Annotated in this window: 114 protein-coding genes and 1 tRNA gene (1 of these 115 only partly in view); 46 read left to right on the top strand and 69 right to left on the bottom strand. The window is 63.7% G+C overall.

The features are described from left to right. Positions 1-441 carry the 5' portion of an RNA ligase family protein gene (locus tag FJ417_RS18660; protein ID WP_140784509.1) on the bottom strand. 438 nt of this gene lie to the left of the window's left edge, so 441 of the gene's 879 nt are visible here — the first part of the coding sequence; the start codon lies at positions 439-441; its stop codon lies beyond the left edge, outside the window. A 132-nt stretch (positions 442-573) separates the two neighbouring features. Here FJ417_RS18660 and FJ417_RS18655 point away from each other — a divergent pair, with 132 nt between their 5' ends. Then, entirely contained in the window at positions 574-762 is a 189-nt protein-coding gene (locus FJ417_RS18655; protein WP_140784483.1) for a DUF3606 domain-containing protein, read from the top strand. A gap of 40 nt (positions 763-802) precedes the next feature. Beyond that, the gene (locus tag FJ417_RS18650) at positions 803-988 is read left to right on the top strand and encodes a hypothetical protein (RefSeq protein ID WP_140784482.1); all 186 of its coding nucleotides are present in this window, start codon (positions 803-805) and stop codon (positions 986-988) included. 48 nt (positions 989-1,036) lie between these two features. On the opposite strand, the gene FJ417_RS18645 is transcribed toward FJ417_RS18650, so the two are convergent. After that, positions 1,037-1,864, bottom strand: a complete 828-nt coding sequence (locus tag FJ417_RS18645; RefSeq protein WP_140784481.1) for a hypothetical protein — start codon at positions 1,862-1,864, stop codon at positions 1,037-1,039. Between the two features lie 163 nt (positions 1,865-2,027). Here FJ417_RS18645 and FJ417_RS18640 point away from each other — a divergent pair, with 163 nt between their 5' ends. After that, entirely contained in the window at positions 2,028-2,363 is a 336-nt protein-coding gene (locus tag FJ417_RS18640) for a helix-turn-helix transcriptional regulator (protein WP_140784480.1), read from the top strand. A 42-nt stretch (positions 2,364-2,405) separates the two neighbouring features. Here the strand turns inward: FJ417_RS18640 and FJ417_RS18635 are convergent, their stop codons facing one another. The 10 genes from FJ417_RS18635 to FJ417_RS18590 form a co-directional block, all read right to left on the bottom strand. Then, positions 2,406-3,068: a hypothetical protein gene (locus tag FJ417_RS18635; RefSeq protein ID WP_140784479.1), complete on the bottom strand. Its 663-nt coding sequence runs from the start codon at positions 3,066-3,068 to the stop codon at positions 2,406-2,408. A 57-nt stretch (positions 3,069-3,125) separates the two neighbouring features. Continuing rightward, positions 3,126-3,515, bottom strand: coding sequence for a hypothetical protein (locus FJ417_RS18630; RefSeq protein ID WP_140784478.1), 390 nt, complete (start codon positions 3,513-3,515; stop codon positions 3,126-3,128). 49 nt (positions 3,516-3,564) lie between these two features. Then, positions 3,565-4,692, bottom strand: coding sequence for a site-specific integrase (locus FJ417_RS18625; protein ID WP_210240657.1), 1,128 nt, complete (start codon positions 4,690-4,692; stop codon positions 3,565-3,567). Next, the gene (locus tag FJ417_RS18620) at positions 4,689-5,762 is read right to left on the bottom strand and encodes a hypothetical protein (protein ID WP_140784477.1); all 1,074 of its coding nucleotides are present in this window, start codon (positions 5,760-5,762) and stop codon (positions 4,689-4,691) included. Before FJ417_RS18620 ends, FJ417_RS18625 begins: the two co-directional genes overlap by 4 nt. Positions 5,763-6,169: 407 nt before the next feature. After that, a complete protein-coding gene (locus tag FJ417_RS18615; RefSeq protein ID WP_140784476.1) occupies positions 6,170-7,576 on the bottom strand; it encodes an NAD(P)-dependent oxidoreductase in 1,407 nt (468 codons plus the stop codon). A gap of 298 nt (positions 7,577-7,874) precedes the next feature. After that, positions 7,875-8,555 (bottom strand): SGNH/GDSL hydrolase family protein, encoded by a 681-nt coding sequence (locus FJ417_RS18610; RefSeq protein WP_140784475.1) that lies wholly within the window; start codon positions 8,553-8,555, stop codon positions 7,875-7,877. A gap of 53 nt (positions 8,556-8,608) precedes the next feature. After that, complete coding sequence (locus FJ417_RS18605) at positions 8,609-9,538, bottom strand: ABC transporter permease (RefSeq protein WP_181182727.1); 930 nt, start codon at positions 9,536-9,538, stop codon at positions 8,609-8,611. 24 nt (positions 9,539-9,562) lie between these two features. Next, complete coding sequence (locus FJ417_RS18600) at positions 9,563-10,525, bottom strand: ABC transporter permease (protein ID WP_140784473.1); 963 nt, start codon at positions 10,523-10,525, stop codon at positions 9,563-9,565. Continuing rightward, entirely contained in the window at positions 10,522-12,051 is a 1,530-nt protein-coding gene (locus tag FJ417_RS18595) for a sugar ABC transporter ATP-binding protein (RefSeq protein ID WP_140784472.1), read from the bottom strand. The genes FJ417_RS18600 and FJ417_RS18595 overlap by 4 nt, the downstream gene beginning before the upstream one ends. Positions 12,052-12,132: 81 nt before the next feature. Beyond that, entirely contained in the window at positions 12,133-13,206 is a 1,074-nt protein-coding gene (locus FJ417_RS18590; RefSeq protein ID WP_140704801.1) for an ABC transporter substrate-binding protein, read from the bottom strand. A gap of 395 nt (positions 13,207-13,601) precedes the next feature. On the opposite strand from FJ417_RS18590, the gene FJ417_RS18585 reads away from it, so the two are divergent. Continuing rightward, positions 13,602-14,252, top strand: coding sequence for an SGNH/GDSL hydrolase family protein (locus tag FJ417_RS18585; RefSeq protein ID WP_140784471.1), 651 nt, complete (start codon positions 13,602-13,604; stop codon positions 14,250-14,252). A gap of 47 nt (positions 14,253-14,299) precedes the next feature. Beyond that, a complete protein-coding gene (locus FJ417_RS18580; RefSeq protein ID WP_226892105.1) occupies positions 14,300-15,400 on the top strand; it encodes an ROK family transcriptional regulator in 1,101 nt (366 codons plus the stop codon). Between the two features lie 147 nt (positions 15,401-15,547). Here the strand turns inward: FJ417_RS18580 and FJ417_RS18575 are convergent, their stop codons facing one another. From FJ417_RS18575 to FJ417_RS18545, 8 genes are all read right to left on the bottom strand, one after another. Further along, positions 15,548-16,438, bottom strand: a complete 891-nt coding sequence (locus tag FJ417_RS18575; protein ID WP_181183254.1) for an adenylate/guanylate cyclase domain-containing protein — start codon at positions 16,436-16,438, stop codon at positions 15,548-15,550. A 194-nt stretch (positions 16,439-16,632) separates the two neighbouring features. Continuing rightward, on the bottom strand, positions 16,633-17,562 hold the full coding sequence (locus tag FJ417_RS18570) for an anti-sigma factor (protein ID WP_140784469.1): 930 nt from the start codon (positions 17,560-17,562) through the stop codon (positions 16,633-16,635). Continuing rightward, entirely contained in the window at positions 17,549-18,076 is a 528-nt protein-coding gene (locus tag FJ417_RS18565; RefSeq protein WP_140784507.1) for a sigma-70 family RNA polymerase sigma factor, read from the bottom strand. Before FJ417_RS18565 ends, FJ417_RS18570 begins: the two co-directional genes overlap by 14 nt. A 58-nt stretch (positions 18,077-18,134) precedes the next feature. Further along, a complete protein-coding gene (locus tag FJ417_RS18560; RefSeq protein ID WP_140657924.1) occupies positions 18,135-18,344 on the bottom strand; it encodes a hypothetical protein in 210 nt (69 codons plus the stop codon). Positions 18,345-18,348: 4 nt separating this feature from the next. After that, a complete protein-coding gene (locus FJ417_RS33805; RefSeq protein WP_281405925.1) occupies positions 18,349-18,474 on the bottom strand; it encodes a hypothetical protein in 126 nt (41 codons plus the stop codon). A gap of 118 nt (positions 18,475-18,592) precedes the next feature. Then, the gene (gene chrA / locus FJ417_RS18555; protein WP_140784468.1) at positions 18,593-19,981 is read right to left on the bottom strand and encodes a chromate transporter; all 1,389 of its coding nucleotides are present in this window, start codon (positions 19,979-19,981) and stop codon (positions 18,593-18,595) included. After that, positions 19,978-20,796, bottom strand: a complete 819-nt coding sequence (locus FJ417_RS18550) for a sulfurtransferase/chromate resistance protein (protein ID WP_140784467.1) — start codon at positions 20,794-20,796, stop codon at positions 19,978-19,980. Before FJ417_RS18550 ends, chrA begins: the two co-directional genes overlap by 4 nt. 282 nt (positions 20,797-21,078) lie before the next feature. Next, positions 21,079-21,867, bottom strand: coding sequence for a 3-hydroxybutyrate dehydrogenase (locus tag FJ417_RS18545; RefSeq protein WP_140647434.1), 789 nt, complete (start codon positions 21,865-21,867; stop codon positions 21,079-21,081). A gap of 249 nt (positions 21,868-22,116) precedes the next feature. Between FJ417_RS18545 and FJ417_RS18540 the strand changes: the two genes are divergently transcribed. Next, positions 22,117-22,905 carry an acetoacetate decarboxylase gene (locus tag FJ417_RS18540; RefSeq protein WP_140657932.1) on the top strand — a complete coding sequence of 263 codons (789 nt, stop codon included), beginning with the start codon at positions 22,117-22,119 and terminating at the stop codon, positions 22,903-22,905. Next, positions 22,898-24,058 carry a patatin-like phospholipase family protein gene (locus FJ417_RS18535; RefSeq protein ID WP_140784466.1) on the top strand — a complete coding sequence of 387 codons (1,161 nt, stop codon included), beginning with the start codon at positions 22,898-22,900 and terminating at the stop codon, positions 24,056-24,058. Before FJ417_RS18540 ends, FJ417_RS18535 begins: the two co-directional genes overlap by 8 nt. Before the next feature lie 159 nt (positions 24,059-24,217). Here the strand turns inward: FJ417_RS18535 and FJ417_RS18530 are convergent, their stop codons facing one another. From FJ417_RS18530 to FJ417_RS18520, 3 genes are all read right to left on the bottom strand, one after another. Continuing rightward, a complete protein-coding gene (locus tag FJ417_RS18530; RefSeq protein ID WP_140784465.1) occupies positions 24,218-25,246 on the bottom strand; it encodes a CorA family divalent cation transporter in 1,029 nt (342 codons plus the stop codon). Positions 25,247-25,330: 84 nt separating this feature from the next. Continuing rightward, positions 25,331-26,941 (bottom strand): inorganic phosphate transporter, encoded by a 1,611-nt coding sequence (locus FJ417_RS18525; RefSeq protein WP_140657936.1) that lies wholly within the window; start codon positions 26,939-26,941, stop codon positions 25,331-25,333. A gap of 130 nt (positions 26,942-27,071) precedes the next feature. Further along, positions 27,072-27,605: a TetR family transcriptional regulator gene (locus tag FJ417_RS18520; RefSeq protein WP_140784464.1), complete on the bottom strand. Its 534-nt coding sequence runs from the start codon at positions 27,603-27,605 to the stop codon at positions 27,072-27,074. Between the two features lie 146 nt (positions 27,606-27,751). On the opposite strand from FJ417_RS18520, the gene FJ417_RS18515 reads away from it, so the two are divergent. Further along, a complete protein-coding gene (locus FJ417_RS18515; protein WP_246687491.1) occupies positions 27,752-29,080 on the top strand; it encodes an efflux RND transporter periplasmic adaptor subunit in 1,329 nt (442 codons plus the stop codon). Then, positions 29,077-32,160 carry an efflux RND transporter permease subunit gene (locus tag FJ417_RS18510; protein WP_140647440.1) on the top strand — a complete coding sequence of 1,028 codons (3,084 nt, stop codon included), beginning with the start codon at positions 29,077-29,079 and terminating at the stop codon, positions 32,158-32,160. Before FJ417_RS18515 ends, FJ417_RS18510 begins: the two co-directional genes overlap by 4 nt. Before the next feature lie 126 nt (positions 32,161-32,286). On the opposite strand, the gene FJ417_RS18505 is transcribed toward FJ417_RS18510, so the two are convergent. Beyond that, positions 32,287-32,742, bottom strand: coding sequence for a L,D-transpeptidase (locus FJ417_RS18505; protein WP_140704779.1), 456 nt, complete (start codon positions 32,740-32,742; stop codon positions 32,287-32,289). Positions 32,743-33,109: 367 nt separating this feature from the next. On the opposite strand from FJ417_RS18505, the gene FJ417_RS18500 reads away from it, so the two are divergent. Then, positions 33,110-33,346, top strand: coding sequence for a hypothetical protein (locus tag FJ417_RS18500; RefSeq protein WP_140784463.1), 237 nt, complete (start codon positions 33,110-33,112; stop codon positions 33,344-33,346). Between the two features lie 32 nt (positions 33,347-33,378). Next, positions 33,379-33,543 (top strand): hypothetical protein, encoded by a 165-nt coding sequence (locus FJ417_RS18495; RefSeq protein ID WP_140647442.1) that lies wholly within the window; start codon positions 33,379-33,381, stop codon positions 33,541-33,543. Positions 33,544-33,614: 71 nt separating this feature from the next. Here FJ417_RS18495 and FJ417_RS18490 read toward each other — a convergent pair whose 3' ends face one another. Then, positions 33,615-34,316 (bottom strand): response regulator transcription factor, encoded by a 702-nt coding sequence (locus tag FJ417_RS18490; RefSeq protein ID WP_140647443.1) that lies wholly within the window; start codon positions 34,314-34,316, stop codon positions 33,615-33,617. A 93-nt stretch (positions 34,317-34,409) separates the two neighbouring features. Between FJ417_RS18490 and FJ417_RS18485 the strand changes: the two genes are divergently transcribed. Both FJ417_RS18485 and FJ417_RS18480 read left to right on the top strand, forming a co-directional pair. Next, complete coding sequence (locus FJ417_RS18485; RefSeq protein ID WP_246677353.1) at positions 34,410-35,138, top strand: response regulator transcription factor; 729 nt, start codon at positions 34,410-34,412, stop codon at positions 35,136-35,138. A 136-nt stretch (positions 35,139-35,274) separates the two neighbouring features. Beyond that, complete coding sequence (locus FJ417_RS18480) at positions 35,275-37,383, top strand: ATP-binding protein (protein WP_246683235.1); 2,109 nt, start codon at positions 35,275-35,277, stop codon at positions 37,381-37,383. A gap of 173 nt (positions 37,384-37,556) precedes the next feature. Here the strand turns inward: FJ417_RS18480 and FJ417_RS18475 are convergent, their stop codons facing one another. Beyond that, positions 37,557-37,967: a hypothetical protein gene (locus FJ417_RS18475; protein WP_140704778.1), complete on the bottom strand. Its 411-nt coding sequence runs from the start codon at positions 37,965-37,967 to the stop codon at positions 37,557-37,559. A gap of 66 nt (positions 37,968-38,033) precedes the next feature. Between FJ417_RS18475 and FJ417_RS18470 the strand changes: the two genes are divergently transcribed. Both FJ417_RS18470 and FJ417_RS18465 read left to right on the top strand, forming a co-directional pair. Next, positions 38,034-38,417: a hypothetical protein gene (locus tag FJ417_RS18470; RefSeq protein WP_140784462.1), complete on the top strand. Its 384-nt coding sequence runs from the start codon at positions 38,034-38,036 to the stop codon at positions 38,415-38,417. Positions 38,418-38,444: 27 nt separating this feature from the next. Then, positions 38,445-39,647 carry an aromatic ring-hydroxylating dioxygenase subunit alpha gene (locus tag FJ417_RS18465; protein ID WP_140647446.1) on the top strand — a complete coding sequence of 401 codons (1,203 nt, stop codon included), beginning with the start codon at positions 38,445-38,447 and terminating at the stop codon, positions 39,645-39,647. A 43-nt stretch (positions 39,648-39,690) separates the two neighbouring features. On the opposite strand, the gene FJ417_RS18460 is transcribed toward FJ417_RS18465, so the two are convergent. Then, positions 39,691-41,109 carry an aminotransferase gene (locus tag FJ417_RS18460; RefSeq protein WP_140784461.1) on the bottom strand — a complete coding sequence of 473 codons (1,419 nt, stop codon included), beginning with the start codon at positions 41,107-41,109 and terminating at the stop codon, positions 39,691-39,693. 292 nt (positions 41,110-41,401) lie between these two features. Between FJ417_RS18460 and FJ417_RS18455 the strand changes: the two genes are divergently transcribed. Genes FJ417_RS18455 through FJ417_RS18445 form a run of 3 tightly spaced genes read left to right on the top strand, consistent with a single transcriptional unit; the run spans position 41,402 to position 44,248 of the window. Continuing rightward, positions 41,402-42,319, top strand: a complete 918-nt coding sequence (locus FJ417_RS18455) for an ABC transporter permease (protein WP_140784460.1) — start codon at positions 41,402-41,404, stop codon at positions 42,317-42,319. Then, positions 42,316-43,137 (top strand): ABC transporter permease, encoded by an 822-nt coding sequence (locus tag FJ417_RS18450; protein WP_140684702.1) that lies wholly within the window; start codon positions 42,316-42,318, stop codon positions 43,135-43,137. The genes FJ417_RS18455 and FJ417_RS18450 overlap by 4 nt, the downstream gene beginning before the upstream one ends. 37 nt (positions 43,138-43,174) lie before the next feature. Beyond that, positions 43,175-44,248, top strand: coding sequence for an ABC transporter ATP-binding protein (locus tag FJ417_RS18445; RefSeq protein WP_140784504.1), 1,074 nt, complete (start codon positions 43,175-43,177; stop codon positions 44,246-44,248). On the opposite strand, the gene FJ417_RS18440 is transcribed toward FJ417_RS18445, so the two are convergent. The 5 genes from FJ417_RS18440 to FJ417_RS18420 all read right to left on the bottom strand — a co-directional run bounded on the left by FJ417_RS18440 (position 44,212) and on the right by FJ417_RS18420 (position 49,317). Further along, entirely contained in the window at positions 44,212-45,510 is a 1,299-nt protein-coding gene (locus tag FJ417_RS18440) for a flavin monoamine oxidase family protein (RefSeq protein ID WP_140784459.1), read from the bottom strand. The genes FJ417_RS18445 and FJ417_RS18440 overlap by 37 nt on opposite strands. Beyond that, entirely contained in the window at positions 45,507-46,583 is a 1,077-nt protein-coding gene (locus tag FJ417_RS18435; protein WP_140784458.1) for an extracellular solute-binding protein, read from the bottom strand. The genes FJ417_RS18440 and FJ417_RS18435 overlap by 4 nt, the downstream gene beginning before the upstream one ends. A gap of 115 nt (positions 46,584-46,698) precedes the next feature. After that, positions 46,699-47,781, bottom strand: coding sequence for an ABC transporter substrate-binding protein (locus FJ417_RS18430; protein WP_140657960.1), 1,083 nt, complete (start codon positions 47,779-47,781; stop codon positions 46,699-46,701). A 48-nt stretch (positions 47,782-47,829) separates the two neighbouring features. Then, positions 47,830-48,516 carry a transcriptional regulator BetI gene (betI, locus tag FJ417_RS18425; RefSeq protein WP_140647453.1) on the bottom strand — a complete coding sequence of 229 codons (687 nt, stop codon included), beginning with the start codon at positions 48,514-48,516 and terminating at the stop codon, positions 47,830-47,832. Positions 48,517-48,522: 6 nt separating this feature from the next. Further along, a complete protein-coding gene (locus FJ417_RS18420) occupies positions 48,523-49,317 on the bottom strand; it encodes a class I SAM-dependent methyltransferase (RefSeq protein ID WP_140784457.1) in 795 nt (264 codons plus the stop codon). Positions 49,318-49,572: 255 nt separating this feature from the next. Between FJ417_RS18420 and FJ417_RS18410 the strand changes: the two genes are divergently transcribed. From FJ417_RS18410 to FJ417_RS18395, 4 genes are read left to right on the top strand one after another with little or no spacing between them, the layout of a single operon-like run. After that, positions 49,573-51,192, top strand: coding sequence for an NAD(P)/FAD-dependent oxidoreductase (locus FJ417_RS18410; RefSeq protein ID WP_140784456.1), 1,620 nt, complete (start codon positions 49,573-49,575; stop codon positions 51,190-51,192). Then, a complete protein-coding gene (locus FJ417_RS18405; RefSeq protein WP_140784455.1) occupies positions 51,179-52,753 on the top strand; it encodes an NAD(P)/FAD-dependent oxidoreductase in 1,575 nt (524 codons plus the stop codon). Before FJ417_RS18410 ends, FJ417_RS18405 begins: the two co-directional genes overlap by 14 nt. 2 nt (positions 52,754-52,755) lie before the next feature. Further along, on the top strand, positions 52,756-54,030 hold the full coding sequence (locus FJ417_RS18400) for an aminomethyltransferase family protein (RefSeq protein ID WP_140784454.1): 1,275 nt from the start codon (positions 52,756-52,758) through the stop codon (positions 54,028-54,030). 2 nt (positions 54,031-54,032) lie between these two features. After that, positions 54,033-54,284, top strand: a complete 252-nt coding sequence (locus FJ417_RS18395; RefSeq protein ID WP_140704757.1) for a hypothetical protein — start codon at positions 54,033-54,035, stop codon at positions 54,282-54,284. 135 nt (positions 54,285-54,419) lie between these two features. On the opposite strand, the gene FJ417_RS18390 is transcribed toward FJ417_RS18395, so the two are convergent. The 4 genes from FJ417_RS18390 to FJ417_RS18375 all read right to left on the bottom strand — a co-directional run bounded on the left by FJ417_RS18390 (position 54,420) and on the right by FJ417_RS18375 (position 57,597). Beyond that, positions 54,420-55,478, bottom strand: a complete 1,059-nt coding sequence (locus FJ417_RS18390) for a dipeptidase (RefSeq protein ID WP_140784453.1) — start codon at positions 55,476-55,478, stop codon at positions 54,420-54,422. Between the two features lie 255 nt (positions 55,479-55,733). Further along, entirely contained in the window at positions 55,734-56,033 is a 300-nt protein-coding gene (locus FJ417_RS18385; protein ID WP_027166574.1) for a GNAT family N-acetyltransferase, read from the bottom strand. Next, on the bottom strand, positions 56,026-56,661 hold the full coding sequence (locus FJ417_RS18380; protein ID WP_140784452.1) for an alpha/beta hydrolase: 636 nt from the start codon (positions 56,659-56,661) through the stop codon (positions 56,026-56,028). The genes FJ417_RS18385 and FJ417_RS18380 overlap by 8 nt, the downstream gene beginning before the upstream one ends. 3 nt (positions 56,662-56,664) lie before the next feature. Beyond that, entirely contained in the window at positions 56,665-57,597 is a 933-nt protein-coding gene (locus FJ417_RS18375; RefSeq protein WP_140784451.1) for a VOC family protein, read from the bottom strand. Positions 57,598-57,811: 214 nt separating this feature from the next. Here FJ417_RS18375 and FJ417_RS18370 point away from each other — a divergent pair, with 214 nt between their 5' ends. Then, the gene (locus FJ417_RS18370; protein ID WP_246685934.1) at positions 57,812-59,380 is read left to right on the top strand and encodes an alkaline phosphatase family protein; all 1,569 of its coding nucleotides are present in this window, start codon (positions 57,812-57,814) and stop codon (positions 59,378-59,380) included. A gap of 102 nt (positions 59,381-59,482) precedes the next feature. On the opposite strand, the gene FJ417_RS18365 is transcribed toward FJ417_RS18370, so the two are convergent. Next, a complete protein-coding gene (locus FJ417_RS18365) occupies positions 59,483-60,847 on the bottom strand; it encodes a PRC-barrel domain-containing protein (protein WP_140648107.1) in 1,365 nt (454 codons plus the stop codon). Positions 60,848-61,092: 245 nt separating this feature from the next. Between FJ417_RS18365 and FJ417_RS18360 the strand changes: the two genes are divergently transcribed. After that, entirely contained in the window at positions 61,093-62,013 is a 921-nt protein-coding gene (locus FJ417_RS18360; protein ID WP_140784449.1) for a diacylglycerol kinase family protein, read from the top strand. Between the two features lie 7 nt (positions 62,014-62,020). On the opposite strand, the gene FJ417_RS18355 is transcribed toward FJ417_RS18360, so the two are convergent. From FJ417_RS18355 to FJ417_RS18340, 4 genes are all read right to left on the bottom strand, one after another. After that, positions 62,021-62,224: a hypothetical protein gene (locus FJ417_RS18355; protein WP_140657984.1), complete on the bottom strand. Its 204-nt coding sequence runs from the start codon at positions 62,222-62,224 to the stop codon at positions 62,021-62,023. Positions 62,225-62,423: 199 nt separating this feature from the next. Then, the gene (locus tag FJ417_RS18350) at positions 62,424-62,888 is read right to left on the bottom strand and encodes a phage holin family protein (RefSeq protein WP_140784448.1); all 465 of its coding nucleotides are present in this window, start codon (positions 62,886-62,888) and stop codon (positions 62,424-62,426) included. 6 nt (positions 62,889-62,894) lie between these two features. Beyond that, complete coding sequence (locus FJ417_RS18345; protein ID WP_140648111.1) at positions 62,895-63,221, bottom strand: DUF883 family protein; 327 nt, start codon at positions 63,219-63,221, stop codon at positions 62,895-62,897. Positions 63,222-63,298: 77 nt separating this feature from the next. Continuing rightward, complete coding sequence (locus tag FJ417_RS18340; RefSeq protein WP_140784447.1) at positions 63,299-64,060, bottom strand: Crp/Fnr family transcriptional regulator; 762 nt, start codon at positions 64,058-64,060, stop codon at positions 63,299-63,301. Between the two features lie 152 nt (positions 64,061-64,212). On the opposite strand from FJ417_RS18340, the gene FJ417_RS18335 reads away from it, so the two are divergent. Continuing rightward, entirely contained in the window at positions 64,213-64,593 is a 381-nt protein-coding gene (locus tag FJ417_RS18335) for a response regulator (protein WP_140784446.1), read from the top strand. Positions 64,594-64,628: 35 nt separating this feature from the next. On the opposite strand, the gene FJ417_RS18330 is transcribed toward FJ417_RS18335, so the two are convergent. Further along, a complete protein-coding gene (locus FJ417_RS18330; RefSeq protein ID WP_140648114.1) occupies positions 64,629-65,180 on the bottom strand; it encodes an RNA polymerase sigma factor in 552 nt (183 codons plus the stop codon). A gap of 3 nt (positions 65,181-65,183) precedes the next feature. Further along, positions 65,184-65,387, bottom strand: coding sequence for a NepR family anti-sigma factor (locus FJ417_RS18325; protein ID WP_140648115.1), 204 nt, complete (start codon positions 65,385-65,387; stop codon positions 65,184-65,186). A 218-nt stretch (positions 65,388-65,605) separates the two neighbouring features. Between FJ417_RS18325 and FJ417_RS18320 the strand changes: the two genes are divergently transcribed. The 6 genes from FJ417_RS18320 to FJ417_RS18300 all read left to right on the top strand — a co-directional run bounded on the left by FJ417_RS18320 (position 65,606) and on the right by FJ417_RS18300 (position 69,253). After that, entirely contained in the window at positions 65,606-66,400 is a 795-nt protein-coding gene (locus tag FJ417_RS18320; RefSeq protein ID WP_140648116.1) for a response regulator, read from the top strand. Between the two features lie 169 nt (positions 66,401-66,569). Then, entirely contained in the window at positions 66,570-66,734 is a 165-nt protein-coding gene (locus FJ417_RS18315) for a DUF1328 domain-containing protein (protein WP_018429836.1), read from the top strand. A 209-nt stretch (positions 66,735-66,943) separates the two neighbouring features. Then, positions 66,944-67,975: a sensor histidine kinase gene (locus tag FJ417_RS18310; protein WP_140648117.1), complete on the top strand. Its 1,032-nt coding sequence runs from the start codon at positions 66,944-66,946 to the stop codon at positions 67,973-67,975. A gap of 328 nt (positions 67,976-68,303) precedes the next feature. Continuing rightward, a complete protein-coding gene (locus tag FJ417_RS33150) occupies positions 68,304-68,474 on the top strand; it encodes a hypothetical protein (protein WP_181175312.1) in 171 nt (56 codons plus the stop codon). 123 nt (positions 68,475-68,597) lie between these two features. After that, positions 68,598-68,924 (top strand): hypothetical protein, encoded by a 327-nt coding sequence (locus FJ417_RS18305; protein WP_140784445.1) that lies wholly within the window; start codon positions 68,598-68,600, stop codon positions 68,922-68,924. A gap of 83 nt (positions 68,925-69,007) precedes the next feature. Next, the gene (locus tag FJ417_RS18300; protein WP_140648119.1) at positions 69,008-69,253 is read left to right on the top strand and encodes a YMGG-like glycine zipper-containing protein; all 246 of its coding nucleotides are present in this window, start codon (positions 69,008-69,010) and stop codon (positions 69,251-69,253) included. Between the two features lie 93 nt (positions 69,254-69,346). On the opposite strand, the gene FJ417_RS18295 is transcribed toward FJ417_RS18300, so the two are convergent. The 4 genes from FJ417_RS18295 to xylF all read right to left on the bottom strand — a co-directional run bounded on the left by FJ417_RS18295 (position 69,347) and on the right by xylF (position 74,529). Beyond that, positions 69,347-70,987 (bottom strand): CHASE domain-containing protein, encoded by a 1,641-nt coding sequence (locus FJ417_RS18295; protein ID WP_140648120.1) that lies wholly within the window; start codon positions 70,985-70,987, stop codon positions 69,347-69,349. 124 nt (positions 70,988-71,111) lie between these two features. Next, positions 71,112-71,912: an ATP-binding cassette domain-containing protein gene (locus tag FJ417_RS18290; protein WP_140657998.1), complete on the bottom strand. Its 801-nt coding sequence runs from the start codon at positions 71,910-71,912 to the stop codon at positions 71,112-71,114. Between the two features lie 76 nt (positions 71,913-71,988). Continuing rightward, on the bottom strand, positions 71,989-73,341 hold the full coding sequence (locus FJ417_RS18285) for a sugar ABC transporter permease (protein WP_140658000.1): 1,353 nt from the start codon (positions 73,339-73,341) through the stop codon (positions 71,989-71,991). A gap of 147 nt (positions 73,342-73,488) precedes the next feature. Next, positions 73,489-74,529 (bottom strand): D-xylose ABC transporter substrate-binding protein, encoded by a 1,041-nt coding sequence (gene xylF / locus FJ417_RS18280; protein ID WP_140784444.1) that lies wholly within the window; start codon positions 74,527-74,529, stop codon positions 73,489-73,491. A gap of 270 nt (positions 74,530-74,799) precedes the next feature. On the opposite strand from xylF, the gene FJ417_RS18275 reads away from it, so the two are divergent. Further along, on the top strand, positions 74,800-76,041 hold the full coding sequence (locus FJ417_RS18275) for an ROK family protein (protein ID WP_140784443.1): 1,242 nt from the start codon (positions 74,800-74,802) through the stop codon (positions 76,039-76,041). Positions 76,042-76,358: 317 nt separating this feature from the next. On the opposite strand, the gene phoB is transcribed toward FJ417_RS18275, so the two are convergent. From phoB to FJ417_RS18240, 7 genes are all read right to left on the bottom strand, one after another. Next, a complete protein-coding gene (gene phoB / locus FJ417_RS18270; protein ID WP_010911896.1) occupies positions 76,359-77,048 on the bottom strand; it encodes a phosphate regulon transcriptional regulator PhoB in 690 nt (229 codons plus the stop codon). Positions 77,049-77,064: 16 nt separating this feature from the next. After that, on the bottom strand, positions 77,065-77,772 hold the full coding sequence (gene phoU, locus FJ417_RS18265) for a phosphate signaling complex protein PhoU (RefSeq protein WP_140784442.1): 708 nt from the start codon (positions 77,770-77,772) through the stop codon (positions 77,065-77,067). 20 nt (positions 77,773-77,792) lie between these two features. Beyond that, positions 77,793-78,596 carry a phosphate ABC transporter ATP-binding protein PstB gene (pstB, locus tag FJ417_RS18260; RefSeq protein WP_140647909.1) on the bottom strand — a complete coding sequence of 268 codons (804 nt, stop codon included), beginning with the start codon at positions 78,594-78,596 and terminating at the stop codon, positions 77,793-77,795. After that, entirely contained in the window at positions 78,593-79,444 is an 852-nt protein-coding gene (pstA, locus tag FJ417_RS18255; protein WP_140647908.1) for a phosphate ABC transporter permease PstA, read from the bottom strand. Before pstA ends, pstB begins: the two co-directional genes overlap by 4 nt. 3 nt (positions 79,445-79,447) lie before the next feature. After that, the gene (pstC, locus tag FJ417_RS18250; protein ID WP_140647907.1) at positions 79,448-80,434 is read right to left on the bottom strand and encodes a phosphate ABC transporter permease subunit PstC; all 987 of its coding nucleotides are present in this window, start codon (positions 80,432-80,434) and stop codon (positions 79,448-79,450) included. Between the two features lie 64 nt (positions 80,435-80,498). Beyond that, positions 80,499-81,557 (bottom strand): phosphate ABC transporter substrate-binding protein PstS, encoded by a 1,059-nt coding sequence (pstS, locus tag FJ417_RS18245; RefSeq protein ID WP_140784441.1) that lies wholly within the window; start codon positions 81,555-81,557, stop codon positions 80,499-80,501. Positions 81,558-82,135: 578 nt separating this feature from the next. Beyond that, entirely contained in the window at positions 82,136-85,501 is a 3,366-nt protein-coding gene (locus FJ417_RS18240) for a response regulator (protein ID WP_246687490.1), read from the bottom strand. A gap of 198 nt (positions 85,502-85,699) precedes the next feature. On the opposite strand from FJ417_RS18240, the gene FJ417_RS18235 reads away from it, so the two are divergent. After that, positions 85,700-86,047, top strand: a complete 348-nt coding sequence (locus FJ417_RS18235) for a hypothetical protein (protein WP_246672528.1) — start codon at positions 85,700-85,702, stop codon at positions 86,045-86,047. A gap of 58 nt (positions 86,048-86,105) precedes the next feature. Here the strand turns inward: FJ417_RS18235 and FJ417_RS18230 are convergent, their stop codons facing one another. Next, positions 86,106-86,984: a DUF2865 domain-containing protein gene (locus FJ417_RS18230; protein WP_246687489.1), complete on the bottom strand. Its 879-nt coding sequence runs from the start codon at positions 86,982-86,984 to the stop codon at positions 86,106-86,108. Between the two features lie 343 nt (positions 86,985-87,327). Here FJ417_RS18230 and FJ417_RS18225 point away from each other — a divergent pair, with 343 nt between their 5' ends. Next, on the top strand, positions 87,328-87,543 hold the full coding sequence (locus tag FJ417_RS18225; protein WP_140647904.1) for a hypothetical protein: 216 nt from the start codon (positions 87,328-87,330) through the stop codon (positions 87,541-87,543). Between the two features lie 97 nt (positions 87,544-87,640). On the opposite strand, the gene FJ417_RS18220 is transcribed toward FJ417_RS18225, so the two are convergent. The 5 genes from FJ417_RS18220 to FJ417_RS18200 form a co-directional block, all read right to left on the bottom strand. Then, positions 87,641-88,000 (bottom strand): hypothetical protein, encoded by a 360-nt coding sequence (locus FJ417_RS18220; protein ID WP_181175324.1) that lies wholly within the window; start codon positions 87,998-88,000, stop codon positions 87,641-87,643. 271 nt (positions 88,001-88,271) lie between these two features. Beyond that, positions 88,272-89,111: a glutathione S-transferase family protein gene (locus tag FJ417_RS18215; protein WP_140784439.1), complete on the bottom strand. Its 840-nt coding sequence runs from the start codon at positions 89,109-89,111 to the stop codon at positions 88,272-88,274. Positions 89,112-89,133: 22 nt separating this feature from the next. Next, the gene (locus FJ417_RS18210; protein ID WP_140659486.1) at positions 89,134-89,715 is read right to left on the bottom strand and encodes a VOC family protein; all 582 of its coding nucleotides are present in this window, start codon (positions 89,713-89,715) and stop codon (positions 89,134-89,136) included. Positions 89,716-89,908: 193 nt separating this feature from the next. Continuing rightward, positions 89,909-90,268, bottom strand: coding sequence for a hypothetical protein (locus FJ417_RS18205; RefSeq protein WP_140784438.1), 360 nt, complete (start codon positions 90,266-90,268; stop codon positions 89,909-89,911). 174 nt (positions 90,269-90,442) lie between these two features. Further along, positions 90,443-90,820: a helix-turn-helix transcriptional regulator gene (locus tag FJ417_RS18200; RefSeq protein WP_181167149.1), complete on the bottom strand. Its 378-nt coding sequence runs from the start codon at positions 90,818-90,820 to the stop codon at positions 90,443-90,445. Between the two features lie 484 nt (positions 90,821-91,304). Between FJ417_RS18200 and FJ417_RS18195 the strand changes: the two genes are divergently transcribed. Together FJ417_RS18195 and FJ417_RS18190 are read left to right on the top strand one after the other, a co-directional pair. After that, positions 91,305-92,378: a histidine kinase gene (locus FJ417_RS18195; protein WP_140784436.1), complete on the top strand. Its 1,074-nt coding sequence runs from the start codon at positions 91,305-91,307 to the stop codon at positions 92,376-92,378. Positions 92,379-92,434: 56 nt separating this feature from the next. After that, positions 92,435-93,064, top strand: a complete 630-nt coding sequence (locus FJ417_RS18190) for a response regulator transcription factor (protein WP_246687488.1) — start codon at positions 92,435-92,437, stop codon at positions 93,062-93,064. A gap of 543 nt (positions 93,065-93,607) precedes the next feature. Here FJ417_RS18190 and mscL read toward each other — a convergent pair. The 3 genes from mscL to FJ417_RS18175 all read right to left on the bottom strand — a co-directional run bounded on the left by mscL (position 93,608) and on the right by FJ417_RS18175 (position 94,860). Beyond that, the gene (gene mscL, locus FJ417_RS18185) at positions 93,608-94,030 is read right to left on the bottom strand and encodes a large conductance mechanosensitive channel protein MscL (RefSeq protein WP_140784435.1); all 423 of its coding nucleotides are present in this window, start codon (positions 94,028-94,030) and stop codon (positions 93,608-93,610) included. A 37-nt stretch (positions 94,031-94,067) separates the two neighbouring features. Then, entirely contained in the window at positions 94,068-94,409 is a 342-nt protein-coding gene (locus tag FJ417_RS18180; RefSeq protein WP_140647912.1) for a DUF2853 family protein, read from the bottom strand. A gap of 100 nt (positions 94,410-94,509) precedes the next feature. After that, the gene (locus FJ417_RS18175) at positions 94,510-94,860 is read right to left on the bottom strand and encodes a YidB family protein (protein ID WP_140784434.1); all 351 of its coding nucleotides are present in this window, start codon (positions 94,858-94,860) and stop codon (positions 94,510-94,512) included. Positions 94,861-95,286: 426 nt separating this feature from the next. Between FJ417_RS18175 and FJ417_RS18170 the strand changes: the two genes are divergently transcribed. The 3 genes from FJ417_RS18170 to FJ417_RS18160 are packed head-to-tail and all read left to right on the top strand — an operon-like array spanning position 95,287 to position 98,016. Continuing rightward, a complete protein-coding gene (locus tag FJ417_RS18170) occupies positions 95,287-95,640 on the top strand; it encodes a hypothetical protein (protein ID WP_140784433.1) in 354 nt (117 codons plus the stop codon). Between the two features lies 1 nt (position 95,641). Then, positions 95,642-97,510, top strand: a complete 1,869-nt coding sequence (locus FJ417_RS18165; RefSeq protein WP_140784432.1) for an OmpA family protein — start codon at positions 95,642-95,644, stop codon at positions 97,508-97,510. Then, positions 97,507-98,016: a GTP-binding protein gene (locus FJ417_RS18160; RefSeq protein ID WP_246677382.1), complete on the top strand. Its 510-nt coding sequence runs from the start codon at positions 97,507-97,509 to the stop codon at positions 98,014-98,016. The genes FJ417_RS18165 and FJ417_RS18160 overlap by 4 nt, the downstream gene beginning before the upstream one ends. A 32-nt stretch (positions 98,017-98,048) precedes the next feature. Here the strand turns inward: FJ417_RS18160 and FJ417_RS18155 are convergent. The 3 genes from FJ417_RS18155 to FJ417_RS18145 form a co-directional block, all read right to left on the bottom strand. Further along, positions 98,049-98,123, bottom strand: a tRNA-Glu gene (locus FJ417_RS18155). A 190-nt stretch (positions 98,124-98,313) separates the two neighbouring features. Then, the gene (locus FJ417_RS18150; RefSeq protein WP_140784431.1) at positions 98,314-98,727 is read right to left on the bottom strand and encodes a VOC family protein; all 414 of its coding nucleotides are present in this window, start codon (positions 98,725-98,727) and stop codon (positions 98,314-98,316) included. Continuing rightward, positions 98,724-99,107 carry a fimbrial protein gene (locus FJ417_RS18145; RefSeq protein ID WP_140784430.1) on the bottom strand — a complete coding sequence of 128 codons (384 nt, stop codon included), beginning with the start codon at positions 99,105-99,107 and terminating at the stop codon, positions 98,724-98,726. Before FJ417_RS18145 ends, FJ417_RS18150 begins: the two co-directional genes overlap by 4 nt. A gap of 26 nt (positions 99,108-99,133) precedes the next feature. Between FJ417_RS18145 and FJ417_RS18140 the strand changes: the two genes are divergently transcribed. After that, positions 99,134-100,204 carry an RluA family pseudouridine synthase gene (locus FJ417_RS18140; protein ID WP_140784429.1) on the top strand — a complete coding sequence of 357 codons (1,071 nt, stop codon included), beginning with the start codon at positions 99,134-99,136 and terminating at the stop codon, positions 100,202-100,204. Positions 100,205-100,415: 211 nt separating this feature from the next. Beyond that, the gene (gene rpoH / locus FJ417_RS18135; protein WP_140647889.1) at positions 100,416-101,327 is read left to right on the top strand and encodes an RNA polymerase sigma factor RpoH; all 912 of its coding nucleotides are present in this window, start codon (positions 100,416-100,418) and stop codon (positions 101,325-101,327) included. Positions 101,328-101,633: 306 nt separating this feature from the next. Here the strand turns inward: rpoH and FJ417_RS18130 are convergent, their stop codons facing one another. From FJ417_RS18130 to FJ417_RS18120, 3 genes are all read right to left on the bottom strand, one after another. Continuing rightward, positions 101,634-102,293 (bottom strand): peroxiredoxin, encoded by a 660-nt coding sequence (locus tag FJ417_RS18130; protein ID WP_140647888.1) that lies wholly within the window; start codon positions 102,291-102,293, stop codon positions 101,634-101,636. Between the two features lie 191 nt (positions 102,294-102,484). Further along, positions 102,485-102,850: a cell division protein ZapA gene (locus tag FJ417_RS18125; protein WP_140647887.1), complete on the bottom strand. Its 366-nt coding sequence runs from the start codon at positions 102,848-102,850 to the stop codon at positions 102,485-102,487. A gap of 4 nt (positions 102,851-102,854) precedes the next feature. Continuing rightward, entirely contained in the window at positions 102,855-103,127 is a 273-nt protein-coding gene (locus tag FJ417_RS18120; protein WP_023763725.1) for a DUF4164 domain-containing protein, read from the bottom strand. Positions 103,128-103,387: 260 nt separating this feature from the next. Between FJ417_RS18120 and tkt the strand changes: the two genes are divergently transcribed. The 5 genes from tkt to FJ417_RS18095 form a co-directional block, all read left to right on the top strand. Continuing rightward, positions 103,388-105,379 (top strand): transketolase, encoded by a 1,992-nt coding sequence (tkt, locus tag FJ417_RS18115; RefSeq protein ID WP_140784428.1) that lies wholly within the window; start codon positions 103,388-103,390, stop codon positions 105,377-105,379. Between the two features lie 155 nt (positions 105,380-105,534). Then, positions 105,535-106,545 carry a type I glyceraldehyde-3-phosphate dehydrogenase gene (gap, locus tag FJ417_RS18110; protein ID WP_140704687.1) on the top strand — a complete coding sequence of 337 codons (1,011 nt, stop codon included), beginning with the start codon at positions 105,535-105,537 and terminating at the stop codon, positions 106,543-106,545. A gap of 158 nt (positions 106,546-106,703) precedes the next feature. Beyond that, entirely contained in the window at positions 106,704-108,593 is a 1,890-nt protein-coding gene (locus FJ417_RS18105) for a potassium/proton antiporter (RefSeq protein ID WP_246687487.1), read from the top strand. Between the two features lie 104 nt (positions 108,594-108,697). Then, positions 108,698-109,894, top strand: coding sequence for a phosphoglycerate kinase (locus FJ417_RS18100; protein ID WP_140784427.1), 1,197 nt, complete (start codon positions 108,698-108,700; stop codon positions 109,892-109,894). A 116-nt stretch (positions 109,895-110,010) separates the two neighbouring features. Then, a partial coding sequence (locus tag FJ417_RS18095) for a class I fructose-bisphosphate aldolase (protein ID WP_140784426.1) occupies positions 110,011-110,340 on the top strand: 330 nt, incomplete at its 3' end.

Here is a 110,340-nt window from a genome sequence, read left to right as displayed (position 1 = left end):
GATATGACCGCCGGCCGGGATCAGTTCTCGCAGGATTTCGCGCCTGTCCTTCAGCGGCATGTCGCGCAGATCGTGGCCGTTGAGGTTTAGAAGGTCGAAGGCCACAAGGTAGAGGTCTTTCGGGCGTTTTGTGATGGCCGAGCGCAGCGCATGAAAGTCCGAAAGGCCGGCCTCGTTGGCGACGATTGTCTCACCTTCGATGATGAAGGTCTCCGCCTCTATCGACCCCGCCTCATCGGCGAGCGGCCGATATTTGGCCGTCCAGTCGAAGCCGTTCTTGGTGAAGAAGCGGATGCCGTCAACGTCCTTAACGACCTGTGTCCGGTAGCCATCGAATTTGACCTCATGGCCCCACTCGCCGCCTTTCGGCGGCTGTTCGACCAACTCGGGTTCCATTGGAGGGATAAAAGACAACCGGTCCCCGCCAGCACCCTTGCGCATAGCCACTCCACGCAACACCACACAATTTGAATTAATATCGAATGGCCATAAGCGTTCCATTAGACGTTGCTGAAAAAGCAAGGCGGAACATTCGTCGGGGCACGCAGGTTCTTTAGCCAGGAGGAACCGACGATGGCAGACGATAAGACCAACCGCGACTTCCGAGACCGTGATCGCGTGTCGGGCGACGAAGATTACGAGGTCGCCTACTTCGCCCGAAAATTCCAGCTCACCATTCCCGAAGCGCGCGAGCTCATTCAAAAGCACGGCAACGATCGCGAGACGCTAGAGCGAGAGGCGAAAGCCCTTGCCAAAAGCTAAGGCAGAGAGGTTCGAGCAGCTTCGCGCCCGGCCCTCGATAATGATCCCGGCCGAGGACTGTGACGAGGCCCTTGGCTTGATCAGAATGGCGATCGAGCAAACGTGTCCGGCGGGCGTGCTGCCTAGCCGAGAGATCGTCAATGCGATCTACGGGCCGGCCCCGATCGATGAGGCGCAAGCGCTTGCCAAAGCAATCATCGCCACGGTGGAGAAGCTGACCGAATGACCAAGCTTTCCGATCTCGGGGCGGCCGTTCGCGTTTCGCGTCCTCGGATTAGCCGCATTCGGCTAATGCATCCGCGATCATATCGTCGCTTGCACCCGCTTCATACGTCCCCCATTCCGGGTGCTTCGCCATCTGGGAGCGGCTATCTGGGAAGCCAAAATCTTGAGCTGCGCCATTCAGACCATATTTTTTACCCGCCAACTCGATGGTGACCAAAGGCCTTTTTATGCCCCTCATCGTCGCAAGGTCGCAGCGAAGCACCCCGGACCGATAGGCGGGAAACGGCCACTCTGAGCCGAACTCTTCCTGCGTTACCGGTCTCGTGTACATGGTGCCAGTGGTCCGCACCGTACTGGCGGATTTTGGATCAACCGAGGGCTTTTCTTTCCAAAGCGGCGAAAGCAGTAGCAGCGCAAAGATGGGTAGGGCCATCAATGCCATGGCACCGCGATGATAGCCAACGAAGAAGCCGCACACTACGAGTAAGATTGCGGTCCAAGCAGCCGCACCCAAGGGGTTTACTGGACTTCGACTATCGACGCTGGCGACTAGCACCAATACAACCAATTGGCTGGCCGCTAGACAGACCACGGCTGCCACGACGGTGAAGATACCGATCTCGATCAGCCGACGCCGGAGAGGCGACAAGCCTTCCAGCCATGAGACCGGCAACAGGAACCTCGCGGGCCAACGCGTCCAATGCATCGCCTCAGCGCTGTGCGCTGGCTCATAATCGATGTCAAAATCTGCCCCCGGGTTAGTATCCGCTTGGGCCGAAATCGAATGCAGGAGAACCAGACCCCGTTTCAGCTTCTCGTCATCGATCTTCCCAGCACGCCATAATTCCACGAGCTTGTCATATCGGGGGTCCGACATCGTAATCTCCCCACCCTCGGCCCTCTTGGACTTACCGATCCCTCCTAAAATTGGAACCTATTTGCCCCTATTTGCAAGTAGATTACGTAAATCTCAAAAAATCTAAGTAGCTTCACTCCAGCTGGATGCCTTGCCTCCCTACCAGACGAGCAGGGAGGCTGGCATGGTCGATCTGCGAAAACGCTTTGGAAGCTTGGTCGCCGCGCATAGGCGGCGTCATAGTCTCACTCAAGAACAGTTGGCCGAGAAGGCGAACATTAGTGTGGACATGGTGTCGAAGATCGAGGTCGGCGCGACAGGGGCACGGTTTCCCGTGATCGAGCGACTTGCTGAAGCGCTTAACATTGACCCGGCTGAGCTATTCACGACAGAGCTTCCGGCTGGGGCGATCAATCGGGGTCACTTGGTCGAGGTGACCACGCGATTGGCCGGATTGTCAGCGAGCGAACTGCGCTGGATCACCAACGTCATCGACGCTGCACTCCGCGGGCGTGCGTAGTTGTGCCCGTAACATCTCGACGCCGGCTATGATCAAGGTGCACTAGTAGGAGAGATACGCTGGATCGCCAGTCGCCCAGCCGAGGCGCAAAGGCTGACCGGTATTCAGCGTAATCTGGGCAGGCTGGTCGTGGCTGATCTGTACCCCCATTAGATGCGCAAATCGCTCGAAATCGTCGAACCATTCCCGTGAGGCTGAAAAAGAGTGGACGATCATCGCGGCCTCGTCTGTTTTGAACCGACGGGCTTCGATCAATGCAGAAGCAGTCCTATGGAGTAATTGGTAGCGAATTGCACCGTCGGGAGCCTTTGCAAGCCCCAACACCTCGCAAAGATGTTTCATGCGAATGCGTTTGCCGTTCGACGGTTCGCGAAACCATTCGCCAACAGTTGGTCCGAACGCTTCACTGACTTTGCCTTCGATCATTGATGCCGAGGTCCGGTCATGGGTTCGAATAAGGGCAAAAACGTCGTTTTGACTGTCTCGCCCACCACCAGGGAGCGGCACCTTGTGCTCTGGGATGGCAACTAGAAGCTCAACCGGGGCGTCAAACAAGGCCGCTATCTCTCCCGGCAATCCGCCGGAACTTTCCCAGGAATGCGCGACCGTCCGTGCCGAATAGCCTGTTCGCCAGTGCTTGATCGGGTTGGCAAGGAAGGCGCGCCAACTGTCAGGGCCAGAACTGGGGACGAAGATGCGAGACATGTCGGCCTTCACTCCTTGGATCGCTCGGAATGGTCTGTTCTCGGCTCTGCTCGACCATCAGCCGTTCAACTCACCGAGTGCGTTGGCGACCAGCGACCAACCTTCCGAAGTGACCAGGAAGTAGCCTGAACTCTCATCCACCGTGAGATAGCCGCGCTTTTCGAGCGCGCCCACAACCCAGACGTCAGGTCGAAACCACGTATCCTGCATCTGGATGCCTATCAGCGGGATGCGGCCACCTGAGAAGATGAGATACGACAGAAACAGGGCAATCGTTCGCGGCGTGTCTTGCGTAGCGTCGTTGTTCTGCTGCCCCCAGTCACCATAGTCGGCCAGACCGGTGAATGGCGATGCACTGAATGTCTTGGCAGACGACGGTTTGCCATCAATTGCAACGGCAAGCGCGTCAATGATTTTCGCAGCTGTCTCTTTGTCGATATTGAGCATGTGGTCCCCCTGTCACCTCAGCGAGAATAGCCTGAATGGCTCGGGTTTACTACAAGACCGCCCCTGCCGCGTTATTCTGGAACAGGTTGCCATCGCGTATGTACCGGGCGAGCATCGCCTCCGAGGCGTGGCCGGTCTGAGCCCTGATTTTCCATGTCGAAGCCCCAGCCATGGCTGCGCTGGTGGCAAGCCCCGCGCGAAGGCTGTGCCCGCTATAGTCGTCCGGGTTGAAGCCTGCTGCCTCGACCCGCTCTTTCACGATGATCGACACTGCCTCACCAGAAAGGCGGCTGCCGGCAATGTGGCCGTGCCGGTCCACGGGCCGGAACACAGGCCCGTTCTCGATCCCGGTATGGTCGAGCCAATCGGTGAGACTGCGCACCGGGCACCATTGGGTTCGACCGTGTGGAATGCCGATCTTGCGGCCTCGGCCTTCCTGATCGGTTTTGGATCGACGCAAGGTGACGACGATGCCTTGCCGAACATGTTCGATGTCGGCAACATCGAGGCCGACCAGTTCCGAACGGCGGAATGCGCCTGCAAAGCCGAGCAGCAGCAGCGCTTTGTCACGGATGTCCTTGGGGCTATCGCCCGTCCGCTCCAGCATCCGGAAAAGGTCGTCTTTCAGGACCGGCTTCGCCTCGCGTTGGGCTGTGCCGAGAGTTCGTCTGATACCGCGCATCGTAGCCCGGACGAGTTCGTTCTTCGTCGGGTCATCCGCGCCCGTCGCGACATGGGCCTTGGCGATAGCCGCCAATCGCCGCCGGATCGTCGCCACCGCACATGTAGCGGCGCAGTCGGCCAGATATCCGGCCACCATCTCCACCGTCGAGGGGATAGGTCGTCCCGTACCTTCATAATGGGCCAAGTCAGACCTGTAGGAGCGTTTTGTGCTCTCCGAAAGAGAATTGTTGATCAGGTGCCGGACGGCCTCTGGTGGGACCTGTCGCGGGATTGGCGATCCGTCCAGTGAACTCGTGCCCGCCAGTTCGGCATACACAGTGGTGCTTCGATTTTGAGTGCAATTAAATGCACTGGCTTTGTCGGTTATGTGATCCCAGCGAGTGCAATTGAAGGAAGCGGACGGCGTGACGATCTCCTGTTCGAATGTCTGCTCGCGTTCTACGGGTCGGACGATTTCGCCCCCGGCGGTGCAGTCGAGCCACGACGACGTCATGCCCGGCCTCCTGCCGCTTCGATCCGGCATTGAAGAAGCAGGTCCGGATGGTCGCCAAAGATCGCTAGGAGGTCCGTGACGAGTGTTTCGGGGAAGCCGGAGAATGTGAGATGAGCGATCTCTGCATCGCGCAGGATCGCCCCCGCGCCGGGATAATCAAGCTGTCGATCAACGACGTGCCCTTCGATACGGAACACGAGATGCCCGACAAGATCGGCATGGGCGCTTACCGGCAGGTGTCGCTGCATCATCTGGCGGAGAGCAGTACATCGATCCGCGAAAAGTGCGAGCGCCCGCCGACCGACGCGATTGTGCATATCGAACGAAAACGATGGCCATCCCCGGATCAGGACATGCTCTGGCAGTTGTTCCGACTGGATCGTCACTGGCCCCTGACTGGCCACCAACCAGACTAACGGCAACGTAAGCGCATGCCCCTCATCCGTTCTTGTTGAGCCAAGACGGGCGACTTCCAGCACATTCTCGGCAACGCCAATGTGCCGGTACACGTCGAGTAAAGCGGCAAATGAGCCATCGACCTCGGGCATCGAGTAGGCAGGGAACCGCTTTGTACCCACGATTAGCCACGAGGCCAGCGTCCGCTCCACCAGATGCCGGACAGGGTCGGCCACGATGTCCGATAGCTGGTGCTGGGTCAGGTCGAGGAATGCTGTCCGGTGCTCCTTCCATCGCGGATGCAGGTCAGCGGCGACCAGCAACTCGCATGCATCTCTCGATTTCAGCGCGGCACAGAGCCGGTGTACGAGCTGGGACGCCACGTTCCAGTCGCCACCATGTTCGGCTCGCCAGCCTTTCCGGGTCGAGACGAGCAACACTTCCCGAATGAGATCGAGATCGCCGATGCCGATGTCCTCGAGACCGATGACTACCGCCCGCCGCCAGAAGCGATCCGCCTGTCCATTGAGCAGAAAGCTGGTCGCCGCGAGGGCAATCGCCTGATGACCGCGCCGGATGGCCTTCTGCAATGCTGAAGTCGCCAGCCACGGATCGGATAGGTGACGCGAGGTGTCGGGCCGCTTGATTGGCCGCTTTGGATTGAACAAGTCCATGGAAATCCTCTCTTTTTTGAACCTGAGAGGATGGTATCGCGCTGCTGCGCCGCGTCATTCGATTTGCTTCATCTCATCGACGAATTCGAGTTGGAAACGTTAGCGTTATCGGACACTAAAACGTGGATCGAGTACTCGGTGACGAACGGCTTGGTTGGACTGGCGTTGAGTTGGTCAACCGACCGCGCAGCGCTGCTGTCCGTTGGCGCGTCTTTCTATGCTTCGGACAGTGAACAGACAGCGGGTGTTATGGTTCGTTAGACAAAGCTCGAAAAAGCCTTTTTAGACCATTGGCCGCTTTCAGCGGGTTAGACAACGCAAGCTGTTGAAATCCCTCAAAGGCTGCGCTCCTGTCGGGATCACCATATTTTTCAAAGGCTTGGCGAGCAGGTCGCCGCACGCTGGGGTCAAACTGACCCCGAAGTGAACGGCCCCGAAAGATGGTGCGTGCGCATAAGTGTGGAGAGACGGTTGACGGCCTCGGCGAGCTCTTCGCCTCCGGAAGCGATCAGCGCCGGTCGCTCCTGCTCGGACGCCGCCAGGATGCGTTCCCAGAACGCGGCAACGAGAGCGCTTGATCGGGCGAGGTCGGCGGCCGCGCCCTGATCGTCGGCCAGCGCCGCCAGGTGCCGGAGATTGATGCCGCCGATACCGGGCGGGGTTTTCGCCCCCATGTCGACAAAACCGGAAGGCAGCGATCCTTTCAGATTGTGGACGCGATGGTCGACGATGGCGGCGCAGATCTGATCGACCGCCTGCTTGGCGCCCGCGACACGGGAGGGATGGTCGGTGTCGGCCGCGGCATGCGGAAGAAGTTCCAGACGCTGGCCATAGGCTTCGACCAGCTTCAGATAAGGCAGCATCGGTCCTGAAAGCGTCGCGCCATCGGCAAAAAGGTCGGCATCGATCGCCGCGTGGGAAATACGGCCCGATTCCAATGCGCGCTCCAGCGCTGCCACATCGACCAACTCGCCGCGGTCATAGTTGATCAGCACGGCGCCGTGGTTGAGAGCGGAAAGCAGCTCGTCTCCGATCAGCCCGGCGTTGGCGTATTTTTGCCGGCCGGCATCGAAAGCACCCAGGCCAAGATGGACCGAAAGCGCGTCCGCACCACGCGCCGCGTCCACCATGTTTGCCGCATAGTCGAAGCCTTCCAGCTCGATCCATTTGCGGTGACGGTGCCGCGCATGGATGGTGACCCGCATGCCGAAGGCCTGGCCGAGCCTGGCGAATTCCCGACCGATGTTGCCATAGCCGATCACCGCCAGTCTTTTGCCTTCGAGCTTCTCGGTCGGGTAATGGCGCAGATCTTTTCCCGTATCGAACTGCCCGCCGGCGACCAGGCTGTTGAGCCTGTCCACGGGAAGATCCGGCCTGACCTTCAGCAGCGCCTTCATGGCCATTTGCGCGGTGGCGCGACTGTTGATGCCCGGCGTATTCATAAGCGGCGCTTCGCCGCCCTCTCCGCTGCCCCCACCCCAGGATGCCGAGCCCATATTGCCGGTGCCGGTCCCGATGCGCACGCCGCCGAGGCGGAACCTGGCCTCGGCCGGAATAAAGGTAGCCGCGGCGATGACGGCGTCATAACGGCCGTCGCCAGCCTCGGCCAACAATTCCTCGCGCGTGCTCAATTGCGGCAGGTAGAAGAAATGCAGCCTGCCGGGATCGAGGGCGCCAGCGCTGCCGATGCCTGTCTGATGGAACACATCGCCCTTGGCTTCGATGTAAGCCTTGACCTCGCTGTGATCGGGATTGCCGTCCGCGCCGAAGCGAAGGCCGACAAAGTCGCAGATCAGAATATTGGCTGATGTCATGGAGCGTCGTTTCCCTGCAGCTGTCTCCAGCTACTCCGATCCGCTATCCGATGGACGACGTGAAGCGGCATATCCGGGTCGCAAGCGAGAGATTTGCCTCAGGAAGCTAGAACCTGTCGGCCCTGACTTGGAAGGGACAAGCCGCTGAACAATTCATGGATCGGTCCGCTAATGGTTTTCATGGCCAGGACGAAACCCGCACGATCAGCCTGCCGAAATTGCGGGCCGGCGGTGCCGCGCCGGTCCCGCAATCGGCGCATCGGTCTGGAGGAGCCGATGCGCGATGACACTTGAATTCTCAGGCAACCTTGCGGTCGGGTTGGCGCGCGAAGACCTCCTGGACCTTGTCCGCTATCGCCTTGCCGAGATCGCGGTTGTTCTGCGCAGTGAAGTGGATGCCGTCGCAGCCGTCGGTGGTGATGAAATCCCCGGCATTGAGGAAATCGACCTTCGTGAAATCGGCCATGGCACGATATTCGGCCGCGAGCGCCGCCGTCTTCTCATGGCCGCCGGCGAACATGCCCTGGAAAAAGGGATGCGGCATCGGGGTCAGCGGCGGCGGTGCGACCACCAGCGCCTGCGGGGCCGGATAGGGCGTGCCGACACCGCCGGCGCTGGTAAGGATCTGGCCGACGAGCTTGGCCATGCCGTTGGCAATCTCGTAAGGCGTGCGGCGGAAGAACGACTTGGTGTCATTGGTGCCTAGCATGACGATGACGAGGTCGAGCGGCAGGTGGCTGGCGATGGCCGAGGGCAGATAGGCGCTGCCGTTGAGGCGCGGATCGTTGGGATCGTCGAGGCTGGTCGTGCGGGCGCTCAAACCTTCCTCGATCACATGATATCCATCGCCCAGATGCGAGGCCATCACGCCCGTCCAGCGGTCCTGATAGGCGTAGCGATGCGTCGGCGATCCCTCGATGACCGGAATCCAGCCCCAGGTCAGTGAGTCTCCAAAACAGAGGATCGATCTTTTGGTCATGTCTCCAATCCATTTCCCTATGCGATTGACTATTGGCCGTCCGAACTCGCCGCTCAGTTCGACCTGCTCCTGATGCCGTAGAGGATCGCCGCGAGCAGGATGATGAGGCCTTGCGCGATCAGCTTGCCGGGCTCGTCGACGCCGAAGGTTGTCATCACGACGAACAGCAGCGCAAAGGACAGCACGCCGAAGAAAGGCCCCCAGACGCCGCCTTCCCCACGGCCGAAAACGACGCCGCCGAGGATGGTCGCGGCGACCGCCAGGATCGGCAGGTCGAGGCCGACCCGGACGCTGCCGACGGCAATCGAAGCCGTCTGGACCAGCGCGGCGATGCCAGCGAACAAGCCCGCCAGCGTATGCGCAAGCACGACCGTGCGCGCGACCGGGACGCCGGAGAAATGCGCCGCCTGCACGTTCTCGCCGACCGACGTCACATAACGGCCGAAGACCGTGCGCGACAGGAACAGCGACAGCGCCACCGAAACCACCACCCAGAAGATCACCGGCGTGGGCGCCGGGCCGAGCTTGGTGTTGTAGATGTCGGCGAACATGCCGGGCACATCGCCGGGCGGCTTGCCGCTGGACAGATATTGCACGATCCCGACCAGGACGATGCCGACCGCGAGCGTGACGATAACGGCCGAGACCCGCCTCACCCCGACCATGAGGCCGTTGAAGAACCCGACGGCCAGTCCGATGCCCAGCGCCAGGACAATGAAGAAAGCCATGGAAGCGCCGGGAAAGACGCCGGACGAGATAGTATAGTTGATGAGCAGGATGACACCGCCGCCCGACAGGTCGATGCTTCGCACCCGCATCACAAGAAGCTGGCCCAGCACCAATATGCCGAGCGGCACGATCTGGCGCACGAATATGCCCATGATGTTGAGATTGAGCATGTTCGGCCGCGCGATCCACAGAACCAGGAGCAGCACGCCAAAGACGTAGTAGGCAGGAGGGACGCGCAGGAAGCGGCGCATCATAGGATGGGTGAGCGCGGCAGCCACTTACAACCCCATCTTTTTGCGCGACTGCAGAGCGACCACCAGGAGCAGGATCGCCCCCTTGATGGTGGTCTGGATGAAGGGCGACACATTTGTCAGGTTCATGCCGTTGGCAAGCAGCGCCATGACAAGGGCGCCGATGACGGTGCCGTGCAGGCTGCCGATGCCGCCAGAAAGCTGGGTGCCGCCGATGGCGACGGCCGTGATCGCGTCGAGCTCGAACAGCAGCCCGACATTCGGGTCGCCCGAAACGATGCGCCCGGCGAGGAAAATGCCGGCAAGCGCCGCGAAGCAGGCGCAGATCACATAGGCAAGCACGATGTTGCGCCGGTCGGCGATGCCGAAATTATGCGCCGCATCCTCCACACTGGACGAGACGCCACCACCGATCGCGAAAAGATGCAGCCCGAAGCGCGAGCCGTAGAGCAGCTTCCAGGCGACCGCGAGCGTAAAGATGCCCCAGAACACCGGCATGGGCACCCCAAGGAAGGAGCCGGCCACCGCGCTGATGACGACGTCCGGCACCGTGCCGCCCGAAACCGGTCTCAGCACCCGCGTGATCCCGAGCAGAATGTATTGCATCGACAGCGTCGCGATGATCGGATGCACGTTGAAGCGGGTGATGATGAAGCCGTTGCTGAAACCGACCAGCGCGGCCAGCACGAATACCGCCGGGATCAGCACCCAGCTGGGTCCGCCGAGGGCGAGCACTGCCGTCGTGAAGCTGATCATCGATCCGACCGAAAGGTCGAGCCCGCCGAGCAGGACGACGAACATCTGGCCGACCGCCGTGATGACGAGCGGCATCGCCTGCGGCACCAGATTGAGCAGATTCTCCCCGTTGAGGAACTGTGCCGTCTTGAGGCTGAGCCAAAGCGTGATGGCCAGCGCGATCAGCAAGGGCAGCATCCACATGCCTTGCCGCGATCCTCTCGCGCCCGCGAGGCGTCTGTTGATGGCTGTCATCGGCGCTCACCTCTTGCCTCATTGGCCTGCCCGCTGGCGCTGAGCGCGGCGTCGAGGATGTTGTGCTCCGTGGCGTCTGCCGCCGGCATTTCCTTGACGATCGTGTCGTTGTGGACGACGCAGATGCGGTCGCAGAGCCCGATCAGCTCGATCGTCTCGCGCGACAGCACCAACACCGCCCCGCCTTTGCCGGCAAAGTCGCGCAGCAGCCGGTAGATCTCGGACTTTGCGCCGATGTCGACGCCGCGCGTCGGTTCTTCGACGAGCAGGATGTCGATGTCGGCGGCGAGGTAGCGGCCGAGCAGCACCTTCTGCTGGTTGCCGCCCGACAGTGTGCCGACGGGGGCGCTCGGACCGCTGGCCTTCACGGCAAGGCTCGACATCATGTCGGCGACCTGCCGCTGATAGCCGGCGGCCAGGGCCAGTTCAGACCGTTTCGAATGGAGTGCGGCAGCAATGTTGTGCGCCACGGAAAGGCCGAGGAAGAGCCCGTCTTCCTTGCGATCCTCTGGTACGAAGCCGACGCCCATTGCCTGCAGCCGGCGCACGCCGCCGCCAGGCGACACCGGCAAGGGCAGCGACTTGCCTTTGATCGTCACACGGCCGGCGAAAGGATGGTATTGACCGACCAGCGAGCGCAGGAAGCGCTGCTGGCCCTGCCCCTCCAGGCCGGCCAGCGCAACGATCTCGCCGCGGTTGAGCGCCAGCGAGAACGGCCTGGAGCGCTCGGTGATGCGGAAACCCTCGACCGAAAGCATGGCGGGGCCGGAGACATCGCCACGCTGAGGAAAGAGATCGGCCAGCTCGCGGCCGACCATCATCGCGATCAGCGACGCCGGCGTCATCTCGGCGATTGCTCTGGTGCCGACGAGTTCGCCGTCCTTCAGAACCGTGACGGTGTCGCAGATGGCGAAGATTTCGTCCATCCGGTGCGAAATGTAGACCACCGCCTTGCCCTCATCCTTCAGCCTGCGGATGTGGCGGTTCAGGATTTCGACATCGGCGGCATTGAGCGCCGCCGTCGGCTCGTCGAGGATGAACACGCTGGCATCGGTCATGATGCCGTGCGCGATCTCCACGAACTGCCGTTCGGCGATGCTGAGCCTCGAGACCAGCGTGCCCGGATCGAGCGTGAGGCCGAGCTCGGCAAGCGCGGCGCCAGCCTCGCGCCGCATGCGGCGATGGTCGACCCCGCCGAAAGCAGTGGTCGGTTCGCGGCCGAGAAACATATTTTCGGCGATCGTCAGATTGGGCAGCAGCGACAATTCCTGGAACACCGTCGAGATGCCGGCTTCCAGCGCATCCTTCGGCCTGTGGAAGGCGATCTGGCGCCCATCGCGCAGGATGGCGCCGCCATCCGGCTGATGGACGCCGGCGAGGATCTTCATCAACGTCGATTTGCCGGCGCCGTTCTCGCCCATCAGCGCATGGACGGAGCCCGATCGGAGAGCGATGGAGACGCCCTTCAGCGCCGCCGTGCCGGCGAAGGCCTTCCGGATATCCGACATTTCGACAAGGGTTTTCACGAAACAAGCACCACTGCATTCAGGAGTATTCGGTGGCGCGGACCCACGTCGCCGCAGCCCCGCGCCACCATGGCGCCACCTTTACTTCTTGGCGTAGAACTCCTTGAGCTTGTCTTCGGGCAGCTCCGACGGCCACCACACATTGGCCGAGAGATCGTCGCGATAATATTTCTTGATCTTCTCGATATCCCAGCCGGGCGGATTGTAGTCGTAGTGCTTCTTCAGCTCCTTGCCTTCGAGCAGGGCCACGGCAGCGCGGATGCCGGCCGCGCCCTGGGCCGGGCTATATTCCGCCGAGATCGACTTGAAGCCGTCGGCGATCCACTGGCCGAAGAATCCGTTGTTGCCCTCGCCGGTGATCGGCGGAATCTTGGCACCGAACTGCTTGAAGACGTCGACGCAGGCGCGCGTCATATCGGCGCCGGAAGACCAGATGCCGTCGACCTCGGGGTTGTTCAGGTAGAGCGTCTCGCAGAGCTTCTTGGCCTTGTCGTACTGCCAGTCGCCATGCTCTTCGGCGATGATCTTGACGTCGGTCCCCTTCAGCGCCTGCAGCAGGCCGTTGTAGCGGTTGGTGTCTTCCGGATGGCCGGCGAGCCCGCGCAGCACCCAGATATTGCCCTTGCCGCCGAGTTCCTTGACCAGGAAGTCGCCCATCACCTTGCCGAAATGTTCGGCGCCGCCCTGAATTTCGGTGGTGAAGGCGTCGCTCTCGATACGGCCGGTATGCACGATGACGGGAATGCCCGCCGCCACGGCCTTGGCGATGCTGGCGTCCGCCGAGGTCGACGTGACCGGCTGGACGATGATGGCGTCGACCTTCTGGGCGATCAGGTCCTCGATGTCGGCGACCTGCTTCTTCTGGTCGAAGCCGGCATCGAGCAGGATGAATTTGCTGATGCGCTTGTCCTTGGCGGCGGCAGCCTCCGCCTCATGCGCGACCTGCACCGTCCAGGTGTTCGCGTTTACGCCGAAATGGCTCATGCCGATGACCCAGGGCGGATCCTTCTTGAATTTCCCGGCCTCGACCGCTGGATTGTCGCCGGCACGGGCGGTAACCCCGTCGAGCAGCGATACCTCGTCGGCGAACGAGGGAGCACACCACATGGTGGTCGCGATCACTGCCGCTGCGATTGATTGGATAATCCGTCTCACTGAGCCATCCTCCTTCTCAAGCTCCACGAGCCCTGGTGACCAGGGCCACGACATCCCCATCGGCGCGCGGCCATGGCCAAACGCCGCACCTGCCGGGGCGATCCCGGCACTGCTTCAGTTCATTGCTCAACCCCGAGCGCATGGCTGCTGGAGACAAGGTCCAGCGTTGCCGCCATGGGTCATGGCAGCCTATCGGCACAAAAGGTTCGGGGCATTCCTCCCAGGCTCACTTTCAATCATCGATCCGGTGGGCTGTCAATAATTATTCAGAGTGATGGATTATCTTTGCGGCTTGCGCTACCTTTCCGCCGGATGGCAGGGTCGCTCGACGCGGACGACCGACTCTCGTCCGACGATTTCTGCAAATCAGAACCTTGGCTGGATCGGGGAGGAGCATGCGATCGGTCTTGTGCTACGGCGACTCCAACACGCATGGGCAGGTACCCGGCGGCACACCGCTTGACCGCTACGGCCCGGCCGAGCGCTGGCCCGGTGTCATGGCAAGGGAGCTGGGCGTCGGCTGGCATGTCATCGAGGAAGGCCTCAGCGGCCGTACGACGGTGCGCGACGATCCCATCGAGGGTGCCCACAAGAACGGACGTACCTACCTCAGGCCTTGCCTGCAGAGCCATGCCGTTGTCGATCTCGTCATCATCATGCTGGGGACCAACGACCTCAAGGCGCGCTTCAACCAGCCGGCCTCTGAAGTCGCCATGGCCATGGGCTGCCTCGTCTACGACATCAAGGAACTCAAGCCCGGCCCGGGCGGCAGCGTGCCCGAAATCATGATCGTGTCTCCGCCGCCAATGCTGGACGACATCAAGGAATGGCGGTCGATCTTCGCCGGCGCGCCTGAGAAGTCGCGGCAGCTGGCGCTCGAATTCGAGATCATCGCCGATTCGCTCGAAGTGCATTTCTTCGACGCGGGCTCGGTCGTCACCTGCGATCCGCTTGACGGGTTCCACATCAACGGACAGGCCCATGTGTCGCTTGGCCGTGCGCTGGCCCGCGAAGTCGAAGCAATCGGGTGGCCGGATGAGAGATGAACGCGGCATACGGGTGTCCCGCACGACCGATCGCGAGAGGACGCATCATGCCTGACATGCGCTTTGCGCCGCCGAACCCGCTCCGCATCGCGGACCGCGCCAGCGGCCTCAACGCCGTCAGCGTGCGCAGCTACAACGAACGCCTTGTGCTGTCGTTGCTGCTTCAGAGCAAGGATATCACCCGTCTCGAGATCGGCGAGCGGACCGGCCTGTCGGCGCAGACTGTGTCGGTCATCGTCCGATCGCTCGAGCAGGAAGGGCTGATCGCCAAGGGTGAGGCCCAGCGCGGCCGTGTCGGACCGCCGACGGTGCCGATCTCGCTCAACCCCGAGGGCGCCTATTCCGTCGGCATCAGCGTCGGCCACCGGCAGGTGGAGGTCGTGCTTGTCGACTTCGTCGGCTCGATCCGCTCCCATACGGTCCTGCCGTTCTCAGCCGCACAGGACACCAACCACCCGCAATTCATGACCGCCATCGCCAAGGCGATTGCCGATCTGCCACGGCATCTCCACTCGCGCATCGCCGGTATCGGCCTTGCCCTGCCCGGCGACGAAGCAGAACTCGAGCTAACGCCAAAAGCGGCGCGCGAGCGGTTCGACGCCCTGCAGGAGGAGGTCGAGAGGGAGATCGGTTATCCCGTCTACGTCCAGAACGACATCACCGCCGCTGCCGGTGGCGAAAGCATGTTCGGCGTGGCAAAGCATCTTTCGGACTACCTTTTCTTCTATCTCGGCGCGCGCCTGCACAGCCGCCTGGTCCTCAATCACCAGATCTACAACACCACTGCCGCGGTGAGTTTCGACGTCGGCATCCTGCGCCTGGAGCAGGAGATCCGGAAAAATGGCAATTCGCCCTCCGAGCTGTGGGAGCGGCGCGCGGACTGGCCTTCGTTCGGCGATGCCGAGATCGCGTGGCAACGCGAGCTGCTGGAGCAGATGAAGTCGTCGATAGCGGCGCTGAAGCCGTTCGTTCCCGTGGCTTCGGTCGTCCTGTCCTCTTACGCGCCGCAGGCGGTCTGCAAGGCAATCTGCCGGGAGCTGGAACAGGCTATGCCTGGTATAAGCGCCATAGCCGGCAACATCGAGCGTTCGCCCAAGGCGGTGGGAGCGGCGGGCCTGCCCTTCAGCTCGCGGTTCATGGTGGAGTGACGTTCATGGTCACCGGCGTCTCGCTGCCCATCGACGGCGGCTACACCTGCCGGTGATATCGGGCGCATAACAAACGCTGGACCACGCCACCAGCAGCGGCGGGACAGCGGCCGCTTGAGTCAGCCACGCCCCAACGAACCCAGCCGGTCAGCCTGAGATAATTTCGTAGCGAAGGATCTGGGCGTCGCCGAGGGCCGATCTGCGTCCAGGCGAGATGACGCCGGAGCCGAAGAGGAGAATATCTTCGCGGCGTACGAATACTTCATTGCCGGGCCCCATCGACACAAATGTGCCCGACGAGCTGCGCTCGACAAGCCGGACCTTGCCATTCGAAATGGTGAAGGTCGCGTGGTGCCTTGAGACCCAGGGCCGCGGGACAACGATATTGCATTCCGGAGATCGGCCGATCGTCACCAATTCGTTGTTTCGGCAGGATCGCAACTGATCTTCATAGCGGATGACCAGATTGATCTGCGGCGGCGGAGCGGAACGCCTATCGACAAAGGTGCCTCGATTGGCGACGTGCGTGCTGACGGCCCCATCGTCGCTCCTCAGCGTATAGACATCGAAGAGTTCTTGCTTTCCCTTGAATGCCATTTTGTCGAGGAGCCGCAAGGTACTGCGGCTGCCCGCGGAAAGGGCTTCGAAGAAGCTCTGGCTGATCAGGACCTCCCCGGGGTTGGCCGTGGTGGACAATCTTGCGGTCACATTGACAACGTCGCCGAACACCGCGCCCCGCGCACGAATGACCGCCCCGAAATGCAGTCCGATCCGGGCGATCAAAGGCTCTTTCGTCAGTTGGCCGCCAATCTGGCAGACGGCCCTCAGCGCCGCCTCCGGTCTCTCGAACAGGCTGAGCACGTCATCGCCCTTCGAGTAAATGAAGTCACCGCCGTGCTGGGCGACGATCTCGCGTATCGCGTCGAGGCAATCCGAGACCTGCCGCAGGGCGGCATCGTCGCCGATGCGCTCATAAAGTGTCGTGCTGCCCACGACATCAGCTAAGAGGACTGCGGCTAGAAGTCTTTCCTGATCCATCGACTCGTATCCGCCCCGAGAGCGTGGCGTGTATAACATACCAAAGGTGACCTTGACTTATCTACCTGCGCGCCCGGGCGCCGGCGCAACGGGGCAAGTGCTTTGGCGCGATTATCTCGGGCGGACAGGCATCTGCCTTCCCGCCAACGGGTTATCGGCCTCAAAAATAGCGGCGATAAAGAAGTTTCGTTTCCCTAACCCGGGCTGCCGGCCGCCGGATTGGCGATGATGGCGGCCCGGAAGCGGGCGACGAAATCGTCGAGCGCCGGGCGCTCGGCGTCCGAGATCGCCCAGTAGGAAAAGGCGTCGTCGGTCCAGTGGACCAGAAGGAAGCCGCCCGCCGAGAGATCGTCCGCCACCGGCACCGATTTGGCCTCGTTCTGCCGGGGTGCGGCCACCAGCGTGATCAGATGCTCGTGATGGCGGTAGACCAGTGCCGGCATCGGCCTGTCACCAATCACCTCGACGCGGCCGCCAAGCAGCGCGTAGCCGTCCTTGGCCATGTCGGGCGCCGGCGGCGACATGCCGATGCGCCCGTCGAGCCATGGCTTCACCGTGTGCCGGTCGGACGAGACGATGTCGACCGGCGTCGCCGCGAGCAGGCTGCGGCGATGGCCGTTGGCGACGGCCACGGCGAAGCTGTCGGCCCCGTTGTCCGCCGTCGTCAGCCATTGTGTCGCGCCGCTGGCCAGAAACGCCGTCAGCGCGATCGAGGCGGCCATCTGGCGCCAGTCGAAGGAATTGAACCAGCGCGACGCGCGTGGCCGCATCGCGATGACCTGGCCCTGCTGCTGTTGCGGCACGGAGGGCTGTGCCTCCACCCTCATATCTTCAGCCTGCGTGGCCTCCGCGACCTCGGGATCCTTCACCTCGGCGATCGCCGCGATGCGCGCCAAAAAGTCGTCACTGACGGCGGGCCGCGGCACATTGGCGAGCGCACCGCGCAGCGCCACCAGGCGCGCATGTTCGGCGGCGAGCTCCGGATCGGCGGCCATGCGCCGCTCGACCGCCAGGGCCGCCGCGGCATCGAGCTCGCCATCGACAAGGGCGTGGATCATCAGCTTCATATCCTGCGGGTCTTGCGGCAATCCATCCTCACGCGGGCGATTTTCATGCGGGCTCATGGCGCCCTCCAAGTTCCGTCATCAAGAGACCGCGGGCCCGCGCCAGCCGCGACATCACCGTGCCTTGCGGCACGCCGAGCATGGTGGCGATTTCGCGGTAGCTGAGACCGTTGATGTCGCGCAGCACCACCGTTTCGCGGAAGGCTTGCGGCAGCCTGGTGATCGCCGCTTCCACCGCCGCCGAATTCGCCTTGGCGATCAGTACCGCCTCCGGGCTGTCGGCATCATTGTCCGGCGGCGGCGAGACGTCGTCGAGATCGGCGAGGTCGCCGACGGCGACCACGCTGCGCGGGCGGTTGCGCGCCATCCATGTGTAGGAAGCGTTGCGCACGATGGTAAGCAGCCACGCGCGGGAATTTCCCCCGGCAAAGCCGGCAATGCCCGCATGCGCCTTGAGGCAGGCCTCCTGCACCACATCCTCGGCGTCGGCTTGATTGCCGGTCAGCCAGCGGGCAAGCGACAGCGCATCGCTGAGATGCGGCAGCACCACTTCGGCAAAACGCGCGGCCAGCATCTTTTCGCTCAACACCGTTCCGCCGTCGGGCGCTCCCGCCACGGGTCTGCCGCCGCCCTCAGCGGGAGGCGACGATCTGTCCCCGCTCGTGCGGGTGAAGATCGCGACCGCAGGCGATGGCGCCTGCTTCGAGGGAGGAGAAGGCATTGGTGTCACCGGAGTCAAGTGTCTCGGAAGCAAGGGGCGCCTCGGAAGAGGACGGCGCATCGCTGGCTGCAACGGGATGCTCGCCGTCATGGTCGTGGATCTCGATGGTTGCGATCGGCACGGGATCAGGGCCGGCGGCAGGGCGGTATCGCCCGGAACAGATGCGCCCAGCTCCAACGCTCCAAGCGACGACGGTGGCTGACGCCTTCGCCCTCTTCGGCCCGTGCGTATTTGTCGTCGTGCCGCTTCATGATGGTCTCCGCTGTTGCGCACAAATGGTGCATGCCCTGGAGACCGGCGGACCGGGCGGTTTATTCCCGGCCGGTCGGCTTTTTCGTTCACGCTAACGTGATCGGACGGCGTGCCCGCCTACAGCGCCAGCAGCGCAAGCCCCGCCAGCGCAGATCCCGCCAATGTCGGCAGCATGCCGAGTTTCAGCCTGAACATGGCGACCATCGCCGCCGCCGACAGCAGCGCGGCACGCCAGTCGAGCGAGGACAGGACCGGAACCTCCACGCCCCAGCCGACACTCGCTACCTTGCCGAAGACGACATGCAGCGCGAACCACAGCGCAAGGTTCATGATGACGCCGACCACCGCGGCGGTGATCGCGCCAAGCGCCGCCGCCAGCGCCTTGTTCCGTCTCAATTGCTCGATGTAGGGCGCACCGAGGAATATCCAGAAGAAGCAAGGGACGAAGGTGACCCAGAGCGTCAGCAGCGATCCGAGCGATCCAGCCAGCAGCGGGTTGGCAAAGCCGGCATGACGATAGGCGGCGGCGAAGCCGACGAATTGCAGCACCAGGATCAATGGCCCCGGCGTCGTTTCGGCAAGCCCGAGCCCATCGACCATTTGGCCGGGTGAAAGCCAGCCGAACGAGGTCACCGCTGCCTGCGCGACATAGGCAAGAACGGCATAGGCGCCGCCGAAGGTGACGACGGCCATCAGGCTGAAGAAGCCGCCGATCTGCGCCCAGACGCTCCCCGGCCCCGCCAACACGGCGATCAGCGCCGTCGGCCCCAGCCAGACCGGCAGCCAGATGGCGATGGTGCGGATGGCATGCCCTCGCTTCGGCATGGTGTGGCCGAGTTCGCCCCGCTCGAACATCAGGTCGACCGCGGCCCTGGTCTCGGCGCCGGCCGCAGTCTTGCCATGCGCCGAGGCGGAGAACAGCGCCGGCGCGAAGCGGTTGCCGGTCCAGCCGATCAGCCCGGCTGCGAGCACGATCAGCGGGAACGGCACCCGGGCGACATAGATGGCGAGGAAGGCCGCCACGGCGATCGCCACCATCGCACGGTTCTTCAGCGCCCGCTTGCCGATGCGGATCACCGCCTCGACGACGACGGCGAGCACCGCCGCCTTGATGCCGAAGAACAGCGCCTCGACGACCGGCGCATCGTTGTAGAGCATGTAGAAGCCGCTCAGGCAGAGCATCACCAACGCGCCGGGCAGCACGAACAGGATGCCGGCGACAAGGCCGCCTGCCGTCCGGTGCAGCAGCCAGCCGATATAGACGGCAAGCTGCTGCGCCTCCGGGCCCGGCAGGAGCATGCAATAGTTGAGCGCGTGCAGGAACCGCTCCTCGCCGATCCAGCGGCGCTCCTCGACCAGTTCCTTGTGCATCAGCGCGATCTGGCCGGCCGGCCCGCCGAAGGAGAGCAGGCCGATCCTGGCCCAGAGCCGCGTCGCTTCGCGGAAGCTCGGCGCGGCCGGGATCTCGGCCCGTCGCGCGGCGGCGTCCTTGGCAAGCGCGCTCATTGTGCCTTGCCTACAACCGGCCAGTTATGCGTCTCGTCGGTGGCGTCGCGGCACCAGCGGAAGAAGGCGTCGTAGAGAAGCATGCCGGCTTCGAGCTGTTCGAGGTCATCACGGAACATGCGCGACAGGCCAAGCGAAGCGGCGAGGAACCCGGCCGCCTGCGGCACGAGGTCGAGGCGCGCCGTATCGGCGGCGCGCACGATCAGCGCCAGGCGGTCGAGCGCATCGACGCGCAGTCCGAATTCCTCGACCATCGTGTCGAATGTGCAGCGATCGCCGCGATGGCTCCAGAACACGCCTTCGATATCGAAGGGAACCGCGGCGAAGCGATCCGCGACCAGAGGCACCTCAGCCGCGTCGACGAACAGGAACACCGCATCGGGATCGACGAAGCGGCGGATCAGCCAGGGGCAGGCAATGCGATCTACCTTCGGCCGGGAACGGGTGACCCATACGGTGCGGCCGTTCTGGTCGCGGGGCGGGATCGCCCCGCCTGCGACCAACGGCGCGCTGGCGGCCGCCCAGGCCTGGAAGCCGCCTTCCAACGACTCCGCCGGAATGCCTTCGTGGCGCAGCCACGCGGCGACGCCTTGCGAGAGTTTCTGCCCTCTCTGGCAGATGACCACGACCTTGCGTCTCGAAAACTCCGACGCCCAGCTTGAGACAGTTCTGAAATCGCGCCGGCATGAGGCCGGCAACAGGCGCGGATCGGCTTCATAGTCCTCGTCGGTGCGCACATCGACCAGGCAAGGCGCATCGGGCAAGCCGACGAGACGGGAAAGCTGCGGAACGGTGATTTGGGTTGTTGACGGCATGGCGTCCACCTCCAGAACACAGAGAGTTTGGACGCGATCGTTGGGCTGACGCCTCACGGGGTCGTCGCGAGGAACCCCTTGGCCAGGATGCTGGAACGCTCCCCTACGATTGTCAAGAATTCAAATTGCTAATGCATGTCGCGCAAAAGTGTGCAGCGGTTTTGCGATAACGACATGCATGAAAACAATGGCTTAAAGCGCGTCGCCTTAATCCGCTTCAGCGCGACACGCTTTTAGGGAAGATGGGAGCTCCGCCCTGTCTCCCTTAAAAGGTCGTTGCCCTTACTGCGCCGTCCAGCCGCCATCCATCGGCAGGGTCGTGCCGGTGATCTGCTTGGCCGCATCCGAGCACAGGAACAGCGTCAGCGCGGCAAGCTCTTCGACGGTGACGAATTCCTTGGTCGGCTGCGCCGCAAGCAGCACATCGTGCTTGACCTGCTCTTCGGTCATGCCGCGCGCCTTCATCGTGTCGGGGATCTGCTTTTCGACCAGCGGCGTCCAGACATAGCCTGGCGCGATCGCATTGACGGTGATGCCGTCCTGCGCGACTTCCAGCGCCACCGTCTTGGTCAGCCCCGCAATGCCGTGCTTGGCCGAGACATAGGCCGACTTGAACGGCGAGGCGACCAGCGCATGCGCCGAAGCCGTGTTGATGATGCGGCCCCATTTGCGGCTCTTCATGCCCGGAACCGCCGCCTTGATGGCATAGAAGGCGGCCAAGAGGTTGATGCGGATGATGGCTTCCCATTTGTCGTCGGGAAATTCCTCGATCGGCGCGACATGCTGGATGCCGGCATTGTTGACCAGGATGTCGAGGCTGCCGAACGCTGCCTCGGCCTCGTGGACCATGGCGGTGACGGCGGCGCCGTCCATCATGTTGGCGCCCGAATAGCGGCACTTGACGCCGAAATCCTCTTCGATGCCGGCCCGCTCCTGCTCGATCGCCGCGGCGTCGCCCAAGCCGTTGATGGTGACGTTGGCGCCCTCGGCGGCGAAGGCGCGGGCGATTGCCAGGCCGATGCCGCTGGTCGAGCCGGTGACGAGCGCATTCTTCGAAGACAGGGAACCCATGGGAGATCTCGCGACAGGAGGACAGGAGGGAAGACTATGAAGACGAACAGCCGGGAAGGCACATGATTTGTGCGCCGCAGCATCACAATGCCACACCCATATGTCGGCGCCATTACAGCTCCGCGATGGGGTTTGCCGGCTGTAAGAAGTGTCGTCTTGGCGCTGACACGGCACTGTCATGCTGCCGTGCAACATATTTGCCAGCGCATTCGCGCGGGCTCATTTCAAACCTTGTTTGGGGCACCAGCCATGGAAATCGCCGACGTCGTGAAGCGGGCCTATGCGATGCCGCTCACCAACCCGTCCTTCCCGCCAGGCCCTTATCGCTTCTTCGACCGCGAATACATCATCATCACCTACCGCACGACGCGCGAGGCGCTGGAAGCCGTCGTTCCGGCGCCGCTCGAGATCGACGAGCCGCTGGTCAAATACGAATTCATCCGCATGCCTGACTCCACCGGCTTCGGCGACTACACCGAAACCGGCCAGGTCATCCCGGTGCGCTACAAGGGCCAGTATGGCGGCTATGTGCATTCCATGTATCTCGACGACGATGCGCCGATCGCCGGAGGCCGCGAGCTGTGGGGTTTCCCGAAGAAGCTTGCCAGCCCCAAGATCGTGCATGAAGGCGAAGTGGTGGTCGGCACGCTGCATTATGGCAGCGTTCTGTGCGCCACCGGCACCATGGGCTACAAGCACCGCGAGGCCGACCACGACCAGGTGCTGGCCTCACTCGCCGCGCCCAATTTCCTCATCAAGATCATCCCGCATGTCGACGGCAGCCCGCGCATCTGCGAGCTGGTCCGCTACTACCTCACCGACATCACGCTGAAGGAAGCCTGGACGGCGCCGGCTGCGCTCGACCTTCGCCCGCATGTCATGGCCGACGTCGCCAAGCTGCCGGTGCTCGACATCGTCTCTGCCGTTCATTTCACCGCCGACCTAACGCTGGGCCTCGGCGAAGTCGTGCATGATTACCTCGCGGACCACGGCCGATCGGCTGCGGGCGCGAAGGAGCTGGAGAAAGCCGGTGCTTGAGCGCAACCGCAGCAAGGCGGCCGCCGCCACCATTCAGGAAATCACGGCGCAATATGACCGCATCGCCCTGGTCTTCCAGGGCGGCGGCGCGCTCGGCGCCTATCAGGCGGGTGTCTATCAGGCGCTTGCCGACGCCGGCTGTGAGCCGACCTGGCTTTCCGGCGTCTCGATCGGCGCCATCAACGCCTCGATCATCGCCGGCAACGAGCCCAGCCGCCGCCTGCAGCGGCTGGAGCAGTTCTGGCAGACGATCTCGGGCCGCAAGATCTGGGCCTATACGCCGGAAGGCGACATCTACCGCGACATCCGCAACCAGACCTCGTCGTGGATGACCATGACCATGGGCCAGCCCGGTTTCTTCAAGCCGCGCAGTCCCAGCCCCTGGTTCCAGCTGACGGGAGCGGAAGGCGCCACCAGCTTCTACGACACCGCCGAGCTCAAGGACACGCTGGAGAGCCTGATCGACTTCGACGTGCTGAACGACGGCAAGAAGCGCTTGAGCGTCGGCGCGGTCAATGTCAGGACCGGCAACTTCGTCTATTTCGACACCGACAAGGTGCGCATCGAGCCGGAACATATCATGGCGAGCGGCGCGCTGCCGCCGGCCTTCCCCTCGATCCGCATCGAGGGCGAATATTACTGGGATGGCGGCATCGTTTCCAACACGCCGCTGCAATATCTGCTCGACCAGGAAGAGGATCGCTCCTCGCTGGTGTTCCAGGTCGATCTGTTCAGCGCCCGCGGCGTGCTGCCCCGCGGCATGGCCGACGTCCTGTCGCGCCACAAGGACATCCTGTATTCCAGCCGCACGCGACAGAACACCGACAACTTCCAGCGCATCCATGCGCTCAAGATAAAGCTTCTCGACGCGCTGAAGCGCGTGCCGCCGGACCAGCTCAAGGACGGCGAGAAGGAACTGATGGCCGACTATTCCGATGCCGGCGTGGTCAACATCGTCCACCTGATCTACCAGCACAAAGGCTACGAAGGCCACGCCAAGGACTATGAGTTTTCCGGCACCTCGATGCGCGAGCACTGGGAGATGGGCCTGGAAGACACCGAACGCACGCTGCGTCACAAGAAATGGCTGATGCTGCCCGACAACGCCGACGGCGTCACCATCCACGACCTGCACCGCGAAGACCCGACCTAAGGGTCATGGCCGCCCGGGCCGCGTCGCGGCTCGGGGTCCTGACGCACGTCAAGAAGCCTAATGCATGTCGCGCAAAAGTGACCTCGGTTTTGCGACAACGACATGCATCAGGCAACGACCTAAAGCGCCTCGCGTGTATCCGTTTCGACGCGACGCGCTTTAGAATTTGAGATCGGCGCCTGCCCGCAGCAACAGCCAGTAGAACAACCCGGTCGCCCCACCCGCAAGCAGCATCGCCAGCAGGAAGCCGCCATGCGTATGCGTGAACGGCAGTCCTTCTGTATTCATGCCGAAAATGCCGACGATCAGCGTTCCCGGCAGGAGCAGCGCGCTCATCACCGCCAGCGCCTTCAGGCTGCGGTTCGATTCGTCCGCGAGTTCCGCCGCGACCTCTTCCTGCAGCAGCCTTGCCCGGTCGTTGACCATGACGACTTCGCGGTCGAGCCTTTTGAGGCGAGCCGCCAGCTTGCCCAATATCTCATGCGCGCCGGCCGACAATTCCCAGCCGGCACGGTTCTCGTCCAGGAACAGCGCGACCTGTGCCGCGATCGGCCGGTGCAGCGACACCCCCAGGCGACGCACCTCCTTGATCCGGCGCCGCTCGTCGGCAAGGCGCTCGGTGACGAGACGGTCCTCGACCTCGTCAAGCTGCTTCGTGGCCAGCGCCAGCCGCCCGCTCGCGCTTCCGCAGAAGGCAAGCACGATAGCGCCGAACAGCTCGAAGGCGGTCGCCGGTTGGAGCCCTTGCGAAAGCGCCTTGTTCACCTCTTCCACCGCTGCCAGCGAATGGCGCCGGCCGGTCACCAGCAACCGGTCCGTCACGGCGAAATGCAGCCTGCCGATGGTGGTCGATCTGCGTCCGATCTCGCCATGCAGGTCGGCGGCGATACCGTGCACGACGCCCTTTTCATGCGCCAGCGCCATGCTGTCCTCATGGCCTTCGAGGATCGCATGCGCCGATTGCGGCAGCGCGCAGGCATGGCTGATCCAGGAATGCGCCCGCTGGTCGATGAGATCGACATGCAGCCAAACCCAGCCGTCCGGCGCGACAAGCGCTGCTTCGATGTCCTTCGGCGCGATCGGCTGCGGCGCTTGGCCGGCGGCGCCGCGATAGGCCCAGATCAGGCCGGGCGCGTGGTGGCGGCTGTCGTCCCAGGCAAGCAGCGTCAGATGCGATGCCTCATTCATGGCCGCCACTCGATCAAATGCTCGAAAGCAAGACGGCGCCGGAACCGGCGCCGTCGATGTTGCTGGTCAGGCAAGAACCGCCGCTCAGAAAACGTGGCGCAGGATCACGAACAGCACGAAGGCCAGCGCGATCGAGCAGGGCAGCGTGAGCACCCAGGCCAGCAGGAGGTTGCGCACGGTCGACCACTGCAGGCCGGAGCCATTGGCCGCCATCGTGCCGGCGACGCCGGACGACAGCACGTGCGTCGTCGACACCGGCAGGCCGAAACGGTCGGCCATGCCGATCGTCACCATCGCGACCAGCTCGGCGGCGGCGCCCTGGCCATAGGTCAGGTGGCTCTTGCCGATCTTCTCGCCTACGGTGACGACGATGCGCTTCCAACCGACCATGGTGCCGAGGCCAAGCGCCAGCGCCACGGCGATCTTCACCCACAGCGGGATGAACTTCGTCGCGTTGTCGACCGCCTTATGGTAGTCGGTCACCGACTTCAGGTCGGCGTCCTGCATCGGCAGCAGCTTCTTCTTGTCGATCAGCTTCAGCGCTTCGCCGATCAGGTAGATGTCATTACGCGCGTTGCTGACCAGGTCGGTCGGCACGTTGTCGACGGAAGCATAGGGCTGCAGCTCGGCAGTCGTGTTGTGGATATAGGTTTGCAGCGCAACGGTCGTCTGATCGTTCCATGTCTTGCTGCGCACGGCTTCCTGCACGGCTGCCTTTGCGGCATTGGCATCGGCAACGGTGACGCCGGGCTTGGCATATTTGCCCAGCGCCGTCTCGACGCTGGCGGAGGCCGACTTGTAGGCTTGGAGATAGTTGATGTCGGGCGTGCGGTTGAGCGCATAGGCGGTCGGCACGACGCCGATCAGGATCAGCATGATCAGGCCCATGCCCTTCTGACCGTCATTGGAGCCGTGCGCGAAGCTGACGCCGGTGCAGGTGAAGATCAGCAGCGCGCGGATCCACCATGGCGGCGGCGCGTTGCCCTTCGGCGCCTCGTAGAGCGCCGGATTGCGCACCAGGAGCTTCATGGCATAGAGCAGGATGGCCGCGGCGAAGAAACCGACGATCGGCGAGACCAGCAAGGTGGTGCCGACATTGGTCGCCTGCCCCCAGTCGACGCCGCTGGTGGCGCTTCCGGCCGGGGCCATGAACTGGTTGGCGAGGCCGACGCCGATGATCGAGCCGACCATCGTGTGCGAGCTCGAGGCCGGCAGGCCGAGGAACCAGGTGCCGAGGTTCCACAGGATCGCTGCGACGAGCAGCGCGAACACCATGGCGAAGCCGGATGACGAGCCGACCTGCAGGATGAGCTCGACCGGCAGCAGCGACAGGATGCCGAAGGCCACCGCGCCGCTCGAGGTCAGCACGCCGAGGAAATTGAAGACGCCCGACCACATGACGGCGAATTCGGCCGGCAGCGACCGCGTGTAGATGACGGTGGCGACTGCGTTGGCGGTGTCGTGGAAGCCGTTGACGAACTCGAAGCCCAGCGCAATCAGAAGGGCGATGCCGAGCAGGATCCAGGGCACCGTCTTGGCGATGGCAAGATCCTGGCTGAGCGCATAGCCGACATAGATGATGCCGACGAGCACCAGCACGCCGAAAGCCGGCAGGAACCATTTGGCACCGCCCGATTGTTCTAGGGGATGATCCGGTCTCGGGATCCCCGCCTCACTGGAAACTACGTCCACCATTGTCCCACTCCATTTGCATTGCAGCAAAGAACCGGGGAGGACGCTATGTCCCTAGGATGAAGCTGGTGTGACGCTCTTAACCGTTTGGTCACCACCAAACAGTTTGGTCACTACCAAAAAGTTTGGCGACCTATCCGGCTATCTTCAGGAGGGAGGACACCAGAAGCTTGCGCTCGTCTTCGGACAGCACGTCTGAATCAAACAGATTCATGCTGCGCATCCCCTCGATGGCGAGAAAGCAGACCAGCAGCGAGCCGAGGTCGTCCGTCTCTCCCTTCAGCCGTTCGAACAGCTGGTGCTTGAAGGCCTTGATCGGCGTCAGAAAATCGGGATCTTCGGCGATCGCCGAGAACATCCAGGACGCCGAGGGTTTCGGCCGCTCGCAGTCGTCGGCCGACAACTTGATATAGGCTGAGAGCACGCTCTCCTGGCCGGCCTCGCCAGCGCGTGCTTCTAGCGCCTTCTGGAAATCGCTGAGATAGCTTTCGACCAGCCCCTGCATCAGCTTGGCCTTGGTTGGGAAGTTGTAGAGCAGGCCGCCTTTCGACACTCCGGCGCGGCTGGCGACCGCCTCGAGCGACAGGCTTCCCGGACCAGCCTCGCGCGCCACGTCGGCGGCGGCGGCAAGTATCTTTTCGCGTGAGTTGGCCCTGGGTACTCTCATCACGCCTCCCCCTACATTAGCCTAGCCGGAATTGACAAGACCGTCCAGCCGGTACAGTAAGGCGCGCCATTTGAAATCGGGACCTTTCGTCGATATGTGTCCCGGCATCGATTGATTTGCCGGTTGCCGGCTCGAGGGGACCATCCGTGAAGCGCTTTTTCATCATCGCCGGATTCTTGCTTTTGCTCGCCCTGGTGTGCGTCGGCATCGTAGGCTTCAACTTCATGCGCGATGCCGGCATCAAGCAATTCTTTGCCACCATGAAGCCGCCGGCCGCTACGGTCTCGACCGTGATCGTCAAGCCGGCCGAATGGACGCCCGGCGTCGAGGCGATCGGCACCGTCAATGCCGTGCGCGGTGTCGACCTTACCGTCGAAACGAGCGGCATCGTCAAGGACATCCTCTTCCACGCCAACCAAAAGGTCGCCGCCGACGCCGTGCTCTTGCAGCTGGACGACGCGGTCGAGAAAGCCGATCTGGTGGCGCAGAAGGCGCAGGCCGCGTCGGACCAGGCGGCGCTGACCCGCGCGATCGAATTGCAGCGGCGCGGCGTCGGCACGGATGCGACGCTTGACGCCGCGCGCGCCGCGGCGGACGCCTCGGCCGCGCAGGTCAACAAGATGCAGGCCGTGCTCGACCAGAAGCAGTTGTCCGCGCCCTTCGGCGGCACGGTCGGCATCCCGAAGATCGACGTCGGACAGTACCTGGCCCCCGGCAACTCCGTCGTGACGATCCAGGACCTCGACACGATGCGGGTCGACTTCACGGTTCCTGAGCAGCAGCTGCCGCTGCTCAAGATCGGCCAGACCGTCAAGCTCGGCGGCAGCCTCGCCGACATGACCTTCGCCGGCTCCATTCGCGGCATCGATCCCAAGATCGATCCGGCAAGCCGGCTGGTCTCGATTCGCGGCGAGGTCGCCAATCCGGAAGGCAAGCTGACGCCTGGCCAGTTCGTCCAGATCCGCGTCGAGCTGCCGCAGGAAAACAATGTCATCTCCGTGCCGCAGACGGCGGTGACAACCAGCCTCTATGGCGATTATGTCTTCGTGGTCGAGCCGGCAAAGCCAGCCGGGGCTGCCGCTGCCGCGCCGGCGAAGCCGGATGAGCAGAAGGCCGGCGCCGACAAGGCGGCCGGCGATGCCGCCAAGCCGCAGGCGGATGCCACCAAGCCGGCCGACGACGACGCGGCAAAGCCGGCGGACGCGAAGCCGGCCGACAAGGCGTCCGGCGACGCCGCCAAACCAGCCGACGCCGCCAAGCCGGCCGAGGCCGCGCAGCAGCCTGCGCTCACCATCTCGCAGGTGTTCGTGAAGCTCGGCCGCCGCAACAACGGCATGGTCGAGATCGCCGAGGGCCTCAAGGACGGCGACCAGGTTGTCACGGCCGGCCAGAACCGGCTCTTCAACGGCATGTCGGTTGCCGTCGACAACACCATCGATCCCAGCAAATCGGCGAACAAGCAGGTTCAGCAATGAGCTTCTCCGACCTCTTCATTCGCCGGCCGGTGCTCTCGACGGTGCTGGCCTGCATGATCCTGCTTCTGGGCTTCCAGGGCATCTTCGGCCTGTCGATCCGCCAGTATCCGAAGGTCGACGAGACGGCGATCACCATCACCACGGCCTATCCCGGCGCCAGCGCCGACCTGATCCAGGGCTTCATATCGGCCCCGATCGCGCGCGCCGTCGCCTCGACCGAAAACATCGACTACGTGACCTCGTCCAGCCGTCCGTCCTCGAGCACGGTCACCGTGCAGATGAAGCTCGGCTCCAACCCGGACGTCGCGCTCGCCGAGGTGTTGTCCAAGGTCCAGGGCGTGCGCGGCACCCTGCCGGACGCCTCCAAGGACCCGGTGATCGTCAAGGGCACCGGGCAGCAGTTCGCGATGATGTACATCTCGATGCAGAACCCGAATATGACGAAGGAGCAGCTCACCGAATATATCGAGCGCGTCATCCGGCCTCGCATCTCGACCGTGGAAGGTGTCGCCGACGTCCAGATCTTCGGCGCCCAGGAATATTCCATGCGCATCTGGATCGACCCGATCCGGCTCGCCGCCCGTGGCGCCACGGCCGTGGACGTGCTGACCGCGATCAACAACTCGAACTTCCTGTCGGCGCCCGGCAACACCCAGAACGAATATGTGGTCTCCTCGATCACCGTGCATTCGACCCTGCAGACGCCCGAGGCCTTCGCCCAGCTCCCGATCCGCTCGACGGATGGCCAGGTTGTGCGCCTGCGCGATGTCGCGCGAGTCGAGCTCGGCGCGGAGAACACCGACACCAGGGTGAGCTTCAACGGCAAGCCGGGAACCTTCCTGGCCATCTTCCCGACGCCCGCGGCCAACCCGCTGACGACGGCGGCGGCGCTGACCAAGCTCGTGCCGCAGATCCAGGATACGCTGCCGAAGGGCATGACGATCGAGATCGTCTACGACGCTACCGGGCAGATCAGCGCGTCGATCGAGGAAGTGTTCAAGACCATCGCCGAGGCGGTTGCCATCGTCATCGTCGTCATCCTTCTGTTCCTGGGTTCGTTCCGCTCGGTGATGATGCCGATCGTCACCATCCCGCTGTCGCTGATCGGCGTCTGCTTCATCCTGTTTGCGGTCGGCTACTCGATCAACCTTCTATCCCTGCTGGCCATGGTGCTGGCGATCGGTCTTGTCGTCGACGACGCCATCGTGGTGGTGGAGAACATCCACCGTCACATGGAGGAGGACCACATGTCGCCGATGCAGGCGGCATTCAACGGCATGCGCGAGATCGCGACCGCAATCGTGGCGATGACCATGACCCTGGCCGCCGTGTTCGCGCCGCTCGCCTTCACCGGCGGCCTTACCGGCGCGTTGTTCCGTGAATTTGCGGTGACGCTCGCCGGCTCGGTGGTCTTGTCCGGCCTTATCGCCATCACCATCACCCCGATGATGTCGGCACGTCTGCTGAAGGCCGGCCAGCACGGCCGCTTCCAGCGTATCGTCGACGGCACGTTCACACGCGTCGAACACCTCTATGAGCGGGCTGTCACCGCCTCGCTCAGGAATCGCCCGGTGACGCTGATCATCGTCGTCGCGTTGGTCGCCCTTACCGGCTTCATGTTCACCAAGACCTCGACCGAACTCGCGCCGGAAGAAGATCAGGGCTTCCTGCTCTCGATCGTGACCGCGCCGCGCTACGCGACGTCGGATTACACCGAGACCTACGTCAACCAGATCCTCGGCCTGGTGAAGGACATTCCCGAGACCAGGGCGCAGTTCTCGGCCGTTGCCTTTGGCGGCGCCACCAACAGCGCCTTTGTCGGCTTCGCCTTCAAGGACTGGGCGGAACGCAAGCGCAATTCGAAGGCGCTTCAGGCCGACATCCAGGGGCGCATCTCCAAGGTCGCCGGCGTCGAGGCCTTCGTCTTCGCGCCGCCGACGCTGCCCGGTTCCGGCGGCGGCCTGCCGATTTCCATGGTCGTGCGCTCCACCGGCGACCCCTCGGAAGTCTTCGAGCAGGCGGAGAAGATCAAGAACAAGGCGCAGGCTTCGGGCCGCTTCATCGTCGTGCAAAACTCGATGGCTTACGATGCGCCGCAGGTGACCGTCACCATCGACCGCGAGCGCGCGGCGGCGTTGAACCTGCCGATTGCCGATATCGGCAACACCCTGACGCTGCTTGTCGGCGGCGCCGAGGTGGCGCAGTTCGACCGGGATTCCAACAGCTACGACATCATCCCCCAGGTGCCGCAGGAATTCCGCGACAACCCCGAGAAGCTCGGCGAATATTTCGTCCGCAGCGTCGACGGCAAGATGGTGCCGCTGTCGGCGGTCGTGAAGATTTCGACCAACGCCTCGCCGGCGGCCATCGAGCAGTTCAACCAGCTGAACTCCTCGACGATCTCGGCCTTGCCTCTGCCCGGCGTGACCACCGGCGACGGCCTGAAGGTGCTGGAGGACCTCGCCAAGGAGACCCTGCCCGACACCTTCTTCGTCGACTATTCCGGCCAGTCGCGGCAGGAGAAGGAACAGGGCAACACCATCCTGATCGCCTTCGCGGCGGCAGTGATCGTGATCTACCTGGTGCTGGCGGCCCAGTTCGAGAGCTTCCGCGATCCGCTGATCATCATGATGGCGGTGCCGCTGTCGATCTTCGGCGCGATCGTGCCGCTCAACATCGGCCTGGGAACGCTCAACATCTACACCCAGGTCGGCCTGATCACGCTGATCGGCCTGATCACCAAGCACGGCATTCTGCTGGTGGAATTCGCCAACCAGCAGCGTGAGATTCATGGCATGCGGCGCCGCGACGCCATCATCGCTTCGGCCAAGGTGCGCCTGCGGCCGATCCTGATGACCACGGCCGCCATGGCGCTCGGCGTCGTGCCGCTGATCGTCTCCAGCGGCGCCGGTGCGGCCGCGCGCTATTCGATGGGCCTGGTCATCTTCACCGGCATCCTCGTCGGCACCATGTTCACGCTCTTCGTCGTGCCGATGTTCTACACCTTCATCGCCAGCAGGGACCTGCCGCATCTCGCCGAGAAGCCCGATCCGAAGCTGATGCCGGCGCTGCCGAGCTGAAGCGAGCCAAAAAAAGAGGCCGGAAATTCCGGCCTCTTTTTTGGCGGTCGCCCCACGGCTTCGGCGCTATCCCGAAGGCGGCAACCCGCCTGCTACTTTACCCAGCCCGTTACTTGACCCAGTCTGCTACTTGACGATCACGATGCTGGTGTTGCCGGGGCCGAAGACCTCGACGAGTTGATAGAAGTCGGCCGCCGCATCCGGATGCAGCCGCACGCAGCCATGCGAGGCAGGACGGCCGAGACGGCCGATGGCATAGGTGGCGTGAACGGCGTAGCCGCCGCTGAAGAAGACCGAATGCGGCATCGGCGCGTTGTCGTATTTCTTCGAATACCACATCTCATGCATGCGGGTCGGCTTGAACGAGCCGGTCGGCGTGATGTGCCCCCTCGCGCCGGTCGATACCTTCCAGGTGTAGGTCGGGCGGCCGTCGACCGTGACTTCCATGATCTGCTGCGACAGCGAGACCTTGGCGACGATCTGGTTGGCATGCGCGGCATTGCCGGCGCCGAAGAGCAGAGCCGCGCCGGTGAGCGCGGCGGCGGTGACATTGATGAGCTTGGCGGAAATGGCGGTGTGCATGACGATCCCTCTGTTTTTGCCGTTGTGTCCGGCTTCAATTTCGATGGACCGCCTTATCGAGAAGGCCTGTTTCAGGTCAATTTCGCTTGGTGCTCGTTTTTGTTTCGAATTTGTTTCTAGAAATTAACAAGATGTCTCCGAAGACGGGTGCTGCTAGACCTTTCCAAGGTAAGGGATAGAGGGTTGGACAATGGGCTCGGTCGAGAAACGAAAGTTCACTTCATACATATATGAAAGAAACGCAGCCCCTTTTGAAACCAATCTGCAACAAAGTGCAGCCACGGCGGCATGATCTGGATACAGGCCGGCGTCAGATTTGACGCAACGGGAACAGACATCTGCAAACGAAAATGCGCAGGAAATCGAAATGACGCTGGCGGCGATGACGTCCGGCGAGGTTTCGACGCTGCACATGGCTCTGTTCATCGCCACGGTCTGGACTTTGTCCAGCCTGCGCGTCCACCGGCTGAAGGCCCTCTGGCGGGTCGGCCTTCGGCTGATGCGGACACGCGGCCCCTCCGGCTACTTGCTGCCGAGAGGACCGAAGGCCCGCGCCGCAGCGGGGGGCTCCGTCAGCGGCGCGGGCGCTTCGGGAGTTTCCTGAAGCACCGACGATTTCGAGATTGGGGTTTGAAGATGAAGACGAAATTTGCCGCTTCTGTGCTTTCCGCGCTGCTCTACGCGCAGGGCCTGCTCGGCTTCGCCGCGCTGGCGACGGTGTTGCTCAAGGAGCGCGCCAAGGCGGAGATAACCGCCAGCGCCGACCTTCCATCCGGCCCCTCTGTCATCGTGGTGCGCTGAGCGCCGGGCGTCGGACCCGGAATGACCACCGCTTGGGAAAGCCGATGCTCAAACGCCTCGCCGATCGGAACTTACTCGTTGCGCGGGACCGGCGGATCGAAACGATAGCCGGCGCCCCTGATGGTGGTGATGGTCTCGGTGTCGAGCTTGCGGCGCAGCCGCACGATGCGCGAGTCGATCGAACGGTCGAATGCGTCGGCATTCTCGGCCGGCGCCGCGGCAATGATGTCGTCGCGCGTCAGCACCTTGCGCGGGCTCGCCAGGAACAGCCTGAGCAGCGCCACCTGCCCCGGCGAAAGCTGATCCTCCGAGCCCGAGCGATGCATCACCATGGCCGACCGCAGATCGACGGTGGCGTTTTCCAGCACGATCAGTTCGCCGGCGGCCCTGCCGCGTCTGGTCAGCAGGCCGCCGATACGCGCGGCAAGCTCGCGCACGTTGAGCGGGCTTTCGATGACGTCGGCAGCACCGAGTTCGAGCGCCAGCACCTTGTCGACGAGGTCGCCTGGCCGGCAGATCAGGATGAAATCGGGACCGCCCTCGCCGCCACCGCCTTGGCCGCTGTAACGTTTGAGCAGTTCGCGGCTCTCGGCCTGGGTGACACCGTCGCCGACCACTACGACATCGATGCCGCCGGCCGAAAGCAGCGTCTCCGCTTCCCAGGGCTGGCGCGCCTGGCGCACGTCGTGCCCACGCCGGTCGAGATGATCGGCGAGATCTTTAGCCACCACCTCGGCGACGGACACAAGCGCGATGACGGATCGTGCGGCCATTTTCTTCACCCCGCCACAGACAACTCGAGATGAGTGCTGGACATCATGTTTATACCCAATCTACTTTCCGCTGAAAGCGGGAGCGAGCGCGTCGTGAAGGTACGCATCATCGTCGTCGAGGACGAACCGGATCTGAGGGAGGCTGTGGCCGAATATCTCGGCGCCAGCGGCTATGACGTCGTCACGGCCGAAAATGCGGCCGTGGCGCGCGCGCTGTTCGAGGCGCAATCCTTCCACCTCGCCATCCTCGACATCGCCATGCCTGGCGAGGACGGGCTGTCGCTCGGCCGCTGGCTGCGCTCGAAAACGCAGATCGGCATCATCTACGCCACGGCCGCCGGCACCGCGCTCGACCGCATCGTCGGGCTGGAGCTCGGCGCCGACGATTACATCGTCAAGCCATACGAATTGCGCGAGGTGCTGGCGCGGGTGCGCAGCGTGCTGCGCCGCGTGCCGCTGCCCGCCGAGCCGCAGGCGGCGAAGGCCGAAACCGGCAATCGCCGCTTGATGAATTTCGGCGGCTTCCAGGCCGATTTCGACGGCCGTCTGGTCATCGGCGCCAATGGCGCGGTCATCGAGATGGCCAAAAGCGAGTTCGACGTGCTCGAGGTTTTTCTCACCCGCGCCAACCGGCTTCTGACGCGAGCGGCGATTTCGGAAGCCATCGGCTTCGTGGAGGATCCGGAATCCTCGCGCGCGGTCGACATCCGCATCATGCGGTTGCGAAAGAAGATCGAGGCCGATCCCGCCAATCCGAAATTCCTGCGCACGGTGCGCGGCGAAGGCTATATCTTCTCGCTGCCGAGCGGCGACAGCAATTGAACCAGCCCAATGCATGTTGCCCAAAAGTGCGCAGCGGTTTTGGGAACGACATGCATCAAAATACAGACTTGAATCGCGGCGCTCGAATCCGTTTCGACGCGACGCGCTTCAAGCGGGCTCCGAGAGACGGCCGACCATGACTGCTGATACAGCACGCGCCGATACGCATGGCTCGCGCCCGGGCGGCGCCGCGATGGCGGCCGTCCATGTCGTGCGCCGCCTGCGCGAGGCAGGCGACTGGCAGCGCGAGATGGACGACATACTGCGAACAATGTGCCGCAAGATGGATTGCCAGCGCGGCATTCTCTTCCGCCTGCGTGAATTGCCGGGCGAAGGCTTCGCCCAGTCCGTCGCCGCTTATTGGATCGACCCTGACTTCGGCGGCGAGCTGGCGTCGCCCTCGGTGATCATGCAGTCGATCATCAACTCGGACTCGCTGCTGGAGCAGTTGCAGGAGGATGAGCGGCAAGGCAAGATTTTCTCCGGCCACACACGCGACCTCGACGGTTTCCTGCGGACCGATTTCGAGAAGCAGAACATCAAGTCGTTCCTGTCCGTCTCCGTGTTCGCGCATGGCCACCTGTGGGGCACGCTGGCCGTCAACGACTGCGTCGCCGAGCGCGAATGGACGGACGAGGAAGAAGCGACGCTGCACATCATCGCCCTGGCGATCGGCGACGCCATCGAGCGCTCGCCGTCCGAGGCGCATGCCAGCGAAGTGATTCGCCGCACCATGCTGCAGGCCTCGCTCGACGCCATCATCGTCATCGACGAGGCCGGTTCGATCATCGAGTTCAATCCGGCCGCCGAGAAGATGTTCGGCTTCCAGCGCAGCGCCATCCTTGGCAAGGACCTGCTCGATACCATCGTTCCGATATACTATCGCAAGGGCTATGCCTCGGGCGCCGAATACATGGCCGGGCGCGGCGCGCCGATGGTCGGCCAACGGCTGGAGACCGTCACCCAGAACGCCGCCGGCGAGATCTTCCCGATCGAGCTTACGGCGACCGAGATGCGCGTTGCCGACCGCCGCCTGATCTTCGGCTCGATCCGCGATCTGCGCGAAAAGCTGCAGGCCGAGGAAGAGATCAACCGCCAGCGCGAGAAGCTGCACCAGAACGAGAAGATGGCGGCGATGGGCTCACTGCTTGCCGGCGTCTCGCATGAGCTCAACAACCCGCTGGCGGTGGTTGTGGCGCAGTCGACGCTGCTGCACGAATTCGCCAGCGATCCGCAGACCAAGGTCCGCGCCGAAAAAGTCCGCGCCGCCGCCGAGCGCTGCGGCCGCATCGTCAAGAGCTTCCTGTCGATGGTGCGCCTGCATCCGACCGAGCAGGCCGAGACCGATCTCAACCAGGTGATGCGCTCGGCGCTCGAGGTCACCGCCTATGGCGCGCGCTCCAGCGGCATCGTCATCGACACCGATTTCGCCAGCGGGCCACTGCTTGCCATGGCCGACGCCGATCACATCACGCAGGTGGCGGCGAATTTCCTTATCAACAGCCAGCACGCGCTGGTCGGCGTCACCGGCGAGCGGACCATCAAGGTGCGGACGTTTCGCAACGAGCACGGCAACCCGGGCTTTTCCGTCGAGGACAACGGCCCCGGCATTCCCGAGGCGATCCGCGCGCGCATCTTCGAATCCTATTTCACCACCAAGCCGGTCGGCGTCGGCACCGGCATCGGCCTGTCCATCTCGAAGTCGATCGTCGAGCGCCACCACGGCAACATCTGGTTCGAGGAGGTCGAGCCGCACGGCGCGCGCTTCGTCGTGCAATTGCCGGCGATCGCCGGTGAGGCGGCAAAGGCCGGCGAGAGTGCCGTACGCTCGAGCGGACTGCGCCATGCCTTGATCATCGACGACGAGCCCGACGTCGCCGGTTCGCTTTCAGATATATTGGAGCTGATGGGCCTGAAGTCACGCGTCGTGGCAAGCTGGACGTCCGCCGCCGACGTGCTGAACGGCCATATGCCGCCCGACATCGTCTTTTCCGACCTGCGCATGCCGGGCACCAGCGGCATGGCGATCTATCGCGAACTGTTGGTCGAGAAGCCGGTGCTGGCGAAGCGCTTTGTGCTGGTGACCGGCGATCTGATCGGCGCCAAGGCCGAGATCGAAGCCTTGCCGCCGCAGCAGCGGCCGCAAATCCTGGAGAAGCCTTTCTCGACGCTCGACGTCCGCAGCATCCTCTCAACCGTCGCCGACGAGGTCGCCGCGGCAGCCGACAATGGCGCCCACATTTGAACCGGCCGGTCTGAGGCAAGAACAAGATCGCAAAAGATGTGGCCGAGTGCTGCCCTCGCGCCGCCACAGGGTCTGTTGAGATTCAGGTCAGACCGAGCCGAAAAAAGAGGCTCCCTACCGACGGTGCGGCGGGAGCCTGACTGGAGCGCAGGAGGGTGCGCTCAGGGGAGGTCTTAAAAAACGTTCGGCGTGTTGGTGAGCGGCGCGGCGTTGGCGATCATGCGCACCGCGCGTTCCCTGTGCTGGCCGGACTGCTCGGCGATGGCGCGCAGGCAGTCGACGCTCTCGGCGCCCCAATTCTGGCCCTTGCAGGCAAAGTCGATCGAAGGTTCCGGCAGGCGGGCGGTCTTGAGCGTGGTCTGGGCGCCCTCGATGACATTGACCGGCGGATTGATCGAGGCGAAAGCCGGACCTGAGGCAGGTGCCGCCAGCATGGCGACAAGGGCGCAGGCGCCGATCAGCATGAACATCGCCATCGGATGGTCGCTGGCGCGCTGGCGCAGGGCAAGCTTCGGCCGGCGGTCATTGCGTTCCGGCACATCAAGGCGGCGATTGGCGTCCGTGGCGCGAGCTTTCGCAAACATCGTTGTTCCCTTCGTTATCTTTCTTTTTGCTATGAAACGAACATAATCGCACCAGGTAACGGTCGGATGATCAGCGGTGGCCGCCTGTGTAACAGGATTGAAACAGGCGCCGGACGCGCCGGCATTCCCAATCCGCGGCAACCGTTCGACGGCCATCGAAGCTGGTCGGCGCAGATATGCGCCTGTCGCGCGGGGCCGACTGTAAGCAGCCTCACACAGCAATGCCTGAATCGAGCGCGCCGCCGCTGTCTGCCGCACGCCCGTGCCCCGTCGAAACAGGCCTTCTCCGAGACGGGTATCCGCCTTCTGAATTGCCGTTCCGCTTCCTCGATTAACACCCGGATTTTCCGGTATTTTTCCGGCTCAGGCGAGGCCAGACTTGCCGCCATGGAATTTCCACATTTCCGCAAGCCATTGCATTTCAATGAAAAATATGTTTATATTGAATGAGTATTCAACAAAAAGAAGAGCATGCCCATGAACCCGCACCTCCGTGACGTGGCGATCCCCAACGATTGGGACCGGCGGGGTTTGCCGGGGTGGAGTTACCATTCCAACGCCCTTCTCGAACTCGAGAAGGAATATGTCTTCCGCAATCACTGGCAGATCGCCGGCCATGTCTGCGACGTGCCCAACGCTGGTGACTATCTGACCATGGACGTCATCGGCGAGCGCGCGCTGATCGTGCGCGGCAAGGACGGCGTCGTGCGCGCCTTCAACAATATGTGCCGCCACCGCGGCAGCCGCGTCGTCGCCGACAGCCAAGGCACCTGCAAGAACGCCCTGGTGTGCCCGTTCCACGGCTGGGTCTACAATCTCGACGGCACACTGCGGGGCGCCGCCCGTCCGCGCTCCTTCCCCGAGCTCGACAAGACCGAGTTCGGCCTGATGCCGCTCGACCTCGAAATCTGGATGGGCTTCATCTTCATCCGCTTCCGCAAAGGCGGTCCGCAGCCTTCGGTGGCCGAACTGCTGAAGCCGATCGAAGCCGAGATGGCACATTACAATATCGCCGACATGGTGCCGTCCTGGGGCATATGGACCCAGAAATCGCCGGTCAACTGGAAGTCGGTGCGCGACGTCGACAATGAAGGCTATCATGTCGCCATGGCGCATCCGGCGCTGCAAGACCTCTATGGCGCGACCTATTTCGACGAACCCTTCATCAACGGCGTGTCGCGGTCCTTCGCCACCTACAATCCGCATGCCGGACGGCGCTGGAGCGTTCGCGAGTACATCAAGCTCGCGCCCGAGGCCGCGCATCTGCCGGAGCATCTGCGCAAGGCCTGGATCTATTACGGCATCTTCCCCAACAACGCGCTGTCGATCATGCCGGAATCCGTCCAGTTCTATCAGGAGTTCCCGTTGTCGACCGGCGAGACGCTGCTGCGCGGCGCCATCTACCGCTACAAGGACGAGACGCGCGAGCAGGCCGCGGCGCGTTACCTCGCCTACCGCATCGACCGCGACACGATGAGCGAGGACGTCCAGCTTTCGGTGTGGTCGAACGAATCCATGCTGTCGGAAGCCTTCGAGGGCTTCTATCTCTCCGACCTCGAATATGGCGTGCGCACCCACCACGACCATCTGCGCAAGCAGGTCCCGGTTCTCGGCCTGGAAACCGCGCCCGAGGAAAAGGACATGTGGGGGCTGAACGACGCGCTGCGGTCGAGAGGGTGAGGCCCTTCCTTCTCCCCGTTCCACAGGGAGAAGGAAGAGAGGGTCACCCCCGCCACACGCCCTCTTTCCGCAAATCATCCATGGTCCGCGAAATGCCTTCGCGCAGGATGCCGACCATGTCGTCGACCTGCTCGCGGCTGATGATCAGCGGCGGCGACATCACGCACATGTTGATCAGCGGCCGCACCAGGAGGCCAAGCTCGTGGCAATGCGCGTCGATGCGCTTTCCCACATCCTTGTCGAGCTGCAGCGGATCCTTGCTCTCGCGGTCGGCGACGCATTCGACGCAACCCATCAGGCCGAGGCCGCGCACCTCGCCGACCAGCGGCAGCTCTTCCAACGTCTTCAGCTGCGCCTGGAAATAGGGCGCGATCTCGCGCGTGTGGGCGAGCACGCCCTCTTCCAGCAGGTCGAGATTCTTCAGCGCCACCGCGCAGCCGATCGGATGGCTGGTGTAGGTCAGCCCATGGCCGAACAGCGCATCCGGATGGTTGGAACGACGCAGTTCTTCCAGCAGCCGCTCGGAGATGATGACGCCGCCGAGCGGGAAATAGCCCGATGTGACGCCCTTGGCGAAGGTGATCATGTCCGGGTCGATGCCGAACACGTCGCTGGAGGCAAAGACATGGCCGAGCCGCCCGAAGCCGGTCACCACCTCGTCCGAGACATAGAGGATATCGTTCTCGCGGCAGATCTCGCGGATGCGTTTCAGATACCCGTCCGGCGGCACGATGACGCCTCCGGAAGCCTGCACCGGTTCGCCGACAAAGGCGCCGATCCGGTCGGCGCCGACACGCGCGACGGTGTCGCGGAACTGGTCGACCAGGAAATCGGTGAAGTCGGCAATGCTCATGCCTTTCGGGCGCCGGAACGGATCGGGCGAGGACAGCTTGACCACCAGCTCGTCGGCGCCGTCCATCCAGTCGCGGTCGCGCGGGCGGCCGTTGAGCGAGGCCGACAGATAGGTCGAGCCGTGATAGGCGCCGCCGCGGCTGAGGATGAGCTTCTTCTCCGGCTGTCCGCGCACATTGTTGTAGAACTGCATGAAGCGTAGCGCCGTCTCCACCGCCGAAGAGCCGCCGGTGGTGAAGAAGGTGTGGCTGAGGTCGCCAGGCGCCGCATCGGCGATGCGCCGGGCAAGCTCGGCCGAGGGCGCGTTCATCGTGTACCAGGGCGTGTTGTAGGAGAGCGCCATCGCTTGGTCGTACATGACCTTGGCCAGTTCCTCGCGGCGATGGCCGACATTGATGCACCACATGCCGGCCGGGCCGTCGATCAGGCGCTTGCCGGAGCCGTCGGTGATGTAAATGCCGTCGCCCTCGGCGATCAGCGCGCGAGCTTCGTTGCCGACCGAGCCGGCATAAGGCCAGGGCTGCACGAGATGGCGCTTGGCGAGCTCGACCGCGTCCTCATCGCCGGGCTCGATGAGTTCGCTTGCCTTGATCTTGCTTTGAGCCGCCATTTTCGCCTCGCATTGCCAGGGTTGTCGAATTTTCCTCGGATATCAAACGACGTGGAAAACCATGGAAATTCGGCTTTTCATCACTTCATTTTGAATATCCGTTCAATCAATATCGCAGAAATAGCGCTTGATTTCAATCGGCGGATGCGCTCATGATGAAAGAAAGCCGGCAAGCCAGGGAGCGATCGCGCTCCGAGCATAAATCGGGAACAGGCAACCGGCGCCACGAATGGGAAGGCCGCATGGCGGGACAGTCCGAGCCAGCTACTGAAATCACGCCCGGAGCGCTGCAATGACAGCGGCTGCGGAAGGGTCGCCCCCGCTGCGCATGGCGGGATCGAGACGAAGCCCCTTTCTGCAATCGGAAGCCGTCCAGGGCTTTGCCCTGATCAGTCCGACCTTCGTTTATGCCCTTATTCTTCTGGTCCTGCCGATCCTGGTCGTCATCGCGCATTCCTTCTGGACGCAGAACTATCTCACCATCGACCACACATTCACGCTGGAGAATTACCGGATCGCGCTGACCGAGCCGATCTACCGCGACCTGCTCTGGCGCTCGCTCTACATCTCGCTGACGGTCAGCCTGCTGACCGTGGCCCTTGCCTACCCGATCGCCTATTTCATTTCCTTCCATGGCGGCCGCCACAAGAGCCTGTGGCTGTTCCTCATAACCATCCCGTTCTGGACCAGCTACCTGCTGCGCGTGATGTCGTGGAAAGTGATCCTCGGCTATAACGGCGTGCTCAACTCCGGCCTGATGGGCCTCGGCATCATCCAAGAGCCATCGGACGCGCTGCTCTACAATTCCACCGCCGTCATCATCACGCTGACCCATGCCTGGGCGACCTTCGCCATCCTGCCGATCTTCGTTTCGCTGGAGAAGGTCGATCGCACGCTGGTCGAAGCGGCGACCGACCTCGGCGACGGGCCGCTGCGCTCCTTCCTGCGCGTCACCTTGCCGCTGTCGGCGCCCGGCGCCATCTCGGCGGCGCTGATCGTCATGATCCCGACCGTTGGCGACTACGTCACGCCGAAGCTGGTCGGCGGCAAGGACGGCGTGATGATCGCCAACGCAATCCAGGCGCAGTTCGGCAAGGCGTCGAACTGGCCGCTGGGTGCCGCGCTCTCCGTCACCACCATGATCATCGTCTCGCTGATGGCCGGCGCCACCGTGCTGGTCTTCCGCGCCCTGCAGAGGCTGGCACGATGACGGCGATAAGACGTTTCCTACCCGGCTGGCTCTCGAGTTACGCCGTCCTCTATCTGCTTTTCCTTTATCTGCCGGTGATCTTCCTGCCGATCTTCTCGATCAATACGGCAGCGACGCCGAAATTCCCGCTCTCGGGCGTCACGCTGCACTGGTACGAGGACCTGCCGCGCACGCCGGCGCTGATCGACGCCACCTGGAACAGTCTGATCGTCGGCGTCTCCGCCGCGATCCTGTCGACGGTGCTGGGCATTCTCGCCGCCCGCTCGATCACCCGCTACCGTTACCCGGGCCGCCGCGCCATCAATGGGCTGATCATGGCGCCGCTGGTGCTGCCGGAGGTAATCGTCGCCATCTCCATGCTGCTGGTCATGCTGCAGCTCGGCTTGAGCCTGTCGCTGTTCACCGTCGTGCTCGGCCATGTGCTGGTCTGCATTCCCTATTCGATGACCGTGCTGACCTCCGGCTTCGAAGGTTTCGACCGCAGCCTGGAGGAGGCTTCGGCCGATCTCGGCGAGAGCGCCTTCGGTACCTTCCGACGCGTGACGCTGCCGATGGTCGCGCCAGCGATCATCTCCAGCCTGCTCGTCTGTTTCACCATCTCGCTCGACGAGTTCATCATCGCCTTTTTCCTCACCGGCACCGAGGCGACGCTGCCGATCTACATCTGGGGCCAGCTGCGTTTCGCGGCCAAGCTTCCCGGCGTGCTGGCGCTCGGCACCTTGCTGCTCTTTGCGTCCTTCCTGCTGATGACGATTGCCGAAATCCTGCGCCGCCGTGCGGCGAGACGCACCCAGAATGAGGGAGGCCTCTATGCTTGAGCGGGTCCAGTCCGAGCGCACGCAATCGGATCGCACCATGATCGAGATCCGCGACGTCACGCGCAGCTACGGCGCCTTCAAGGCGCTGGACAATGCCTCGCTGGCGATCAGGGAGGGCGAATTCTTCTCGTTGCTCGGGCCTTCCGGCTGCGGCAAGACCACGCTCTTGCGTATGATCGCCGGTTTCGACACGCCGACCAGCGGCTCCATCGCCGTCGACGGCCAGCCGATGCACGGCATCCCCGCCAACCGCCGGCCGACCAACATGGTCTTCCAGAGCTACGCGATCTTCCCGCATCTCAATGTCGAGCAGAATGTCGCCTATGGGCTGAGACGGCTGAGGCTCGACGCCGGCGAGGAGAAGCGCCGCGTCGAGGAAGCATTGGCGCAGGTGTCGCTCATCGGTCTCGGCAAGCGCCGCGCCACCGAGCTTTCCGGCGGCCAGCGCCAGCGCGTTGCTTTAGCCCGGGCGCTGGTCATGCGACCCAAGGTGCTGCTCTTAGATGAGCCGCTCTCGGCGCTCGACAAGAAGCTGCGCGAGCAGATGCAGGTCGAATTGCGCCGGCTGCAGCAGGCGGTCGGCATCACCTTCGTGCTGGTCACGCACGACCAGTACGAGGCCCTGGCGATGTCGGACCGCATCGCCGTCATGTTCGGCGGCAAGATCGCCCAGGTCGCCTCGCCGAAGGAGATCTACCAGCGCCCGGTCAATCGCCAGGTGGCCGACTTCCTCGGCGGCATGAACTTCGTCAAGGCCGAGATCGTCGAGGAAAACGGGACTTCAATGGTGCTCGACACGTTGGGCTTCGGCCGCGTCAAGACCGACAAGCCGAGGGCTTTCGTGCGCAATGGCGGCGCGGCCACGCTTGGCATCCGGCCGGAGCGGCTGCGTGTTTTGTGGGACACCGCGACGGCAAAGTTCGAGGTCGCGGGCAAGGTGGTGGAGCGCCACTATTTCGGCGAGATCACGCATCTGATCGTCGAGATACCGGGGCTGGAGAAGCCGCTCTCGGTAACCGAGACCAACGATTTCGGCGCCGACGACATTCCGGTCGGCGCGCCGATCCGCCTCGCCTACGACCCCGAGGCGCTGGTGGCGATGGCCGACTGAATCTTCCCGGCCGCGATGCGGCCGGCGACGATCGCGCCTTCGACATAGCCCGGGAAAGACGGCGACACTTCCGAAGCGGCGAAATAGACGGGCGGCGCGCCCGCGAGAATTGCTCGTTCGGCATGCCGCGCGGTCACGTCGACGATGAGATCGCTATAGGCGCCGCCGCTCCACCGGTCATGCGTCCAGTCGTGCGTGCTGAAATCGACGACGTCGGCGGCTCGCGGGCCGAGCGCCTCGACAAGCCTTGCAACGACTTCCGCCTGCAATGCCGCCGCGCCGAGCGGGTGCCAGCGCAGCGCCAACGGCCCGCCGACGAAGACGATAAGCGCGGCATGATCGGCATCCGTGCTGGCGTCGCAGGCAAACAGTCCCGGCTGGTCGCGCCACATGACCATGCCGCACAGGTCCCGCTCACGCCAGAATGGGCTGGCATAGCGCACCAGGATCTTGATCACCGCGCCGCTTTCCCAGACGCCGAGCGCGCTTGCCAGCTCCGCCGGCAGGGCAGGCGTGAAGTCGAGCTTCGCGGCCGTCGCAGGCGGCAGGGCGACCAGCGCCGTGCGCGCTTCGATCACACCGCGGGCCGAAACGACCCGAACGCCTTGCTGCCCATGCTCGACGCGCGCAACCGGCTCATTCAGCCGCAGCCGATCACCAAGGTCTGCCGCCAGATCGTCGGCCAGCGACTGCATCGTCTCGCGCAGGAAATACTGCAGCTCGAATACTTCGTTGGTGATGCGGCGATCATTGTCGATTAGGTACCACAGCGGCACCTTGTCCAGCGCCAGGCACCACAGGCCCTCGATCATCGAACGGAAGGCTGCCTTGGCGTCGGTCGTGTCTTTCTGGCGCTCGAGCCATGTCGCGACCGTCAGCCCCGCGATCGACGGATCGTCCGGCTCGATCCTGTTCATGCGCTCGCGGATCGCCATCGCGACCTGGTAGGTCCGCTCGGCCTCCTCGACCGACATCCACGGATGGGTGATGAACTCGCCTTCGATATAGGTCTCGACGAAAGTCTTGCCGCGCGCCTTGGCCAGCGCCATCAGCTCAGGCATGTCCTGGCACAGGAACTGGCCGCCGCTGTCGATCAGTTCGCCGAGCCCATTGCGGACAGCCTCCACCCTGCCACCGACGCGGTCGCGCGCCTCCAGCACAAGGAAATCGACGCCGGCGCGCTGAAAGTCGAGCGCGGCGGACAGGCCGGTGAAGCCGGCGCCGACGATGACGACGTCGGTTCTTTCGATGATGCTGCTCAATAGCCGGCCTTGATCTTCTCGAACTCGGCGACCATGCGCTGCTTCAAATCCGGCGCAACCGGCTGCTGGAGCAGCGTCTTGTCGAGGAATTTGTCGAGATTGTCGAAGCCGCGGTCGGTGAGCAGCTTATGGTCCATCGCCGCCATGCCCGCGCTGTTGCCGTGACCGTAGCCGAAGGTTTTCACCATATACTCCGAAACGTCCGGCGCGTTGACGGCGCTCAGGAAATCATAGGCCTGGTCGGGCTTGCCCGGCGCATCCTTGAGCAGCACATAGCCGCACACCCAGGTCGAGATGCCTTCCTTGGTGTCGCGGTTCATGGCGATCGGCAGACCCTGGCCTTTCAGCGTCACATAGGTCTCGTTCCAGCCCCAGACCAGGTCGACTTCATTGCCCGTGAAGGCCTGGTTGAGGTCGGTGTCGTCGGTCCAGTAGAAGCGGATGTTCTTGTGCACGTCGCGCAGGAAGGCGGAGGCCTGTTTGAACTGCTCATCCGTCATCTTGGTCCAGTCCTTCAGGCCGATGACCAGGCTCGCCAGCGCATAGGCGTCGTCGACATTGTCGCCGATGGTGACGCGGCCCTTGAATTTCGGATCGGCGAAGATCTTCAGCGACTGCGCCTCGTCGGCGGTCACCTTGTCGGTGCGATAGAGCAATGAGGTATTGCCCCAGTCGAAAGGCATGAACCAGGCCTTGCCGTCAGCGGTGGTGGCCAGATCCTTCATCGCCATGATGCCTGGATTGAGATCCTTCCAGCCGGCGATCTTCGAGGTGTCGAGCGGTTGAAGCAACCCGGCCTCGCGCCATTTCACCACGCTTTGCGAGCAGGGATGCGCGATATCGGCCTTGAAGCCGGCGCGCATCTTCTCGAAGGCCTCGTCCTCGTCGCCGAAGAAGGAGAAGGTCGGCTCGGCGCCGTGTTTGGCGGCGTAGGCCGGATGCAGCAGCGGGTCCTCATAGCCGGACCAGTCGAAGACGACGAGGTCGCCGCCGCCTTCGGCAAGCGCATAGGCGGTACCCGCGCCGATGGTGACGACGGCAACCAAGGCAAAGCGGCGAAGCATGGTTTTCATGGCGCGAGAAACTCCCCCATCGCGGACATATCGGGGAGGTTAGGAGAATTCCCGGGCTTTGGCGAGCCCGCTCACCTTGCTCTGCTTTGCAGTGAGCGGGCCGCTGAAGTTCGGCTCAATAGCCGGCTTTGATCTTCTCGAACTCGGCGATCATCTTGAGCTTGAGCGCGGAAGGCACCGGCGACTGGAACAGCGTCTTGTCGACGAATTTTCCCACGTCGTCATAGCCCTTTTCCTTCAGGATCGCCGGGTCGACGCCGGCCATGCCCTTGGCATTGGCCTGGCCGTAGCCCCAATCCTTGACCAGCACCTTGGCGACTTCCGGATCGTTGACGGCATTGAGATAGTCATAGGCCTTGTCGATGTTGCCGGGCGCGTCCTTGAACAGCACATAGCCGCACACCCAGGTCGAGATGCCTTCGTCGGTGTCCTTCTTGGACTTGATCGGCACGCCGGCGGCCTGCGACTGCACCGCCGCGTCGTTCCAGGCCCAGGCGAGATCGACTTCGCCGCCGGAGAGCAGCTGCACGATATCGGTGGTGTCGGTCCAGTAGGAGCGGACATTCTTGTGCACCTGGCGCAGGAAGTCGGACGCCTGCTTGAACTGGTCGTCCGTCATCTTGGTCCAGTCCTTGAGCCCGATAGCGAGGCTGGCCAGCGCGTAGGCGTCGTCGACATTGTCGCCGATCGAAACCTTGCCCTTGTATTTCGGATCGGCGAAGGCCTTCAGCGACTGCACGTCCTTTTCGGCGATCTTGTCGGAATTATAGGTGAGCTGGGTGTCGCCCCAATCCCAGGGCATGAACCAGGCCTTGCCGTCGGACGTCGTGGCAAGGTCCTTCATCGCCATGATGCCGGGGTTGAGATCCTTCCAGCCGGCGATCTTGGAAGTGTCGAGCGGCTGCAGCAGGCCCGCCTCGCGCCACTTCACCACGCTCTGCGAGCAGGGATGCCCGAGATCGGACTTGAAGCCGGAGCGGATCTTTTCGAACGCCTCGTCCTCGTCGCCGAAGAAGGCGAAGGTCGGCGAGTCGCCGTTCTTCTCGACATATTTGCCATGGAAGCTCGGATCCTCGTAGCCGGACCAGTCGAACACAATCAGGTCCTTGTCGGCGGCGACGGCGAGCGCTGCCGCGGAGGCCGCGAGCGCGCCGCCAAGCGCCAATGTCAATGTCAGGCGTCGGCTGAGTTTCTTCATGCTGTTCCATCCTCTTTTGGTCTTGCCGGTCTTGGCGGCCGGCTGTTGCTAACCGTAATGTTTCGGGAAAGCGGCGGCCAAAAATGCATTCGCCGACTGCAAGGCCGTCTCGCGCGTCGTGTCCTCCGTCCCCATCATCAGCCGCAGCCACAGGCCTTCGAGCATGGCGCTGAGCGCCAGGGCGATGACCTGAGGGTCATAGGCATAGCCGCCGCTCTGTTTGAGCGTCGTGCAGAGATCGATGAAGACCTGCTGGTAGTAATTGTCACGCGAGCTGCTCAGCGCCTGGTAGGTCGGCCGCGACTTGGCCTCGCCCCAGAAGGCGAGCCAGGCGGCGAGCTTGCGCTTGTTGCAGATCGAGCGATCGAAATCGGCCCATACCAGCTGCTGCAGTTGCCTGGCCGGATCGTCGCCCGCCTTCTGCAAGGCCGTGCGCCAATGCGCCGAATACTCGTCATACATGTGCTGCAGCGTGGCGATCAGCAGCTTTTCCTTGCTCTCGAAATGGAAGTTGACGATGCCGCGCGACAGGCCCGCGCCGTCGGCAACGTCGGCCATCGTCGTTTCGGCATAGCCGCGCTTGGCCAGCGAATCGATCGTCGCCTCGATCAGCTGCAGCTGCCTGACCTCTTTCGAGGCCTTGCGGCCGCGCTTTTCGGCATCGCCCTTGCGCGTCGTTTCGGGGAGAGCGTCGCTCGCCTCTGCAGTCTTCATGGGTGTGACGGTCTCCAGCATTGCCGGCTATCCGACCGGCTTCCAACCGCGCAGATGAGTGGGGCGGTGCTCGCCACTGTCAAGCACCTTCTGCATCGCCTCCCAGGTCTTGATGTTCTTGTCGACATAGGCCGCGCCGACCGCCGCGGCGGCCTGCGCGTAGAGCGGTCCCTTGAGGCGCGCCAGTTCCTCCCGCGCGACCTCGCGGTACCATGGATTGCGGTCGCGGACGGCGATGTCGGTAAAGCCGGCGCGCCGCATCGCTTCGGCATAGCGTGCCGGCGAGGCCATGGCGAAGGAGAGCCCCTCGGCCGCGACATAAGCCTTCATCTGAGGCGACGGCTCGCCGTCATGCCCGATCATCCAGTTCGACGCCGCAAACACCCCGCCGGGCTTCAGCACGCGAAAAATTTCGGCGAATAGCGCGTCCTTGTCCGGCACATGCAGCAGCGCGTCCTTGGAGAAGACGACGTCGAAGGAAGCGTCTGTGAAAGGCAGCGGCCCCGGCGGCGCTTGCACGAAGCCGACACGGTCTTCGAGACCTTGCCGGGCCGCCCCTCGCCTCGCCGTCTCGATCACCGGCTTTTCGACGTCGAAGCCGGTGGCCCGAGCCGCGCCGTGCCGCGCTACCAGATGCAGCGTGATGCCGCCGGCGCCGCAACCGATATCGAGGACCGTCTTGCCCTGGAGCGACAAGCCTTCGACCACGCGGTCGACCTCTTCCGGACCGCCGGGCGACAGGTAGCCCTCGCCCCATAGCGCTTCGAGGAAGCGAATGGCGGTGTCGTCATATTCCGGCTCGGCGTCAGCCGTTTCGATCATTGGATCTTCAACCCAAAATGCCGATGTGGATCAGTCCAGAACGCAGGGAAAGCCTAGCGCATCAACGGGAAAACGCAACACCATTTGTTGAACATTCATTCAATATGGCTAGACAAAAAACTGTGATCCGTGCCAAATTCGGGCAATCGGGGAACAAAACGCACCGAGCAATTCCAGGAAAAGTGTGAAGCGGTTTTCCGTCCGGAATTGCGCAAAAACAAGAAGATAGGGAAACCGGATGGAGGCTCGGCCCGCATGAAGGCATGGGACGCGATCGTCATCGGCGGCGGCCACAACGGGCTGGTCAACGCCTGCTATCTGCAGCGCGCCGGCCTGGATGTGCTGGTGGTCGAGAAAAACGACTGGGTCGGCGGCGCGGCAACCAGCCGCGAGCTGACGCCGGGGTTCATCTATTCGAACTGCTCCTATGTCTGCTCGCTGTTCAGGCCCGAGATCATGCGCGATCTCGAGCTGCCGCGCTTCGGCCTGCAGGTGATCTCCTATGAAGGCGGCGCGGTGTTCACACGCGACGGCGACTATCTCGCCAATTACCGCGACCACGACGCGCATCGCCGCGAGTTCGCCCGTTTCTCGAAGCGCGACGCCGAGGCCTATGACCGCTATTCGCGCGACGTCACAAGGCAGTGCCGCTTCATCCAGCCGCTCTTGATGCGCACGGCGCCCGACCCGACCAGCTTCAAGCCGCGCGACCTCGGCGAACTGCTCTATCTGGGGAAGAAATTCGCCGGTCTCTCGGCCGAGGAAATGGCGCTGACCCTGCGCTTCTGGACCATGTCGATCTCGGACTTCCTCGACGAGTATTTCGAGACCGACGTCATCAAGGCGAACTTCGCGCTTTCCGGCATCATCGGCACGGCGCTCGGCCCGATGTCGCCCGGCACGGCCTATGTTCTGCTCCACCACTATATGGGCGAGGTCGACGGCTCGGTCGGCGCCTGGGGTTATGCGCGCGGCGGCATGGGCGCCGTCACCAAGGCGCTGGCCGCCTCCTTCAAGGCCAGCGGCGGCACCATCCGCACCGGCGCCGAGGTCGACCATGTGTTGATCAGGAACGGCAAGGCCAAGGGCATCGTGCTCGCCGGCGGCGTGGAGATTTTTGGTAAGCTCGTCATCTCCAACGCCGACGTCAAGCGCACCTTCCTGAAGCTGGTCGAGGAAAAGGAACTGCCCGACATCTTCCTGCGCCGCGTCAAGAATTTCAAAATCCGCGGCTCCTCCGGCAAGGTCAATATCGCGCTGGATTCGCTGCCCGAATTCCCGGCTCTGCCGAAGGACTCGCCGGTCTACCGCGCCGACATGCATTTCACCGATTCCATCGAGCGCATGGAACGCGCCTATGACGACTGGAAGGCCGGGCGCTGGTCGGCAGATCCCTTCCTCGACCTGATGATCCCGACCACGCTCGACCCGACCATGGCGCCGCCCGGCAAGCACTTCATGAGTTGCTTCGTGCAATACGCGCCACCCAAGATAGACGGCCGCGACTGGACCGACGCCGACCGCGACGGCTTCGCCGAAAGCGTGATCTCCCAAATAGCCGAGTATTCGCCCGGCTTCCGCGACCGGATCGTCCACATGGAGGTGCGCACGCCGCGCGAGATCGAGGCCGAGGTCGGCCTCACCGAAGGCAACATTTTTCAGGGCGAGCTCACCTTCGACCAGCTGCTGTTCAATCGCCCGGTGCCCGGTTACGCGCAATACCGCTCGCCGGTCGGCGGCCTCTATATGTGCGGCTCCTCCACCCACCCGGGCGGCGGCGTCATGGGCGCGCCCGGACGCAATGCTGCCGCCGAGATCCTGCGCGACCTCGCCAAGCCAACCCTGCATATGAGCCCGGCCCATGACGTCATCTGATTTGAACTGGGACGCCATCGTCATTGGCGGTGGCCATAACGGCCTCGTCGCCGCCGCCACGCTGGCGAAGTCGGGACGCAAGGTGCTGGTCCTCGAAGCCGGCAACGAGGTCGGCGGCGCCGCGCGCACCGAGGAATTCGCGCCGGGTTTTCGCGCTTCCACCGTCGCGCATCTACTCAATCGCCTGCATCCCGATGTCGTGAAAACGCTGGAGCTGGAGCGGCACGGGCTGAAGATCGAGCGCGGCGATTTCGTGCCGTCGGTTGCTTTGTCGAAGGATGGTCCGCTGGTGCTGCACGGCGCCTATGGCGAGGTGCTGACCGGCGCCAGCCCCTCGGAGCAATCCGCCTGGAAAGAGCTGCGCGCGCAATTGCTGCGCTATGCCGGCGTGCTGAAGCCTTTCCTGTCGCGCCGGCCGCCGGACCTTGCCGGCATGTCGCTGGCAGAAATGACCGGGCTCGGCCAGACCGCGTTGGCGCTGAAGCGGCTCGGCAAGGAAGATATGCGCGACTTCCTGCGCGTGCTTTTGATGAATGTCTACGACCTGCTCGACGAACAGCTGTCGGACGACCGGCTGAAGGGCCTGCTTGCTTTCGACGCGACGCTCGGCTCGCATCTCGGCCCGCGCTCGCCGACCTCGCTGCTCGGCCTCTACTACCGGCTCGCCGGCGAGATCGGCGGCCTCGCCGGGGCGCAGATGCAGCCGAAAGGCGGCATGGGCGCCATCGTCGCCGCCATCCGCGCGGCGGCGGAAAAGGCTGGCGTTACGATCCGCTCGGCTTCGCCGGTCGCCAAGGTCATCGTCGAGAAGGGCCGCGCCGTCGGTGTCGTCACGCAGAGCGGCGAAACCTTGCGCGCCAAGACCGTCGTTTCCGCCATCAATCCCGCAACGACGATCCTCGATCTCGTCGGCCCGCGCGAGGTCGACACCGGCTTCGTGCGCAAGGTGAAGAACATCCGCATGAAGGGCGACGCCGCCAAGCTGCATCTGGCGCTCGACCGGCCGCCGCAATTCACTGGCGTCGACATCGCCGGCCACAAGGGCCGCCTCGTCATCGCGCCTTCGCCCGACCATGTCGAGCGCGCCTTCAACCCGTCGAAATATGGCGAATTCTCGCCCGAGCCGGTGATGGAGATCACGCTGCCCAGCCTCGTCGATACCTCGCTCGCGCCGTCCGGCGCCTGCGTGCTTTCGGCTGTGGTGCAATACGCGCCCTATGCGTTGAGAGAGGGCTGGACCGCCGGCAAGCCGCAATTCCTCAAGGCGATCATGGCGCAGCTCGAAAGCCATGCGCCCGGCATCGGCGCGACGGTGCGCCATGCCGAGTTGCTGACCCCCGCCGACATCGAGGCGCGCTACCGCATGCCGGGTGGGCATTGGCACCATGGCGAATTGCAAGCCGACCAGATGCTGATGTCGCGGCCCGTCTCCGGCTGGTCGGGCTACGACACGCCGCTCGAAGGGCTGTTCCTTGCCGGCGCCGGTTCGCATCCGGGCGGCGGCATCTCCGGCGCGCCCGGCCTCAACGCCGCGCGCCGCATCATCGCGATGAGGGCATGAGCATGGCGCAAGCAACCAAGAAGAAGCCCGTCGAGACGGTGATTGATCCCGCCCTCGAAGCCCGTGCAGCCGCGCAATCCCACTTCCGCACGCTGCGTCTCGGCACGCCGTTCCAGCCACGCATCGACGCGCTGGGGCTGAAGCAGGATTGGTACAGTTGGGCCGGCTACCGCGCGCCGCATTCGCTGTGGGATGAGGAGCTCGAATATTTCGCCATCCGCAGCCAGGCAGCACTCTTCGACATCTCGCCGATGACGAAATACCGGATCGAAGGTCCGGACGCCGAAGCCTATCTCGACCGCGTCACCTTGCGCGACGTGACCAAACTGAAACCGGGCCGCGTCCACTACACCGCCTGGTGCGACGACGAAGGTTTCGTGCTCGACGACGGCACTTTGTTCCGGCTCTCGCCGACACGCTTCCGGCTGTGCTCGCAGGAGCGGCATCTGCCCTGGCTGCTGGACAGCGCGATCGGCTACGAGGTCAGCGTCGAGGAAGAGACCGAGGTGGTCGCCGGCTTGGCGCTGCAAGGTCCGACCTCCTTCGCCGTCCTGCGCGACGCGGGCTTTGCCGGCGTCGAGCGGCTGAAGCTCTTCGACCTCGCCGAATTCGCGCATGATGGCGCTCCCCAAGGAACTGGCAAAGTCACCATCTCGCGCACCGGCTTCACCGGCGATCTCGGCTATGAATTGTTCGTGCCGGCGGACAAGGCGCTGAGCCTGTGGGACCGGCTGATGGCGGCGGGCGAACTGCGCGGCATCCGCGCCATCGGCTATACCGCGCTGAACCGCGCTCGCCTCGAAGCCGGGCTGATCGTCGCCAACGGCGACTTCACAGCTGCCGAGCACGCCGTCCGCACGGACCGCCTGCGCATGCCGGACGAGATCGGTCTCGGCTTCATGATCGATCCGGACAAGGGCCACTTCAACGGTCGCCGCGCCATCCTCGAAGCCCGCGCCAAGAAGAGGCTTCGCCACGTGCTGGTCGGGCTGGAGATCGAAGGCAACATTCCGGCCGAGCATGCCATCGTCTACTACAAGAAAGGCCAGGAGGTCGGATTGGTCAGCGCGGCGATGTGGTCGCCCATGGCCAAGCGCAACATCGCGCTTGCCTCGCTGCAGCGGCCTTATGGCGATACCATCGTCGACGACCTCTGGGTCGAGATTTACGCCATGCGCGAGCTGCAGTACCAGAAGCTGATGAAGAAGGCGAAAGTGGTGCAGCGGCCCTTCATCAAGCTCGACCGCCGCACAGCCGACCCGCCCGCGGACTCTTGACCATGGCAAGCGAAGCGGAGGACCTGGAAGCGGAAGCCACCGAGCAGTGGCAGTTGGTCAACACGCCGCTCGGCGAGATGTGGTCCGGCCGCACCCGCTACGCGGCGGCGATGTTCTTCTTCAAGCGCGGCGAGATGAACGCCGAGACGCTGGAGGTCTACCGCATCTGCGCCCGGCTCGACGCGGAAAATCCCTTGCCGATCATCCGCGACCGCGGGGTCGGCAAGGACTGGCTGAAGCGCATGGGTGGTTAGGCAGCGCCCTTCACCTCGTCATTCTAGGGCGGAGCAAGGAGCGAAGCGACGCGGCGCAGACCCTGGAATGACGAAGTGGGGAGCGTTCTGGCTCCAATCCCCAGCGTCCCGGATTGTGCCTTCATACGGGGTGGCCTATCCGATCGTCCTTTCCAACACGCTCAACCAGTTGCGATAGGCGATCTTCTCGATCAGCGCGCGCCCGAAACCGCGCGCGGCGAGCGCATCGATGAGCTTCGGCAAGCCGGCGACGTCGCCGATGGGGGCTGGGATCATGGCGCCGTCGAAATCCGAACCTAGCCCGACGCCGTCCTCGCCCAGCGCCTGTAAAAGCGAGTCGATGTGGCGCACCATGACATCAATACTGGTGTCGGCATTCATGCGGCCGTCCTCGCGCAGGAAGCCGGTGGCGAAGTTGAGGCCGACCATGCCGCCCGACTCGCGGATCGCGCCGAGCTGCCAGTCGGTCAGGTTGCGCGAGTGGCCGCAGATCGCATGCACGTTGGAATGGGTGGCGACCAGCGGCGCGTCGCTCAGCGCCGCGACATCGCGAAAGCCCTTCTCGTTGAGATGCGAGAGGTCGATCATGATCCTGAGCTGATTGCAGGCCTTGACCAGCGCCTTGCCGGCGTCGGTGAGGCCAGGCCCAGTGTCAGGCGACGACGGAAAGCGGAACGGCACGCCATTGCCGAAGGCGTTGGGGCGACTCCAGACGATGCCCAGCGAGCGCAGGCCTGCGGCGTGAAGCACGTCGAGCATGGCAAGCCCGGGATCGATCGCCTCGACGCCCTCGATGTGGAACACCGCCGCGATCGAGCCCTTCGCCATCGCGTCACGCACATCGCCGGCGCTGCGGCAGACGGTCAACGCGCCGGCACGCTCCAGCCGAAACAGGATCGAGGCCATGCCGATGGTCGAGGTGATCGCCTCGGCCTGCGGCAGCTCCGGCGGCAGCGGCTCATTGTCGCTCGGCGCCGGCGGCACGGCGCTGCGCTTCGACTTCTCGACCGGCGGCGGAAAGATAGCGAACATGCCGCCGGCAAAGCCGCCCTTCCTGGCGCGCGGCAGGTCGATATGGCCGCCCGGCGTCCCCTCGATGAACAGCTTTTCGACGTCGGTTTCCTTCGACTGGTAGAGCCGAAGCAGCGTGTCGTTATGTCCGTCGAAAACGGGGATCAGGTCGGTATCGGTCATCAGGGAAGCCATTCAAATCGGGGACAGGCGGGACGACAGGTTTCGTCCGGGCGAACCGTCAACTTAGGCAAGATGATCGGGCCGTGCAAATGCCAAGGGCTTCTCCTTCTCCCCTTGTGGGCCCCCTATGGGAGAAGGTCGCCGAAGGCGACGGATGAGGGGGGTTCCAGGGAATGCCGACGTCTCACTCTGCTGGAGCATCCCTCATCCGTCTCGGCGCTGCGCGCCGATCCACCTTCTCCCAGAAGGGAAAGCTCATTGCTTCAGCACATCCGCCCATTCCGGATGACGGCGGAACTGGGCGTTGGCGAAGGGGCAGAGCGGGATGATCTTCTTGCCGGCCGCGCGTGCGTCCTCGACCGCGCGGGTGACGAGCCGAAGTCCGGCGCCCTGGCCGCGAAAGACATCCGGCACCTCGGTGTGGTCGATGATGAGCTGATGCTCACCGATCTTGGTGAAGGTCATCTCAGCCTCGGCGCCGCCGGGGCCGCGCAGCACGTAGCGTCCCTTGGAGCCGCGGTCCTCCAGTTCGATCTCGGGCAGTTGGTCAGCCATTGTTCTTGCCTCCTTCAGCGGGCGCGAGCGCGAACAGCCGCCGCGCCGCTTCGATTTCATTCGGCCGAACCTCATGCCCGCCGTCGTGCCATTCCACTGTGACATCGGCGCCGTCGGCGCGCAAATAAGCCTCAAGCCGCGATGTCAGGCTGGGCGGACAGATCGGGTCGCGCCTGCCGGCCGTGACCAGGATGCGACGACCGGCAAGGCTGCCCCGCACCTCAGGTTCGAACGGGATCAGCGGATGCATCAGCGCCGTGGCGTCGAACAGGCTCGGCTCGGCGAACACCACCGAAGCCAGGATGTTGGCGCCGTTGGAGTAGCCGAGGCCGAACACCGCCGAGGGTTTTGCCGCCTCGACATGCGCCTTGACGAAGCCCGCCATCTTCGATGTCGCGCGCGCCAGGTCGTCCATGTCGTAGACGCCCTCGCCGGTGCGGCGGAAGAAGCGGGCGGCACCATGCTCCGACACGTCGCCACGTGGCGAGACGATCGTCGCCGAAGGCACAAGCTCGCGGCCGAAGCCAAGAAGCTGGTTCTCATCCGCGCCAGTGCCGTGGAAGACGAAGAGCAGTGGGCCGCCCGGCGAACCGGGCAGCACCTTGTGGATGTAAGCGTCCTTGCTCATGGCTCAGCCTTCCAGTTTCTGCAGATGCTCTTCGAGATAAGGCCGCAAATGCTGATGCTGGGTCGGCAGCTTCAGCGCCTCGCCGAGATGCGCGGTGTCCTCATCGCGGTCGAATCCCGGTTCGTTGGTCGCCACCTCGAACAACACACCGCCCGGCGTGCGGAAATAGATCGCCCAGAAATAGTCGCGATCGATGACCGGCGTCACGCCATAACCCGTGTCGATCAGCGCCTTGCGCACTTCGAGCTGCTTGGCGCGATCCTCGACCGCGAAGGCGACGTGATGCACTGAGCCGGCGCCGAGATTGGCAAAGCCGGCACCCGGCAGCGATTCGATGTCGACGACATCGGCGCCGTTGCCGTTCTTGATGGCCAGCCGGCGGACGTTGCCGGACTTGTCGACTTCCTCATAGCCCATGAACTTCAACAGCTCCTCGGTGGCGCCGCCATCCTTCAGCCGCAGCGAGACCGAGTGAAAGCCGCGGATCGCCTCGTCGCCGGGAACCCCGCCCTTGACCCAGGGCGCCCTCTTGTCGGCCTTGTCCTCGACGAGCGCGAAGCTGTCGCCGTCCGGACCGGTGAAGGTGAGCCGCTTCTCGCCAAAACTCTCCGTGCGGGCGACGTTGCCCACACCCTCGTCGGCGAAGCGCTTTTCCCAATAGGCGAGCGTGCCTTCCGGCACCGAGAACACCGTCGTGCCGACTTCGCCGACGCCATGCCGGCCCTTGCCGATATCGGGGAACGGGAAATAGGTCATCACCGAACCCGGCGTGCCGACCTCGTCGGCATAGTAGAGATGGTAGACATCCGGCGCGTCGAAATTGACGGTCTTTTTCACCCGGCGCAGGCCGAGCTTCTTGGTGAAGAACTCGTTGTTGCGGCGAGCGTCACTCGCCATCGAGGTGACGTGATGCAGGCCCTTGATCTGATTGAGCATGATCGTGCTCCTTCCCTTGTCCTTGTGCGGCCCCCGCCGCTGTCCACGCCAATATGAGGATCGGCGGGCCGGCGGCAAAGCGGGCAAACACAGAATGGACTGTGTCATAAAAGTGAACGACTGTTCAAAATATGTTCACCAATCCATCACCGGCTTCGGCTTGCAACGCCGGTGATTTCCGTTCCATCTGGGGCGCGTCCACAAGGAGATGATCTTGGACAATCCGACGAGCCGCCCGAATGTTCTCCTCATCACCTGCGACCAGTGGCGCGGCGATTGCCTGTCGGCCGCCGGCCACCCGGTGGTGAAGACGCCGAATGCGGATGCGCTCGCCGCGCAAGGCGTGCTCTTCCGCCGGCACTACGGAGGCGCAGCTCCCTGCTCGCCGGCCCGCGCCTGCCTCTATACCGGGCTCTACCAGATGAACAATCGTGTCTGCCGCAACGGCACGCCGCTCGACGCGCGCCATGGCAATATCGCGCTTTCGGCGCGCGCGGCGGGCTACGATCCGACCCTGTTCGGCTACACCGATGTCTCGCTCGATCCCCGACAACTCTCCCCGGAGGATCCGCGGCTGCGCAGCTATGAAGGCGTGCTGCCGGGATTCACCGTGCGCCAAGCCCTGCCCGAGCATCAGAAGCAGTGGCTGTCATGGCTGCAGGCGCAGGGCATCGATACCGGCGCGGGTAGCCCCGGCATCCACCGTCCGGCCAACGGGCAAGCGGAACGCGACGTGACCAACGCGCCGCCCGTCTATTCGCAAGACCAGACGCCGACCGCTTTCCTGGCCGGCGAATTCATCCGCTGGCTCGGCGAGCAGGAGAAGAGCGTGCCGTGGTTCGCGCATGTCTCCTTCATCAGCCCGCACCCGCCCTTCATCGTGCCGGAACCCTACAACACGATGTACGATCCAGGCGATGGTCCCGCCTTCCGGCGCGCTGCAAGCTGGCAGGCCGAGGCGGAAAGCCATCCCTATGTCGCTTACGATCTCGACCGGCAGAAGCGGACAAAATTCGTTCCCGGCATCGAAGGCAAGGTGCCGGACTGGAGCGAGGAAAATTTCCGCTTAGTCCGCGCGATCTATTACGGCATGATCGCCGAGGTCGACGCACAACTCGGCCGCATCTGGCGGGCGATCAAATCGGCGGACGCCTGGGACGACACCGTCATCGTGCTGACCTCCGACCATGCCGAGATGATGGGCGACCATTTCATGCTCGGCAAGGGCGGCTTCTTCGACGCCAGCTACCATATTCCGCTGATCATCCGCGATCCGCGCCGGAGCGCCGGGGCCGGTTCATCCGTCGACCGTTTCACGGAGGCGGTCGATATCTTCCCGACCTTGCTCGACCTGATCGGCGCCGCGCCACAGCGCCATCTCGACGGCCGTTCGCTCGTGCCCTGGATCGAGGGCAAGACGCCGGAGACCTGGCGCGACGCGGCGCATTGGGAGTTTGATTTCCGTACAGTCGCCAAAGATGAAGCGGAGCGCCATTTCGGTATCGCATCGAGCGCCTGCAACCTTGCCGTCATCCGCACGGCCGAGTTCAAATATGTCCATTTCGGCGGCGGTCTGCCGGCGCTTCTCTTCGACCTCTCGAAAGACCCGGGCGAGTTGAACAACGTGGCAGGCGACCCGGCCTATCTGCCCGTACGGCTTGAGTTCGCCGAAAGGATGCTCGCCTGGCGCGCCGCGCATCTCGATCAGTCGCTGGCATTGGCGGAACTGACGGAAGATGGCGTGGTTGGGTACGTGAGTCAGGCAGTAGGCAGTAGGCAGTAGGCAGTAGGCAGTAGGCAGTGAATATCCCAACCGTGGGTTGCTTCGCCAACTTTTCTTCGTCTACTGCCTATTCCCTACTGCCTACTGCCTAATCCCTAATCCCTATTTCAACATCATCCGCTGCTGGTCGCGGTTGGCGGCATAACTGCTCTTGTCATAGGCCGTCTGCGCCTGCAACTGTTCCTTGGTGAAGTTGGTATAGAGATATTTCTTGCCGTTCTTGTCGGTCATGAATTTGAGCTTATCCATGCCGATCGCCACTTCCTTGGCGCCGATGCCGAGGAAGCCGCCGACATCGACAATGACTGCGTCCGGCTTGTTGTCGGGCGTCAGCACGACATCGCCGATCGAACCGATCTTGGCATCGTTGGCGCCATAGACCGTCGTGCCCTTGAGGTCGTCGACGCGGATGTTGCCCATCGGCATTTCGCTCAGCGTCGATTTGTCGATGGAAGCGGTCTTGGTCTGGTCGGTTGCGGCGGTGCCGTTATCGGCGGGCTTGTTCTCTGCCGTGCTCTGGGCCGGCGGCGTCGCAGGTTTGTTCTCGGCCGTCGACTTGGCGGGCTCTGCCGGTTTGGCCCCCTTGTCGGAGGTCGTATCCGAAGACACCACAGCGGGCGTGGTCGCCGCAGGAGCGTTGCTCGCGGCCGTCGTCGAGCCGGGCGCCGGATCATAAGCCTTGCGGTTGAAATCGGGCTGGGCCTGCAGCTCCTCCTTCGTCGTCTCGGCCACCAGCCAGCGGTCGCCGTTCTTCTCCGCCCATTTCGCCTTGGCGAAGTCATAGGTGACGTTCTTCGTGCCGATGCCGAGGAAGCCGCCGACGCCGATCACCAGCGACTCGGCCTTGCCGTCCTTGGCAAGCACGATGTCCTTCACGTCGCCGATCTTCTGGGCGTCGTCCGCGGTGCCGTTATAGACCGACTCGCCCATGATGTTGGTGGCGAGGTTGCCCTCGGCCTTGTTCACCGGCTCAGCCGGTGCGGCCGCCGGAGCCTGCGTTGTGGTCGTGTTGTTAGCAGGTTGCGTAGCGTCGGCCGACTGCGCTGGCGCCGGATCATAAGGCTTGCGGTCGAATGCCGGCAGAGCGTTCAGTTCATCTTTCGTGGACTTGGCGACTAGCCAGCGGTCGCCGTTCTTCTCGGCCCATTCCAGCTTGCCGTAGTCGAAAGCGACGTCCTTCTTGCCGACGCCGAGGAACCCGCCGACCCCGATAATGGCGGATTTGGCCTTGCCGCTGGAATCCAAGACGACATCGTCGACCTTGCCGATGTCCTGCGCGTCATCGCCGGTGCCGTTATAGACGGACTCGCCGATGATGTTCGTCATCAGCGCGCCATCCGAGCGCATGACCGGCGCTGGATTTTCGGCTGCTGGGGCTTGTGGAGCGGGGGCGGGCGTCGTCTGTGCAAAAGCGCCGCTTGCGAGCAGCGTCGCGATCGCGGTCGTCGCAAAAAGAGTGCGGATCATGATGGTCTCTCCTCGTGCCTGATTTGTATATGACACTGCCTCGACCAACCTCTGAGCGGCGGGTCGGGAGCGGCAGTGTCGACAGGTTCACAACGTCGTGACCGGGGTGTTGTTCCAACCACAACGCATCCACCACTGGCTGGAATCCTGAACCTCCGGTGGAACCTTTGCGGCCGCATCTTCGTTCCGGCGTGCGGCTGAGGGTCTGCCGGCTCAAACTGACCTGAAGCGACACGGAGTGGTGCATGCGGTTTGCTGCGGTGCTGAACCAGGACGGCGGCACGCTCCGCACCATCGATTTGGGAGCATTTTCCGAACAGTTGCGTCACACGCTCGAAGCGGCCGGACATTCGGTCGAGATCGATATCGTCGCCGGCCGCGACATCGCCACGGCGCTGGAGAAGGCCATCGCCAGGCGGAACATCGACGTCGTTCTTGCCGGAGGCGGCGACGGCACGATTTCCACCGCGGCGTCCCTCCTCATGAACAAGAAGAAGGTCCTGGCCATCTTGCCCGCCGGCACGATGAACCTCTTCGCGCGCGGCCTGGGCATTCCGCAGACACTGGAAGCCGCCCTGCAATCCTTCGCCGATGGCGAGGTGATCGCGGTCGATATGGCCAGCGCCAACGGCCAGCCCTTCGTGCACCAGTTCTCCGTCGGCATGCACGCCAAGATGGTTCAGCTGCGCGAAAAGATGGACTTCGGCTCGCGCCTTGGAAAGATGCAGGCATCCGTGCGCGCCGCATGGGCGGCGATCAACAATCCGCCTGCCCTCAAGGTCAGCCTGAGCGTCGGCAAGGCCGAGATCGTCACCCGCACCACCGGCATCGGCATCTCCAACAATCTGTTCGGCGAAGGCCATCTGCCCTATGCCGACAACCCGGCCGGCGGCGTGCTAGGCATCTATGTCAGCGTCGCGCGCCAGCGTCATCACTTGGCAAAACTCCTGCTGGACATGCTGCGCGGGAGGCTGCGCCAGAGCGCGCATGTCGAAGTGCATCAGGCAGGCAGGGCTGTGCTGAAGATCCACTCGCCCGCCAAAAAGTTCAGCGCGGTGCTGGATGGCGAACTGGTCAGGCTGGAACGCGAAACAACGATCGAGATTCACCCCGGCGCGCTGAAAGTGCTCGTTCCGGCAAGCAATGCGCAGGCAAGGGCGGCGTGATGCAGGATCAACCGCCCTGGACGGATTTCTGAGCCGCGGGCGGCGCTTCCGGCACGGTCTGCTGCGTCGTCGGCGATTTGATCAGCTCGCCGTAAATCTCGACTGCCCCCCACGCGATGAAGGCGAGCAAGAGCCCGGCGATGAGAATCCTGAGCGCATGCCAGCCCCAATGCCCCTGGCGTGCTTTGTCTTCGGGTACGATCTTGGTCACTCTTGGCCTCCATGCTGCGCGGCGGCGGGCGCTTCAGGTACGGTCGGGTAACGGGTCTTGATCGGGAAGGTTCCGAACCAGGAATGACATCCGCCGCCTTGCCCAAGTCAGCGACGTTGGCCACGAGTTCCGCCGGCGTCCTCGCCCGCAGGAAAGATGCCGCCGAGCCTCCCTGAGGTCCCGGCGTTTCCTGAACCGCTTACGACATGTCCTGCGGATCCTGCTTCGGTGGCGTGGGCTTGGCGTTCTCGCGATAGATGGCGTAGGCGACGACCGCCAGGGCGGGCGCGATGACGGCTCCCAGCCCGCCCTTGCTCTTGGCAATGGCCGGAAGCAGGGCAAGTACCGCGGTAACGCCCAGCGCGGTCATGTCGGCCCGTCGCCGTCTTGCGCGCCGCCTGCTGCGCATGCTGGTCGTCAGCTTGTGAATGAGGAGGATGAGCCCGGCAAGCACCAGGAAGCCGATGCCGAAGCCGAGACTGGTCGCCAGCGGCCCGTAGCGCGCCGCCAGCCAGATATAGGCGGCGCCGATGAGGAAACCGACGCCGCACAGAGCAAAAACGGCGGCAAGTCCGTAAAGGATTGCCGTCGTCCGCGCCCTGTGCAAGGCGGCCATGGCCTCGCCCGAGGCGAGGGCCGAGATCAGCGAGACAAGCGCCCCCATTTGCGGTTAGCGGCGGGAAAGCAGGGCGAAGAGGAAACCGACGCCCGCCGCGATGGCCAGCGACGTCACCGGCTTCTCCCGCACTTTGGCGATCAGTTGCGCTTCGATGTCCTCGGCATTTCCCCGCATGCTCTCGAACGCGGCTTCGCCCTGCGCCCGCAACTGCTCGACGCCATCCGCGGCGGCGCGACGGGCCGCGCCATAGCCGTGTTGACCGGTCTTGGCGAGCTGCTCGGTAAGTTTCTGGATATCCGCCTTCAGTTGCTCGATATCGGCCTCGAGGTCGGCGGTGGTTGCTTGGTCCGTTGCGGATTTGCCTGCGGCGGTTGCCATTCTCTAACTCCTTGCGTTTGCGTTGGTTTCAACGCCCGTCCAGCGCCATGGTTCCGGTCGTCGCGACCCTGGGCATCCTAGATGAGTGGCCTGCGTTCCTCGCCCAGTCCCTCCCATCGGGCAAGCTTCTTCAGTCCATCATAGTCGATCACTTCGCAGCCGCCATCTCGCCACATCACGAGCTTGCGGTCCATCAGCTTGCGGATGGTCTTGTTGGTATGGACCAGCGAAAGGCCGAGCGTGTCGGCGATATGCTGTTGTGTGATCGGAATCTGCACCGGTGTCTTGCCATTCAATCCGGCGCTGCGCGCCCGACCGGCGATGAAGGCGACGAGATAGGCCGCTCGTTCGAGCGCGGTGCGGCGGCCGATGCTGAGCAGGTTCTCGTCCAGCATGCGCTCCTCGCGCGACGCGATCCAGGTGATGTCATAGGCAAGGCCGGGATGGTTGCGATAGAGTTCCTGCAGCTGGTCGCGTTCGAAGACGCACAGCAGCATCGGCGACAGCGCTTCGACGGAATGCTGCATCTCGCCCATCAGGCTTCCCTGCAGGCCGATGAGGTCGCCGGGCATGGAGAAATTGAGGATCTGCCGACGTCCGTCGGGCAAAAGCTTGTAGCGGAACGCCCAGCCGGACAGCACGGTATAGAGATGCGCGCTGTGGCTGCCTTCGACCAGGACTGTCGCCCCCTTGTCGGCCGCAAGTTCACCGCGCTTGAAGGTGCCGATGAATGACAATTCCAGCTTGTCGAACTCACGGAACGCTGGCAACGGCCGCAACGGGCACTTTTCACAAGGATATTGACGGCTGGCAGCCGCGCGTGCGCTTTGGCCGGACATTTCGACCCCTCTTCGAAATCCCTGCCCTTATGGGCGCAAGGAAACGCCTGAGACCGGCAGGGGTTCCGTGAGACTGGGATCCATGTCTTTTTTAAATGACATGGCGGCCAATTCCGCGCATGAGTGCGGTCCTGCCGAGGAGACACTGATAAGTGCCAGCGCTGCTTGATGGACTGCGTATTCTCGTTCTGGAAGACGAGTTCCTGATCGCGATGGATGTCGAGCAGCTTTGCCGCGACCACGGCGCCGCGGATGTGACGATCGCGCGTGAACTCGGCGAGATCGACGGGCAGGCGCTGCCTGCGCGCTTCGACGCGGCGATTGTCGACCTGATGCTCGGCGGCGTCTCGACTCTGGATTTCGCCGCGCGGCTGCGCAGCGAGGGCGTGCCGTTCGTATTTGCCTCCGGCTATTCGGATTCGGACGAGATCAAGGGTTCATTTCCGGATATCCGGCTGATCGCCAAGCCCTACTCAGGCGACGATCTGATCGAAGCCTTGGCCATGGCCTGCGGCCGGGCAAAGGCGGCCTGAGGCCATCCTTGCAATCGCAATCGTAACCGGTCGGTTCAAGCCGCGTTCGAACCTGTGACCTGCGCCGAGATCGCGTCGGGCCCGAACTCGTCCTCGCCGGAAATCTTGAGGATTTCCTGGAGCCTGGCGCGCGCCCGGCTGACGCGGCTCTTGATCGTGCCGACGGCACAGCCGCAGATCTCGGCGGCTTCTTCATAGGAGAAGCCGGAGGCGCCGATCAGGATGATGGCCTCGCGCTGGTCCTCGGGCAGCTGCTCGAGCGCGCCGCGGAAATCCTTGAGGTCGAGCTGGCCATGCTGGGCCGGGTGAACGGCAAGCCTGGCCGTCATGATGCCGTCGCTGTCCTGAACTTCGCGGCCGCGCTTGCGCATCTGCGAATAGAATTCATTGCGCAGGATAGTGAACAGCCAGGCCTTCAGATTGGTGCCGGGCTGGAAGCTTTCATGCTTGTCCCAAGCCTTGACCAGCGTTTCTTGGACGAGGTCGTCGGCCCGGTCGGCATTCTGCGTCAGCGACACGGCAAAGGCGCGAAGGCTCGGGATCGCACCGAGCAACTCGGTCTTGAAGCTCTGGGATACCACCGCCATGCCTCAGTCCTTTTTCTGGGCAGGTTCGGTCTGTTCCAGTTGGCTGAGCAACTGAGCGAAACGGTCCGGCACATGGTCCGAGACCAACTCGTCATAATATTGTTTGAGCTTGCGGGCTATCTCTGAGTTTGCCCCAAGCGGATTACCGTCCCCGTTCCGATGCCTGCTTGCGGCATCAGCCAACTGTTTTTTCTTCATTTCTTTCATAGTCGCCCTAGTTTCCAGCGCCTGAACCGCTCTTCGACTTCAAACCACAACGCAAGCGGGACCTTCGTCTGGTTGCCCATCCCAAATCCCGAAACGCCCGCTTGCTAATTTAGTTCCACAGCCGGCGGAACTTTTTCCGAAAGCCGGCGTTTGATTTTCAGGGGCATGCAATCAGTGCGGCCTTGAACGTGCAACGTCATTTGAGGGAGACGTCGATAATGAGTTTGTCCGCAACCATCGCGCCGCATCTTCCGTTCCTGCGCCGCTTCTCGCGGGCGGTATCGGGATCGCAGGAGAGCGGTGACGCGTTGGTCGCCGCGATGCTGGAAGCCATCATCGCCGATACCAATATCTTCCCCGAAGCCTCGAGCGACCGTATTGCGCTGTACAAGGTTTTCGCCAGACTGTTCACCTCCGTGGCCATCCGCGTGCCGCAGGAACAGGCCCAGACCGCCTGGGAGCAGCGGGCCGCGGCCAATCTGAATGCCATCGCGCCCCTGCCGAGGCAGGCTTTCCTTCTGGTTGCCGTCGAGGGCTTCAGCGAGGACGAGGCGGCGGAAATCCTCGATGTAGACGAGGACGAATTCTCGGAACTGCTTGCCCAGGCGAGCAACGAGATTTCCCGGCAGGTCGCGACCGACGTGCTGATCATCGAGGACGAGCCGCTGATCGCCATGGACATCGAGGAGATGGTCGAGAGTCTCGGCCACCGTGTGGTCGGCACGGCGCGCACGCATGCCGAGGCCGTGGCCGTGTTCGGCAGGACGCGGCCGAAAATGGTGCTGGCCGACATCCAGCTCGCCGACGGCAGCTCGGGCATCGAAGCCGTCAACGAGATCTTGTCCTCGACGCCGGTGCCGGTGATCTTCATCACCGCCTTCCCGGAACGCCTGCTGACCGGCGAGCGGCCCGAGCCGGCCTTCCTGGTCACCAAGCCGTTCAATCCCGACATGGTCAAGGCTTTGATCAGCCAGGCCCTGTTCTTCGACCGTCAGGCCAAGGCGGCTGCCTGATCCTTCCGGAGCTTGGACCTCGAACGTCATGCGAGGCCCTCCGCCGCGCGTGACGCCTGGCCGTTTTGCAGTCTGAAAAGCCCCTTCAAGGGGATCGTCTTTTTCAGCAAATGGTGGAACAAACGACACCGAGCCACGTTCTTTTCCCGACGTAAGAAGGAGACGCATCATGCTGTACTGGGCGCTCGTATTTCTCGTAGTTGCGATCATCGCCGGCGCGCTTGGGTTCGGCGGCATCGCCGGCACATCGGCGGGCATCGCGCAGATCCTGTTTTTCATCTTCCTCGCCTTCTTGGTGATTTCGCTCATCGCAGGCCTTTTCAGGAGAGCCTGACCGCGACACTGGAAGCCGCACCCCTCAAACGGTTTCCAGCCACCGTCGGACGGCGCCTCGAAAGAGCACCGTCCGGCGGACCGTTTTTGGAGAGCCCCCCGCGATTTCAGGGCCGCTGCGATTTCAAGGCCACTGCGATTTCAAGGCGCTGGCTCAGGCGGAACCAGTTGCGGATTGAGCCGTTCCAGGACCGAGTGCGGGATGTTCCAATGCCTTCCGAGGGTCCCACGAAAGACAGGGTTGAAAAGCAGAAAGGCGAAGTGATCGCGATGCATCCCTCGGAGAGCGGGATGCAGTTGGGGCGGGCCCTGCTTCATGCCCTGCACAATGCCGGGATTTCGGTTGTCTACGAGGATCGGCAGATGGAAACGGTCTGGGCGCGCAACATGAACGCGCCCTGGGCGTCCGATACAGCCGCCGGCAAGGACTTGCTCTCGCCGGCGCAGGCCGAACGCATAAGGGCCGCCAAACTCAAGGTGATCGAATCCGGCAACGCGGACCAGCTCGAGCTCAGCATTCCGGGACACCAGGGCGTACGTTGGTTCCAGCTTTGGATCGATGCTGACCGTGGCGACGCCGGCGACGTCCTCGGCGTTGTCACCACGATGGTGGAGACGACGGAGCAGAAACGCCGCGAGCAGACGCTGAAGGCGTTGCTGCGCGAAGTCAGCCATCGATCGAAAAATCTTCTGGCCATCATCCAGAGCATCGCCACTCAGACCGGGCGCTATACGGAGACGCTCGGCGAGTTCCTGGCGCGGTTTCGCGGCCGGCTGCAATCGCTCTCGTCCTCGCAGGATCTGGTCACATCCTCCAACTGGCGGGGAGCGGCGTTGCAGGAGCTCGTCTCTGGCCAGGTCGGCCGCTACAGCAGCGATCTGGCCAACAGTCTGCGGTTCGCGGGCGAAAATCCCTATCTCAACCCCAATGCCGCCCTGCATATCGGCCTGGCGATGCATGAGCTGGCCGTGAATTCCGTGAGCTACGGCGCGCTGTCGCGGCCGGAGGGCCATGTCGAGGTTCGCGCCAGGCTCGAGACCGAAAACGGAACCTCGCCCAACCTTCTGCTGACCTGGACGGAGGCGGTCGACGACGCGCCGCGCAATGAGAAGCGCTTCGGCAGCGTGGCGCTGGAACGCGTCGTGCCGATGTCGCTGAATGGCTCAGCGACGCTGGAAATCGGCAAGGACCGCATGGAATACCGTCTCACCGTCCCGCACGGGAATTTCGAGACGGATTGATGGTGCCGCCGATGGCGTGAGAGCAATTCCAGGAAAGTGTGCAACGGGTCAGGCTAATGCGTGTCGCGCAAAAGTGTGCAGTGGGTTTTGCGATAACGACATGCATGAAAACAAAGCCTTGAGGCGCGTCGCCTGAATCCGCTTCAGCGCGACACGCTTTAGGCGCTTCGCCGTAGCTGTCCGTCCGGAATTGCGTCAAAACGGAGAGGGAGCGCTTTGCCGGCGGAGGCCCTTAACCGGCTGTTCACCATAAAGTCCGATCCTGTGCTCCCGGCTGACGATGCGCCGGAAACCCATCCGCGCCCCGGCGCGACCTGGGGAGACTGAAATGATGGTTGCCGACATGAACAGGCTGGAGCAGGCCGCCCGCGTCTCGATGAGCGGCTTCCAGGATGCCGAGCCGCCGCCGGCGTCGCGGTCGTCGCATCTTTCGCTCCGCCTGGGCGCGATCGCGCTTCTGGCCGCCGTGGCCCTGACCGCGGCCTCGCAACTGCTCTGACCCCGCATGCGGCTTTGACGCCCAGACTTCAGCGCGCCGCCATTTCGCGCGGAGCGCTTCAAGCTCCGGCCCCGGAACTTTTGTTCGCCGAGATTCGTTGTTGGCGGCGAGAGGTTTGGAGCCATGGAACACATCGCCGCATTGCTCTTCGTCGTCGGCTGTTCGAGCACGATGGCCGATTGCCGGGAACTCGAAGTGCCCGTCAGCGTCTTCGAGACGGCGCAGGCCTGCGTCGCCGAACGGCCATTCGCCCTCGGCGCCCTGCAGGGCCAGGCCCCCCGCATCATCGGCAAATGCCTCGCCGTCGATCCCGCGCTGGAGGACGACTACGACCGGATCGTCTGGAACGTGCGGCCCGACGGCACGCTGGCAGCATCGCTGGAGGTGTCCGGCATGCTTGTCGCGTCGAACGGCGGGCGCTCCGAAAAAGACTATGTTAGGCAACAGTAGAATCTGGCAGGCAAAACAGGTTTTTTCATGCTAAACGGTCGCTGGCACTGCCGAAAGTGAGGACAAAATTGAGGAGCAATTCTATGCGGAAGATGATCATTGCCATGGTTGCTGTGGTCGCCGTCAGCGGCTGCACCACGACCGAGCAGGACGTTGTCGGCGGCGGCCTGATCGGCGCCGGTGTGGGCGGCCTGGTCGGCGGCAGCAAGGGTGCGCTGATCGGCGCGGCCGTCGGCGCCGGGTCGGGCCTCTTGGTTCGCAACCTTCGCAACGGCTACTGCGTGTATCGCCGCCATGACGGCACGACCTACCGGGCCCGCTGCAACTAGTTCCTTAGCGAAGAGAACCGGAGGCGGGTAGCCGGCCTCCGGTTCTCTTCGAATTCAAATGGCTGACTCGCCAGCCGAGGGCTGTTGGCCCGCTCACGCGATCAGCGGGATCCTGATTTCCACCTTCAATCCATCGTCGTGATAGTCGCGCGCGATCGTGCCGCGCAATTCGCGTGTGACGTTGAGATCTATCAACTTGGTGCCGAAGCCGGTCTTGACTGGCGCTTCCAGTTCCGTCTGACCCGCCTCGCGCCAGTTCAGGACCAGCGTCCTCTCGCGGTCGCGGCCTTCGACGCTCCAGTCGACCTTGAGAGCCCAGCTTCCCTTGACCGAATTGGCCGAACCGCCGGCCTCGCCATATTTCAGCGCGTTGGTGGCGAGTTCATGAAAGGTCAGCCCGAGCGCCTGCGTCGTCGTCTCGTCCAGCAGCACTTTCGGCCCTGACAACACGCCTTCGGGAAGGTCCTTGCCGAACACCTGCCCGAGCTCGATGCGCAGCAGGTCGCCGAGATCGGCTTTCTGCCAGCGCGAGCGCGTGAGCATGTCCTGCGATGCCGCCATGGCCTGCAGGCGCGCCGAGAACGAAGCCGAAAACTCCTTGACGTCGGTGGCTTGCGAGGCCGTCTGCCGTGCGATCGCCAGCACGCGGGTAATCGAATTCTTGATGCGGTGCTTCATCTCCTGCAGGATCAGGTCCTTTTCCAGCAGGCTCTTTTCGGTCGCCTCGTGCAGCGCCGATTTCGCGTCATAGGCGCGTTCCTGATAGCGCGCCACCAAGGCGATGGCGCCGGCGAGCAGCAGCCCGAACAGCCCGAGCATCACCGGGATGGCGCGCGAGGACGGCGGCTCGAATGCGCTTGTCGGCCGAAACAACAAGGTCCACGGCTCGCCCGCCACGACGATATCGCGGCGTGCCAAAAGCTTCGCGCCGATGCGTTCCGCCGGCGGCGCCTCCGAACGGAACAGCAAATTGCCGGCCTCGGGCTTGCCGTCATAGACCTCGACATTGACCGGCAGCAGCGGCGAATGGCTGAGCGCGACCTGGAACAGGTCCTGCGCGCGGAAGGCAACGTAAAGAAAACCGGCCGTCGAGGAGCGGCTTGCATTGATGACGTCGGGCGCGGTTTCGACGTTCAGCCGCACGAAAACCAGGAATCCGGTGAAGGTCTGCGCCACGCCGGCGCCCTGGCCGAGCTGGACCATGCCGCTCGCATGCTGCTGGTCATCCGCCATCGCCTCTTCGATCGCCGCGCGCCGTACCGGCTCGGTGAACATGTCGAAACCGATGATCGACTGGTTGGACGTGTCGAGCGGCTCGAACAGCACGATCGGCGTTCGCCATTGCTGCGTCGTGGCGGGATAGATCGGATGCGCCGACCCATGGTCGTGCAGGATGTCGCGTTCCACCGCCGCCTCGTCGCCGGTCTTGGCGAGCCTCAGGAAGCCGATGCCGCGCAGCCCCGCGAAACTGTCGTCGATGTCGAGCGCGGTGAAGAAGGCCTTGAATTCGCCGCGCGAGATGTCGCCGTTGCGGGCATCGAACAGCGCCTGCGTCGAACGCAGCAGCGACAGATGCAGGTCGATGCGGCTCTCGATGCGGCTCAGCGCGTCATCGGCGGTACCCTCGAACTTGATCCGAGCCGCCTCTTGCGTCGCGAAATAGGCAAACCCCGCCATCGTCAGGCTGATCAGCGCGACGGCGACGAAGGCAACGATCGGAAAGAGCTTCTTCAAATCAAGGATGCGGCCCGTGGACGGTCGACGACCTTTATGGGCAAGTCTCCGCGCCAACACAATGGCGCGGTCAAATCATCACTGCGGCTGGTACATCACGCAGTCGTTAATTAGCCGGCTACTATCATGCCGCTATCTTCAGCGCGCCTGGACCCGGAATGGCGCCTGGCGGGCATTTGCCCAGGATGATCATTCCGAGCACCTCGTCCTGGGTGACGTCGGTGGTGCGCGCGGTCCCGACCACCTGGCCGTTCTTCATCACGCAGACCCGGTCGGCGAGCTCGAACACGTCGTGGATGTCGTGGCTGATCAGAAAGATGCCGATGCCGTCGGCCTTGAGTTGCTTGACCAGTTCGCCGACTTGCGCCGTCTCTTGCGGACCGAGCGCCGCCGTCGGCTCGTCCATGATCAGGATGCGGGCGTTGAACAGGATCGCGCGCGCGATCGCCACCGACTGCCGCTGTCCGCCCGACAGCTTGATGACCGGCTCCTTGAAGCGCTGGAAGCGTGGATTGAGGCGGCCCATCACCTTGCGCGCCTCGGCTTCCATGGCGACGTCGTCCAGCGTGCCCCAGCCCGTCATCAGCTCGCGGCCGAGGAACAGGTTGGCGGCGGCATCGACATTGTCGGCCAGCGCCAGCGTCTGGTAGATCGTCTCGACGCCATATTTCTTTGCATCGCGCGGATTGGAGATCGAAGCCTCCTCGCCATTGATGAATATCTGCCCGCTGTCGCGCTTGTAGGCGCCGGACAGGATCTTGATCAGCGTCGATTTGCCCGCGCCATTGTGGCCGAGCAGCGCCATCACTTCGCCGGGGAAAAGATCGACCGAGGCGTCGTCGACGGCGCGGATGCCGCCGAAGGCGATCGAGATGTTGCGCATGTCGACCAGCGGAACGCCGGCGGGAGCGATTTTGTCAGCCATGATCCTTCTCCTCCCTATAGCCCATGCTTGAGCATGGTCTCGTCCGAAAACCGGTTTCCACTTTTCGGCATCATGCTCAGACGCGCTTGCGATAGATGGTGTCGAGCCAGACCGCGACGACCAGCACGGCGCCGACGACGATGCTCTGCAGCGGCGAATCGACGCCGAGCAGCACCATGCCGGACTGCAGCGACTGCATCAGCAATGCGCCCAGCATGGCGCCGAGCACGGTGCCGGAACCGCCGGCGAGCGACGTGCCGCCGATGACTGCCGCGGCAATGACCAGCAGTTCGTCCAGCGTCCCCAGCACATTCGTCGAGGAGTTCTGCCTGGCCGACGAGATCGCCGCCGCGATCGTCGCCAGCACGCCCATGATCATGAACACCTTCATGGTGATCCAGCGCGTGTTGATGCCGGCGAGATTGGCTGCTTCCGGATTGCCGCCGATGGCGAAGACGTAGCGGCCAAAGCGCGTGCGCTTGGTGACGAAGGTCATGATCAGGCCGACGGCAACGGCCATCAGCACCGGAATGGCGATGCCATGCGCGATGAACAGCCCGCCTTCGGGAACGGTGATGTTGTTGGCGGCGGCGTAGCGGTTCACGATGCCGACCGGCCACGGATAGGAATTGGCGAGCCACACCGCGCCCAGGATGACCGCGCAGGTGACCGTGGCGAGCAGCGTCTCGGCCCAGACCGGACGCAGCGGGAAGCGGAAGCGCTTGCGCTGCACGCGGCCGTTGAAATGCATGAAGATAACCGCCAGGCAGGCGACGATGCCGACGGCCCAGCTCCATCTGGCGCCGATCGAGCCCGCCGGGCCGCCGCCCATCAGCTGGAAGGTGGCGTCGAGCGGCGCCACCGTCTGGCCGCTGGTGACCCACCAGGCAGCGCCACGCCATACCAGCAATCCGCCCAGCGTCACGATGAAGGCCGGCACTTCGAGATAGGCGATGATGAAGCCCTGGAAGGCGCCGATGATGAGGCCGAGCGCCAGGCCGATCAGCAATGCCAGCACCCAGATCCACGGATTGCCCAGCTCAAGCCCGACGAAGCGCACCAGGAAATGCACCTGGGCAAAGCCCATGACCATGCCGATTACCCCTTCGGCCGATCCGACCGACAGGTCGATGTTGCGCATGACGATGACCAGCACCATGCCGGAGGCCATGATCGCCACGGCCGAAGTCTGCACCGACAGGTTCCACAGGTTGCGCGGCGTGAGAAACGTGCGGCTGTCGAAGTCGAGCGGATTGACGCCGAGGCGCAGGCTGGAAATCACATGCAGCCCGATCCAGATCAAGAGCAGCGCGCCGATCATGCCGAGCATGCGGGTGTCGAGCTCGGTCGCCTTCAGGAACCGGGCGACGGCGCCGAGTTCCGACGCGCGCGCGGTGTCCGCCGGTTGGGTAGACGTCGTGTCGGTCATGATTTCCTCCCGCCGGCCTGCCCGTCTGGCGCGGATGCCTGGCCAAGCCTAGAAGCTATCCGCCAGAGGCGGAAACACAAATCTTTTTGAGAAAACGCCGCGGCTTTCAGGCCGCGGCGCAGGGATTTTGATCGAGAGCCGGCAGACTTAGTTGCAGGCCTTGACGCTACCGGCGGCAACGCCCGCGCAGACTTCGTCCTTCTTGATCCAGCCGGCGTCGATGACGACGTTGAGATTGTCCTTGGTGATCGCGATCGGAGTCAGGAACAGCGACTTGACGGTGTTGCCGCCGGGCGTCGTGAAGTCCTTGGCGCCGGCGATGTCGCCCATCTTCTTGCCGTCGGCGAGCTGCGAGGCGATCTCGGCGGCGTTCTTGCCGAGCTCGCGCGCGTCTTTCCACACCGACACGGTCTGCGTACCGAGCGCGATGCGGTTGAGCGCCGCGTGGTCGCCGTCCTGGCCCGAGACCGGAACGGTGCCGGCCAGGCCTTGCGCCGTCAGCGCCGCGACGACGCCGCCTGCGGTGCCGTCATTGGCCGCCACGACCGCGTCGACCTTGTTGTCGTTGGCGGTCAGGAACTGCTCCATGTTCTTCTGCGCGTTGGCGGGCAGCCAACCGTCGGTATAGGCCTCGCCGACATTCTTGATCTTGCCGCTGTCGATCGCCTCCTTCAGCACTTCCATGGAGCCCGAGAACAGGAAGTCGGCGTTCGGATCGGCGCCCGAGCCCTTGATGAAGACATAATTGCCTTCCGGCTTGACCTTGAACACCTCGCGGGCCTGCATGCGGCCGACTTCCTTGTTGTCGAAGGTCAGGTAGAACACGTCCTTGTTCTCGATCAGGCGGTCGTAGCCGACGACCGGAATGCCTTCATCGAGCGCCTTCTGCACCGCCGGGCCGATTGCCGAGGCATCCTGCGCCAGGATGATCAGCGCGTTGGCGCCTTGCGAGATCAGGCTTTCGACGTCGGTCAGCTGCTTGCCCGGATTGGACTGCGCATCGGCCGAGATATACTTGTCGCCGGCGGCCTCGATGGCGGCCTTCATCGCCGCTTCGTCGGTCTTCCAGCGCTCTTCCTGGAAATTCGACCACGACACGCCGATCACCTTGTCCTTCGCCTCGGCGACCGACACCAGCGTCAGCGACACGGCAACGCCCGCCAGAATGGCGGCTGCGAATTTCTTCATGATATCCTCCCTGCGCCTGTGCGGCGCGACCCAGACTGGCCCGAAGGCCGGCATAGAGGCTTTTTTTCGAGCCTCAAAAAAATAGTGATCCAGCAAAACGACGCTGTCAACTGCGATTCTGATGGGTTTTGATGGGTCAGGGCATTTTTTTCGACATCCGCAATAAATAATGACACAGGCTGCGGCTTCTGCCACTATCCCTAGCATGTCACCGACAGGCCATGGCATCATCATCACAAGGCCGCGATGACTGGGAGGACGTGCGAGACGATGTCGGTCGGAATCCGTCACGACGATTTGCGCCGGCGCAACCGCGCCATGGTGATTTCGGCCGTGCGCCGCGCCGGCCAGCCCTCGCGCACGGAGATTGCTGCCACCACCGGGCTCAGCCACTCGACCATTTCGGCGATCTCCGCCGATCTGATCCAGGAAGGCATTCTCACCGAAAGCAAGGCCAGCGAGCCGACGGCGTTGAAACGCGGCCGGCCGCAGATCGGTCTGGCGCTGAACCCCGAAGCCGCCGCGGTGCTGACCGTGGTGCTGTCGCTGAACTTCCTGTCGGTCGCCGTGATCGATTATGCCGGCCAGGTGGTTGCCGAGGAGCAGCAGCGCCTCGACACGCTCGTCATGCCCCGCGACGAGCTGATCGGCGAATGCATGGCGATCGTGCGGCGCCGGCTGCGGGATCCCGACCTCGACGTGGGCAGCGTCGCCCGCATCGCCATGGGCATTCAGGGCATCACCGATTCCCATTCACGCGCCATGCTGTGGTCGCCGATCACGCCGCTGACCGACATCCCTTTCGCCGACCTCCTCGAAAGGGAATTCGGTATTCCCGCCACCATGGAGAACGACTGCAACATGATGGCGGTGGCGCTGCAATGGCGCGATCCCGAGCGCTATCGCGACGACTTCATCGCCATCCTGCTCTCGCACGGTATCGGCATGGGCCTGGTGCTGAAGGGCGCGCTGTTCAGCGGCACGCATTCCTCCGGCGGCGAGTTCGGCCATATGATCCATCGTCCGGGCGGCGCGCTTTGCCGCTGCGGCCGCCGCGGCTGCGTCGAGGCCTATGCCGGCAATTACGCGATCTGGCGCAGCGCCATGGGAATAAGCGAGGATGCCACGCCGACCGACGTCGGCGACGCCGATATGCGCGCGCTGGCCGCAAAAGCCCGGCAGGAGGACGGACCCGAGCGGGAGGCTTATCGCCGGGCCGGCGAAGCACTCGGTTTCGGCCTCGGCAGCCTGTTCGCCCTTATCGACCCGGCGCCTGTCGCCATGGTCGGCGTAAGCGCGGCCGCCTTCGACCTGATCGAGCCGGCGCTGCGAGAGGCGATCGCCCAGACCGCCGGCGGCCAGCACTCGGAATCGATCTCCTTCGACACCGAGCCGAACGAACTGCCGCTTATCCGCGAAGGCTGCGCCATGCGCGCGCTGACCTTCGTCGATCAGGAGATTTTCGCGCCGGGGGTGCAGGCCAGAGCGGGGGCCGGGAAGAACGTGGCCTAAGCGAACATGGCGCTGAAGCCGCGAATCGCACCAACGTTGGAGATTGGCCGAAGCCACCGCGACTTCGTCATTCCAGGGCGGAGCAGGGAGCGAAGCGACGCGCGCAGACCCTGGAATCCATGCCGTTACCTCGATCGTAGGGTGCAGCGGTGCAGAGTTCTGCGCCATAGCGGCGCGTGGAAGTCACGGCATGGATCCTCGGGTCTGCGCTGCGTCGCTACGCTCCTTGCTCCGCCCGTGGATGACGAAGCACAAACGTCTCGGCTACCCACCAACGTGGTTGTTGGAAGCGCCTGACCCGTCAGGGCCCTCGGGACCTAATCCTCCCTGATCGCGTACCCCGCCCCGCGGATGGTGCGGATGACGTCTGGCATCCGGCCGTTGTTGACCGCCTTGCGCAGGCGCCCGACATGGACGTCCACGGTGCGCTCGTCGATATAGATCGTCTCGCCCCAGACATTGTCGAGCAGCTGGCTGCGCGAGAACACGCGGCCGGGATGACGCATCATGAATTCGAGCAGGCGGAACTCGGTCGGGCCGAGCCTGATCTCGCTCTTCTTGCGGTAGACCCGGTGCGATTCGCGGTCGAGCACGATGTCGCCGACCTTGAGCACGCTGGACAGCACCTCCGGCTTGGCGCGGCGCAGCAGCGCCTTGACGCGCGCCATGAACTCCGGCGTCGAGAATGGCTTGACCAGATAGTCGTCGGCGCCGGTCGAGAGGCCGCGCACGCGGTCGCTTTCCTCGCCGCGCGCCGTCAGCATGATGATCGGCAGCCGCTCGGTCTCGGGCCGCATCCTGAGACGCCGGCAGAGCTCGATGCCGGAAACCGCCGGCACCATCCAGTCGAGCACGAGCAGGTCGGGAACGTTTTCCTGAAGGCGGATTTCGGCCTCGTCGCCGCGGGTCACCACTTCGACCTGGTAACCCTCGGATTCGAGATTGTAGCGGAGCAGCACCCCCAGCGGCTCCTCGTCCTCCACCACCATGATGCGTGGCGCGATCATTGGGGTAACCTTTTCGTCAGGCCGCCGGCGCCGACATTGCGGTCTCGTCCTGCTTCGGACGATTGGCGGGCAATTGCGTGCCGGTCAGCACATAATAGGCGTTCTCGGCGATGTTGGTCACATGGTCGCCGATGCGCTCGAGGTTCTTGGCGCAGAACAGAAGATGCGTGCAAGCGGTGATGTTGCGCGGGTCTTCCATCATGTAGGTCAACAGCTCGCGGAAGACGGACGTGTATTTGACGTCGATGCGCTCGTCGTCGTTGCGAAGCTTGGCCAGCACCGTGGCATCGCCCACCATATATTCCTGGATCACGGCCTGCACCTGGATCAGCACCAGCTGCGCCATCGAATCGATCGAATGCGTGAGGTCGCGCGGCGCGGCGCTGACGCCGACCGAGCCGACACGCTTGGCGATGTTCTTGGCGAGATCGCCGATGCGTTCGAGGTCGCCCGCCATGCGGATCGAGCCGACCACGTTGCGCAGGTCGTCCGCCATCGGCTGCCGCTTGGCGATCAGCGTGATGGCGCGGTCGTCGAGCTCGCGCTGACGAGCGTCCATGATGGCGTCGTCGGAGACGACGCGCTGCGCCAGCGCATTGTCGGTCTCGAGCAGCGCCCTCGTCGCACCGCCGACCATGGAGCTGGCGAGATCGCCCATGTCGTTGATGAGCCGGCTGATCTGCCTGAGATCCTCGTCGAAGGAGGCGACGGTATGTTCGGCCATGATGATGTCCTCGTATGAACTCAGCCGAAGCGGCCGGTTATGTAGTCCTGCGTGCGCTTCTCGCGAGGCGAGGTGAAGATCTTCTCGGTCCGGTCGAACTCCACCAGCTCGCCCAGATACATGAACGCCGTCTGCCGCGACACACGCGCCGCCTGCTGCATGTTGTGGGTGACGATGACGATCGTGTAGTCGGCCTGCAACTCGTCGATCAGTTCCTCGATCTTGGCGGTCGACAGCGGATCGAGCGCCGAGGCCGGCTCGTCGAGCAGGATGACCTCGGGCTTCACCGCCACGGTGCGGGCGATGCACAGGCGCTGCTGCTGGCCGCCCGAGAGGCTGAGGCCGCTGGCGTTGAGCTTGTCCTTGACCTCGGTCCACAGCGCGGCGCGCTTCAGCGCCTGCTCGACGCGGCTATCCATCTCGGCCTTGCTGATCTTCTCATAGAGCCTGACGCCGAAGGCGATGTTCTCGTAGATCGACATCGGGAACGGCGTCGGCTTCTGGAACACCATGCCGATCTTGGTGCGCAGCAGGTTGAGGTCCTGCGAGCGGTCGAGGATGTTCTTGCCGTCGAGCAGCACCTGGCCCTCGGCGCTCTGCTTCGGATAGAGCTCGTAGATGCGGTTGAGCACGCGCAGCAGCGTCGACTTCCCGCAGCCCGACGGGCCGATGAAGGCTGTGACGCTGCGCTCGGGCAGGGACAGGTTGATGTCCTTCAGCGCCTTCGACTGGCCATAGTAGAAATTGAGGTTCTTGACCTCGATCTTGGCCTTCTCGACGGTCGTGTCGGCTGCGTTCAGGTCGGTGGACAACATCGGTTTCATCTGTCCTCTCTGCGTCCGGTTAGGCTGCGGGCGATGATGCTCAGCCCGAGAACCGTCAGGGTGATTATGAGTGCGCCCGTCCAGGCCAGTTGCTGCCATTCCTCGTAAGGGCTGAGAGCGAACTGGAAGATGGTCACCGGCAGGCTGGCCATCGGCGCATTGAGATTGCTCGACCAGAACTGGTTGTTGAGCGCGGTGAAGAGAAGCGGCGCCGTCTCGCCGGAGATGCGGGCGATCGCCAGCAATATGCCGGTGACGATGCCCGACATTGCCGCGCGGTAGGCGACGGAGCGGATCACCACCCAGCGCGGCGCGCCGATGGCGGCGCCTGCTTCGCGCAGCGCATTGGGCACAAGATTCAGCATGTCCTCGGTGGTGCGCACCACGACGGGGATCACCAGGATCGACAGCGCGACGGCACCGGCAATCGCCGAGAAATGCCCCATCGGCCGCACCATCAGCTCATAGACGAACAGGCCGATGATGATCGATGGCGCCGACAACAGGATGTCGTTGATGAAGCGCACCACCGTCGTAAGCTTCGAGAAGCGGCCATATTCGGCCATGTAGGTGCCGGCCAGCACGCCGATCGGCGTGCCGACGACGATGCCGATGATCGTCATGACGATGCTGCCGTAGATGGCGTTGAGCAGGCCGCCGGCGTCGCCGGGCGGCGGCGTCATTTCAGTGAACACCGCCAGGTTCACCCCGGAGAGCCCCTTGTAGAGCAAGGCGCCGAGGATCAGCGCCAGCCAGGCGAGGCCAATGCCGGCCGCGACGACGCACAGCGCCATCATCACGGCATTCTTGCGTTTGCGGCTTTGGTGAAGCGATGCGGCAGTCGACATCGGTCAGGCTCCCGTGCGGCTATCGATGCGCAACAGCATGTAGCGTGCGAGCGCGAGGATGATGAAGGTGATGATGAACAGGATCAGGCCGAGCGATACAAGCGAGGATGTATAGAGATTGCCGTCGGCTTCGGTGAATTCGTTGGCGATGGTCGCCGAGATCGTCGTGCCCGGCGCAAACAGCGAGGCGCTGATGCGGTGCGCGTTGCCGATGACGAAGGTAACCGCCATCGTCTCGCCGAGCGCGCGGCCGAGGCCGAGCATGACGCCGCCCATGATGCCGACGCGGGTATAGGGGATGGTCACGCGCCGGGTCACTTCCCAGGTCGTGCAGCCGATGCCGTATGCCGATTCCTTCAGCACCGCCGGCACCGTGTCGAACACGTCCTTGGTGATCGAGGTGATGAAGGGCAGCACCATGATGGCAAGGATCAGCGACGAGGTCAGCAGGCCGATGCCGTAGGGCGGGCCGGCAAACAGGCTGTTGAGGCCGGGGATGCCTTTGAAGAGCCAGATGACGAAGGGCTGGATCGTCGTCTGCAGGAACGGCGCGAACACGAACAGGCCCCAGATGCCGTAGATGATCGAGGGAATGCCTGCGAGCAGCTCGACCGCGATGGCGATCGGGCGCCTGAGCGGCCGCGGGCAGAGCTCGGTCAGGAAGATGGCGATGCCGATGCCGATCGGCACAGCGATGAGAATGGCGATGGCCGAGGTGACGATGGTGCCGTAGATGGGCGCCAGGGCGCCGAAATTCTCGGTGACCGGGTTCCAGGATTCGGTGGTCAGGAAGGAGAAGCCGAACTTCGACAGCGCCTCCCACGAGCCGGCGACCAGCGAGATCGCGACCCCGCCGAGCAGAACCAGCACGAGGATGGCGGAAAGGCGCGTGGCCGTCCGGAATGCCATGTCGGTGAAGGCGAAGCGGCGCACTGTCGCTTCCCTGGTCCGCAGGGCGGACGATGTCGCGGCGTCGGAAACGGCTGTCATTTAGCCCCTCGCATTTCGAAAGAGACAGGAGGGCGCCGGAGACGCCCTCCTTATTCGCTAGGAATTACATGCCGGAGTAGAGCGGCTTGCCGCTCGCGTCGACGATGTCCTTGCCCCACATTTCCTCGACGCTCTTCACGACCGCGTCGGGCATCGGAACGTAGTCCAGGCCCGCGGCCAGCTCGTCGCCCTTGGCATAGGACCAGGCGAAGAACTTGAGCGCTTCGGTCGTGGCCGCGGTGTCGTCGGGCTTCTTGTAGACGAGGATCCAGGTGGCCGACGTCATCGGCCAGGATTCAGCACCGGCCTGGTTGGCCAGGATGACGCCGTAGCCCGGCTGCGAGCTCCAGTCGGCATTGGCCGCGGCGGCCGAGAACGCGGCGGCGGTCGGCTCGACCTTCTTGCCGTCCTTGTTGACCAGGTCGGTGTAGGTCAGCTTGTTCTGCTTGGCATAGGCGTATTCGACGTAACCGATCGCGCCGCCGGTCTGCGAGACGTTGTTGGCGACGCCTTCATTGCCCTTGGCGCCGATGCCCACCGGCCATTCGAGCGCGGTGTTGACGCCGACCTTCGACTTCCAGTCGGCGCTGACGTCGGCCAGGTAGTAGCTGAAGTTGAACGTGGTGCCTGAGCCGTCCGAACGGTGGACGACGGCGATCGCCTGGTCGGGCAGCTTGGCGTCGGGGTTGAGCTTCTTGATCGCTTCGTCGTTCCAGTTGGTGATCTTGCCGGCGAAGATGTCGGCCAGCGTCGCACCGTCGAGCACCAGTTCGCCCGGCTTGATGCCTTCGAGATTGACGACCGGAACGATGCCGCCCATCACCATCGGGAACTGCGCGAGCCCGGTGGAGTCAAGATCCTCGCCCTTCAGCGGCGCGTCGGAGGCGCCGAAGGTCACGGTCTTGGCCTTGATCTGCTTGATGCCGCCGCCGGAGCCGATCGACTGGTAGTTGAGACCGATGCCGGTCTCCTTCTTGTAGGCGTCGGCCCACTTCGCATAGATCGGATAGGGGAAAGTGGCGCCGGCGCCGGAGATATCGGCTGCCATTGCGGCGGAGATGCTAAGGGTTGATGCCGCAGCCATTGCAATCGCAACGGCCGCCGAGCGGATGAAATGTCTCATGTGGCCTGCTCCTGTTCGGAAGATGGTCTTTCGGCACCCGTTCTATAGGCGCCCGGTGAGCGCAATAGCCTTCGATTATTACAGTCGCATGACAGTTTCGTGTCAGCCCGGTAACGCCTGAACGGGGATGCTCGGAAGGGTCCGCGCCGGCCTCGAAGGGCTGGCCGGAGTTTGCCGCGGGAATCAGTAACTTGTCTGACTTTTGAAACAAAATTTATCCCGGCGGCCGGATGACGGCCGCCGGGAAATAAAATCCGGACGAGAGTGCGTTGCCTGAATGCCAGAGCGGATCATGGCCTGGCCATCGCCGAAAACAGGTCCGTTGGGGTAGAGTCGACGCTGTTTCTTGTTGGCGGTCGCTGCTCCCGCCCGTAACCGAAGAGCGGAATCAATGTCATGATTGTCCGAGCTTGGCGTTTGCTTTGGTATGGTGCGATCGCACCATACGCATGCGTCAACGCCTTGCGCCCGCCAGCCGGCTAAAATCCGCCTTGCCTCTTGATTTCGCGCAGTTCCGGGACGGACGGCTACGCGAAGGCGCCGGAGCCTGAGCGTTTCACGCTTTTCCCGATATTGCTCTAACCTGCGTTGCGCCGGGTCTCGACGTCCGAGCCCAGCCATCGCTCGAGTTTTTCGAGCAGCGCCCGCGGACTGATCGGCTTCGGCAGGTAATCGTCCATGCCGGCCTCCAGGCAGCGTTCGCGGTCGCCCTTCAGCGCATGCGCGGTGACGCCGACGATCGGCACATGCGTGCCCATGTCCTCCTCGAGCCTGCGGATGGCGCCCGTCGCCTCCAGCCCGTTCATTTCCGGCATCGACACGTCCATCAGGATCATGCGCGGATTGAGCCTGCCGAAGGCGTCGAGCGCCTTGCGGCCGTTGCCGACGATCTCGAAGCGGTAACCGGTCTCGCCGAGGATCTGGGTGAACACCATCTGGTTCACCTCATTGTCCTCGGCGACGAGGATGTCGAGCCCGCGCTCCGCATCGGCAGGGCGTGGACGCGCCCGCGCCGGCGGCGGCTGCAGCATGGCACGGTCCGATGCCGCCGTCTGCGCCGGAGCGGCTTGCGGGGAGCTGCCGGCGCCAATGGCGGGTTGCGGCTGCGCGGCCGTGCTGCTGTGGCGGTGGCGCTGGATGGTCGAGACCAGCGTTTCCAGGAGAATGGAGGAGCGCGCCGGCTTGATCAGTTGCGCATCGATGCCGAGGTCGCGATAGGCCGTGCCGGCAAGCGACTGGTCGACCGAGGTCAGCATGATGATGGGCGTATGCGCCAGGCCCGCCGTGTTGCGCACGATGCGCGCCATCTCGGCGCCGGTCATGCCGGGCATCTGATAGTCGAGCACCACGCAATCGACCGGCACGCCATAGGCGGCGGCGGCAATCAGCACCTTCAACCCCTCCGCGCCGCTTTCGGCCGCGCAGGAATCGAACGTCCACGACGCCATCTGCTCGCTCAGGATCGAGCGGTTGACGGCGTTGTCGTCGACGATGAGCACGCGCGCGCCGGTGACATCGACCGGCATGATGCGCTGCCCGCCCTGCTCGGCCCTGGGCAGCGTGACGGTGAACCAGAAGGTCGAGCCCTTGCCTTCGGCGCTGTCGACGCCGATCTCGCCGCCCATCATCTCGACCAGCCGCGAGGTGATGGCAAGGCCAAGCCCGGTGCCCTCATGCCGCCTGGTCGAGGAGGTGTCGACCTGGCTGAATTTCTCGAACACCAGCTTCAGCTTGTCTTCCGGAATGCCGATACCGGTATCCGTCACGGAAATGGTGAGCTTCGTGCCCGCGGGGACCCGGTCGCCCGTCACGTCGACCAGGACATGGCCCTCGTCGGTGAACTTCACGGCGTTGCCGAGCAGGTTGGTGACGATCTGCCTGATCCGGCCGACATCGCCGACGAACTGGCCGTCGAGCCCCGGCTGGACACGGACGATGAGCTCGAGGTCCTTCTCCTTGGCGCGCGTCGACACCAGCGTCGCCACATCCTCTATCGCCTCGGCGAGATTGAAGGGCGCCGGGTCGAGCACCATCTGGCCGGCATCGATCTTGGAGAAATCGAGGATGTCGTTGATGATGGTGAGCAGCGCGTTGCCGGATTTGACGATGATGTCGGTGAACGTCTTCTGCTTCGGATCGAGGTCCGACTTTGCCAGCAGCTCTGCCATTCCAAGAACCCCATTCATCGGCGTGCGGATCTCGTGGCTCATATTGGCGAGGAATTCCGACTTGGCCCGGTCGGCGAGCACGGCGCGCCGGCGCGCCTCGCTGAGCTCGGCCTCGCGCTGCTTGAGCTCGGTGATGTCGGTGGTGGAGCCGATCAGATAGAGCGAGCCGTCAGAGGCGATCATCGCGCCCTTGCGGGCGAACTGGTGCCTGACGCTGCCGTCCGGCATCGTCACCGTCTCTTCGATCTCCTGCGTCTCGCCGGTGCGCAGCACGGCCAGGTCGCTGGCGACGAAGGCTTCGCCGTCCGCGCCGAAAATCTCGACATCGGTCTTGCCGACGGCTTCTTCCTTGCTGAAGCCGGTGAGATCGCACCAGCCCTTGTTGACGTAGAACTGCCTGAGGTCCGAGCGCTTGGCGTAGATCGACACCGGCACGTTGTCGATGAGGCTGCGGAACACCTCGTTCTCGCTCATGCTCTGCCGGAGCGCCTGCTCGCGCGCCTTGACGTCGGTGATGTCGGTGCTGGAGCCGACCAGATGCACGGAGCCGTCGATCGCCACCAGCCGGCTCTTGCGCGTCATCAGCTGCCGGACCGTGCCGTCGCGGTGGGTGACGGCCTCCTCGATCTCGCGCCCCGAGCCGGTCGCCACGACGTCGGTGTCGTCATTGCTGAAACCGTCCGCCTCTTCCGACGCGAAAAGCTCGCGATCCGTCTTGCCGAGCACCTCGTCCTTGGCGAAGCCGGTCAGCGCGCACCAGGCCTTGTTGACGAATTCAATGCTGAGATCGTCGGCCTTGATGAAGGCGGCCACGGGCAGCTCGTCCATCACGTGCCGGTAGAGGTCGATCTGGCGCATGGAGTCGCGCAACGCCTTCTCGCGCGTCTTGATGTCGGTGATATCGACGCGCACGCCGATGAACGTCCCGTCGTCGGTGCGCATGTCATAGACCTGGTACCAGCGCCCGTCGGCGTTGAGGCGTTCGTAGGCGGAGCTCGGCAAACGGTAGCGCGTGAGCATGGCGTCAAGCCAGCGTTCGGTGTCGACGCCATACAGACCGTCGATTTCGGCGTCGCCGCTCGAGCGGAAGTAGCCGACCGAATGGCCGAGAGACAACGCCTCGCGGAATGTGCGGCCCGGCTGCCAGGCCGGCTTCAGCGCCGGCAGCGTATCCTGCAGCTTGCGGTTGGCGAAGACGAAGCGATCGTCGCGATCGTAGATGATGACGCCCGCCGGCAGCGACTCCAGCACGGTGGCGAGGTTCCTGCGTGCGTCCTCCGCTTCTGTCTCGCGCTGTTTCATGTCGGTGATGTCGACATAGGAGATCAGCCGCTTGCCTCCGGGAAGCGGCGCCAGCGAGGCGATCAGTGTGCGGCCGTCCTTGCGCGGCAACTGCCTGGATCCCGCGGCTCCGGCTCGGATTTCGGCCTCCCGTTCGGCCACATGGCTTTGCCAAGCCTGTTCCTCGCCGCCGAACGGATCGGCGTCACGGCTGGCTTCCATGAGGTCGCGAAAGCGACTGCCGGCCGGAGCGCGCCGCGGATCGATCTTCCAGAAATCGTAGAATGCCCGGTTGACCACCTCGGCCCGCAATTCGGCATCGAGAACGATGACGCCGATCGGCATCGAATCGACCATCAGGCTCAGATTGGCAAGCGCCTCCGAAGTCCCGGCCATATCGTGGACGCCACCGAGAAAGGGCCCGTTGTCGCTCATATCCGCCTTGTTGAAGCTCCGCGCGCTGTCCGCCTCGACAGTTCCGTCCGTGTCCGCCATTCCTACCCCCAGGACCGAACCGTGCCGGTCCGTCGGCGGAATGTGCCCGACAAGCATTAACGATCCGCTAACCATAATGATTGCAACCGCCTGCCGCCGGTCCCGTTGAGCCAGATTCCGGTTGTGGCGCCGGCTGCGGTAATCCGCCCGTTGGCGATCGAGGCAACGACGCATTATAAGGTGCCTGAGGTGTTGCTAATGTTTGGTCGAATCGCGGCTTTCGTCCTGTGCCCGGCGCTGCTTGCAGCGGGCGGCTGCGTGCGCAGCGACGACGGCACGGTGATCGTTCCCAGCCGGATGGATGTCAGGCGTGTCTGGGACGAGGCGCCGCCGGGAACGACCGGGTCGCGGCAGATCGCGTCGGACGTCTTTCCTCTGCCGCCAGGCCCGCCGCCGGACCCGGCCGTCCGGCGCTACCCAAGGCGCGCTTCGATGACGCCATCCCTGAGCCAGGACCTGCCGGACGAGTCTTCCGGCGAGCAGAGACCCCTCGCCTGCAGGAATGTCGGCGAAAACGGCAAGCGCTACCGGGTCGTCTGCGAATAATGTTGCCTGGTCAAAACAGCCAGGCGGCCCTGCCGCAAGGTAGGGGGCGATGACCCGATCAATTCGCGGGGAAGAAGGCCGGCCCGACCACGCGCACCGGCTTTGCATCTGCTGGGACGAGCGCCTCGGGCTGCGCGATCGAGCTGGTCGCATCCGCTCCCGCGCCCTGAGCACCGCTCGATGGAATCTCCGAGACCGTGCCCATGTCCGGCCTTGATGTCGGCAAGGGAATGATGGCGTTTTCCATGTTGCGCGGCCTCACCGTGCGCGCCCTGAGCTCGGCCACCCGCTGGGAGTAGCGCTTGAGGTCGCAGCCCTTGAACTCGGCGGCATCGCGATAGCGGAAGGCGGTTGGGAGTTCGGTATAGGGCTTGCGCGTCTCGACCGCGACCATCTGGTCGGTCTCAAGGCTCGGATCGCTCAGCGTATAGAGATCGACACCCGCATCGTCGCAAATGTAGCGGCATTGATCGACCGTATCCTTGAGGTCCCCGCCTCGCGCGAATTGTGAATTCGGCGCAGGGAAGAAATAGCCGTCCGAGAGGCGAACGCAAAACAGCATCGCATTCCCACCATATGCCGGGGTGGAAGCCTCGGGGTTGGACGCCTGCTGCTGCGGCGCCTGCTGCCGCTTGGAAGCCCCCTGACAGCCAAGCGCCACGTATCTCGCCTGCAACCCGGAGGAGTCGCGGCCGGAATTGCCGATGCTGGCGATCCGGCGCTGCACCTCGGTCCGATTCCGGGCAAGATCCGCGCAGGCATTGAAGAAGCCCCCGACGGCGCCGACGGCGATGCAGCGGCGCTGCCTCTCCAGCCCCTGGATCGCGGCGAGCTGGCGCCGCAGTTGCCCAAGCTCGGGGCTCGCCGCGTCGCGGCCGCCGGACAGGATCTGGCTTCTCAGCGCCGAGCAAGAATCGGCATAAGAAACCTGCGTCATCGCCAAGATCGCCATGACCACCAGCAATGATATCTTAAGAAGCCGCAACCTCGTCATCGGGCGCCACCCCTGTTCGAAGATTTAATTGATACAAGCTAATTGAGAGATAACTCATATACACAAAGCTTAGCCGGGAACTCACCTATATGATCCAAGTGTTACGCTAAAGCTTGTGAAGCGAATATTACGCTTTCATTTCAAGATTGAGACAGTAGCCGAAAAACCATTTTCAGGTCGGCCAAAGCCGGGCCGCTGCGCGATCACGGACTGCTGATGAAACCTTTGACCGGCGATAAACGTTGTTGGCGTTGATGTGAGCCGCGCAGTGCAGAGGAGACTGAAGATGTCCATTCACTTCACCGTCTCTGGCTTGACCAGGAACCTGATCCATTCTCTTGGGCTGGATCATGAGCAGGCGCCGAGACCCCTTACCCCCGAACAAAGCCTTCTGCTGGATTGCTACCTGGCCGGGCAGATCCCGGACTCCGCCTGGAACGATTACGTCTTCGAGATGCCGGAATTGGAAAAACACGCCCAGGTCAGGCGCGCACGCGGTTGATTTGAGCGCGGCACGGCCGGACTCGGCGCCTTAGAGGACTTCCAGGAAAGTGCGAGTGGCTAAAGCGCGTCGCCTGAATCCGCTTCAGCGACGCGCTTTAGGTCTTCGGCGAGTTGAACTGCAGCGTGAAGACGTTTCCGGCAACGCCTTGCGCCAGCGACGGCGAAAAGCTGAGCGGCAGGCAATCGTTCAGGGCCTTGGTCGCCGCATCGACATAGGCCTTGCGCGTCTTGTCGTCGCCGCTGACATGGATGGCGGTCGTCCTCGGCGGCCCGATCAGCGTGCCGTCGCGCTTGAAGCTGAAGCTGAGAGTGACGGAGGAATTGTCGGAATTGGCCGGCGGTGTCCAACAGGCGAGCAACGCGGCGCCGACCTCGTTCATGCTGCTGAGCGACGCGGCGGCCGATGGAAACGGCGCGATCGACAGCGCGCCCGCCATCATCAAGGATCTTGCCATGTTCATCGCGGATTCCTCGTTGCCATCGCTCAACCGCCTGGCGGCATCGTACGACCCATGACGGAGATGACAATAGGCTTTCAGCCTGCCCGTCGGCGCCGCAATCATACTGTCGTGATTGCGGCGCGATGGCCGCGAAAAAAAGCAAAAGGCCGGCACGGAGCCGACCTTTCCCTTGCCTCGTCATGGCGCCAGTACATCCGTGGTCGCCGCGAGGACTGCGACCAGTAGACAGGCCTTAGGTAAACGAAACCTTAACCCCGAGGAACTGCTACGCCCTGGCCTGCGATTTCACATGCGCGATGTAGCCGCGCACGTCGCCGGCGGGTTCGGCATAAGCCTTGCCGAGCTTCTTCTCCAGCGCCGCCATATACTCGTTCGCCCATTTGGGCAGCACGTAGTCGATGACCGCCAGGAATTCGAGCGTTGCCGCCAGCCTTATATCGGCGATCGACGGGTTGTTGCCGCCGATGAACGGTTTGCCGTCGCGGAAGAAGGAATGAAACACCTCGAGCGGCTCCGCGATCGCAGCCATCGCCGCCTTCTGCGCTTCCGATTTCTTGTCGGGATGGGCGTCGCCGTGGCCGACCTCGCCGGCATATTGCGGGAAGCCGAGGGCCGGATACGTCGCGCGCGCGACATACGGATAAAGTGTGCCGACCAGATAGAACATGGCGCTGTCGATCATCGCCCGCTTGGCCGGCGCCTTCGGATAGAACTTATCCAGCCCGTGCTTGTTGGCGAGATACTGCATGATGGCGCAGCTTTCCCACAGCACGCCGCGCGGCAGGCCCTTATCCTCGATCATCGGCGTCAGATGCGCCGGATTGCGCGCCAGGAATTCGGGCGAACGCGTTTGGCCCCAGGCATCGGTCTCCGTCGGATCGAGCCCGGCCGCGCGCGCGAACACCCGCACCGTCATGTTGTTGACGCTAGGCCTCAGCACGCTGAGTTTCACGCCGGGCTTCTTGGCCGGCTTCGCTTTGGGCGCCGCTTTTGCCGCCGGCTTTGACGCCGCCTTGGCCGAAGCTTTGGCGGCCGGCCTGGCCGCCGCTTTCGGCACCGCCTTGGCCGCGGGTTTCTTTGCACTCTTCGCTGCAGCTTTTGCCATGTCGGTCCTCCCTCTGACCCGGTTAATAAGGATTTTTAGCCGCCCTGCTTTCCGACAGGGTTTCGCGTGCCCGCTCGACCAGCGCCTGGATGGCGTCGGCCAGATGCAGTTCGGCGATGTTGTAGTCGCCGCGCGCCACGCGGATCTTGTGCGCCTCCATCAGCACGTCTGCATGGGTGAAACCGGCCGGCGGTTCGAAGCGGTAGGAAGCAAGCTCGATCAACAGCCCCAGCGGATCCTCGAAATAGATCGAGTCCATGAAACCGCGATCCTTCACACCGCTGTGCTTGATGCCGCGCTCGTCGAGCCGCGCGACCGCCTGCAGGAAGGTGACCCGCGACACCGAGAACGCGATGTGGTGGACGCAGCCGATATCGGTCGGTGTCCGCCGCTTGACGGGGACCCGAGTCTCGTCGGTGAAGACCGTAATCAAACGCCCGTCGCCCGGATCGAAATAGAGATGGCTTTCGCTCGCCTTGTCGAGATTGGGCTGCTCGAAGATGAAAGGCATGCCGAGCACGCCCTCCCAGAAGTCGATCGAGGTCTGGCGCCCGGCACCGACCAGCGTAATGTGATGAACGCCTTGCGACTGCAGCTTCCGCATTGGCTCCTCCCCGCCTGCACTTGCGCCTTGCCGGTTTCCAGGTGCCTGGCCGCGCTCGGATCAGCCTCGGCACGCGACCACCGCCCGGTTCTCGTTGCGCTCCGCATTCCGCATCCTGTCGGATCGCGGCCGGAGCGCGATGAGGGGATGCTAATTCAATCCGGGACGTTACGCCAGAAGCGCCGCCGGGCCTTCACTGCGCTTGCGAGCCGGTGCCGCCGTCGGCGATGATGCGGATCGATCGCCGCTGTCCGGTTTGGATTCGGATGGCGGCCAGGCACTCACTCGATTCATGACCCCAGTTCTGCCCCTTGCAGGCGAAGTCGATCCCCGATCGGGGAACGATGCGCGGGCCTTTGTCGGTGGTGTTCACGACAAGCAAATCCGGATCATGCACGGTTGAAGGGAGTACGAGGCCTGATACCAAGCCGACGACAACGAGGATCAGGCAGCAACCGGATGCGATCAGGGCGGCAGTCGCCACCGGATGCATGGCAATCCACCCTGAGAACCCCGCCAGCGGCCGCAAGGAGCGGCTGTCCGTTGCATTCATCTGACTCAATCCACGCTTTACTTGCCGGTGTCGAAGCGCGCGAAGGCCTGTTGCACGCGCCGTCGACAGTCGGCTCGGACCACGTTCTATCGTGGCTCACGAAAGCGGAGCCATCCGGCGAAGGTCATGACCGACGGTGACAGAAGTCATGTGCCGCCGTAGGCGTCTCGATCCTCAGGTCAGGATCCACGCCACGGTCCTGCCGGCATCGGCCGGCACACCTCCGATTCCGGCGGACAGATGAGGCGAAATGGCACCGAGCGGCACATCCAGGATGTGCGCGATCGCCTTGAGGGTCCGGGTGGAGGCCGTCTTTCCGGAGCGCTCTATCTGCGACAGCATGCTCGGGGTTATTCCGGCTTGGGCGGCGAGTTGCCTTCCGCTCAGGCCGCGCAGGACCCTGACGGCGCGAACCGGGTTCTCGCCTGCCGCGATCCTGTCGAGGACGCGCTTGGGCAAAGGACTGTTGGGGGCAGGCTCGTCAAGCTCGCTCACACCCGCCATCGCGGTCCGCTTGAGTATGCGGAACTGGGATTCCGGCAGCACGACCATGCGCTCTTTCGAGCCTGGGTGCTTGATGAATTGGACGTTTAGCTTCATGGCGACCGGCGTTCGGGTTTGGCTTGCTGCGCGGCTCGAGACGGAGCCTCGATTACCTGAAAATAAAAAGCACGAAGATCAGAAATGAGATCGACAGGATCGCGGCTACGGACAGAAGCGCCAATATCTGAAAGCCGATCGGCAACTGCCGAAACCGTCTCCACGTCCACGGTTCCTTTTCCCAGTGCTGAAATCGCGGCAACCCCAGCTCCCTCGGTCTGAGCCCGTCGTGCCGGCGAACCGGACGAAGATCATCGTTTCAAACCACGTCGACAGGTTGCCGATGTCGACGACCTTCGACCTAGCCCCTTTGGCGGGGGCGTGACATCTGTCGAAAGTCAGGGGCGATGATGACGAAAGTCATATTCGTTTGCGGCCGGTTCGGGCTTACGTCAAAGTGGACTGCCGCGCCCTGCGGCTGTTTTTGCGAGAACGAATGATCGATATCGGCACAGAATTACTGCCGGCCGCGCAAGCGGAAGTCATCGGGCTTGCTGTTTTGCGGGCCGACAGGACAGTTCAGCAAAAAGTGGGGCGCCTGGTCGAGTGGCTCCCCGCCCTTGGAGCGGACTGCTGCCTGTGCACGCTCCTGGTCGGGATGGAGGCCGAGATGGCGGCCTTGTCCGAGGGACGCCGCGATCTGATCGCCTTGTCGGGCGTGCGGGCCGAATTGCCGGGGCTGGACCGTCCCGTCACCGCGGTCATCCTGTGGAATGGCGATCGATCGCACTACGTCGTGATCGCGATGCCCGACTTCACGGCGCGCCAGGCCGAGATCATGTTCGAAAGCGAGCGGCGCGCCCGACGCTTGATGGAACAGCAGCTCGAAGCCGCCAATTCCGAGGTGCGCTTCGCCTCGCTCGCCCGCACCCGCCTTCGCCTGGCGCGCGACCTCCACGACACGCTCGTGCATTCGATCGTCGCGTTGCTGACGCAAATCCGGCTGACCAGGCATTTCCTGGCGACCGATCCAGCCCGTGTTTCAGACGGGCTCGCAATTGCCGAGGAAGCCGCGATAACCGGCTTGGCGCGGGCGCGCGACGCCATCGCCCGGCTCAGGATGCCCGACGACCTCGAACCGGGTTCGGATGTCGAGAAGATGCTGTCGGACTTCGCGCAGCAGACCGGCATCGAGGTCTCCACGCAAATCGCTGACGGAGCCCGCCCCGGGCTGCAGGATCACGAGACGACGGTTCGGCGCATCGTCGGCGAAGCGTTGCGCAACGTCGAGGCGCATGCGAAGGCGCGACGGGTCCGGTTCGACGCGGCCGTGGAAAGAACCGAAGCTGGCGCAAACCTCATCGTCGATGTCCGCGACGACGGACGCGGCTTTGACGGGACCGTCCCCAAACAGGGACATTTCGGGCTGATTGGAATGGCCGAATTCGCCGAGCTCGCGGGGGGGCAATGCGCGGTGGAAAGCGCGCCGGGGGCGGGCACGCTGGTTCGGACATCCCTTCCCCTGACCGTGTCGGCAACGAACGACCGGTCCGGCATCGTGGGTGCGTAGAAAGTTGGGGGTGTAGCAAGATGACCGATCCGCGCCTGACATCCGAAAGGATACGCGTGCTGATCGCCGAGGATCAGACATTGATCCGGGAAGGCCTTGCCACGCTGCTTGCCCAGCAAAACGACGATTTCGAAATTGTCGGCGCCGCGGCCGACGGCGAGCAGGCGATCGAGTTCGCGCGCCGTTACCGCCCGGACGTCGTCCTGATGGATCTGCAAATGCCGCGCGCCGACGGCGTCACGGCAACCCAGCGTATCCTGCGCGAATTTCCAGGAACCGGCATCGTGGTCCTGACCACGTTCGAGACCAACGACCTGATTTTCGAGGCTGTCAGCGCCGGAGCCAAGGCATATCTGCTGAAGGACTCGAGGATCGACCAGATTGCGGCGACGATCCGGACCGTGGCGAACGGCCAATCCGCGCTTTCACCCGGTGTCGCCGCGAAAATTCTCGAGGAATTCAAGCGATTGCGTCCGCGCCACGCCCCGGCGAGCCCGCCGTTGCGTGGCGACCTCACCGCGCGCGAGAACGAAATCCTCAAACTGATCGTCGAAGGCAAGAGCAATGGCGAAATCGGCGCCCAACTGCATTTGGCCGAAGGTACGATAAAGAACTACGTCAGCACGATCCTCGAAAAGTGCGGCGCCAAGAACCGGACCGAACTGGCCATAAAAACGATAGGCTGAACGGCCGTTCGGTGCGCCGCGACCTTTGGGTTTCTCCCACCGGACCTGCCGGGCGATCGAACGCGCAAAAAGGCCCGCGGCTCCGAGGTTTTTGCGGGGAAGCCACGGGCAGTCTTGTTGCCCGAGTTCCTGCTCTTGGCGGCAGGTCGAGGGAGGCCGCGGTCGGCGCCTCAGCAGTGCCTGGCGGTCACGTCCTTGCCTGATCGCGCACTTCGATTTCGCGAAGCGCCAGCGTGGTCAGAACCATCTCGGGGCTGCCGATCGACGGTCTCGGTGCAAGCAGGGATACGAGCGCGTCGAGCTGCCGGCTTCCATTTCGGCCAACTGGGCTTTGACGGTCCGCATGGTGTCGTCGAGCCTCGTGAGCAATTCCGCACCGATCTTCATTGTTTGAAGCCTTGCCCATGGTTCGCGCGGGCAGGCGGAACGCTGTGCCGGGATTTCCGCTGGTCGGCCGCGAAGGCTCGCGGATCGAGAATCGACGCAAGGCTACGCAGGCGTCCGAGGCGGCCGGGCCTGACCCGGCCGCCTCGGACGATCCCGCTATTTTCTCGCGAGCAGGTCGCGGATTTCGGTCAGCAACTGTACGTCGGCCGGCGGCGGCGCAGCGGCAGGCGCGGGCTTTTCGCGCTCCAGACGCTTGCGCATATTGTTCGCGGCCTTGACCATAAGGAAGATGATGAAGGCAAGGATCAGGAAGTTCAGCACCACGGTGATGAAGCTGCCATAGGCGAAGACCGCGCCCTCTTTCTTGGCATCGACCAGCGCTGTCGAATGAACGTTCGAGGACAGCCCGAAGAAGTAATTGTTGAAGTCCAGCCCGCCGAAGATCGCGCCGATGATCGGCATGATGATGTCGTTGACGAGCGAATCGACGATCTTGGAGAAGGCGGCGCCGATGATGACACCGACGGCCAAGTCCATCACATTGCCCTTGGAAATGAATTCCTGAAATTCTTTGAGCATCCCCATCTCCTCTTAGCCCATTTGCCTGTTTGCGCCGTCAGGCGAAGGCGTTCTCGCGCCTGAAATGCTTGACGAGCAGGTAGTAGAAGACCGGGCGGTGTTTGTTGCGGTTGGTGCGGCCGTACTGGTCGATGACCCTGGCGAGCCCCGCGTCCAGGCCGGCATCGGCCGTCAGCCCCAGTCTTTTGATGAGAAAGTTTTTCTTGACCCGTTCCAGCTCCTCCTTGTCCGAGGCCGAAACGGTGGATGCATCCTTGTCGTAGATCGCCGGACCGCAGCCCTTCGTCACCTTCGTCAAGAGATCCAAATCCGCCGTAAGGCCGCATTTGACCCTCAGGTCCGCCGCATATTTGCTGATCAGTTCGTCCTGCTTGCTCACACGCTTGCCCTCTCGTTTTCGGCTGGACAGCGACACCGCTGTCGCGTCGCGCGGCGTGGTTGCCGCAAAGCTATGTCTGGATGACCGCTGCCCGTAAGTTTCAACCGCTGCGCGTCGCGAGCACCCCATCGGGGCTCGCCTGGTCGACCGCGGCCGGAAGATGTTGCGCCAGGGCGGCGGCCACCTGATCCAGCGGAATCCCGAACTGGCTCGCCAGTTGCTGAAGACGCTGGTCGCCAAGCGCCGCCTTGATCTCGTCGGGCGCGATCGGAAGATTTGCGGCATTGGTGCTCAGCCAGGATTGGACACGGTCGCCGAGACCCGACTTCTGCAGCATGGCAAGCACACCTTGATAACCGCCGACGCTGGTCAGCGCATCGGCCAGGAGTGACGAGCCTCCGCCCTGCTGTTCGCCTTGCAAGGCACTTTGTAGACTGTCCAAAAATCCCATCTGGAAACCTCCCGTCGAAAAATCACGTCCGCCGCAGCGCAGCTGCTCAGGCGTGCTGATCTAGGCCGTTTCAAGGGGTTGCGGCACCTGACGAAGGTCAGGACCGGAGATGACGAAAGTCATATTCGGCAGCAGCCGGATCGCCCTCGAACCGGGCATCGCTCCTGGCAAGGCGGCTCCGCGTCTTTCCCGGTGCAGGGGTTGCTCGGCCTGCATTCGATTGAGCTCGGATTCGATTCAGCCCCGAAGGGCGACTGGCGTGCGAGCAGTCATTGCGATAGGTGACGATTGATAGGGCGGCACAATTGCCACGCTCGACGCGAGATAGCTCCCACAAAGGCAATAAGTCGATTGCCTGTCACACGAATTAGGATTTGATATAACGGTCGTCACCGTATTAGTGAGCGTGAGAACCGAGGAAAGAACATGAAAGCCGCCGAGCAAGCCGCAAAAGCCGCGGATGGAGCCGCATCCGCGAACGGATCCGAAGCCAAAATCCATGCCGAGGCGACGATCGACCAGGTTCGCAATCTCCTGTTCGGAGGCGCGCAGCGGTCGCTCGAAAGCAACCTTGCCGAGCTGCGCGAGGAGATGCAGGCCACCATCAAGCAGCTCCAGGCGGACTTTGCCAAGGAGCTCGCGACGCTCCAGGCGCACGTCCTGGAACTGGAGCGGGAAACCGAACAGAAGCGGCTCGCCTCGCAAAGGGATATCGGCGCCGCGATTTCGGACCTTGGAGCAACCATCAGCGGGCTAGGGTCCGGGCGCGCGGGAAAGTAGCATGACGTCCGCCGCCGGCCAGAACCGTGAGATCGAGCAGCTTAGAAAACTGCTCTTTCAAACGGAGGCGGCGCGTCTCGAGGCGCTGGGCGCGGATGTCGCCCTGCTTCAGCAATATATCGGCAGCCCCGACCGTCTGGAAACGGCGACGGCCGACATATTGGTCGCCGCGCTGGAGCGCGCCGAAGTCGTTCGGCCGCGCGAGCTGGCGAACGTCATCGCGCCATCGGTGGTTTCAGCGATCCGCAGCGAGATCAGGAACTCGCGCGACCTCATGGTCGATGCGCTCTACCCGATCACGGGCAGGCTGGTCAGCGCGGCCGTGGCGAACGCTTTCAAGGAACTCGTCGCGCGGCTGGAGCAGCGCCTCAACGCCCTGACATCGACGGAGCTGTGGATCGGGCGCGTCAAGTCGCTGGCGACCGGCCGGCCGATCAGCGAGTTCGTTCTGGCAAACGCCAGTCCGCCGCGCGTCAACCGGCTGCTGATGATCGAACGCGGCAACGGTCGCCTCGTCGCGGACTGGAAGCGCGAAGAGACCTCCGACGAGCGGGCCGACCTGCTGAGCGCGATGGTCGCGGCGATCCTGGAATTTTCCGTCCAGGCCCTGGCAGGAGAAGGCAATCTGCAGCAGCTCGACTTCGGCGGACGCGAGATCGTGCTTCGCGCTTCGCCCCGGTTTATCCTGGCCGCGGAATGCATCGGCCCGCTTCGCCCCGCCGACAATGACAGGATCAATTCGCTTTTCTTCGACACGATCGAGAACATGGATCGCGGCCTCGACTGCGACGCCGCCATGCTGGCGTCGCTGGCCGCCTCCATCGAAGCCGCTCCCGCCGCGGAGCGTAAACCGCGTCGGGGCGGAAAGGTCGTCCTGTTCGTGCTCGCGGCTCTCGTCGCCGCCGGGCTGGCATGGCTGGCGAGCGTCTATTTGACCCGCACGATGCTGGAGCGGCGCGCCAATGATGCGCTCCAGGAACTGGCCGGCAAGGAACCGCTGCTGGAATCTTTCCCGTTGCGCCTGGATTTCGACCACCGCAATCGCAGCGTCTCGGTCTCCGGCATCGAGCCAAGCCAGGTGCAGACGGCTCCGCTGATCGACGCGCTGGCCAAGGCCGCAGTGCCCTATCGGGTCGTCGGCCGGATCGGCGTCGTGCCGGGCACGGAGCAGGTGGCGGCGCTCAACGCCGACATCGACGCCCTGCGGCAATCGGTGACCGGCCTCCAGGCCGGCATCGACGAAAACCGCCGGACGATCGCCGAACTGCGGCAATCTCTTGCCGGCTTGCAGAAGTCCGCCGGCGAGACCGGCGAAGCGGTTGCCGGCCAGAAGCAGTCCCTCGCGGGCTTGCAGGCCCGCATCGACCAGACGCGCGGGCCAAGCGAAGAAGAGCTGCGATCCCTTGCCGGCCTGCGGGCGGGCATTGATGAAACACGCGCAGCGCTCGCCGAGGAAACAAGATCCAGGAACCAGCAATACGACGCCATGCGCTCGATGGTCGACAGCCCGGCCGAACGCCTCGATCGCTTCATGGCCTCGACGGCAATCTTCTTTGGCACAGGCGACGCCTTCGCCGACGACAAGGAGGCTGGGCAGCAGATTGCCAATCTTGCCGGGCTTCTCGCCGGCAACGATCTGAGAATCCGTGTCGTAGGGCACGCGGACGATACCGGAACGGATGTCGCCAACCGGATGGTTGCCCGCAAGAGGGCCGACCAGGTGGTGCGAAGATTGACCTCGCTCGGGATCGAGCCGTCGCGATTGTTTGTGGTTTCGCGCTCGTCATCGCTGCCGATTTCCGACGTGCCGAGCGAAGGCAACCGCCGCGTCACCTTCGAAAACGTGTTCCGCGCCGAGCGCCCTCAATGATGCTCAGCGCAAAGGTCATGCTGCTTGGCGACATGGGTGTGGGCAAGACATCCATCATGTACCGTCTCGTGCACGATCGTTTTGACGGCGAATACAAATCGACGCTCGGCGTCGAGGTGCTGAGCTACGATGTTCCGGCCGATCCGGTTCGCGGCGGCGACACGGCGCGGCTTGTGCTGTGGGACACCGACGGCGATTTCGGGACGCGTATTTTCGACACCGTCTACGTTACCGGCGCGTCGGCCGCGATCGTCGTGTCGGACGTGACGCGCCCGCAAACCGTGACGCGCATGGTCGAGCTGGTCCGCAGCTTCGAGGCGAGATTTCCAGGCAGGCCATACCGGGCCCTTGTGAACAAGATCGATCTCGCCGAGGCCCCCGGCAGCGCCGAAGAGATCGGCCAGCTGCCGCGATCGAGCGTCAAGTTCGTGAGCGCCAAGAACGGCGAGGGAATCGTCGATGCCTTTGCCGAACTCGCCGAAACGATACGGCGTCGGCAGTTTTAGTTCGGCAAAAAATTCGGCTTGTTTGATTGTCTTGGTACGCCCAAGGGGAATCGAACCCCTGTTCCCGCCGTGAGAGGGCGGTGTCCTGACCGCTAGACGATGGGCGCGCTCAAGAACCGGCTACATAGGCTGGCGGCCGGGAAAAAGCAACCGAGCAGATTCCGGAAAAGTGTCGTACGGTTTTCCGACAAGAATCTGCGACAAAACAAAAGTCCTAAGCGGAGCATTCATTGGCTTGCCGATGAGTGCTCTGCTTAGGGTTTCGACCGCTTCGCGCGCTTTGCCGGCCGCCACCGGTCAGACCTGCCGTTTCGGCTCGATCAGGTCCCAGAGATTGCCGTAGAGATCGGAAAAGACGGCCACCGTGCCGTAGGCCTCGAAGCGCGGCGCCTCGCGGAATTCGACACCCTTTGCGAGCATCGCCCGATGGTCGCGGGAAAAATCGTCGGTCTCGAGAAACAGGAAGACGCGGCCGCCGGTCTGGTTGCCGATGCGGCTTTCCTGCTCTTCGCCGGATGCTTCCGCCAAGAGCAGCCGCGCCCCATGGCCCTTCGCCGGCGCGACGGTGACCCAGCGCTTGCCGCCCCCGAGGTCGACATCCTCGCTCAGCATGAAGCCGAGCCGCTCGACATACCAGGCGACCGCCTCGTCGTAATTGCCGACGACGAGCGCGACGGTCGCGACGCTGCGGCGTTCGGCAAAGCCGCTCATTTGTTACGAATCGAGAACTGGCCGACGATGCGGCGTTCGGCGATGTCGTAGACGAAGATCGAACGGCTGCCGTCGGCAAGCTCGGCATCGATCGACAGGCGGTTGCCGGAGAGCGACTGGCTGATCACCTTGGCGCCGACGGGCAGCACAACGTCGCCCGACAGCGGCGCGCCGGCCGGAGCCTGGACATCGGCGGCGGGAGCCGGTCCGGCCACCGGCGCGTTGCGGGCTTTGTAGACAAGCGCCCCGATCACCACCATAAGGGCGAGGAACAGTAGGCCGAGATTGACGATCATGAAGCGGACGAGCTTGCGGCGCACGTTCTCGGCCGCGGGGTCGAGCGGCTTTTCCTCATCTTCTTCGGCGATTGGCCGGGCCATGGCTAGACAATCCGCAACGGTTTTCGATGAGCGCTCATAACGAAGAGACCCCGATATTGATAGAGGACGAATTGGCGGACGAGGAATCGGCTGCCGGCGAAGCCGTCGTGCTGGAAACCGGCGCCGACGCCGCCGGCCAGCGTCTCGACCAGTGGCTTGCCGCCCGGCTCGGGCCGGAGCTCTCGCGTAGCCGCGTGCAGGCGCTGATCAAACAGGGCGCGGTCTCCATCGCCGGCAGGCAGCTGCTGGAAGCCAAGCGCAAGCTGATGGCCGGTGAGCGGATCGAAATTCTGGTGCCCGCGCCGGAGCCGGCCGAGCCGCAAGGCGAGGACATTCCCCTCGACATCCTCTACGAGGACGACGAGCTGATCGTCATCAACAAACCTGCGGGGCTGGTCGTCCACCCCGGCGCCGGCAACTGGACCGGCACGCTGGTCAACGCGCTGATCCATCATTGCGGCGACAGCCTGTCCGGCATAGGCGGCGTCAGGCGGCCGGGCATCGTCCATCGCCTCGACAAGGAAACCAGCGGCGTCATGGTCGTGGCCAAGACCGACCGCGCGCATAAAGCGCTGTCGGAGGCCTTTGCCGACCACGGCCGCACCGGCGATCTCGAACGCGCCTATCTGGCGCTGGTCTGGGGCATTCCGCAACGGCCGACGGGCACCGTCGACGCCGCGCTCGGCCGCGCCGCCGATCGCATCCGCCGCGCGGTGGTGCCGGAAAGCCGTGACGATGCCCGCCATGCCGTCACCCATTTCAGCGTCGTCGAGCGCTTCGGCGAAGGACAGCAGGCTTTCGCCACCGCAAGCCTGGTCGAATGCCGGCTGGAGACCGGTCGCACCCACCAGATCCGCGTCCACATGGCCCATATCGGCCATCCGGTGATCGGCGACCCGGATTACGGGCAGGCCTTCCGCACCAAGGCCAACCGGCTGCCCGAACCCTTGAAAGCCAAGGTCAGCGCCTTTCCCCGGCAGGCCCTGCATGCCTGGCTCCTTGAATTCCGGCACCCGACTACCCATCTATCGATGAGGTTCGAGGCGCCAATACCAAGGGACATGGAGGAATTGGTCGGCGGCTTCCGCAAGCTCTGAAACCTGCCATTAAGACGCTTCAAACCGACCATCAAAAAACCTGACTGGCGTTGTTCACTTCAGCGTGACACACTGTTTCGTGTTGAACAAATGCTGTCTTTTCTGGTTTTGTTCCTATATACACAGGTTGTCGCGGATGAGCCTTTGGCATCCGTGACGAATGCCCGCCGCTTTTCGGGGGCATCCACTCCAAAGAGAGAGGGGCGCTATCATGGCCCAATCATTACCCAGTATCGTTTCCGGTGAAGGCGGTCTCGCCCGTTACCTGGAAGAAATCCGCCGCTTTCCGATGCTTCAGCCGCAGGAAGAGTACATGCTCGCGAAACGCTACGCCGAGCATCAGGACACCACGGCTGCCCACAAGCTCGTCACCAGCCATTTGCGGCTCGTCGCCAAGATCGCCATGGGCTATCGCGGCTACGGCCTGCCGATCGGCGAGGTGATCTCGGAAGGCAATGTCGGCCTCATGCAGGCCGTTAAGAAATTCGAACCGGAGCGTGGTTTCCGGCTCGCCACCTATGCCATGTGGTGGATCAAGGCCTCGATCCAGGAATACATCCTGCGCTCGTGGAGCCTGGTCAAGATGGGCACCACCGCCAACCAGAAGCGTCTATTCTTCAACCTGCGCAAGGTGAAGGGCAAGATCCAGGCGCTCGACGATGGCGACTTGAAGCCCGACCAGATCGCCGAGATCGCCACCCGCCTCAACGTTTCCGAGGCGGAAGTGGTATCTATGAACCGCCGCCTGTCGGGCGACGCTTCGCTCAACGCCCCGATCCGGGCGAGCGAGGGCGAGTCCGGCGAATGGCAGGACTGGCTGGTCGACGACCACGAAAGCCAGGAAGAGATGCTGATCGAGCAGGACGAGCTGGAAAATCGGCGCTCCATGCTGTCGGGCGCTCTGTCCGTGCTCAACGACCGCGAGCGGCGCATCTTCGAGGCGCGTCGCCTCGCCGAAGAGCCGCTGACCCTGGAAGAGCTGTCGGCCGAGTTCGACATCAGCCGCGAGCGCGTGCGCCAGATCGAGGTGCGCGCCTTCGAGAAGGTGCAGGACGCGGTCAAGGCCGCCGCCAAGCGCCAGATCCAGGCGCTGCGCACCATCGAGGCGCAGCCGGCGGCGTAAAGCCACCGCGCATTGAGCAGCAAAACGGCGGCGCCAAAATCTGGCGCCGCCGTTTTTATTTGGCGAAAGCGGTGGCGCGCCCCTTTCTCCCAGTCGCTATGCGAGGAGAACTGCCGGTTCACCCTCCGCAGCCGCAGCGGAGGATGGCAGCAATCAGGGGCAGCGCCGAGGCTGCGAGGTTGTTAACTCAGAACAAACAATCGGACCGGGGAGCAGGCGCGCGCTCATCTTCGACCGCCGCGCCGCCCCTCATCCGCCCTTCGGGCACCTTCTCCCCGTTTAAACGGGGAGAAGGAAAAAGGCTCATCACGCCGAAGGCTGCTTCGTCTTGCGCAAATACGGCAGCACCGTCTCGTACGCCCCGAAGCGCTTGATCGCGTCCTCATTGGAGACGGCGGCGGTGATGATGACGTCGTCGCCCTGTTTCCAGTTGGCTGGCGTCGCCACCTGGTGCTTGGCCGTCAGCTGGATGGAATCGATGACGCGCAGGATCTCGTCGAAGTTGCGGCCCGTGGTCATCGGGTAGGTCAGCGCCAGCTTGATCTTCTTGTCCGGGCCGATGACGTAGACCGAGCGCACGGTGGCGTTGTCGGCCGGCGTGCGGCCCTCAGAGCTGTCGCCGGCGCCCGCCGGCAGCATTTCATAGAGCTTGGCGACGTGCAGGTCTTTGTCGCCGATCAGCGGATAGTTCACCGTCTGGCCGGTAGCGGTCTTGATGTCGGCCTGCCATTTCTCGTGGCTCGACACCGGATCGACGGAAATGCCGATGATCTTGACGTTGCGCTTTTTGAAATCGCCTTCCAAGCCGGCCATGGTGCCGAGCTCGGTGGTGCAGACCGGGGTGAAGTTCTTCGGATGGCTGAACAGCACCGCCCAGCCGTCGCCGATCCAGTCGTGGAACTTGATGGTGCCCTGCGTAGTCTCGGCCGTGAAATCCGGCGCGATATCGTTGATACGAAGACTCATGACCTATCCCTACCCTTTTTTGTGAAACCGCCGGCGCACCCCCTTTCGGCGGTGGCCGGACGTTAGTTCTAGCACCATGAAGGTAGGGTTCAAACGCCGGGAGTAGGAAGCTTGCCCATGGCAGGCGAAAATTTTTCGCCGTCGCCCGCAATTGGAGGCAGGATTTTCGATTTACCGCTGGCGCCGGGCGCTCAGGCTTTCTTTAGCGCGAGCGTCGCCGCGAGATCTTCCATGCGCTGCGCAAGCGCGCCGAGCGCGGTTGTGAGCACGCTGTCGCTCTTGTCGGCCTTGGTCAGCGCCTCGTCACGCGTCTTGCGCAAGGTCAGCACTTCGCTCTCCATGCCCTTGACGCGCTTGGTGAGCTCCGAAAGTTCGTCCATCACCATGATGCCGGCCATGACGGTAAGCCGCTGGTCGCCGATCTCGCCGAAGGAATCCTTCAGATGCGAGACATAGCGGTCGAAGCGCTCGGCAAGGTCGATCAGGTGCTCTTCCTGGCCCTCGTCGCAGGCCATGCGATACTGTTTGCCGTCGATGGAAACGGTGACCTGTGCCATTGCCTTACCTGTCCAGAACCGCGCGGATGGTTTCCATGGCGGTCACCAGCCGCCGCGACACTTCCTTGTTGGCATCTTCAAGACGCTCGGCGCGCGCTTCGGAATTGTCGAGCTCCTGCGCCAGGCGCGAACGGTCGGCGTTCATGCGCTGCACCTCGGCCTCGGCTTCCGAATAATCGCGCTCATGCTCGAGCTTCGCCGCCACGGCGTTTTCCAGCCCTTCCATGGCCTTGCCCAGCCTGGCGATGACTTCCTTGAGGGTCGTTTCCCCGGTCATGGCCTCGTCCTATGCCCTGCCCATCACCGAATCGCGCGCGTTCAGAATGCGTTACCTCGGAAAGATTAGGCACCGGGTGAAGGGCGCGTCAACAAAGCTCTCGCGACTGTCCCCCGCTATCGCTAATGTAAGGCGCTCGATGCCATCACAAGCCCGGCAAAATCCGCCCCGATTTGTTGACTAAAAGGCCGTGCCTGCTATGTGTCCCGGCATCCTTTTCCAAGGGTTCTCCCAAGCTCCAACCCACTTCCGGAGGAAGCATGACGTCGCGTGAACAACATGATCGGATGGCCAACGCGATCCGTTTCCTTTCCATGGATGCCGTCGAGAAGGCGAACTCCGGTCACCCCGGCCTGCCGATGGGCTGCGCCGACATCGCCACAGTGCTGTTCAGCCGTTTCCTGAAATTCGACGCCAAGGCGCCGCACTGGGCCGACCGCGACCGCTTCATCCTCTCCGCCGGCCACGGCTCGATGCTGCTCTATTCGCTCCTCTACCTCACCGGCTATGAGGACATGACGATCGACCAGATCAAGAATTTCCGCCAGCTCGGCTCCAAGACCGCCGGCCACCCGGAATACGGCCATGCCGCCGGCATCGAGACCACTACCGGCCCGCTCGGCCAGGGCCTGGCCAATTCGGTCGGCTTCGCGCTCGGCGAGCGCATCATGAACGCAGCCTTCGGCAACGACCTCGTCAACCATTATACCTATGTGCTGGCTGGGGACGGTTGCCTGATGGAAGGCGTCTCCCACGAAGCCATCGCGCTGGCCGGGCATCTGAAGCTCAACAAGCTGATCGTCTTCTGGGACAACAACAACATCTCGATCGACGGCCCGGTCTCGCTCGCCGACAACACCGACCAGGTCGCCCGCTTCCAGGCGTCCGGCTGGAACGCCAGCCACATCGACGGCACAGATCCCGAAGCGATCGCCTACGCCATCGAGGCGGCGCGCCATTCCGACAAGCCGACGATGATCGCCTGCAAGACCACCATCGGCTTCGGCGCGCCGACCAAGGCAGGCACCAACAAGGCGCATGGCTCGCCGCTGGGCGCGGATGAAATCGCCGGCGCGCGCAAATTCTTCAACTGGGACTCGCCGCCCTTCGAGATTCCGGCCGACATCCTCGACGCCTGGCGCGCCGTGGGTAAAAACAGCACCAAGGCACGCACCGACTGGGAAGGCCGTCTGGCCAAGGCCGAGCCGAAGCTGAAGGCCGAGTTCGAGCGCCGCCTTGCCGGCAACCTGCCGTCGAACTTCGATGCCGTCATCGCCGATTACAAGAAAAAGCTGTCGGCCGACAAGCCGAAGGTCGCCACCCGCAAGTCGTCGGAAATGGCGCTGGAAGTCATCAACGGCGCCGTGCCGGAGACCATCGGCGGCTCGGCCGACTTGACCGGCTCCAACAACACCAAGACCAGCCAGACCAAGAACATCACGCCCGACGATTACGGCCAGCGCTATGTCCACTACGGCATCCGCGAGCACGGCATGGCGGCGGCGATCAACGGCCTGACGCTGCATGGCGGCCTGATCGCCTATGGCGGCACCTTCCTGTGCTTCTCCGACTATGCCCGCCCCTCGATGCGCCTTGCCTCGCTGATGGGCATCCGCTCGATCTTCGTCATGACGCATGACTCGATCGGCCTTGGCGAGGACGGCCCGACCCACCAGCCGGTCGAGCATCTGGCGGCGCTGCGCGCCATCCCGAACCACAATGTCTTCCGTCCGGCCGACGCGGTCGAAACCGCCGAATGCTGGCAGATCGCGCTGGAATCCGAAAAGACGCCGTCGACCCTGGCGCTGACCCGCCAGAACCTGCCGACCGTGCGCACCGAACACTCGGCGAAGAACCTCTCCAGCCAGGGCGCCTACGAGCTGGCTGCCGCCAGCGGCGAGGCCGTGGTGACGATCTTCGCCACCGGCTCCGAGGTCGAGATCGCCCTCGGTGCGCGTGACCTGCTCGAAAAGCATGGCCATCCGACCCGCGTCGTCTCGGTGCCCTGCTTCGAGCTGTTCGACCAGCAGAGCGACGATTACCGCAAGAAGACGATCGGCAACGCCAAGGTGAAGGTCGCCATCGAAGCCGGCATCCGCCAGGGCTGGGACCACCTGATCGGCACCGACGGCATCTTCGTCGGCATGCATGGCTTCGGAGCCTCGGGCACGATCGAACAGCTCTATCCGCATTTCGGCATCACCGCCGATGCCGCGGCCAAGGCGGTCGAAGCCCGTCTGCACGGCAAGTAGGAATTGCCTCGGGCCTGGCAACACCGATTGGCGGTTTTGCCGGGCTGGACCAACCTAATCGATTTAAATGCGACGTTCTGCGGCTGGATTCTTGTGCCTTCCGCCGTTATGAAACTGCGGACCCATCCGCTTTCCAGCCCCCAAGGGAGAGAACAATGACCGTCAGAGTTGCCATCAACGGATTTGGCCGCATCGGCCGCAACATCCTGCGCGCCATCCACGAATCCGGCCGCAAGGACATCGACGTGGTCGCAGTCAACGATCTCGGCCCGGTCGAGACCAACGCGCACCTGCTCCGCTATGACAGCGTGCATGGCCGCTTCCCGCATGAGGTTTCGGTCGACGGCGACCAGATCTCGGTCGGCAAGGAGACGTTCAAGGTCACCGCGATCAAGGATCCGACCCAGCTGCCGTGGAAGGAGCTCGGCGTCGACATCGCGCTCGAATGCACGGGCATCTTCACCGCCCGCGACAAGGCCGCCGCGCACCTGACCGCCGGCGCCAAGCGCGTCATCGTCTCGGCCCCGGCCGAAGGCGCCGATCTCACGGTCGTCTACGGCATCAACCACGACAAGCTGACCAAGGACCACATCGTCATCTCGAACGCGTCCTGCACCACCAACTGCCTGGCGCCGCTGGCGGCCGTGCTGCACGAGACCGTCGGCATCGAGAAGGGCATGATGACGACGATCCACTCCTATACCGGCGACCAGCCGACGCTGGACACCATGCACAAGGACCTCTACCGCGCCCGCGCCGCGGCGCTCTCGCAGATCCCGACCTCGACCGGCGCCGCCAAGGCGATCGGCCTCGTTCTGCCCGACCTCAAGGGCAAGCTCGACGGCATCTCGATCCGCGTGCCGACCCCGAACGTCTCGGTCGTCGACCTCAAGTTCATCGCCAAGCGCTCGACCACGCCACAGGAGATCAACGAGGCGCTGATCGCCGCCTCGAAGGGCAAGCTGAAGGGTGTTCTGTCCGTCACCCATCACCCGAACGTGTCGATCGACTTCAACCACGACCCGCATTCCTCGATCGTCGCGCTCGACCAGACCAAGGTGATGGACGGCAACTTCGTTTCGGTCCTGTCCTGGTACGACAACGAATGGGGCTTCTCGAACCGCATGGGCGACACCGCCGTCGCCTTCGGCAAGACCATCGCCTGATCGTAGCCTTGCTCCGCAGTTTGAAACGCCCGGCCTCGGCCGGGCGTTTTTTATTGGCCGGCTGAGCCAAAAACCACGCCGTTGCCTTGCACTGGTCATGCCTTCGCCCCACTCTCTGTTAAAGCGACAGATAGAGGGATTTGGAGGGGCAATAGCGGATGGAGCATGCGATCTATCTCGTGACGCTGGTCGGCACGGCGCTCATTGTCGCCGCAGCGTTTTCGAGCCTGATCGCCTTCCGCTTCGGCGCTCCCTTGCTGCTGCTCTTCCTCTGCATCGGACTTGCCACCGGCGTCGACGGCCTCGGCATCGAATTCGACAATGCGCGGCTGGCTTATTTTGCCGGCTCACTGGCCTTGGCGATCATCCTGTTCGATTCCGGTTTCGGCACACCGCTCAACGCGCTCAGGCAGGCAGCCGGGCCCGCGCTGTCGCTGGCCACGATCGGCGTTATCCTGACCACAGCCATCTTCAGCGCCGCCGCTTCCTATGTTCTCAAACTCAGCTGGCTGGAATCCTCCCTGCTCGGCGCCGCCGTCGCCTCCACCGACGCGGCCGCCGTGTTCTTCCTGCTGCGCGCCGGCGAAATCCATTTGCGCGAGCGCGTGCGCGCCACGCTCGAGGTGGAATCCGGCACCAACGATCCGATCGCCATCTTCCTCACCATCACCCTGGTCGAGATCATCGCCGCGCATGCCAACCCGGAAGCCAATGTGCTGGCCACCAACCTTTTGCTCGGCTTCCTCGCCAATATGGGGCTCGGCGCCGTCATCGGCGTGCTCGGCGGCTTCGGCATCGTGCGTCTTGTCGAGCGGCTGAACCTCGACCACGGCCTGCTGCCGATCTTCGTGCTGACGCTGTCGCTGATGGTGTTCGCGGCGGCCGGCGCCATCGGCGGCTCGGGCTTCCTCGCCGTCTACCTTGCCGGGCTGATCGCCGGCAATTCCGATATCCGCGCGGTCACTATTCTGAAGCGTTTCCAGGACGGCATGTCGTGGCTGGCGCAGATCATCATGTTCCTGATCCTTGGCCTGTTCGCCACACCCTCGCAGTTCTCGGCGATCCTGGTGCCGGCGATCCTGCTCGGCCTGTTCCTGATCTTCGTGGCGCGGCCCTTGGCCGTCTGGCTCTGCCTGATCCCGTTCCGGCTGCCGCGCCCCGAGGTCGCCTTCGTCTCCTGGGTCGGCCTGCGCGGCGCGGTCTCGATCCTGCTCGCCATCACGCCGCTGCTCGGCGGCCTCGAGCATGGGCGCCTGATCTTCAACGCCGCCTTCATCATCGTGCTCGTGTCGCTGGTGGTGCAGGGCTGGACGGTCGGTCCGCTGGCGCGGCGTCTCGGCCTGATCGTGCCGGCCCGTCTCGGGCCGCTGGACAAGGTGGAGCTCGAATTGCCGGGCTCGGCCCATCATGAGCTGCTCGCCTACCGCGTCGCGCCCGGCAGCCCGGTGGCGCGGGGCGAGCGCATCCCGCGCTGGGCAAGGCCCTCGCTGGTGCTGCGCGACGGGCGCTCGATGCGCTTCCAGGACATGGGGCGGCTGGCGGCCGGCGATCAGGTCTACATCTTCGTGCCGGACCGCTACCCGCGCCTGCTCGACAAGCTTTTTGCCAGCCGCGCCGTGGTCGAACCCGAGGATGCCGACTTCTTCGGCGCCTTTGCAGTCGATCCTGCCCGCTCGGCCGCGGAGCTGGAAGCCGCCTACGGACCAGGCCTGACCGAAGCGGAACAGAAGCTTACCGTCGCCGCGCTGGTATCGGAGCGGCTCGGCGGCCATCCCGAATATGCCGACCGCGTGGTGATCGGCCCGATCGAGCTGATCGTGCGCGATGTCGATGAGAAAGGCCGGATCGCCGGCCTTGGCTTGTCTTTCGAGCCGACCGCGCCGGTCGCGCGCGTGCCGGTGTTCATGAGCGCCGGCGAGATCGGCGACCGCATCGCCGCGCTCGTCCGCAACTGGCGCAGGCCGGCGGAAAAGCAGGCGGCCGACGACGTGCCGATCGGCACCGTGGCGCCCGAGCCGGACGGGCGGAAGGCAACCGGCGAAGGCTGATATCTCACGCCGATATCATTTTTGCGCGCGCGCCATCGACGCGACCCTTGCATCGTCCTTCGCGCCGGGTAAGGTCGCCGCGTTTTCGCTAAAAAGGAACAACCATGGCCGGCTTCAAGACACTCGACGATATCGGCGCCGTCAGCGGCAAGCGCGTGCTTGTGCGCGTCGACCTCAACGTTCCCGTCACCGACGGCAAGGTGACCGACGCCACCCGCATCGAGCGCATAGCGCCGACCATCGCCGAGCTCTCGAAAAAGGGCGCCAAGGTCATCCTGCTTGCGCATTTCGGCCGCCCCAAGGACGGCCCATCGGCCGAATTCTCGCTCGAGCCGATCGCCAGGGCCACGGCTGAGGTTCTCGGCCATCCGGTCGGCTTTGCCGCCGACTGCGTCGGCGACAAGGCGGCGGATGCAGTCGCGGCGATGAAGGACGGCGACGTCCTGCTGTTCGAAAACACCCGCTTCTACAAGGCCGAGGAGAAGAACGAACCGGCCTTCACCGAAAAGCTCGCCGCCAATGGCGACATCTATGTCAACGACGCCTTTTCCGCCGCGCACCGCGCGCATGCCTCGACCGAAGGCCTGGCGCGTCATTTGCCGGCCTATGCCGGCCGCACCATGCAAGCCGAGCTCGACGCGCTGGAAAAGGGCCTTGGCGATCCGGCACGGCCAGTGGTGGCCATCGTCGGCGGCGCCAAGGTTTCGACCAAGATCGACCTGTTGATGAACCTCGTGAAGAAGGTCGACGCGCTGGTGATCGGCGGCGGCATGGCCAACACGTTCCTGGCCGCGCGCGGCACCGATGTCGGCAAGTCGCTCTGCGAGCATGACCTTGCCGGCACCGCCAAGCAGATCATGATCGAGGCGGCGGAAGCCGGCTGCGCCATCATCCTGCCCGCCGACGGCGTCGTGGCCAAGGAATTCAAGGCGGGCGCGTCCAGCGAGACCGTCGCCATCTCGGACGTGCCGGCCGACGGCATGATCCTCGATGTCGGCGCAAAGACCGTACAAAGCGTCAACGACTGGATCGACCGCGCCGCCACGCTGGTCTGGAACGGCCCGCTCGGCGCTTTCGAGATCGAGCCCTTCGACCGCGCCACGGTGGCCGCGGCAAAGCATGCGGCAGCCCGCACCAAGGCGGGCAAGCTTGTCTCGGTCGCCGGCGGCGGCGATACGGTGGCGGCACTCAACCATGCCGGCGTCGCCGACGACTTCACCTATGTCTCGACCGCCGGCGGCGCCTTCCTCGAATGGATGGAAGGCAAGCCGCTGCCCGGCGTCGAGGTGTTGAAGCGGTAAACAGTCAGAGACCAGGCAAAGCCCGCGCGGCTTTCAATCGATTCTAGCTTTCCGGTGTCATTCCTTTGGCGGTAGTCTTCTGCTAGCGCGGAACAAACGCAGCGTAGGAGAGCACCATGAGCGAACGTCTCGAAGATATCGCCGCCGCTATCGTGGCCGATGGCAAAGGCCTTTTGGCCGCCGATGAAAGCTCCGGCACCATCAAGAAGCGCTTCGACGTCATCGGCGTCGAATCGACCGCCGACAACCGGCGCGACTACCGCGAGATGATGTTCCGCGCCAAGGAGGCGATGACGAAGTACATCTCCGGCGTCATCCTCTATGACGAGACCATCCGCCAGAAGGCTGCCGACGGCACCCCGCTGGTCGATATCATCAAGGCGGCAGGCGCCATCCCGGGCATCAAGGTCGACCTCGGCGCCAAGCCTCTGGCCGGCTTTCCTGGC

Source organism: Mesorhizobium sp. B3-1-7 (genome assembly GCF_006439385.1).
Classification (GTDB): Bacteria; Pseudomonadota; Alphaproteobacteria; order Rhizobiales; family Rhizobiaceae; genus Mesorhizobium.
Note: the sequence above shows the minus strand (reverse complement) of the source record. Positions and strands in the feature narration are given on the sequence as shown.

Excerpts from the sequence above, each read along its gene's own strand:
- FJ417_RS18655 (WP_140784483.1), top strand. The coding sequence starts at position 574 with ATGGCAGACGATAAGACCAACCGCGACTTCCGAGACCGTGATCGCGTG.
- FJ417_RS18650 (WP_140784482.1), top strand. The coding sequence starts at position 803 with ATGATCCCGGCCGAGGACTGTGACGAGGCCCTTGGCTTGATCAGAATG.
- FJ417_RS18645 (WP_140784481.1), bottom strand. The coding sequence starts at position 1,864 with ATGTCGGACCCCCGATATGACAAGCTCGTGGAATTATGGCGTGCTGGG.
- FJ417_RS18640 (WP_140784480.1), top strand. The coding sequence starts at position 2,028 with ATGGTCGATCTGCGAAAACGCTTTGGAAGCTTGGTCGCCGCGCATAGG.
- FJ417_RS18635 (WP_140784479.1), bottom strand. The coding sequence starts at position 3,068 with ATGTCTCGCATCTTCGTCCCCAGTTCTGGCCCTGACAGTTGGCGCGCC.
- FJ417_RS18630 (WP_140784478.1), bottom strand. The coding sequence starts at position 3,515 with ATGCTCAATATCGACAAAGAGACAGCTGCGAAAATCATTGACGCGCTT.
- FJ417_RS18625 (WP_210240657.1), bottom strand. The coding sequence starts at position 4,692 with ATGACGTCGTCGTGGCTCGACTGCACCGCCGGGGGCGAAATCGTCCGA.
- FJ417_RS18620 (WP_140784477.1), bottom strand. The coding sequence starts at position 5,762 with ATGGACTTGTTCAATCCAAAGCGGCCAATCAAGCGGCCCGACACCTCG.
- FJ417_RS18615 (WP_140784476.1), bottom strand. The coding sequence starts at position 7,576 with ATGACATCAGCCAATATTCTGATCTGCGACTTTGTCGGCCTTCGCTTC.
- FJ417_RS18610 (WP_140784475.1), bottom strand. The coding sequence starts at position 8,555 with ATGACCAAAAGATCGATCCTCTGTTTTGGAGACTCACTGACCTGGGGC.
- FJ417_RS18605 (WP_181182727.1), bottom strand. The coding sequence starts at position 9,538 with ATGATGCGCCGCTTCCTGCGCGTCCCTCCTGCCTACTACGTCTTTGGC.
- FJ417_RS18600 (WP_140784473.1), bottom strand. The coding sequence starts at position 10,525 with ATGACAGCCATCAACAGACGCCTCGCGGGCGCGAGAGGATCGCGGCAA.
- FJ417_RS18585 (WP_140784471.1), top strand. The coding sequence starts at position 13,602 with ATGCGATCGGTCTTGTGCTACGGCGACTCCAACACGCATGGGCAGGTA.
- FJ417_RS18580 (WP_226892105.1), top strand. The coding sequence starts at position 14,300 with ATGCCTGACATGCGCTTTGCGCCGCCGAACCCGCTCCGCATCGCGGAC.
- FJ417_RS18575 (WP_181183254.1), bottom strand. The coding sequence starts at position 16,438 with ATGGATCAGGAAAGACTTCTAGCCGCAGTCCTCTTAGCTGATGTCGTG.
- FJ417_RS18570 (WP_140784469.1), bottom strand. The coding sequence starts at position 17,562 with ATGAGCCCGCATGAAAATCGCCCGCGTGAGGATGGATTGCCGCAAGAC.
- FJ417_RS18565 (WP_140784507.1), bottom strand. The coding sequence starts at position 18,076 with ATGCTGGCCGCGCGTTTTGCCGAAGTGGTGCTGCCGCATCTCAGCGAT.
- FJ417_RS33805 (WP_281405925.1), bottom strand. The coding sequence starts at position 18,474 with ATGAAGCGGCACGACGACAAATACGCACGGGCCGAAGAGGGCGAAGGC.
- chrA (WP_140784468.1), bottom strand. The coding sequence starts at position 19,981 with ATGAGCGCGCTTGCCAAGGACGCCGCCGCGCGACGGGCCGAGATCCCG.
- FJ417_RS18550 (WP_140784467.1), bottom strand. The coding sequence starts at position 20,796 with ATGCCGTCAACAACCCAAATCACCGTTCCGCAGCTTTCCCGTCTCGTC.
- FJ417_RS18545 (WP_140647434.1), bottom strand. The coding sequence starts at position 21,867 with ATGGGTTCCCTGTCTTCGAAGAATGCGCTCGTCACCGGCTCGACCAGC.
- FJ417_RS18540 (WP_140657932.1), top strand. The coding sequence starts at position 22,117 with ATGGAAATCGCCGACGTCGTGAAGCGGGCCTATGCGATGCCGCTCACC.
- FJ417_RS18530 (WP_140784465.1), bottom strand. The coding sequence starts at position 25,246 with ATGAATGAGGCATCGCATCTGACGCTGCTTGCCTGGGACGACAGCCGC.
- FJ417_RS18525 (WP_140657936.1), bottom strand. The coding sequence starts at position 26,941 with ATGGTGGACGTAGTTTCCAGTGAGGCGGGGATCCCGAGACCGGATCAT.
- FJ417_RS18520 (WP_140784464.1), bottom strand. The coding sequence starts at position 27,605 with ATGAGAGTACCCAGGGCCAACTCACGCGAAAAGATACTTGCCGCCGCC.
- FJ417_RS18510 (WP_140647440.1), top strand. The coding sequence starts at position 29,077 with ATGAGCTTCTCCGACCTCTTCATTCGCCGGCCGGTGCTCTCGACGGTG.
- FJ417_RS18505 (WP_140704779.1), bottom strand. The coding sequence starts at position 32,742 with ATGCACACCGCCATTTCCGCCAAGCTCATCAATGTCACCGCCGCCGCG.
- FJ417_RS18500 (WP_140784463.1), top strand. The coding sequence starts at position 33,110 with ATGACGCTGGCGGCGATGACGTCCGGCGAGGTTTCGACGCTGCACATG.
- FJ417_RS18495 (WP_140647442.1), top strand. The coding sequence starts at position 33,379 with ATGAAGACGAAATTTGCCGCTTCTGTGCTTTCCGCGCTGCTCTACGCG.
- FJ417_RS18490 (WP_140647443.1), bottom strand. The coding sequence starts at position 34,316 with ATGGCCGCACGATCCGTCATCGCGCTTGTGTCCGTCGCCGAGGTGGTG.
- FJ417_RS18480 (WP_246683235.1), top strand. The coding sequence starts at position 35,275 with ATGACTGCTGATACAGCACGCGCCGATACGCATGGCTCGCGCCCGGGC.
- FJ417_RS18475 (WP_140704778.1), bottom strand. The coding sequence starts at position 37,967 with ATGTTTGCGAAAGCTCGCGCCACGGACGCCAATCGCCGCCTTGATGTG.
- FJ417_RS18470 (WP_140784462.1), top strand. The coding sequence starts at position 38,034 with ATGATCAGCGGTGGCCGCCTGTGTAACAGGATTGAAACAGGCGCCGGA.
- FJ417_RS18465 (WP_140647446.1), top strand. The coding sequence starts at position 38,445 with ATGAACCCGCACCTCCGTGACGTGGCGATCCCCAACGATTGGGACCGG.
- FJ417_RS18460 (WP_140784461.1), bottom strand. The coding sequence starts at position 41,109 with ATGGCGGCTCAAAGCAAGATCAAGGCAAGCGAACTCATCGAGCCCGGC.
- FJ417_RS18455 (WP_140784460.1), top strand. The coding sequence starts at position 41,402 with ATGACAGCGGCTGCGGAAGGGTCGCCCCCGCTGCGCATGGCGGGATCG.
- FJ417_RS18450 (WP_140684702.1), top strand. The coding sequence starts at position 42,316 with ATGACGGCGATAAGACGTTTCCTACCCGGCTGGCTCTCGAGTTACGCC.
- FJ417_RS18445 (WP_140784504.1), top strand. The coding sequence starts at position 43,175 with ATGATCGAGATCCGCGACGTCACGCGCAGCTACGGCGCCTTCAAGGCG.
- FJ417_RS18435 (WP_140784458.1), bottom strand. The coding sequence starts at position 46,583 with ATGAAAACCATGCTTCGCCGCTTTGCCTTGGTTGCCGTCGTCACCATC.
- FJ417_RS18430 (WP_140657960.1), bottom strand. The coding sequence starts at position 47,781 with ATGAAGAAACTCAGCCGACGCCTGACATTGACATTGGCGCTTGGCGGC.
- betI (WP_140647453.1), bottom strand. The coding sequence starts at position 48,516 with ATGCTGGAGACCGTCACACCCATGAAGACTGCAGAGGCGAGCGACGCT.
- FJ417_RS18420 (WP_140784457.1), bottom strand. The coding sequence starts at position 49,317 with ATGATCGAAACGGCTGACGCCGAGCCGGAATATGACGACACCGCCATT.
- FJ417_RS18410 (WP_140784456.1), top strand. The coding sequence starts at position 49,573 with ATGAAGGCATGGGACGCGATCGTCATCGGCGGCGGCCACAACGGGCTG.
- FJ417_RS18405 (WP_140784455.1), top strand. The coding sequence starts at position 51,179 with ATGACGTCATCTGATTTGAACTGGGACGCCATCGTCATTGGCGGTGGC.
- FJ417_RS18400 (WP_140784454.1), top strand. The coding sequence starts at position 52,756 with ATGGCGCAAGCAACCAAGAAGAAGCCCGTCGAGACGGTGATTGATCCC.
- FJ417_RS18395 (WP_140704757.1), top strand. The coding sequence starts at position 54,033 with ATGGCAAGCGAAGCGGAGGACCTGGAAGCGGAAGCCACCGAGCAGTGG.
- FJ417_RS18390 (WP_140784453.1), bottom strand. The coding sequence starts at position 55,478 with ATGACCGATACCGACCTGATCCCCGTTTTCGACGGACATAACGACACG.
- FJ417_RS18385 (WP_027166574.1), bottom strand. The coding sequence starts at position 56,033 with ATGGCTGACCAACTGCCCGAGATCGAACTGGAGGACCGCGGCTCCAAG.
- FJ417_RS18380 (WP_140784452.1), bottom strand. The coding sequence starts at position 56,661 with ATGAGCAAGGACGCTTACATCCACAAGGTGCTGCCCGGTTCGCCGGGC.
- FJ417_RS18375 (WP_140784451.1), bottom strand. The coding sequence starts at position 57,597 with ATGCTCAATCAGATCAAGGGCCTGCATCACGTCACCTCGATGGCGAGT.
- FJ417_RS18365 (WP_140648107.1), bottom strand. The coding sequence starts at position 60,847 with ATGATCCGCACTCTTTTTGCGACGACCGCGATCGCGACGCTGCTCGCA.
- FJ417_RS18360 (WP_140784449.1), top strand. The coding sequence starts at position 61,093 with ATGCGGTTTGCTGCGGTGCTGAACCAGGACGGCGGCACGCTCCGCACC.
- FJ417_RS18350 (WP_140784448.1), bottom strand. The coding sequence starts at position 62,888 with ATGGGGGCGCTTGTCTCGCTGATCTCGGCCCTCGCCTCGGGCGAGGCC.
- FJ417_RS18345 (WP_140648111.1), bottom strand. The coding sequence starts at position 63,221 with ATGGCAACCGCCGCAGGCAAATCCGCAACGGACCAAGCAACCACCGCC.
- FJ417_RS18340 (WP_140784447.1), bottom strand. The coding sequence starts at position 64,060 with ATGTCCGGCCAAAGCGCACGCGCGGCTGCCAGCCGTCAATATCCTTGT.
- FJ417_RS18330 (WP_140648114.1), bottom strand. The coding sequence starts at position 65,180 with ATGGCGGTGGTATCCCAGAGCTTCAAGACCGAGTTGCTCGGTGCGATC.
- FJ417_RS18325 (WP_140648115.1), bottom strand. The coding sequence starts at position 65,387 with ATGAAAGAAATGAAGAAAAAACAGTTGGCTGATGCCGCAAGCAGGCAT.
- FJ417_RS18320 (WP_140648116.1), top strand. The coding sequence starts at position 65,606 with ATGAGTTTGTCCGCAACCATCGCGCCGCATCTTCCGTTCCTGCGCCGC.
- FJ417_RS18315 (WP_018429836.1), top strand. The coding sequence starts at position 66,570 with ATGCTGTACTGGGCGCTCGTATTTCTCGTAGTTGCGATCATCGCCGGC.
- FJ417_RS18310 (WP_140648117.1), top strand. The coding sequence starts at position 66,944 with ATGCCTTCCGAGGGTCCCACGAAAGACAGGGTTGAAAAGCAGAAAGGC.
- FJ417_RS33150 (WP_181175312.1), top strand. The coding sequence starts at position 68,304 with ATGATGGTTGCCGACATGAACAGGCTGGAGCAGGCCGCCCGCGTCTCG.
- FJ417_RS18305 (WP_140784445.1), top strand. The coding sequence starts at position 68,598 with ATGGAACACATCGCCGCATTGCTCTTCGTCGTCGGCTGTTCGAGCACG.
- FJ417_RS18300 (WP_140648119.1), top strand. The coding sequence starts at position 69,008 with ATGCGGAAGATGATCATTGCCATGGTTGCTGTGGTCGCCGTCAGCGGC.
- FJ417_RS18290 (WP_140657998.1), bottom strand. The coding sequence starts at position 71,912 with ATGGCTGACAAAATCGCTCCCGCCGGCGTTCCGCTGGTCGACATGCGC.
- FJ417_RS18285 (WP_140658000.1), bottom strand. The coding sequence starts at position 73,341 with ATGACCGACACGACGTCTACCCAACCGGCGGACACCGCGCGCGCGTCG.
- xylF (WP_140784444.1), bottom strand. The coding sequence starts at position 74,529 with ATGAAGAAATTCGCAGCCGCCATTCTGGCGGGCGTTGCCGTGTCGCTG.
- FJ417_RS18275 (WP_140784443.1), top strand. The coding sequence starts at position 74,800 with ATGTCGGTCGGAATCCGTCACGACGATTTGCGCCGGCGCAACCGCGCC.
- phoB (WP_010911896.1), bottom strand. The coding sequence starts at position 77,048 with ATGATCGCGCCACGCATCATGGTGGTGGAGGACGAGGAGCCGCTGGGG.
- phoU (WP_140784442.1), bottom strand. The coding sequence starts at position 77,772 with ATGGCCGAACATACCGTCGCCTCCTTCGACGAGGATCTCAGGCAGATC.
- pstB (WP_140647909.1), bottom strand. The coding sequence starts at position 78,596 with ATGAAACCGATGTTGTCCACCGACCTGAACGCAGCCGACACGACCGTC.
- pstA (WP_140647908.1), bottom strand. The coding sequence starts at position 79,444 with ATGTCGACTGCCGCATCGCTTCACCAAAGCCGCAAACGCAAGAATGCC.
- pstC (WP_140647907.1), bottom strand. The coding sequence starts at position 80,434 with ATGACAGCCGTTTCCGACGCCGCGACATCGTCCGCCCTGCGGACCAGG.
- pstS (WP_140784441.1), bottom strand. The coding sequence starts at position 81,557 with ATGAGACATTTCATCCGCTCGGCGGCCGTTGCGATTGCAATGGCTGCG.
- FJ417_RS18240 (WP_246687490.1), bottom strand. The coding sequence starts at position 85,501 with ATGGCGGACACGGACGGAACTGTCGAGGCGGACAGCGCGCGGAGCTTC.
- FJ417_RS18235 (WP_246672528.1), top strand. The coding sequence starts at position 85,700 with ATGTTTGGTCGAATCGCGGCTTTCGTCCTGTGCCCGGCGCTGCTTGCA.
- FJ417_RS18230 (WP_246687489.1), bottom strand. The coding sequence starts at position 86,984 with ATGACGCAGGTTTCTTATGCCGATTCTTGCTCGGCGCTGAGAAGCCAG.
- FJ417_RS18225 (WP_140647904.1), top strand. The coding sequence starts at position 87,328 with ATGTCCATTCACTTCACCGTCTCTGGCTTGACCAGGAACCTGATCCAT.
- FJ417_RS18220 (WP_181175324.1), bottom strand. The coding sequence starts at position 88,000 with ATGGCAAGATCCTTGATGATGGCGGGCGCGCTGTCGATCGCGCCGTTT.
- FJ417_RS18215 (WP_140784439.1), bottom strand. The coding sequence starts at position 89,111 with ATGGCAAAAGCTGCAGCGAAGAGTGCAAAGAAACCCGCGGCCAAGGCG.
- FJ417_RS18210 (WP_140659486.1), bottom strand. The coding sequence starts at position 89,715 with ATGCGGAAGCTGCAGTCGCAAGGCGTTCATCACATTACGCTGGTCGGT.
- FJ417_RS18205 (WP_140784438.1), bottom strand. The coding sequence starts at position 90,268 with ATGAATGCAACGGACAGCCGCTCCTTGCGGCCGCTGGCGGGGTTCTCA.
- FJ417_RS18200 (WP_181167149.1), bottom strand. The coding sequence starts at position 90,820 with ATGGTCGTGCTGCCGGAATCCCAGTTCCGCATACTCAAGCGGACCGCG.
- FJ417_RS18195 (WP_140784436.1), top strand. The coding sequence starts at position 91,305 with ATGATCGATATCGGCACAGAATTACTGCCGGCCGCGCAAGCGGAAGTC.
- mscL (WP_140784435.1), bottom strand. The coding sequence starts at position 94,030 with ATGCTCAAAGAATTTCAGGAATTCATTTCCAAGGGCAATGTGATGGAC.
- FJ417_RS18175 (WP_140784434.1), bottom strand. The coding sequence starts at position 94,860 with ATGGGATTTTTGGACAGTCTACAAAGTGCCTTGCAAGGCGAACAGCAG.
- FJ417_RS18170 (WP_140784433.1), top strand. The coding sequence starts at position 95,287 with ATGAAAGCCGCCGAGCAAGCCGCAAAAGCCGCGGATGGAGCCGCATCC.
- FJ417_RS18165 (WP_140784432.1), top strand. The coding sequence starts at position 95,642 with ATGACGTCCGCCGCCGGCCAGAACCGTGAGATCGAGCAGCTTAGAAAA.
- FJ417_RS18160 (WP_246677382.1), top strand. The coding sequence starts at position 97,507 with ATGATGCTCAGCGCAAAGGTCATGCTGCTTGGCGACATGGGTGTGGGC.
- FJ417_RS18150 (WP_140784431.1), bottom strand. The coding sequence starts at position 98,727 with ATGAGCGGCTTTGCCGAACGCCGCAGCGTCGCGACCGTCGCGCTCGTC.
- FJ417_RS18145 (WP_140784430.1), bottom strand. The coding sequence starts at position 99,107 with ATGGCCCGGCCAATCGCCGAAGAAGATGAGGAAAAGCCGCTCGACCCC.
- FJ417_RS18140 (WP_140784429.1), top strand. The coding sequence starts at position 99,134 with ATGAGCGCTCATAACGAAGAGACCCCGATATTGATAGAGGACGAATTG.
- rpoH (WP_140647889.1), top strand. The coding sequence starts at position 100,416 with ATGGCCCAATCATTACCCAGTATCGTTTCCGGTGAAGGCGGTCTCGCC.
- FJ417_RS18130 (WP_140647888.1), bottom strand. The coding sequence starts at position 102,293 with ATGAGTCTTCGTATCAACGATATCGCGCCGGATTTCACGGCCGAGACT.
- FJ417_RS18125 (WP_140647887.1), bottom strand. The coding sequence starts at position 102,850 with ATGGCACAGGTCACCGTTTCCATCGACGGCAAACAGTATCGCATGGCC.
- FJ417_RS18120 (WP_023763725.1), bottom strand. The coding sequence starts at position 103,127 with ATGACCGGGGAAACGACCCTCAAGGAAGTCATCGCCAGGCTGGGCAAG.
- tkt (WP_140784428.1), top strand. The coding sequence starts at position 103,388 with ATGACGTCGCGTGAACAACATGATCGGATGGCCAACGCGATCCGTTTC.
- gap (WP_140704687.1), top strand. The coding sequence starts at position 105,535 with ATGACCGTCAGAGTTGCCATCAACGGATTTGGCCGCATCGGCCGCAAC.
- FJ417_RS18105 (WP_246687487.1), top strand. The coding sequence starts at position 106,704 with ATGGAGCATGCGATCTATCTCGTGACGCTGGTCGGCACGGCGCTCATT.
- FJ417_RS18100 (WP_140784427.1), top strand. The coding sequence starts at position 108,698 with ATGGCCGGCTTCAAGACACTCGACGATATCGGCGCCGTCAGCGGCAAG.